Below are 89,325 nucleotides of genomic sequence, written 5' to 3' on the forward strand. Positions count from 1 at the left end.
CGCCTGGTACGTCAGCCCGTCAAGGACCGTACGGAAGTCCTCCAGCATCGGATCCATCAGCGGCGAATGGAACGCGTGCGACACGCGCAGCCGGGTCGTCTTCCGGTCGGCGAAGTGCGCGCGGATCTTCTCGACGGCCTCCTCCGCGCCGGAGACCACGACCGACGTCGGGCCGTTCACAGCGGCGATGGACACGAACTCACCCAGCAGCGGAAGGACTTCGTCCTCCGTCGCCTGCACGGCCAGCATCGCGCCACCGGCCGGCAGCGCCTGCATCAGACGACCACGAGCACTGACCAGCGCACAGGCGTCCTCCAGCGAGAACACCCCCGCCACATGCGCGGCCGCCACCTCACCGATCGAGTGCCCGGCCACGAACTCCGGCCGCACACCCAGGGATTCCACCAGCCGGAACAACGCCACCTCGACCGCGAACAACCCCGCCTGGGCGAACTCCGTCCGGTTCAGCAACTCGTCGTCCGCACCCCACACGACATCCCGCAGCGGAAGCTCAAGAGCCCCGCACACCTCGTCGAAAGCCCGAGCGAACACCGGGAACCGGCCGTACAGCTCCCGCCCCATCCCCAGCCGCTGCGACCCCTGCCCGGAGAACAGGACCGCCGTCCCACCGCCCCGGACCGCGCCCTCGACGACCCCGCCCGAGCCCGCCGCCAGCGCGTCGAGCCCACGCAGCAGCGCGTCCCGGTCCGAACCGATGACCACGGCCCGGTGGTTGAGCATCGACCGGCTCGTGGCCAGCGCCGCCGCGACGTCAGCGGCCGGCAGGCCTGCCGCGACGTCGCGCAGGCGGGCGGCCTGGGCGCGCAGCGCGTCCGGCGTCCGGCCGTTCAGCACCCACGGTACGACGGCCGGGGCCGGGGCAGCCTCCGCAGGCTTCTCCGCCACAGCCTCGTCCGCCTGCTCCAGGACCACGTGGGCGTTCGTCCCGCTGATGCCGAACGCCGAGACGCCGGCCCGGCGCGGTCGGCCGGTCTCCGGCCAGGCACGGGCCTCCGTCAGCAGTTCGACGGCGCCGGCCGTCCAGTCCACGTGCGAGGACGGCTCGTCGACGTGCAGGGTGGCCGGCAGCACCCCGGCACGCAACGCCATGACGGTCTTGATGACACCCGCTACGCCGGCCGCCGCCTGGGCGTGGCCGATGTTCGACTTGACGCCGCCGAGGTAGAGCGGGCGCTCGGCCGGTCGGTCCTGCCCGTACGTCGCCAGCAGCGCCTGGGCCTCGATCGGGTCGCCGAGGGTCGTACCGGTGCCGTGGGCCTCGACCGCGTCGACCTGGTCGGTGGCGAGCCGGGCGTTGGCGAGGGCCGCGCGGATGACCCGCTGCTGGGAGGGGCCGTTGGGGGCGGTCAGGCGGCTGCTGGCACCGTCCTGGTTGACGGCGGTGCCGCGGACGACGGCGAGGACCTCGTGGCCGAGGCGCCGGGCGTCCGAGAGCCGCTCGACGAGCAGGACGCCGACACCCTCCGCCCAGGAGGTGCCGTCCGCCGCCTCCGCGAAGGGCTTGCAGCGCCCGTCGGGGGCGAGGCCGCGCTGGCGGGAGAACTCGGTGAACAGCCGGGTGGTCGGCATGACGGCGACGCCGCCGGCGACGGCCATCGAGCACTCGCCGGCGCGCAGCGCGCGGACCGCGAGGTGGAGGGCGACGAGGGCGGAGGAGCACGCGGTGTCGACGGTGACGGCCGGGCCCTCCAGCCCGAGGGTGTAGGCGATGCGGCCGGAGAGGACGCTGACGGCTCCGCCGGTGAGAAGGTGGCCCTCGGTCTCCTCGGTCTGGCGGGCGAGGGAGCCGTAGTCGGTGTCGGCGCCGCCGATGAACACGCCGGTGTCGCTGCCGCGCAGGGCGGCGGGGGCGATCCTGGCGCGTTCGATGGCCTCCCAGGCGGATTCGAGCAGGAGCCTCTGCTGCGGGTCCATGGCGAGGGCCTCGCGGGGGGCGATGCCGAAGAGTTCGGCGTCGAAGTCGGCGACGCCGTCGACGAACCCGCCGTGGCGCACGTAGCTCTTGCCTGGCGTGCCGGGGGTGGGGTCGTAGAGGCCCCCGGTGTCCCATCCACGGTCTTCCGGGAGGTCACCGATGGCGTCGGCGCCGTCGGCGACGAGCCGCCAGAGGTCCTCCGGGGTGCGGACACCTCCGGGGTAGCGGCAGGCCATCCCGATGATCGCGATCGGCTCGGCGTCCCTCGCCTCGACGGACTCCAGGCGCAGCTTCGTGCGCCGCAGGTCCGCGGTGACCTTCTTGAGGTAGTCGCGGAGCTTGTCCTCGGACGTGCTGGCCATGGGTGGGAAACCTCGCAGTTCGGAAGGGTGGTACGGGGCCGCGGGCCGGCGGCGGGCGGGTCGCGTCGGACGGGACGGCTTCGGCCTGGTGCCCCGGGGCGGGTGGCCCCGGGGCCGGGAGCCTCGGTCCGGTCCTCAGGCGAGTCCGAGTTCGCGGTCGATCAGGTCGAACATCTCGTCGTCGGTGGTGTCGTCGAGCGCGTCGTCCGGGGCGTCGGCGGCTGTGGTCGGCCCGTCCGGGTCGCCGTCGAGCCGCCACTGGAGGCTCTTGAGGCGGGCGAGGAGCCGGGTGCGGGCGTCGGCGTCCAGTGCGGTGGCGGAGAGCGCGGTCTCCAGGTCGTCGAGTTCGGCGAAGACGGGCCGGGTGGGCGCCGCCGTGCCCGTGGGCGCACCGACCAGGTCGCGCAGCCGCCCGGCGAGGGCGGTGGGCGACGGGTGGTCGAAGATCGTCGTGGTGGGCAGCCGCAGGCCGAGTTCGGCGTTGAGGCGGTTGCGCAGCTCGACGGCGGTCAGGGAGGACATGCCGAGGTCGAGGAAGCCGCGCTCGGGTTCGACGGCCTCGGGTGAGCCGTGGCCGAGGACGGCGGCGAGGTGTCCGACGACGACGTCCAGCAGCAGCTTCTCCTGTTGGGCGGCGGCGAGTCCGGGCAGCCGGTCCAGGACGCCCCGGTCGCCGCCGTCCGCCGCGCTCCCGGCCGGGCCGGCGGCGGTGGGCCTGGCAGCGGCGCGGCGGGGCGCGAGCTCTGCGAACAGCGGCGACATACCGGCCGCGGCGAGGGCGTGCCGGTCGAGCCGGACGGGTACCAGGTGCGGTCGGTCGATGCCGCGCGCGGCGTCGAGCAGGGCGAGGCCCTGGCCGGCCGTGAGCGGCAGCATGCCGGAGCGCGCGAAGCGGGCGATGTCCACGGCATCCAGCGTGGACGTCATTCCACTCGATTCTCCCCAGTATCCCCACGCGAGGGAGGCGGCCGGGCGGCCTTCGGCCCGGCGGCGGTGGGCGAGGGCGTCGAGGAAGGCGTTGGCGGCGGCGTAGTTGGCCTGGCCGGGGCCGCCGGCCGTGGCGGCGAAGGAGGAGAACAGGACGAAGGCCGAGAGATCGAGGTGCCGGGTCGCTTCGTGGAGGTTCCACCCGGCGTCGACCTTGGGACGCAGCACCTCGGTGATCTGTTCGTCCGTCAGGCCTTCCAGCAGCCCGTCGTGCAGGACGCCGGCGGCGTGGACGACGCCGGTGAGCGGGTGCTCGTCGGGGACGGTGGTGAGGAGCGCGTCGAGGGCGGCGCGGTCGGCGGTGTCGCAGGCGGCGACGCGGGCGTCGGCGCCGAGGGCTGCCAGGTCGGCGAGGAGCTCGGCCGCGCCGGGGGCGTCCGGGCCGCGCCGGCCGGTGAGCAGGAGGTGCCGGACGCCGTGCTCGGTGACGAGGTGGCGGGCGACGAGGGTGCCGAGGGTGCCGGTGCCGCCGGTGATCAGGACGGTGCCCTCGGGGTTCCAGGACCACGCCCGCTCGTCCCCGCCGCCGGGCACCGGACGCAGCCGGGGCGCCGTCACGTCGCCGCCGCGGACGGCCAGGCGTGGCTCGTCGGGGACGGCGAGGGCGGTGGGCAGGGCGGCGGTGGAGGCCGGGTCGTCGTCGAGGTCGACCAGGAGGAAGCGGCCGGGGTGCTCGGACTGGGCGGAGCGGATCAGTCCGTGGGCGGCGGCCTGGGCCAGCGCGGTGGGGTCGGTGGCGGGGGCCGCGGTCTCGGCGCCGTGGGTGAGCAGGGCGAGGCGGGCGTCGGCGAGGCGGGGTTCTGCGAGCCAGGCGCGGGCGAGGCGGTGGGCGGCCCGGACGGCGCGGTGGGCGGCAGTGACGGGGTCGGCGTCGTCGGCCACGGTGAGGCGGTGGACGACGGTGGCGGGTGCGGGCTCTCCGGTGTCGAGGGCGGCGGTGAGGTCGGCGAGGTCCGTGTAGGAGCGGGCGCCGAGGGCGGCGGCGAGCGCGTCGTCGCCGCCGAGGACGGCGGTGTCCGTCACGTCGTCGGCGGACACGGCGCTACCGGGCGTCGACGTCCACTCGACGGCGTAGAGCGGGTCGGCCGCCGGGGCGAGGTGCTCGGCCGCGATCGGGCGGAACGTGACGGCCTCGGCGGTGAGCACCGGGGCTCCGTCGGCGTCGGCCGCGGTCAGCGCGTGGCTGCCGTCGGCGGCCGGAGTCAGCCGGACCCGGAGCAACGCGGCGCCGGTGGCGTGGACGGTGACGCCGCGCCAGTCGACGGGCTGGACGGGGTCGGTGCCGGCGGGGTCGGTGCCGTCCGGGAGGGCGGCGAGCAGGGCTTGGAGCAGGCCGGGGTGGACGCGGAAGCCGGCCGTCTCGGTGCGGTGCTCCTCGGGCAGGGCGACCTCGGCGAACAGTTCGTCGCCGCGCCGCCACCGTGCCCGAACGGTACGGAAGCGCTCGCCGTACTCGGCGCCTTCCGCCGCCTCCACCGCCGTGGCCTCGCGCGGCGGCCAGTCCGTGAGCGGCGTGCCGGTGGTGTCGCCGCCGGTCAGGGTGCCGGTGGCGTGACGGATCCACGGGGTGTCGTCGGGCGCGTCGGTCGGGCGGGCGTGGATGGTGAGGGCCCGTCGGCCGTCGGCGGCCGCCGGTCCCGCGGTGAGCTGGAGGTCGACGGTGCCGCGGTCGGGCAGGGTCAGCGGGGTGAGCTCGGTGAGCTCGGCGACGGTCGGGCAGCCGGCTTCGTCGCCGGCCCGCACGGCCCAGTCGAGCAGCGCGGTGCCCGGGACGACGACGGTGCCGCGCACGCGGTGGTCGGCCGTCCATGGGTGGGTCGCGGTGCCGATCCGGCCGGTGAGCAGCACGGTGTCGGAGTCCGCGAGGCGGACGGCGCGGTCCAGCCCGCAGGGGTCGAGGGGCGCGCCCGTGCGGGCGGTGTCCTGGGCGAGCCAGTAGCGGCGGCGCTGGAAAGCGTAGGTGGGCAGGTCGACGGGTCGGCCGCCGGCGAGTGCGGGCCGCCAGTCGATCCGTACACCGCGCACATGGGCCTCGGCGAGGGAGGTCAGCAGCCGGGCCGGGCCGCCGTCCTCGCGCCGGACGGTGCCGAGCACGACGGCCTGGTCGCCCGCGTCGGCCGCGGTGTCCTCGACGGCCATGGCGAGCACGGGGTGCGGGCTGCATTCGAGGAAGGCGTCGTGGCCCTGGGCGAGCAGGGCGCGGACGGACTCCTCCAGGCGGACGGTCTGCCGCAGGTTCCGGTACCAGTAGCCGGCGTCGAGCGGGGTGTCGCCGAGCCAGTCGGCGGTGACGGTGGAGAAGAACGGGATGCGGGCCGCCCGCGTGGTCAGCCCGGCGAGTTCGGCGAGGAGGGTGTCCTCGATGCGTTCGACCTGGGCGGAGTGGGAGGCGTAGTCGACGGGGATGCGCTTGGCCCGGACGCCGTCACCGGCGCAGTCGGCCAGGAGGCCGTCGAGGGCGTCGGGCTCGCCGGAGACGACGACACCGGCCGGGCCGTTGGCGGCGGCCACCGAGATCCGGCCGCCGTAGGGCTTGATGCGGGCGAGGACGTCGGCGTGGGCCTGCGGCACCGACACCATGCCGCCGTGGCCGGAGAGGCCGCGGGCGATGGCCCGGCTGCGCAGGGCGACGATCTTCGCGCCGTCCTCCAGGGAGAGCGCGCCGGCCACGCAGGCGGCGGCGATTTCGCCCTGGGAGTGGCCGAGGACGGCGGCGGGGGTGACGCCGTGGGCCTGCCAGCAGGCGGCAAGGCCGATCATGGTGGCCCACAGCGCGGGCTGGGCGATGTCGACGCGGTCGAGCGACGGCGCGTCGGGCTCGCCGCGCAGGACGGCGCCGAGCGACCAGTCCGTCCAGGGGGCGAGGGCTTGTTCGCAGGCGGCGATCCGTTCGGCGAAATCCGTTGAGGTGTCGATGAGTTCGGCGCCCATGCCGGCCCACTGGGAGCCCTGGCCGGGGAAGACGAGGACGACCCTGCGGTCGCGTCCGGCGGCGTGCCGGCCGGTCACGAGGCCCGCAGCGGGGGTCCCGTCGGCGAGCGCGGCGAGACCGGCGCGCAGGTCTTCGACGCCCGTGCCGACGACGGCGGCGCGGTGCTCCAGCAGGGCGCGGCCGGTGGCGAGGGAGTGGGCGAGGTCGAGCGGTGCGGCGGCGTTGCCGTCGAGGTGGTCGAGCAGGGCGCGGGCCTGGCCGCGCAGGGCCTCGGCGCTGCGGGCCGAGAGCAGCCAGGGCAGGGCGGGACGCTCGGCCGCGGGGGCCTCGTCGGGCTCCTGGTCCGGGGCCTGTTCGAGGACGATGTGGGCGTTGGTGCCGCTGAGGCCGAAGGAGGAGACGCCGGCGCGGCGGGGCCGTCCGGTGGCGGGCCAGTCGCGCGCCTCGGTGAGCAGGTCGACGGCGCCCTGCGTCCAGTCGACGTGCGTGGTGGGCCGGTCGATGTGGAGGCTCTGCGGGAGGGCGGCGTGCCGCAGGGCGAGCACGCTCTTCATGACGCCGGCGACGCCCGCCGCGGCCTGGGTGTGGCCGAGGTTGGACTTCACCGATCCGACGAGGAGCGGGTGTTCACGCTCCTGGCCGTAGGCGGCGCGCAGCGCCTGCGCCTCGATCGGGTCGCCGAGGCGGGTGCCGGTGCCGTGCGCCTCGACGGCGTCCACCTCGGCGGGCGTCAGACCGGCGTCGGCCAGGGCGGCCCGGATCACACGCTGCTGGGACGGGCCGTTCGGGGCGCTGAGCCCGTTGCTGGCACCGTCCTGGTTGACGGCCGAGCCGCGCACGACGGCGAGGACGGGATGCCCGTGGCGCCGCGCGTCCGAGAGCCGCTCGACGAGCAGCACGCCGACGCCCTCGGAGAAGCCGGTGCCGTCGGCGGCGTCGGCGAAGGGCTTGCAGCGGCCGTCGGCGGCCAGGCCGCGCTGGCGGGCGAAGTCGACCGGGATGGCCGGCGTGGACATGATGGTGACGCCGCCCGCGAGGGCGAGCGTGCACTCGCCGCCGCGCAGCGAGCGGATCGCGAGGTGGAGCGCCACCAGGGACGACGAGCAGGCGGTGTCGACGGTGACGGCCGGGCCCTCCAGCCCGAGCGTGTAGGCGACGCGGCCGGAGACGACGCTGACGGCGTTGCCGGTGCTGACGTAGGGGGCGGCGTCCTCGGGAACGTGGCCGACCCGGTCGAGGTAGTCACTGGAGGACAGGCCGGCGAACACGCCGGTGCGGGTGCCGCGCAGCGTGCCGGGGTCGATGCCGGCGCGTTCCAGGGCCTCCCACGAGGTCTCCAGCAGGAGCCGCTGCTGCGGGTCCATGGCGAGGGCCTCGTTGGGGCTGACGCCGAAGAAGGCGGCGTCGAACCCGGCGGCGTCGGCGAGGAATCCGCCCTCGCGGGTGCGGGAGGAGTCAGGGTGGTCGGGGATGCCCTCGTAGAGCCGGTCGAGGTCCCAGCCACGGTCGGTCGGGAAGCCGACGACGGCGTCGGTGCCGGTGGACAGCAGGGTCCACAGGTCCTCGGGGGTCCGGACGCCCCCGGGGAAGCGGCAGGCCATGCCGACGATCGCGATCGGATCGTCGGCGGCGGTCCTGACGGTGGTCCCCTCGTCGGTGCTCGGGAGGCGGCCGGTGAGGCCGTCCGCCAGGTGCTCGGCGAGCGCGCCGGGGGTGGGGTGGTCGAACACCAGGGTCGCGGGCAGGCGCAGGCCGGTCGCGGTGTTGAGCCGGTTGCGCAGCTCGACGGCGGTCAGCGAGTCGAGCCCGAGGTCACGGAACGGCCGTGCGGCGTGGACCTGGTCGGCCGTGGAGTGGCCGAGGACCGTGGCGGTGCACCCGCTCACCAGGTCGAGCAGCACCGCGTGCCGGTCGGCCGGGGTGAGCGCGGCCAGTCGGGCGCGCAGCCCGTCGGCGGCGGGCCCGGTCTGCGCGGTGCGGCGGGCCGGGGCGCGGACCAGGGAGCGCAGGAGCGCGGGGAGTTCGGCCGCGCCGCGGGTGCGCAGCGCGGCGGTGTCGAGGCGGACGGGCACCAGGAGCGCACGGTGGGCGGCGAGGGCGGCGTCGAACAGGGCGAGGCCGTCGGGGGTGCTGAGGGTGAGCGCGCCGGACTGCTCGGCGCGGGCCCGGTCGGTCGCTCCGAGGTGGGCGGTCATCGTACTGGCCTGCGCCCACAGACCCCAGGCCAGCGAGGTGGTGGGCAGGCCGTTGACCCGGCGGTGCTGGGCGAGGGCGTCGAGCCAGGCGTTGGCGGCGGCGTAGTTGCCCTGGCCGGGCGAGCCGAACACGCTGGCGGCGGAGGAGAAGAGGACGAGGTCGGCGAGGTCCAGGCCGTGGGTGAGCTCGTGCAGGTGGCGGGCGGCGTCGGCCTTGGGGCGCAGCACGGCGGCGAGCCGGTCCGCCGTCAGGCCTTCGACGACGCCGTCGTCGAGGACGCCGGCCGCGTGGACGACGGCGGTGAGTGGGTGCTCGTCGGGCACGGCGGCCAGCAGGGCGGCCAGGGCGTCGCGGTCGGCGGTGTCGCAGGCGGAGACGGTGACCTCGGCGCCCAGGGCGGTCAGCTCCTCGGCGAGGGCCGCCGCGCCGGGGGCTTCGGGGCCGCTGCGGCCGGCGAGCAGCAGGTGCCGCACGCCGCGCGCCGTGACCAGGTGGCGGGCGAGCTCACCGCCGAGGGTGCCGGTGCCGCCGGTGATGAGGACGGTGCCGTCGCGGTCCCAGGGGCGCGGGACGGTGAGGACGATCTTGCCGGTGTGCCGGGCCTGGGCCATGTGGCGGAAGGCCTCGCGGGCGCGGGTGACGTCCCAGCAGGTGAGCGGGAGCGCCTGCAGGGCGCCCTGTTCGAAGAGGTCGACCAGGTCGGCGAGGATCTGCCCGATCCGCTCGGGCCCGGCCTCCTGGAGGTCGAAGGCGCGGTAGCGGGCGCCGCCGTGGGCGGCGGCGACCTCGTCGGCGTCGCGGACGTCGGTCTTGCCCATCTCGATCAGCCGCCCGCCGGGCCCCAGCAGGCGCAGGGAGGCGTCGACGTACTCCCCCGCGAGGGAGTTGAGCACGACGTCCAGGCCCGCGCCGCCGGTGGCAGTACGGAAGCGTTCCTCGAAGTCGAGGGTGCGGGAGGAGGCGATGCGCTCGTCGGGCAGGCCGGCGGCGCGCAGCAGGTGCTGCTTGGCCTCGCTCGCGGTGCCGTAGACCTGGGCGCCCCAGAGGCGGCCGAGCTGGGTGGCGGCCATGCCCACGCCGCCGGTCGCGGCGTGGACGAGGAGGCGTTCGCCGGCCTGGAGATCCGCGAGGTCGCGCAGGGCGTAGTAGGCGGTGAGGAAGACGACGGGGACGGACGCGGCCTGGACGAACGTCCAGCCCTGCGGGATGCGGGCGAGCAGGCAGTGGTCGGTGACGGCGAGCGGGCCGAAGCCGCCCGGCACCATGCCCATCACCCGGTCGCCGACGGCGAGCCCGGTGACGCCCGGGCCGAGTTCGCGCACGACGCCGGCCGCCTCGGAGCCGAGGAAGCGGGCGCCGCCCGGGTACATGTCGAGGGCGTTGAGGACATCGCGGAAGTTGAGGCCGGCGGCGCGGACCTCGATCCGGACCTCGCCCTCGGCGAGCGGCGCGGCCGCGTCGGGGCTCGGCAGGAGTTCGAGGTTGTCGACGGTGCCCTTGGTGCGGATGTCGAGACGCCACGGACCGTCGGGCACGGGCAGCGGCTCGGCGGTGTGGGCACGGGCCAGGCGGGGGACGTGGGCGGTGCCGTGGCGCAGGGCGAGCCGGGGTTCCCCGGTGGCGAACGCGGCGGGCAGCGTGCGCCAGGAGGCCGGGTCGTCGTCCAGGTCGGCGAGGACGATGCGGCCGGGGTGCTCGCTCTGGGCGGAGCGGACCAAGCCGTGCACGGCGGCGGCGGGCAGGTCGTGGACGTCCTCGGCGGGGTCGGCGGCGACCGCGCGGCGGGTGGTCACGAGCAGGGTGGCGTCGGGGCGGTCGTCGGCGAGCCACGTCCGGAGGACGGCGAGGGCGTGGTCGAGGGCGTCGAGTGGTTCGTCGCCGCTGAGTTCGACGAGCGTGACGTCCGCGTCGGCGTCGAGGGTGACGCCCGCCTCGGTGAGGGCCGCCGCGTGGGCGGGCGGCTCGCCGAGGACGGTCCAGCGGGCGGGGCCCGGCCCGGGCTCGGGGAGGGTCAGGGCCGGCCAGTCCAGGTGGAAGAGCGCCTCGCGCGCCACCCGGGCGGCCGGGTCGAGGGCTCCTTCGGCGAGCGGGCGCACGGCCAGGGCCTCGATGGCGGCCACCGGGCGGCCGGTCGGGTCGGACATCTCGACGGACACCGTGTCGGGCCCGGCCGGGGTGAGCGTCACCCTCAGCGCGGTGGCCCCGGCGGCGTGCAGCGTGACGCCGGTCCAGGCGAACGGCAGTCCGGGGCGGCCCTGCAGCGGGCCGAGCCCGGCCGGGTGCAGGGCCGCGTCGAGCAGCGCCGGGTGCAGGCTGTAGCGGGCGGCGTCGGGGCGGGCCGGCTCGGGCAGCTCCACCTCGGCGTGGACTGCGGCGCCGAGGCGCCAGGCCGCGCGCACGCCCTGGAACACCGGGCCGTAGCCGTAGCCGTCCTCGCGCAGGCCCGGGTAGAAGCCGGTCACGTCGATCGGCTCGGCTCCGACGGGCGGCCAGGCGGTGGCCGCCGACTGGGGCTCGACCCCGGCGGGCCCGAGCGTGCCGTCCGCGTGCAGGGTCCAGCCCTCGGGCGCGTCCGCGTCCGCCGGGCGTGTGTGCAGGGCGACGGGGCGCAGGCCCGTGCCGTCCGGGGCGCCGACCTCGATCTGCACCTGGACCGCGCCGCGCTCGGGCAGCAGGACGGGCGCGTGCAGGGTCAGTTCCTCGATGCGCCCGCAGCCGAGCTCGTCACCGACCCGGACGACCGCCTCGACCAGCGCGGCGCCGGGGACGACGACGGCACCGGCGACGGCGTGGTCCGCGAGCCACGGGTGGGTGTGCAGCGACCAGCGGGCGGTGGCCACCAGCCCGCCGCCCTGGGCGAGTTCGACGGCGGCGCCGAGCAGCGGGTGCTCCGGCGCGGCCAGGCCGGCCGTGGTGACGTCGCCGCCCGTCCCGCCCGGACGCGGCCAGTAGCGCTGCCGCTGGAACGGGTACGTCGGCAGCTCGGTGGCGCGTGCGCCGGTACCGGCGAACAGGAGGTCCCAGTCCACCCGGGCGCCGTGGTTGCGGGCGTCGGCGAGGGCGAGGAGGAATCGGCCGCGGCCGCCCTCGTCACGGCGCAGCGTGCCGAGGGCGGCCGCGGGCAGGCCGCTGTCCTCGATCGTCTCCTGGACGCCGGTGGTCACCACGGGGTGCGGACTGACCTCGACGAACACCCGGTGGCCCGCGGCCAGCAGGGTGCGGGTGGCCTGCTCGAACTCCACGGTGTGGCGCAGGTTGCGGTACCAGTAGGCGGCGTCCAGTCCGGCGGTGTCGATCACCGCGCCGGTGACGGTCGAGCAGAACGGGACGTCGGCGCTGCGCGGGGCGATCGGCGCGAGGAGGTCGAGCAGCTCGTTCTCGATGCGCTCGACGTGCGCGGAGTGCGAGGCGTAGTCGACGGGGATGCGGCGGGCTCGCACGCCGGTCCGCTCGCAGTCGGCGATCAGCTCCTCCAGGGCCTCGGGGTCGCCCGAGACCACCACCGAGCCGGGGCCGTTGACGGCGGCGACGGAGATCCGTTCGTCCCAGCGTGCGACACGCTCGCGGACGGCGGCGACCGGCTCGGCCACCGAGACCATGCCGCCGAGGCCCGCGAGCCGCCGGATCGCCCGGCTGCGCAGAGCCACGACGCGGGCGGCGTCGTCCAGGGACAGCGCGCCGGCCACGCAGGCGGCGGCGATCTCGCCCTGCGAGTGGCCGAGCACGGCGGCCGGTTCGACGCCGTGCGCGCGCCACAGTTCGGCGAGCGACACCATCACGGCGAACAGCACGGGCTGCACGACGTCGACCCGGTCGAAGCCGGGCGCACCGGGTTCGCCGCGCAGGACGTCGGTTGCCGACCAGTCGGTGAACGGCTCCAGGGCCGCCGCGCACTCGGCGAAGCGCTGCGCGAACACCGGTGCGGTGTCCAGGAGTTCCACCGCCATGCCGACCCATTGGGAGCCCTGGCCGGGGAAGACGAACACCGGTGCGCCCTCCCCTGCGGCCTGTCCCTCCAGGACGGCAGGCGTGGCGCGGCCGTCGGCGAGCGCGTCCAGGCCGTCCAGCAGCCCGGCCCGGTCGGCCGCGACGACGGCCGCACGGTGTTCCAGGGCCGTTCGGGTGGTGGCGAGGGAACGGGCGACGTCGTCGAGGGCGGGCCCGGCCGCGCGGACGTGGGCGGCCAGGCGGCGGGCCTGCTCGCGCACGGCCTCGGGTGTCCGGGCGGACAGCAGCCACGGCAGCGGGCGGTCGGCCACCGGGCGGTCGGGCAGCGGCTCGGGGGCGGGCGCCGCTTCGAGGACCACGTGGGCGTTGGTGCCGCTGAGGCCGAAGGAGGACACGCCGGCGCGCGGCGGCCGTCCGGTCCCGGGCCACGTGCGGGCCTCGCTCAGCAGCTCGACCGCGCCGGCGGTCCAGTCGACCTGCGCGGTCGGGGCGTCGATGTGCAGGGACTTCGGGAGCTCGCCGTGCTGCATCGCGAGCACGGTCTTCATCACGCCGGCGACACCCGCGGCGGCCTGGGTGTGGCCGAGGTTGGACTTCACCGAGCCGAGGAGCAGCGGGTGTTCGCGGTCCTGGCCGTAGGCGGCGAGCAGGGCCTGGGCCTCGATCGGGTCGCCGAGGCGGGTGCCGGTGCCGTGCGCCTCGACGGCGTCCACCTCACCGGGCGTCAGACCGGCGTCGGCCAGGGCCGCCCTGATCACGCGCTGCTGGGACGGGCCGTTGGGCGCGGTGAGGCCGTTGGAGGCGCCGTCCTGATTGACGGCGCTGCCGCGCACCACGGCCAGCACCGGGTGCCCGTTGCGCCGCGCGTCCGAGAGCCGCTCGACGAGCAGCACGCCGACGCCCTCGGCCCAGCCCGTGCCGTCCGCCGCGGCGGCGAACGGCTTGCACCGGCCGTCGGCAGCCAGGCCGCGCTGCCGGGAGAACTCGACGAACACCTGCGGCGTGGACATCACCGTCACACCGCCCGCGAGCGCCAGCGAGCACTCGCCCCGGCGCAGGGCCTGGGCGGCAAGGTGGAGCGCGACCAGGGAGGACGAGCACGCGGTGTCGAGGGTGACGGCCGGGCCCTCCAGGCCGAGGGCGTAGGCGACCCGGCCGGAGATCACGCTCGCGGCATTGCCGGTCATCACGTGGCCGGCCACGCCCTCCCGCGCCGCTTCCAGCAGCACCTGGTAGTCCTGGAAGTTGGAGCCGACGAACACGCCGGTCCGGGAGCCGTGGAGCGTGCCGGGATCGATGCCGGAGCGCTCAACGGCCTCCCAGACGGTCTCCAGCAGGAGCCGCTGCTGCGGGTCCATGGCCAGGGCTTCGCGCGGGGAGATGCCGAAGAAGGCCGCGTCGAAGTCGGCGACGCCGGTGACGAATGCGCCCTCGGCGACGTAGCTGGTGCCCTCGTGGGACGGGTCCGGGTGGTGCAGGCGGTCGGTGTCCCAGCCGCGGTCGGCCGGGAAGGGGCCCACCGCGTCGCGGCCCTCGGCGAGCAGTCGCCAGAGGTCTTCCGGCGAGTCCACACCGCCGGGGAAGCGGCACGCCATCGCGACGATCGCGATCGGCTCGTCGGCGGCGACGGCGGGGGCGACGGCGGGGGTCGCGATCATCTCGCCCTCGGCTGTACCTGCCAGCTCGGCCCGCAGGTGCGCGGCGACGGCGGCCGGCGTCGGGTGGTCGAACAGCAGGGTCGCGGGCAGGCTCAGGCCCGTCGCGGCGCCGAGGCGGTTGCGCAGCTCGACGGCGGTCAACGAGTCGAAGCCGAGGTCCCGGAACGCCCTCGTCGCGTCGACGGTCGCGGTGGAGGCGTGGCCGAGAACGGCGGCGGCCTCGGTGCGGACGAGCTCCCGCAGCAGGCGTTCCCGCTCGTCGGCGGTGCGGCCGAGCAGTCGCTCGGCCGACGAGGAGGCCGCGGTCGCTTCGCCGGCTTCTGGGTGGACCAGCCGGCGGACCTCGGGCAGGTCCGCGATCAGCGCACTCGGCCGGGCGGCGGTGAGCACGGGGGCGAGGGCGCTCCAGTCGACGTCGGCCACGGTCAGGCCGGACGCTCCGGCGCTCAGGACCCGGCGCAGCGCGGCGACCGCCCGCTCCGGCGCCATCGGGGCGAGCCCACTGCGCCGCATCCGCCCGGTGAGGCCCGGGTGGTCCCCCGCCATGCCGCCGCCGGCCCACGGACCCCAGGCGACGGAGGTGGCGGGCAGCCCAGCGGCACGGCGGTGCTCGGCGAGGGCGTCGAGGTAGGCGTTCGCGGCCGCATAGTTGGCCTGGCCGGGGTTGCCGAGGACACCGGTGATCGAGGAGAACAGGACGAACAGGGTGAGGTCGTGCCCGGCCGTCAGCTCGTGGAGGTTGCGGGCGGCGACGGCCTTGGCCCGGAGCACGGCGTCGAACCGGTCGGCCGTGAGCCCTTCCAGCACGCCGTCGTCGAGCACACCGGCGGCGTGGACGACGCCGGACAGCGGGTACTCGGCGGGCACGGCGGCGAGGAGGGCGGCGAGCGCGTCGCGGTCGGCGACGTCGCAGGCGGCGAGGGTGACACGGGCGCCGAGGGCGGCCAACTCGTCGCTCAGCTGCTGCGCACCGGGGGCCTCGGCGCCACGGCGCCCGACGAGGAGGAGGTGTCGGGCACCGGCCTGAGCCAGCCAGCGGGCGACGTGGGCGCCCAGGGCGCCGGTGCCGCCGGTGACGAGGAGGGTGCCCTGGGGGGCCACCCAGGCGGCGGGGGCCTCCGGTGCGGGGGACGCCCCCGGAGCCTCCGGCTGCTCCGCGCCCGCCGGGGTCCGTTCCTCCGGCGCGGACTGTGGCTGCGCCGCTCGGGTGGGCTCCGCCGGGAGGTGGCGGTGGGTCAGGCGGCGGGCGTAGGCGCCGGAGCCGCGCAGGGCGAGCTGGTCTTCGGCGGTCTGGGCGAGGAGGCCGGCCAGGCGGACGGCGGTGCGGGCGTCGGGGCCGGCGGGCAGGTCGATCAGGCCGCCCCAGCGCTGCGGGTGCTCCAGTGCGGCCACCCGGCCGAGGCCCCACAGCTGTGCCTGCTCGGGCTCGGCCACCCGGTCGGCGCCCTCGGCTGCGACGGCTCCCCGGGTGAGGCACCAGAGCCGAGCCGGACTGCCGGCGGCCTCCAGGGTGCGCAACAGCTCGACGGTCGCGGGCAGGTACCGGGGAACGAGGCGGTACTCGGTGTCCGGGCGGCCGGCGGCGGCGAGGAAGGAGAGGACACCGGCCACCGGCTCGCCGGAGCCGTCCGCGAGCAGCTCGCCCAGGGCCTCGGCGCCCGCCAGCCGCTCGACCCGCAGGCCGCGCTCGGCGAGGGCGTCGAGGACGGCCTCGGGCCAGTCCTTCGCCCCGTTCTCCGGCAGGACGGCGAGCCAACGACCCTGCGGGACGGCATCGGTGAGGCCGCGGACGGGCACCCAGATCGTCCCGTACGTCCAGCCGTCGAGCGTGCTCAGCAGGCGCCGCTGCCCGCGCCAGGAGGCCAGGACCGGCAACAGGTGGTCGAGCGAGGCCTCGGCGGTTTCCTCCTCGATCCCGAGGACCGCCGACGCCTCCCGCAGGTCGCCCGACTCGACGGCCGTCCAGAACGCGTGCTCGACCGGGTCGGCCGCGGGCACGGCCGGGTCGCGGTGCCGGAGTTCGGGCAGCCAGTAGCGCTGCCGCTGGAACGCGTACGTGGGCAGGTCGACGCGACGGCCACCCGACCCGGCGAGCACCGCCGCCCAGTCGACGCGCGCGCCGGTCACGTGCAGGCGGGCGAGGGCCTCCAGGACAGCCGGTTCCTCGGCCCGGTCCTTGCGGAGCACGGCGGCCAGGGCCTCGCCGTCGGGCAGCACGCTCGCAGCGAGGGCGGTGAGCACGCCGTCGGGGCCGAGTTCGAGGAACCGGGTGGCGCCGGCGGCCTGCAGCGTGCGGATGCCGTCGGCGAAGCGGACGGCCTCGCGGACGTGGCGCACCCAGTACTCGGGCCCCTGGAGGCCGTCGGCCAGGCCGCCGGTCAGGTTGGAGACCAGCGGGATCGACGGCGCCTGGTACGTCAGCCCGTCAAGGACCGTACGGAAGTCCTCCAGCATCGGATCCATCAGCGGCGAATGGAACGCGTGCGAGACCCGCAGCCGCGTCGTCTTCCGGTCGGCGAAGTGCGCCTCGATCGCCGCGACGGCCTCCTCCGCGCCGGAAACGACGACAGAGGTCGGGCCGTTGACGGCCGCGATCGACACGAACTCGCCCAGCAGTGGCAGGACTTCGCCCTCCGTCGCCTGCACGGCCAGCATCGCACCGCCCGCTGGCAACGCCTGCATCAGACGGCCGCGAGCGCTCACCAGCGCGCAGGCGTCCTCCAACGAGAACACCCCGGCCACATGCGCCGCAGCGATCTCACCGATCGAGTGCCCGGCCACGAACTTCGGCCGCACACCCAGGGATTCCACCAGCCGGAACAACGCCACCTCGACCGCGAACAACCCCGCCTGGGCGTAGTCCGTCCGGTTCAGCAACTCCTCGTCCGCACCCCACATCACCTCGCGCAAGTCCGGATCCAGCTTCGCGCACACCGCGTCGAACGCCTCCGCGAACACCGGGAAGCGGGCGTACAACTCCAGCCCCATCCCCAGCCGTTGCGATCCCTGCCCGGAGAACAGGAAGGCCGTCGCCCCCTTTCCCACCACGCCCGTCACGACGCTCGTTCCCCCGCCGCCGGCCGCCAGGGCGTCCAGAGCGCGCAGTCGCTCCTCCGGGTCGGCCGAGACGATGACGGCCCGGTGGGCCATGGCCGTCCGGCCCGTCGCCAGGGAGTATGCGACGTCGGCCGGGTCGAGCGGTCCGCGAGTCCTGAGGTGGGTGGCCAGGCGCCGGGCCTGGGCCCGCAGGGCCGTCTCGCCGTGCGCCGACAGAGCCCACGGCAGCACCGCCCCGGGTACGGGATCACCGACCTCCGAAGGCTCCGGCGGCGCCGCCTCCAGCACGACATGCGCGTTGGTGCCGCTCACGCCGAAGGAGGACACCGCCGCGCGCCGGGGCCACGCGTTGGCGGGCCACGCGCGGGCTTCGCCCAGCAGTTCGGCAGCGCCGGCGGTCCAGTCGACGTGCGGGGTGGGGGCGTCGAGGTGCAGGGTGCGCGGCAGCAGTCCGTGCTGCATCGCGAGCACCGTCTTGATCACGCCCGCCACGCCGGAGGCCGCCTGGGTGTGGCCGGTGTTGGACTTCAACGCGCCGATGAGCACCGGCCGTTCGCGGTCCTGCCCGTACGTCGCGAGCAGCGCCTGCGCCTCGATGGGGTCGCCGATCCGGGTGCCCGTGCCGTGCGCCTCGACGACGTCGACCTCGCCGGGCGTCAGACCGGCGTCGGCCAGGGCCGCCCGGATCACCCGCTGCTGCGACGGACCGTTGGGGGCCGTGAGGCCGTTGGAGGCGCCGTCCTGGTTGACGGCGGAGCCGCGTACGATCGCCAGCACCCGGTGGCCGAGGCGCTGCGCGTCGGAGAGCCGCTCGACCAGGAGGACCGCCGCGCCCTCGCTCCACGCCGTACCGTCGGCCGCCGCCGTGAAGGGCTTGCACCGGCCGTCGGCGGCCAGGCCGCCCTGCCGGGAGAACTCGGTGAACATCTGCGGGCTGGACATCACCGTCACGCCGCCGGCCAGGGCGAGCGTGCACTCGCCGCGGCGCAGCGACTGCACGGCGAGGTGCAGGGCGACCAGGGAGGAGGAGCAGGCGGTGTCGACCGTGACGGCCGGGCCCTCCAGGCCGAGGACGTAGGAGATCCGGCCCGAGGCGACGCTGACGGTGTTGCCGGTGAGCAAGTGCCCGGCGGCCGCCTCGGCAACCTGGCCGGGGGCGGTGGAGGCGCCGTCGTAGCCGCCGTGTCCGGCGCCGACGAACACGCCGGTGGGCGTTCCGTGGAGCGCCCCGGGGGCGATGCCGGCCCGTTCGACGGCCTCCCACGCGGTCTCCAGCAGGAGCCGCTGCTGGGGGTCCATCGCGAGGGCCTCGCGCGGGGAGATGCCGAAGAACTCGGCGTCGAACTCGCCGGCGTCGTGCAGGAAGCCACTCTCGCGGGAGGTGACGGCGCCCTCGGGCAGGTCCCAGCCGCGGTCGGCGGGGAAGGTGGAGACGGCGTCGACGCCGTCGCGCACCAGGTCCCAGAGTTCCTCCGGGGAGGCGACCCCGCCCGGCAGCCGGCAGGCCATGCCGACCACGGCGATCGGCTCCCGGCGCTGCTCGGTCACCTCGCGGAGCTGTTCGCGGGTCTCGTGGAGGTCCGCGATCGCCCGCTTCAGGTAGTCGCGGAGCCTGTCTTCGTTCGACATCGGGACGTCAACCTCTCCGGGGGTCTGCCAGGAACGCCGTGCGGGAAGGGCGCGGCCGGACGCCCGGTCCGGCGCCGCGCGCGCACCCCTGGCGTCGGGTCCGACCCGTCGCCCGCCCAGTCTCGCCACGCCCGGCCCCGGTTTTCCCTAGACGCTGGACGCCCCCGACGCGCGGACGGGCGTCGCCCGGCACCCGCTGGTACCCGGCAACGCCCGTCCGTCGGGTCACTCCCGGCCGCGAAGCCACTCCTCCACGATCTGCGCGGTGAGGGCCGAGTCCTCGCGGATCATCGACAGGTGGTCGGCGTCGACACCGACCACCTGGGCGCCCGGCACGAGCGGCTCGGCCTGGACGCGCTGCTCGATGCGGACCTCGTCGACACCTGTCAGGGCACGGTCGCAGGTGACCAGCAGGACGGGGGCCGTGGTGTGGTGGACCTCCAGGCTGTTGAGCAGGACCATCCAGCGGCCCATGGCGGACAGCCGGGAGTTGGTCAGCCGCACCGGCGAGTCGGCGCCGGTGAAGTTCAGCCGCATCATGCCGGTGTAGTCGGTGCCCTCGTCCGCGTTGTGCTGGAAGCTCAGCGTGTCGAAGAGCACCACACCCGCCGGGCGGATGCCCCACGTGTGCTCCAGCAGGCCGGCCGCGGCGTAGGCGAAGGAGCCGCCGGAGGAGTGGCCGGCGAGGACGAACGGGTGGCCGTCGCCGGCACGCAGGGCGCTCTCGGCGATCACCCGGGTGGCGACCTCGGCGGTGGCGGGCAGCCGCTCGCCGGTGGCGAAGCCGACCAGCGGGAGCGCCGACACCTCGCGCTCGCCGCGGAAGTGGGCGGCGAGCCGCGCGTACTGGTGCACGCCCGCGTTGGCGGTGGGCGCGCTGACGCAGATCAGCCGGGTCGGGCGCGGCCCCTCGGCGAGGCGGGTCGCCCAGGGCAGGTCCTCCAGTTCGGCGGTCGCCTCGAAGGTGGGGCGCAGGGCGGCGACGGTCGCGAGCATGCGCTGGGCCTCGGGCACCTTGCCGTTGGCCAGGGCGTCCGTGAACAGCCTCTCCAGGGAGTCCAGTTCGGGTGCGCCCCCGGGTACGAGGACGGCCCCGTCCTCGCCGGCCTCGGCGCGCTGGTCGGCGATCTCGCTGCGGATCCAGGTGGCGAGCTCGACGGGCGAGCGGCTGTCGAAGACGACGGTCGCGGGCATCCGCAGGCCGGTGACGGCGGCGATCCGGTTGCGCAGTTCGACGGCGGTCAGCGAGTCGAACCCGAGTTCGTAGAAGTCGCGTTCGGCGTCGACGGCCTCCGGCGAGGGGTGGCCGAGGACGGTGGCGGCCTCGGCGCGCACGGTGTCGACGAGGTAGCGCACACGGTCGCGCTCATTGAGGTCGAGCAGCTGCCGGGTGAAGCCGGCGGCCGCGTCGGCACCGCTCGCGCCACCGGCCGCGGTACGCCGGGCGGCGCGGACGAGCCCGCGGAACAGCGGCGGCACCTCGCCCTGGGGACGCATGCCCCCGGCGGCCAGGCCCATCGGAATGACGAGCGGTTCGGCGGAGCCGAGGGCGGCCTCGAACAGGGCGAGGCCCTGCTCGACGGAGAGCGGCGGGATGCCGCCGGACTGCATGCGCCGCATGTCGGTCTCACTGAGCTCGCTGGTCATGCCCGCCTCCTGGGCCCACGGGCCCCAGGCGAGCGAGGTGCCGGCCAGGCCGAGGGACCTGCGGTGGTCGACCAGGGTGTCGAGGAAGGCGTTGGCCGCGGCGTAGTTGCCCTGGCCGGGGCTGCCCATGACGCCCGCGATGGACGAGAAGACGGCGAAGGTGGCGAGGTCCAGGTGCCGGGTGAGCTCGTGCAGCTGCCAGACGGCGTCGACCTTGGGCCGCAGGACGGCGGACAGCCGCTCGGGGGTGAGCGCGGTGATGATGCCGTCGTCCAGCACGCCGGCCGTGTGGATGACGGCGGTGAGCGGGTGTTCGGCCGGGATGCCCGCGAGCAGGGCCTCGGTGGCGGCGCGGTCGGCGGTGTCGCAGGCGACGACGCGGGCCTCGGCGCCGAGGGCCGCGAGGTCGGCGAGGAGTTCGGCCGCGCCGGGCGCGTCCGGTCCGCGGCGGCTGGTGAGCAGCAGGTGGCGGGCGCCCTTGACGGCGAGGCGGCGGGCGAGGTGGCGGCCCAGGGCGCCGGTGCCTCCGGTGATCAGGACGGTTCCGTCGGGATCGGGCTCCACGGGCATCGTGAGGACGGTCCGGGTGGCGGGCGCCTGGGCGGCGAGCGCGGTGCGGGCGTCGCGGATGTCGTGCGCGACGATGTGAGGCGGGGTGAGCGCGCCGCTTTCCGCCAGGCCGAGGAGTTCCGCGAGGATCGCGGCGGTCTCGTCGGCGTCCGGTTCGGGACGTCGGGCGAAGGCGTCGTCGTCGAGGACGAGGTCGGTGCCCGGCGCCGCGTGCTCGACGAGCCGCTCGGGCGGCAGGCCTCGGCCGAGCAGGGCGTGGCGCAGCCCGTCGGGCGCCGTGGCGGACACCTCGGTGCCCAACCGCAGGGCGAGCTCGACGGCGGCGGTGGCCGGTCCGGTGGCGGTGGCGTGCACGTGGACGGTCCGGCCGGCCGGTCCGCGGCCGAGGGCCTGTCGGGCGGGGAGGAAGTCGGCGGCCAGGGCGGCCGCGGCCGCGAACGACCAGCCGTCGGGCAGCGGGGCCAGCAGGCGCCGGTCGGCGGCCGCCTTCGGCCCGGCGGGCAGCACGCCGAACACCGCGTCACCCGGGCGCAGGTCCGACACGCCGTCACCGACCGCCGTCACCACGCCGGCCCCACCGGAAGCGCAGCCAGGGGCGGCGACCCGGACGGCAACGGCCACCTGTCCGGCTGCGGGCGGCTCGGCCGCCTCAGGGCAGGGCAGGAGCGCCATGTCGCCGGGCAGGAGGCCGTCGAGGACCCACGGCGTGCCCGCCGGGGGCAGCAGCCCCGCCGCGTCCGCGAGCCGGGCCAGTCGGCCGACCCGCAGCGCGCCGCCGCGAACGGCGAACTGGGCCTCGCCGTCGGCCAGCAGGCCGGGCAGCAGCGGCAGGACCGCGGCCACGTCCTCCGTCCGCTCGACGTCGAGCAGGGCGAAGCGGCCGGGGTGCTCGGAGTTCGCCGAGCGGACCAGGCCCCAGGCGGCGCCGCCGGGAAGGTCGCGGACGGTCTCGCCGTCGGCGGCCCGGACGGCGCCCCGGGTCACGAACACCAGCCGCGAGTCGGCGGCCCGGTCCTCGGCCAGCCAGTCCTGGACCAGGGCGAGCGTGCGCGTGGTGTGCGCGTGGACGGCCTCGGGGACGTCGCCGACCGGGCTCTCCAGGGCGACCAGGACGAGGTCCGGCACCGGGCGGCCGAGGTCCGCGAGGGTCGCGGCCGAGGAGCCCGTGCCGTAGGTGTCCCGGCCGAGCGCCGTGCAGCGCGGCGCCGTGGCGGCGGGCGGCGCGGCCGGCGCGGGGACCCACTCGATCCGGAACAGCGGGTCGCGGCCGGTGCGGGCGGCGGCCGCGGCGGCCTGCGGGGCGCGCAGGGTGACCGAGCCGACGGTCAGCACCGCGCCGCCTGCCGGGTCCGTGGCGGTGACGGACACGGTGTCCTCGCCGAGGCGGGCGAGGCGCACCCGCAGGGCGGCCGCTCCCCCGGCGTGCAGGGCGACGCCCTGCCAGGCCTGGGGCTGCGGCAGCTGGTCCTCGGTGCCGACACCGATCAGCACGGCGGCGTGCAGGGTGGCGTCGAGCAGGGCCGGGTGGAGGCCGAAGTAGCGGGCGTCCTCGCCGGGCTCGCCGGGCAGCTCGACCTCGGCGAACACCTCCTCGCCGCGCAGCCAGGCGGCGCGCAGGCCCCGGAAGGCCGGGCCGCGTCCGGGCTCGCGGTAGAAGCCGTCCAGGTCGACGGCGAGCGCGCCGGCCGGCGGCCAGGCCGCCTGGGCGTAGTCCGGCAGGTCGGCGTCCTGCGGCACGAGGGTGCCGGCGGCGCAGCGCGTCCACGGCTCGTCGGGGGCGGCGTCGCCGGGGCGGGCGTAGCAGGCGACCGTGCGGGCGCCGGTGTCGTCGGGCGCGCCGACCCGCACCTGGACGACGGGCTCGTCGCCCTCGGCGAGCGGCAGCGGGTCGCCGAGCGTGAGCTCCGCGATCCGGCCGCAGCCGACCTGGTCGCCGGCCCGGACGGCCAGTTCGACGAAGGCGGCGGCGGGGAAGGCCGGGTGGCCGCCGATCCGGTGGTCGAGCAGCCACGGGTGCACGCGCAGGGCGAGGCGGCTGGTGAACAGCACGCCGTCGGTGTCGTCGGCGAGCGGGACGGCGGCGCCGAGCAGCGGGTGCTCGGCCGGGACGAGGCCGACCGAGGTGACGTCGCCGGAGAGGGCGGCCGGGCGCGGCCAGTAGCGGCGGCGGTCGAACGCGTAGGTGGGCAGGTCGACCCGGCGGGCGCCGGTGCCGTCGAACAGGGCTGCCCAGTCGACCGGGACGCCGGCCGCGTGGAGCGTGGCGAGGGCGGTGAGCAGGGTGCGTTCGTCGGCGCGGTCCTTGCGCAGGGCGGCGACGCGGACGCAGTCGGCCGCGTCGTCGCCGAGGCTCTGCTCGGCGAGGGCGGTGAGCACGCCGTCGGGGCCGAGTTCGAGGAAGGCGCTCGCGCCGGCCTCGCGCAGGGTGCGGACGCCGTCGGCGAAGCGGACGGCGTCGCGGACGTGGCGCACCCAGTAGTCGGGAGTCGTCAGGTCCTCGCCCAGGGCGCCGGTGAGGTTGGAGACGACCGGGATCGAAGGGGCGCCGTAGGCGAGGCCGTTGAGGACCGTACGGAAGTCCTCCAGCATCGGGTCCATCAGCGGGGAGTGGAAGGCGTGGGACACCCGCAGCCGCGTGGTCCGGCGGTCGGCGAAGTGCTCCTCGATCGCCGCGACGGCCTCCTCCGTGCCCGAGACGACGACGGAGGTCGGGCCGTTGACGGCGGCGATCGACACGAAGTCGCCCAGCAGCGGCAGGACTTCGTCCTCCGTCGCCTGGACGGCGAGCATCGCACCGCCCGACGGCAGGGCCTGCATCAGCCGGCCGCGCGCCGCCACCAGGGCGCAGGCATCGCCGAGCGAGAACACCCCGGCGACGTGCGCCGCGGCGATCTCGCCGATCGAGTGGCCCGCGACGAACTCCGGCCGCACACCCAGCGATTCGACGAGGCGGTACAGCGCCACCTCGACGGCGAACAACCCGGCCTGGGCGTACGCGGTCCGGTTCAGCACGTCCGCGTCCCCGCCCCAGACGACCGTGCGCAGCGGCTGGTCCAGGTGCTCGTCCAGCGCCGCGCACACCGCGTCGAAGGCGTCCGCGAACACCGGGAAGCGCGCGTGCAACTCCCGCCCCATGCCGAGGCGCTGGGAGCCCTGACCGGAGAACAGGACGGCCGTCGAGCGGTCCGCGGCGACGCCCCGGGCGACCTCCGTCAGCCCCTCGCTGCACGCGAGCAGCACGGCCCGGTGCTCGAAGGCGGAGCGTCCGGCGGCGAGCGAGAAGCCGATGTCCAGCGGGGAGAGTTCGAGCGCGCGGGCGCGGGCGAGGTGGGTCTCCAGCGCCTCGTCGGAGCGGCCGGAGAGCACCCACGGGACGACGGCGGGCAGCACCCGCTGGTCCTCGGTGCTCTCGGTGTCGGCGGGTGCCTGTTCGAGGATCACGTGCGCGTTGGTGCCGCTGATCCCGAACGAGGAGACCCCGGCGCGCCAGGGCCGGTCGACCTCGGGCCACGGCCGGGCCTCGGTGAGCAGGTCGATCGAGCCCGCCGACCAGTCCACGACCGTGGACGGCCGGTCGATGTGCAGGGACTTCGGCAGCACGCCGTGCCGCATGGCGAGCACCGTCTTGATCACGCCGGCTGCCCCGGCGGCGGCCTGGGTGTGGCCGATGTTGGACTTCAACGAGCCGAGCAGCAGAGGCCGTTCGCGGTTCTTGCCATAGGTCGCGAGGAGGGCCTGGGCCTCGATCGGGTCGCCGAGGGCGGTACCGGTGCCGTGGCCCTCGACGGCGTCGACCTCGGCGGGCGACAGTCCCGCGCTCGCGAGGGCCTGGCGGATGACGCGCTGCTGGGAAGGGCCGTTGGGGGCGGTGAGGCCGTTGGAGGCTCCGTCCTGGTTGACGGCGCTGCCCCGCACGACGGCCAGCACCGGGTGCCCGTTGCGGCGCGCGTCCGACAGCCGCTCCAGGACCAGCATGCCGACGCCCTCGGACCAGTTGGTGCCGTCGGCCGCGTCCGAGTAGGCCTTGCAGCGGCCGTCCGCCGCCAGGCCGTTCTGGACGGTGAAGCCGGCGAAGCTCACCGGCGTGGTCATCACCGTCACGCCGCCCGCCAGCGCCAGCGCGCACTCGCCGCCCCTCAGCGCCTGGCCGGCCCAGTGCAGGGCGACCAACGAGGAGGAGCACGCGGTGTCGACGGTGACGGCCGGGCCCTCCAGGCCGAGGGTGTAGGAGATCCGGCCGGAGAGCACGCTCGACGCGAGGCCGGTGCCGGCGTGGCCGCCGATGTCCTCCCGCGAGTTCATCATCAGGGTGGCGTAGTCGAGGCCGTTGGTGCCGACGAAGACACCGGTGCGGCTGCCGCCGAGCTTCTGCGGGTCAACCCCGGCACGCTCCAGGGCCTCCCACGAGGTCTCCAGCAGCAGGCGCTGCTGCGGGTCCATGGCGAGGGCCTCGCGCGGCGAGATGCCGAAGAAGGAGGCGTCGAAGTCGGCGACGGAATCGATGAAGCCGCCTTCCAGGGTGGCGCTGCGGCCGCGGCCGTCCCGGTCGCCGACGAGCAGGGTCCGCAGGTCCCAGCCGCGGTCCTCCGGGAAGCCGGCCACGCTGTCGCCGCCCGCGGCAAGCAGCCGCCACAGCTCGTCGGGCGAGGTCACCCCGCCCGGCAGCCGGCAGGCCATGCCGACGATGGCGATCGGGTCGCCGTCGTCGGCCGCGGCGCCCGCGGTGGGCAGCACCGGCGCCGAGCCGGGCGTGTCGAGGAGTTCGGCCAGGAGGTGCTCGGCGAGGGCCTGGGCGGTCGGGTAGTCGTAGACGGAGGTGGCGGGGAGCTTGAGGCCGGTGGCCGCGCCGAGCCGGGCGGGCAGTTCGACGGCTGTCAGCGAGTCGAAGCCGAGGTCCCGGAACTTGCGGTCCGGGGCGACGGCGGACCGGTCGGCGTAGCCGAGTACGGCGGCGACGTGGGTGCGGACGAGGTCGGTGAGGAGGGCGGTCCGCTCGGGCGGGGTGAGCGCGCGCAGGCGTCCGGTGAGTTCGGAGGCGGCGGTCGCGTAGTCGCGGCGGGTCGCCGCGGCGGCCTCCAGGGCGGTCCGGGCGGCCGGGAGGTCGCGTAGCAGCGGGTTGCCGCGCAGGCCGACGAGGCTCTCCAGGACCTGCGGCTGCGTCAGGTCGAGCAGCACGAGCGCCGGGGCCGGGCGGGTGACGGCCTGGCGCAGGGCTGCCAGGGCGAGGTCGGGGTGCAGGGCCGGGACGGCGGCGCGCTGGGTCCGCCCGTCGTCCTCGGCCGGGGCACCCGAGTCGATGCCGGTGGCCTCGGCGCCGACCCAGGCGCCCCACGCGATCGAGGTGGCGGGCAGCCCTTCGGCCCGGCGGCGCCGGGCGAGCGCGTCCAGGACGGCGGCCGGGGCCGCGAGGGTGGCCCGGCCGGCGGTGCCGACGGCGCCGGCGACGGAGGAGCAGAGCACGAAGGCCGTCAGGTCGAGGCCGCGGGTCAGCTCGTCCAGGTGGAGCGCACCCTGGGCGCGGACCCGGTGGGCGGCTGCGAGGCGCTCGGGTGTCAGGTCGTCGAGGACGCCGTCGTCGATCGTGCCCGCCGCGTGGACGACGGCGGTCAGCGGGGCGTCGGCCGGGATCCCGGCCAGCAGGGCGGCCAGGGCTTCGCGGTCGGCGACGTCGCAGGAGGCGATCGTCACGACGGAGCCCAGGCCGGTCAGCTCCTCGGCGAGGTCGACGGCGCCGGGGGCGTCCGGCCCGCGGCGGCTCGCCAGCAACAGGTGGCTCGCGCCCTCGGCGGCGAGCTGCCGGGCCACGGCGGCGCCCCGGCCGCCGGTGCCCCCGGTGATCAGCACGGTGCCCGGGGTCTCCCCCGGCGTCCAGCCCGCGTCCGGCGCACCGGCCGGGGCCGGCGCCAGCCGGCGGGCGTGGACCGCGGCGGCGCGGATCGCGATCTGGTCCTCGCCGTCCGCGCCGGCGAGGACGGCGGCCAGCCGGCGAACGGCGGACCGGTCCGGCGTCTCGGGCAGGTCCACGAGGCCGCCCCACTCCTGGGGGTGCTCCAGTGCGGCGACCCGGCCGAGGCCCCACACGGCGGCCTGCTCGGGCGCGGCCGGAGCCTCGGTACGGGCCACGGCGACCGCGCCGCGCGTCAGGCACCACAGCGGCGCGGTGACGTCGGCGTCGCGCAGCGCCTGCAGCAGGGTGAGGGTCGCGGCGGCCGGCTCGGCGCCCCCGCCGAGCGCGAGGAGGGACAGGACACCGGTGAACGGGCGCCCGGTCGAGGGCAGTTCGCGCAGCAGCGCGGCGAGCTCGACCCGCTCCGACGCGGGCACGGACAGGCACAACGCGTCCGGTCCGACGGCCTCGCAGACCGCCGTCGCCCACACCTCGTCGCCGTCCCCGGCCGGCGTCACCACCAGCCACGGGCCGGACGGCCGGGCCGTCGACCCGCCCGGCAGCGCCCGCCAGGACTCGTGGAAGCGCAGCGCGTCCAGCAGGGACTGGCCGCGGTGGTGGCGCCGCCACGCGGACAGGGCGGGGAGCACTGCGCCGAGCGCGGCGCCGTCCACGGCGAGGCCGGCGGCGAGCGCGTCCAGGTCCTCGCCCTCGACGGCGGCCCAGAACCGGGCGTCCAGCGGGTCGTCCGGCGCAGCGCCGCCGGGGCGGCCGGCCGGGGCGTGCGTCTGCGGCCAGTAGCGCTCGCGCTGGAACGCGTAGGTCGGCAGGCCGGTACGGCGGGCGCCGGTGCCGTCGAACAGCCGCGCCCAGTCGACGGGCACACCGACGACGTGGAGGCGGGCGAGCGCGGTCAGCAGGGCGGCCTCCTCGGGGCGGCCCCGGCGGCCGACCGGCTCGACGACCGCGTCCGGGGCGTCGGCGCAAGGGGAATCGGCCAGCGTCTGGCGGACGGCCGGGGACAGGGCCGTGTCGGGGCCCAGCTCCAGGAAGTCGGTCGCGCCGGCGGCGTACAGGGTCCGGACGCCGTCGGCGAAGCGGACGGTCTCGCGGACGTGGCGCACCCAGTAGTCAGGAGTGCACAGCTGCTCGGGTGCGGCGATCCCACCCGTCAGGTTGGACACCAGCGGGATCGAAGGCGCACGGTAGGCGAGGCCGTTGAGGACCTCGCGGAAGTCCTCCAGCATCGGGTCCATCAGCGGGGAGTGGAAGGCGTGGGACACCCGCAGGCGTGTGGTCCGGCGGTCGGCGAACTGCTCCTCGATCGCCGCGACGGCCTCCTCCGCGCCCGAGACGACGACGGAGGTCGGGCCGTTGACGGCGGCGATCGACACGAAGTCGCCCAGCAGCGGCAGGACTTCCTCTTCCGTCGCCTGGACCGCGAGCATCGCACCACCGTCCGGCAGCGCCTGCATCAGCCGGCCGCGCGCCGCCACCAGGGCACAGGCGTCTTCGAGTGAGAACACCCCGGCGACGTGCGCCGCGGCGATCTCGCCGATCGAGTGCCCCGCGACGAACTCCGGCCGCACACCGAGCGATTCGACGAGGCGGAACAGCGCCACCTCAACCGCGAACAACCCGGCCTGGGCGTACGCCGTCCGGTTGATCAGCTCTTCGTCCTCGCCCCAGACGATCTCGCGAACAGGTAGGTCGAACTGCGCGCAGACCGCGTCGAAGGCCTCGGCGAATACGGGGAAACGCGCGTACAGGTCCCGCCCCATGCCGAGACGTTGGGTTCCCTGCCCGGAGAACAGCAGCGCCGTCCTGCGCTCGCCGTCGACGACACCGCGCGCCACCTCCGTGCCGTCCAGCAGCACCGCCCGGTGCGCGAACCGCGACCGGTCGGCGGCCAGTGACAGGCCGATGTCCACGGGCGAGCCGTCCAGCCCGGCGACCCGCGCCAGCTGCGCGTCCAGCGCCGCCTCCGACGTGCCCGCCAGCACCCACGGCACGACGCCCGGAACGAGCGACGGCTCCGCCACGGGGACCTCGACCGGCGGCGCCTGCTCGACGATCACGTGCGCGTTGGTGCCGCTGATCCCGAAGGCCGACACGCCCGCGCGGCGCGGTCGGCCGGTGTCCGGCCACTCCTCGGCCTGCGTGAGCAGCCGGATGTCACCGGCCGCCCAGTCGACGTGCGAGGACGGCGCGTCCACGTGCAGCGTGCGGGGCAGCACGCCGTGCTGCATCGAGAGCACGGCCTTGATCACGCCGGCCGCGCCGGCGGCGGCCTGGGTGTGGCCGATGTTGGACTTCAACGAGCCGAGCAGCAGCGGCCGTTCGCGGTCCTGCCCGTAGGTGGCGAGGAGAGCTTGGGCCTCGATCGGGTCGCCCAGGGTGGTGCCGGTGCCGTGGCCCTCGACGAAGTCGACCTCCGCCGCCGAGAGACGGGCGTTGGCGAGGGCCTGGCGGATGACGCGCTGCTGGGAAGGGCCGTTGGGGGCGGTGAGGCCGTTCGAGGCTCCGTCCTGGTTGACGGCGCTGCCCCGCACGACGGCCAGCACCGGGTGCCCGTTGCGGCGGGCGTCCGAAAGGCGTTCCAGGACCAGGACGCCCGCGCCCTCGGACCAGCCCGTCCCGTCCGCTCCGTCCGCGAACGCCTTGCACCGCCCGTCCGGGGCCAGTCCGCCCTGCCGCGTGAAGCCGGGGAAGCCGAGCGAGGACGACATCACGGTGACGCCGCCGGCCAGCGCCAGCGTGCACTCGCCGCTGCGCAGCGACTGCGCGGCCAGGTGCATCGCCACCAGCGAGGAGGAGCACGCCGTGTCGACGGTGACCGCCGGCCCCTCCAGGCCGAAGGTGTAGGAGATCCGGCCGGAGACCACGCTCGCGGCCAGGCCGGTACTCGCGTGACCCTCGATGTCCTCCTGGGCGTTCATGACGAGCGTCAGGTAGTCCTGGCCGCCGGTGCCGACGAAGACGCCGGTCCGGCTGCCGCGCAGCGCCGCCGGGTCGATCCCGGCGCGCTCGACGGCCTCCCAGGACGTCTCCAGCAGGAGCCGCTGCTGCGGGTCCATGGCGAGGGCCTCGCGCGGCGAGATGCCGAAGAACGCCGCGTCGAAGTCGGCCACCCCGTGCAGGAAGCCGCCCTTCGCGGTGGCGCTGCGGCCCCGGTCGCCGGGGCCACCGCCGAGCAGGGTGTCGAGGTCCCAGCCCCGGTCGGTCGGGAAGTCGGAGATGCCCTCGCGGCCCTCGGCGACCAGCGCCCACAGCTCTTCGGGCGTGCCGATCCCGCCGGGCAGCCGGCAGGCCATGCCGACGATCGCGATCGGGTCGTCCGCAGTGGGGACGACCGCGACGGCCGGGGCCGCCGGCTCCTCGTGCTGCCCGAGTACCTCCGCCAGGACGAGGTCGGCGATCGCGGCGGGGGTGGGGTGGTCGAAGACCAGCGTCGCCGGGAGGCGCAGGCCGGTGACGGCCGTCAGGCGGTTGCGCAGTTCGAGTGCCGTGAGGGAGTCGATGCCGAGGTCGTGGAAGTCCCGGTCGGCGGCGACGGCCTGCGGCGAGGCGTGGCCGAGGATGGCCGCGGCCTCGGTGCGGACGAGGTCGACGACGTGGCGCAGGCGATCGGTCTCGCGCAGCTCGGTGAGGCGGGCGGCGAGGGCCGTCATGGTCGCGGCGCCGGTGCCGGTGGCGGAGGCCGTGCGGCGCCCGCCGGGCAGGAGGGCGCGGAACATCGTGGGCACCTCGCCGCGCGGGCGAGCGCCGGCGGCCATGCGGCCGGTCGCGACCAGATACGGCTCGTCGAGGGACATCGCGGCGTCCAGCAGGGCGAGACCGTCTTCCTCGGTGAGGGACGGGACTCCGGAGGCGTGGATGCGGTGCAGGTCGGCTTCGGAGAGCATGCCCGTCATGCCGGCCGTGGGCATCCAGGCGCCCCAGCCCAGGGACTGGGCGGGCAGGCCCCGGCGGCGGCGCCAGTGCGCGAGCGCGTCCAGGTAGACGTTGGCCGCCGCGTAGTTGCCCTGGCCCGCCGTACCCATCACGCCGGAGACGGAGGAGAACAGGACGAAGGCCTTGAGGTCCTGGTCCTCGGTCAGCTCGTGGAGGTTCCACGCCGCGTCCACCTTCGGGCGCAGGACGTTCGACAGCCGCTCGGGGGTGAGCGCGGTGACGATGCCGTCGTCCAGCACACCGGCCGCGTGCACGACGCCCGTGACCGTCCGGCCGTGGAGGGCTTCCGCGAGCGCCTCCCGGTCGGCGGCGTCACAGGCCACCACCTCGACGCGCGCACCCAGCTCCGCCAGCTCGTCCACCAGCTCGGACGCGCCGCCGCGCCTGCTCAGCAACAGCAGTTCGCCGACGCCGTGTTCGGTGACCAGGTGCCGGGCGACGAGACGGCCCAGACCGCCCGTGCCACCGGTGATCACCACCGTGCCCGCGCCCCAGCCCTTCGAAGGTTCGTCGGCGAGAGCGGCCCGGGCCAGCCGGCCCACCCGGACGACGCCGTCGCGCGCCACCACCTGCGACTCGCCCACGGCCAGCACCGCGTCCAGCGGCAGCTCACCGTCCGCGTCCGGGTCCGCGTCCACGAGGACGAACCGGCCCGGGTTCTCCGACTCCGCCGCCCGCACCAGGCCCCACACGGCAGCGCCGGCCAGGTCCACGACCTCGCCGCCCGGCACCGCGCCCCGGGTCGTGAACACCAGGCGCTCGTCCGCGAAGCGCGGCTCGGCCAGCCACTCCTGCACCAGGCCCAACGCCCACGCCGTCGCCTCGTGCACGGCCTCGGGCGTCGAACCGCCCGTCACCGGGACCACCACGGCACCCGGCACCTCGTCGCCGATCTCGGCCAGCGAGGCGACGTCCACGCCCAGCGTCAGGGCCGCCACGCTCTCACCCGCACGCGACGGCGCGGGCACCCACTCCAGCCTGAGCAGCGACCCCGCCGCCGTTCCCTGCGTCACAGCGGCCGGCTCGGCCAACGTCAGAGCCTCGGCCGACAGCACCGGGTCCCCTGCCGCGTCCGCGACGGCGACGGCGAGCGTCTCCGCGCCCGTGCGCACGAGCCGCGCCCGCACGACGGAGGCGCCCGAGGCGTGCAGCGACACCCCGGACCACGCCACCGGCACCAACCCGCGGCCGTCCGCCCGCACCACCGCCGCCAGCAGCGCCGGGTGCACGCCGAAGCCCGCGGCCTCGCCGACCGAGTCGCCCGGCAGGACCGCCTCGACGAAGGTCTCCTCGCCGCGCCGCCAGACCGACCGCAGCCCGTCGAAGGCCGGGCCGAGGTCCGCCTCCTCCCGGAGCTCGGTGAGCTCCGCGACGACCGCGCCTTTCGGTGGCCACACCGAGGCGTCGAACTCGGCCGTGCGCTCGCCGCGGACGAGGTCGCCCGTGGCGTGCTCCGTCCACGGGCCGTCGTCGGTGTCCGGCCGGGAGAAGATCCGCACCGGGCGGGCGCCGGAGGCCGCCGGGGCCTCCACCCGGATCTGGACGACGACCGCCCCGTCCTCCGGCAGCACCAGCGGCTCGGCCAGCGTCAGCCGCTCGACCCGGTCGCAGGCGACCTGGTCACCGGCACGGACCGCCAGCTCCACGAACCCGGCCGGTGGAAAGACCGCCACGCCGCCCACCCGGTGGTCGCCCAGCCACGGCTGCGCCTTCAGCGACAGCCGGCCGGTCAGCAGCGTGCCCTCGGCGTTCGCGAGCGCGACGGTCGCGCCCAGCAGCGGGTGCTCGGCGGGCGACAGACCGGCGCCGGTCACGTCCCCGATCCGGCGGGCCGGGCGCGGCCAGTAGTGCTCGCGCTGGAACGGGTAGGTGGGCAGCTCCACCTGGCGGGCGCCGGTGCCGTCGAGCACTCGCGTCCAGTCGACCGGGACGCCGGCGACGTGCAGCCGCGCCAGCGCGGTGACCAGGGTGTGCTCCTCGGGCCGGTCGCGGCGCAGCAGCGGAAGCGCGGGGACGTCCGGGTCCTGCTGGGCGAGGGCTGCGAGGACACCGTCCGGGCCGAGCTCGACAAATGCGGTCGCGCCGGCCTCGCGCAGGGCGCGGACGCCGTCGGCGAAGCGGACGGTCTCGCGGACGTGGCGCACCCAGTAGTCGGGGGTGGTGAGGTCCGCACCCAGAGCGCCGGTGAGGTTGGAAACCAGCGGAATCGAAGGGGCGCTGTAGGAGAGGCCGTTGAGGACCTCGCGGAAGTCCTCCAGCATCGGATCCATCAGCGGCGAGTGGAAGGCGTGCGAAACCCGCAGCCGCGTGGTCTTGCGCTCGGCGAAGTGCGCGCGGATCTTTTCGACGGCCTCCTCGGCGCCGGAGACGACGACGGAGGTCGGGCCGTTGACGGCCGCGATCGACACGAACTCACCCAGCAGCGGTAGGACTTCGTCCTCCGCCGCCTGCACGGCCAACATCGCACCGCCCTCAGGCAGTGCCTGCATCAGACGGCCACGGGCCGCCACCAGCGTGCAGGCGTCCGCCAGCGAGAACACCCCGGCCACATGCGCCGCAGCGATCTCACCGATCGAGTGCCCGGCCACGAACTCCGGCTCCAAGCCCAGCGATTCGAGCAGCCGGAACAGCGCCACCTCGACCGCGAACAACCCCGCCTGCGCGTACTCCGTCCGGTTCAGCAGCTCCGCGTCCTCGCCCCACACCACCTCGCGCAAACCCGGCTCGAACTCCGCGCACACCACGTCGAACGCCTCGGCGAACACCGGGAAGCGGGCATACAACTCCCGCCCCATCCCCGGCCGCTGCGACCCCTGCCCGGAGAACAGGAACGCCGTCGACCGCTCCACCGCCACCCCGCGCGCGACCTCGACCCCGTCCACCAGCACCGCCCGGTGCCCGAACCGCGACCGCCCCGCCAGCGACAACCCGACGTCCACGGGCGAGCCGACCGAGCCGTCGAGGCCGGCCAGCCTCGCCGACTGCGCGTCCAGCGCGGCCTCCGACTTGGCGGACAGCACCCACGGCACCACACCGGGCGCCACGGCGGGCTCGGCAAAGGGGTCCGCGCCCTCCTCCACCGCCTCCTCGACGATCACGTGCGCGTTGGTGCCGCTGATCCCGAAGGCCGACACGCCCGCGCGGTGCGGCCGGTCCACCTCCGGCCAGGCCCGGGCCTCGGTGAGCAGCTCGACCGCCCCGGCCGACCAGTCCACCTCGGCGGACGGGGCGTCGAGATGCAGCGTCCTCGGCAGCACGCCGTGCCGCAGCGCCATCACCGTCTTGATCACGCCGGCTGCCCCGGCGGCGGCCTGGGTGTGGCCGATGTTGGACTTCAACGAGCCGAGCAGGAGCGGCCGTTCGCGGTCCTGCCCGTAGGTGGCGAGGAGGGCCTGGGCCTCGATCGGGTCGCCGAGCGGCGTCCCCGTGCCGTGGCCCTCGACGGCGTCGACCTCAGCGGCCGACAGTCCGGCGGCGGCCAGGGCCTGACGGATGACGCGCTGCTGGGAAGGGCCGTTGGGCGCCGTCAGCCCGTTCGAGGCACCGTCCTGGTTGACGGCCGAGCCGCGCAGGACCGCCAGGACCGGGTGCCCGTTGCGGCGGGCGTCCGAGAGCCGCTCCAGCACCAGGACGCCCGCACCCTCGGCCCAGCCCGTCCCGTCGGCGCCGTCCGCGAACGCCTTGCAGCGCCCGTCCGGCGCGAGCCCGCCCTGCCGGGAGAACCCGGAGAAGCTCATCGGCGTCGACAGCACGGTGACGCCGCCCGCGAGGGCGAGCGTGCACTCACCGGCCCGCAGCGCCTGCGACGCCAGGTGCATCGCCACCAGCGAGGAGGAGCAGGCCGTGTCGACGGTGACCGCCGGCCCCTCCAGACCGAAGGTGTACGACACGCGGCCGGACAGCACGCTCGCCGTCAGACCGGTGGTCGCGTGGCCCTCCATGTCCTCGTCCGAGTTCATCACCACGCCGACGTAGTCGACGCCGGCCGTGCCGACGAAGACGCCGGTGCGGGTGCCGCGCAGTCCCGCCGGGTCGATGCCCGCCCGCTCGAACGCCTCCCACGAGGTCTCCAGCAGGAGCCGCTGCTGCGGGTCCATCGCGAGGGCCTCGCGCGGCGAGATCCCGAAGAAGCCCGCGTCGAACTCGCCGGCCGCGACGAACCCGCCCTCGATCGAGACGCTGCTGCCGCTGCCCTCGCCGAGCAGCGCCGCCATGTCCCACCCGCGGTCGGCGGGGAACCCGGAGATTCCGTCCCGTCCGTCCGCGACCAGCTCCCAGAGCTCCTCGGGGGTGGTCACCCCGCCCGGCAGGCGGCACGCCATGCCGACGATGGCGATCGGCTCGTGCCGTCCGGACTCGGCCTCCAGCAGTCGTTGGCGTGTCTGGTGCAGGTCGGCCGTGACCCACTTGAGGTAGTCAACGAGCTTGCTGTCGTTCGACATGGGGGGTGGTGCCTTCCTGTGTTGAGGCGGGTCTCTCAGCGGTTCTCAGCGGTCGCTCAGACGGCCGAGCTCGTTGTCGATGAAGGCGAGGACCTCGTCCGCGCTCGCCGCTTCGAGTCGCTCCGCGATGACGTCCTCGGCATTCTGCGCGTCCTGGTTTCGCAATTTCTCCAGCATTCGGCGCAGCCGGAGCGAGACCGCGTTGCGGGTCGCCCCGTCGGTGTCGGTGTCCGCCAGGGCCGCGTCCAGGCGGTCGAGTTGACCGAGCAGCGCGGTGCCGTCCGCGGCGTCCTGTTCGTCCAGGAGCACGCCGAGCAGGTGGGTGCCGAGCACGGTGGACGTCGGGTGGTCGAACACCAGCGTCGCCGGGAGGCGCAGGCCGGTGACGGCCGTCAGGCGGTTGCGCAGTTCGAGTGCTGTGAGGGAGTCCACGCCGAGGTCGTGGAAGTCCCGGTCGGCGGCGACGGCCTGCGGCGAGGCATGGCCGAGAACAGCCGCGGCCTCGGTGCGGACGAGGTCGACGACGTGGCGCAGCCGGTCGGTCTCGCGCAGCTCGGTGAGGCGGGCGGCGAGCGCGGCCACCGCGCCGCTGCGGGCGCCGGTGGACTCGGCCACGCGGCGGGCGCCGCGGACGAGGCCGCGCAGCAGCGCGGGCACGGTGCCGGGCATCCGGGCAGGGCCGACGGCGCGGCCGATGGGGACGAGGTAGGGCTCGTCGATGGCCATGGCGGCGTCGAGCAGGGCGAGACCGTCCACCTCGGTGAGGGGCGGAACGCCGGTGGCGCGGATGCGGTGCAGGTCGGCCTCGGAGAGGGTCCCGGTCATGCCGGCTGTGGGCACCCAGGCGCCCCAGCCCAACGACTGGGCGGGCAGACCCCGGTGGCGGCGCCAGTGCGCCAGCGCGTCCAGGTAGACGTTGGCCGCCGCATAGTTGCCCTGCCCGGCGCTGCCCAGCACACCGGAGATCGACGAGAACAGGACGAAGGCCTTCAGGTCCTGGTCCTCGGTCAGCTCGTGCAGGTTCCACGCCGCGTCCACCTTCGGCCGAAGGACGCCCGACAGCCGCTCGGGCGTCAGCGCGCTCACGACGCCGTCGTCCAGCACACCGGCCGCATGCACCACACCCGTCACCCTCCGGCCGCGCAGCGCCTCCGCGAGCGCCTCCCGGTCGGCCGCGTCACAGGCCACCACCTCGACGTCGGCGCCCAGCTCCCGCAACTCCTCCAGCCACGCACCGACGCCACCACGCCGACTCAGCAACAACAGGCCCCGAACGCCGTGTTCCACCACCAGATGCCGCGCGACAAGACGGCCCAGACCACCCGTCCCACCCGTGATCACCACCGTCCCCGAGCCCCAGCCCGCAGACGACCCACCGCCCGCCACCCGGGCCAGCCTTCCCACCCGCACGGCTCCGGCGCGGGCGGTGAACTGGAAGTCTCCGCTCTCGGGTTGTGCCCCGAGAGCGGGCAGTGCCGCCGTCACGTCCGACTCGCGCTCGACGTCGAGCAGGGCGAACCGGCCCGGGTTCTCCGCCTCCGCCGCCCGCACCAGGCCCCAGACCGCTCCGCCGGCCAGATCCGCGACCTCGCCGCCCGGCACCGCGCCCCGGGTCGTGAACACCAGACGCGCGTCCGCGAACCGCGGCTCGGCCAGCCACTCCTGCACCAGGCCCAACGCCCACGCCGTCACCTCGTGCACGGCCTCGGGCGACTCGCCGCCCGCCACGGGCACGAGCACGATGTCCGGCACCTCGCCGGTCAGGTCGGCGAGCGACGGCACGTCCTCGCCCAGCGTGAGTGCCCGCGCCGGCCCGGTGGCACGCGCCGGGACGTCCACCCAGTCCAGCCGTAGCAGCGCCCCGGCCGGCCCGGCCCGGCCGGCCACGGCGGCCGGCTCGCCCAGCGTCAGCGACCCCGCCGACAGCACGGGCCCGCCCGCCGCGTCCACGACCTCGACCTCGACCGTGTCCGCGCCGGCCGGGGCGACCCGCAGCCGGACGACGGCCGCGCCAACCGCGTGCAGCGCCACCTCACGCCAGTCCGCGGGCACCAGCCGCCCGCCGTCGTCCTCCCTGGTCAGGGCCGCGATCTGGACGGCCGCCTCCAGCAGCGCCGGGTGCAGCCCGTACGGCGCCGCGTCCTCGGCCCGGCCCGGCAGGACCGCCTCGGCGAACACCTCGTCGCCCCGCTGCCACACGGCCTGCAGCGTGCGGAACGCCGGTCCGTGGTCCAGCGGCTCGTGGCAGGACTCCGGGTCCACGGCCACCGCGTCCGCCGGGGGCCACACGGAGGCGTCGAAGCCGCCCTCGTGCTCGCCGAGGGCCAGCGTGCCGGTGGCGTGACAGGTCCACGGACCGTCCACCGCGTCCTCCGGCCTGGCGTAGCAGCTCAGCGGACGCGTCCCGGCCTCGTCCGGGGCGCCGGCCACCAGTTGGACGACGACGGCGCCGTCCTCGGGCAACACGAGGGGGTCGGCGAGCGTCAGCCGCTCGACCCGGTCGCAGCCCACCTCGTCCGCAGCCCGGACGGCCAGCTCCAGGAACCCGGTCCCCGGGAACACGGCGACGCCGGCCACCCGGTGGTCGGCCAGCCACGGCTGTGCCTTGACCGACAGCCGACCGGTCAGCAGCACGCTGCCCGAGTCGGCCGGGGAGACCACCGCTCCCAGCAGCGGGTGCTCCGCCGACTGCAGGCCCGCGCCGGTCACGTCGCCGGTGCGCGTGGCCTGGGTGGGCCAGTAGCGCTCGTACTGGAAGGCGTAGGTCGGCAGGTCGACCCGCCGGGCGCCGGTGTCGTCGAAGACCCGGGCCCAGTCGACGGGGACGCCGACGACGTGGAGACGGGCGAGTGCGGTCAGCAGGGCGCCTTCCTCCGGCCGGCCGGGGCGCAGCGCGGCAGCCGCGACGCGGTCGGCACCCTCGTCCAGATTCTGTGCGGCGAGGGCGGTGAGGACGCCGCCGGGGCCGAGCTCCAGATAGTCCGTCGCACCGGCGGCGTCGAGGGCGCGGACGCCGTCGGCGAAGCGGACGGTCTCGCGGACGTGGCGCACCCAGTAGTCGGGGGTGCGGAGGTCGTCCGGGTCGGCGAGGGCGCCGGTCAGGTTGGAAACGACCGGGATCGAAGGCGCGTGGTAGGTCAGCCCGTCGAGGACGGCCCGGAAGCCGTCGAGCATCGGATCCATCAGCGGCGAGTGGAACGCGTGCGAGACCCGCAGGTGCGTCGTCTTGCGGTCGGAGAAGTGCGCGCGGATCTCCTCGACGGCCTCCTCCGTGCCGGAGACCACGACGGAGGTCGGGCCGTTGACGGCCGCGATCGACACGAACTCACCCAGCAGCGGCAGGACTTCATCCTCCGCCGCCTGCACGGCCAGCATCGCGCCACCCGACGGCAGCGCCTGCATCAGCCCGCCGCGGGCACGCACCAGCGTGCAGGCATCCACCAGCGAGAACACCCCGGCCACATGCGCGGCCGCCACCTCACCGATCGAGTGCCCGGCCACGAACTCCGACTCCACGCCCAGCGATTCGAGCAACCGGAACAACGCCACCTCGACCGCGAACAACGCCGCCTGCGCGTACTCCGTCGGGTTGATCAGCCCCTCGTCCGAGCCCCACACCACCTCGCGCAAGCCCGGCTCGAACTCCGCACACACCGCGTCGAACGCCTCGGCGAACACCGGGAAGCGGGCATACAACTCCCGCCCCATCCCCAGCCGCTGCGACCCCTGCCCGGAGAACAGCAGCGCGAGCCTCCGCTCCCCCGCCGCGCCGCGCGCCACCTCCGCACCGTCCAGCAGCACCGCCCGGTGCCCGAACCGCGACCGGCCCGCCAGCGACAGCCCGACGTCCACCGGCGAACCGGCCGCCCCCGCGAGTCCGGCCAGTTGCGCGTCCAGCGCGGGCTCCGAAGCTCCCGAGACCACCCACGGCACGGCAGCCGGCACGACGCCCGGTTCCCCGGCCTGATCCACCACCGGCGCCTGCTCCACGATCACGTGGGCGTTCGTCCCGCTGATCCCGAACGACGAGACCCCGGCCCGGCGCGGGTGACCGGCCTCCGGCCAGTCGCGCGCCTCCGTCAGGACCTCCACGGCGCCCGCCGACCAGTCGACGTGCGAGGACGGCGCGTCGACGTACAGCGTCTTCGGCAGCACGCCCGCCCGCATCGCCATCACCATCTTGATCACACCCGCGACCCCGGCCGCCGCCTGGGTGTGCCCGAGGTTGGACTTCACCGAGCCGAGGAACAGCGGCCGTTCGCGGTCCTGGCCGTAGGTCGCGAGCAGCGCCTGGGCCTCGATCGGGTCGCCGAGCGTGGTGCCGGTGCCGTGCGCCTCGACCGCGTCGACCTCGGCGGCCGACAGCCCCGCGTTGGCGAGGGCCTGGCGGATCACCCGCTGCTGGGACGGGCCGTTGGGCGCCGTCAGGCCGTTCGACGCACCGTCCTGGTTGACGGCCGAGCCGCGCAGCACGGCCAGGACCGGGTGCCCGTTGCGGCGGGCGTCCGAGAGCCGCTCCAGCACCAGCACACCGGCGCCCTCCGACCAGCCCGTCCCGTCGGCTCCGTCCGCGAACGCCTTGCAGCGCCCGTCCGTGGCCAGTCCGCCCTGGCGGGTGAAGCCGAGGAAGCTCATCGGCGTGGACAGGACGGTCACGCCGCCGGCCAGCGCCAGGGTGCACTCACCGCTGCCGAGGGACCGCGCGGCCAGGTGCATCGCCACGAGCGAGGAGGAGCACGCGGTGTCGATCGTGAGCGCGGGGCCCTCCAGACCGAAGCAGTACGACACCCGGCCCGAGATCACGCTGTTGGCCAGCCCGGTGCTCGCGTGGCCCTCGACCTCGTCCCGGGAGTTCATCACCAGCGAGGCGTAGTCCTGTCCGGTCGTGCCGACGAAGACGCCGGTGCGGCTGCCGCGCAGCGCCGTCGGGTCGATGCCCGCCCGCTCGAACGCCTCCCAGGACGTCTCCAGCAGCAGGCGCTGCTGCGGGTCCATCGCGAGGGCCTCCCGCGGCGAGATCCCGAAGAAACCGGCGTCGAAGTCCCCGAGGCAGGCGAGGAAGCCGCCCTGGCGGGTGGCGCTCACGCCGTGGCCGGTGCCGAAAAGCGCGTCGAGGTCCCAGCCCCGGTCGGTCGGGAAGTCGGTGATGCCGTCGCGGCCCTCGCTCAGGAGCCGCCAGAGGTCCTCGGGTGTCCGCACTCCGCCCGGCAGGCGGCAGGCCATGCCGACGATCGCGATCGGCTCCCCGGTGTCGGCGCGGGTGGCGGCCTCCGGAGTCACCACGTCGTCCTCCTCGTCGAGGAGCTCCCCGAGGAGGTGCGCGGCGAGGGCGTGCGGGGTGGGGTAGTCGAAGACCATCGTCGCCGGGAGCCGGAGCCCGGTGACGTCGGCGAGGCGGTTGCGCAGCTCGATCGCGGTGAGGGAGTCGAAGCCGAGGTCCCGGAACTCCCGTCCGGGGTCGACCGCTTGGCCCGAGGCGTGGCCGAGGACGCCGGCCGCCTCCGCACGGACGAGGTCGGCGAGGTGACGCAGGCGGTCGCCCTCGCGCAGTTCGAGGAGACGGGCGGCGAGAGCGGCACCCGTGCCCGTGGTGCTGACGGCGGTACGGCGCGCGGCGGGCAGGAGGGCGCGGAACATCGTGGGCACCTCGCCGCGCGGTCGAGCGCCGGCGGCCATGCGGCCGGTCGCGACCAGGTAGGGCTCGTCGACGGCCATGGCGGCGTCCAGCAGGGCGAGACCGTGCTCTTCGGTGAGGGGCGGGACTCCGGTGGCGTGGATGCGGTACAGGTCGGCCTCGGAGAGGGTCCCGGTCATGCCGGCTGTGGGCACCCAGGCGCCCCAGCCCAACGACTGGGCGGGCAGACCCCGGTGGCGGCGCCAGTGCGCCAGCGCGTCCAGGTAGACGTTGGCCGCCGCATAGTTGCCCTGCCCGGCGCTGCCCAGCACACCGGAGATCGACGAGAACAGGACGAAGGCCTTCAGGTCCCGGTCCTTTGTCAGCTCGTGGAGGTTCCAGGCCGCGTCCACCTTGGGCCGGAGGACGGCCGACAGCCGCTCGGGCGTGAGGGCGCTCACGACGCCGTCGTCCAGGACACCGGCCGCGTGCACGACACCGCTGATCGTCCGGCCGCGCAGCACCTCGGCGAGTGCCTCGCGATCGGCGGCGTCGCAGGCCACCACCTCGACGTCGGCGCCCAGCTCGCGCAGGTCCTCCAGCCACGCGCCGACGCCACCACGCCGGCTCAGCAACAACAGGTCCCGGACGCCGTGTTCCGCCACCAGATGCCGCGCGACGAGACGGCCCAGACCGCCGGTGCCGCCTGTAACGATGACCGTGCCCTCGCCCCAGCCCGCCGAGGACCCACCGCTTGCGACCCGGGTCAGCCGGCCGACGCGCACGGCGCCGCCGCGGACCAGCACCTGTGACTCGCCGGTCGCCAGCACGGCCTCCAGCGGCAGCCCGCCGTCCGTGTCCACGAGGACGAACCGGCCCGGGTTCTCGGACTCGGCCGCCCGCACCAGGCCCCACACGGCAGCACCGCCGAGGTCGGACACCTCACTGCCTGCCATGGCACCCCGCGTGACGAGGACGAGACGCGCGTCGGCGAAGCGGGGCTCCCTCAGCCACTCCTGCACCAGGCCCAGCGCCCACGCCGTGACCTCGTGCACGTCCTCGGGCCTCGAACCGCCCGCCACCGGGACCACCACGGCCTCCGGCACGTCGTCGCCGAGCTCCGAGAGCCCGGCGACCTCCACGGACCGGACGCTCACCGGCCGGGCGGGCGCAGCCGCGACCCACTCCAGCCGCAGCAGCGACCCGCTCGCCCCGTGGGAAGCAGCGGCCGGCTCGCCCAGCTCCACGGACTCCGCCGACAGCAGCGGCTCGCCCGCCGCGTCGGCGAGGACCAGCGACAGCGTGTCCTCGCCCGTCCTCGTCAGCCGGGCCCGCGTCACCGTGGCACCCGTGGCGTGCAGCGACACCCCGGACCACGCCACCGGCACGAGCCCTCGGTCGTCCGCCCGCAGGACGGCGGCCAGCAACGCCGGGTGGAGACCGAACCCGGCCGCCGAGACCGCCAGTTCGGCCGGGAGCCCGGCCTCGACGAAGGTCTCCTCGCCGCGCCGCCAGACACCGGGGCCGTCCGCGGCCGCGCCGGTCGGCGGCCAGACCGCCGCGTCGAAGTCGGCGGCGCGCGCTCCCGTGGTCAGCACCCCGGCGGCGTGCTCGGTCCAGGGCTCGTCGAGCCCGCCGTCGGGGCGCGAGAAGAAGGTCACCGTCCGCGCACCCGACCCGTCCGGCGCGCCTGCCCGGACCTGGACCGTCGTTCCGCCGCCCGCGCCGCCCAGGGCGAGCGGCCGGGTGACGGCGAGCCGCTCGACCCGGTCGCAGCCGACGTGGTCGCCGACCCGGATCGCCAGCTCCAGGAACCCGGACGCCGGGAAGACGTCCGCGTCGCCTTCCCACGCCGCCGCGGTGCCGGGCGCGAGCCGGCCGGTGAAGACGACGCTGTCCGTGCCCGCGAGCGGCACGGCCGCCCCGAGCAGCGGGTGGTCCGCCGCCAGGAGACCGGCGCCGGTCACGTCGCCGACACCGCTGCCCAGGGCGGGCCAGTAGTGCTCGTGCTGGAAGGCGTAGGTGGGCAGGTCGACGCGCTGGGCGCCGGTGCCGTCGAACAGCCGCGTCCAGTCGACCTGGACGCCGGCGACGTGCAGCCGGGCGAGGGCGGTGACGAGGGTGTGCTCCTCGGGCCGGTCGCGGCGCAGCAGCGGGAGCGCGGGGGCGTCCGGGTCCTGTTGGGCGAGGGCGGCGAGGACGCCGTCCGGGCCGAGCTCGACGAAGGCGGTGGCGCCGGCCTCGTGCAGGGCGCGGACGCCGTCGGCGAAGCGGACGGTCTCGCGGACGTGGCGCACCCAGTAGTCGGGGGTGGTGAGGTCCGCGCCCAGTGCGCCGGTGAGGTTGGAGACCAGCGGAATCGAAGGGGCGCTGTAGGAGAGGCCGTTGAGGACCTCGCGGAAGTCCGCCAGCATCGGATCCATCAGCGGCGAGTGGAAGGCGTGCGAAACCCGCAGCCGCGTGGTCTTGCGCTCGGCGAAGTGCGCGCGGATCTTCTCGACGGCCTCCTCGGCGCCGGAGACGACGACGGAGGTCGGGCCGTTGACGGCCGCGATCGACACGAACTCACCCAGCAGCGGTAGGACTTCGTCCTCCGTCGCCTGCACCGCGAGCATCGCGCCGCCCTCCGGCAGTGCCTGCATCAGACGGCCGCGGGCACGGACCAGCGTGCAGGCGTCCGCCAGCGAGAACACCCCGGCCACATGCGCCGCAGCGATCTCACCGATCGAGTGCCCGGCCACGAACTCCGCTTCCACACCGAGGGATTCGAGCAGCCGGAACAGCGCCACCTCGACCGCGAACAACCCCGCCTGAGCGTACTCCGTCCGGTTCAGCAGCTCCGCGTCCTCGCCCCACACCACCTCGCGCAAACCCGGCTCGAACTCCGCACACACCGCATCGAACGCCTTCGCGAACACCGGGAAGCGGGCATACAACTCCCGCCCCATCCCCGGCCGCTGCGACCCCTGCCCGGAGAACAGGAACGCCGTCGACCGCTCCACCGCCACCCCGCGCGCGACCTCGACCCCGTCCACCAGCACCGCCCGGTGCCCGAACCGCGACCGCCCCGCCAGCGACAGGCCCACATCCCCCGTAGAGCCCCCGGCCCCGGTCAGCCGCTCCACCTGTGCGTCCAGCGCGGCCTCCGACTTCGCCGAGACCACCCAGGGCACCACACCCGGCACGACCGAGGGATCCGCCCCGGAAGCGTCCTCCGCCGGAGCCTCTTCGACGATCACGTGCGCGTTCGTGCCGCTGATCCCGAACGAGGACACCCCCGCCCGGCGGGGCCGCTCGTCCCCCGGCCAGTCCCGCGCCTCCGTCAGCAGCCGCACCGAGCCCGCCGACCAGTCCACGCGCGAGGACGGCACATCTGCGTGGAGCGTCTTCGGCAGCACGCCCGCCCGCATCGCCTGCACCATCTTGATGACGCCCGCGACGCCGGCCGCCGCCTGGGCGTGGCCGAGGTTGGACTTGATCGAGCCCAGCCACAGCGGCCGGCCGTCCTCCCGGCCCTGCCCGTAGGTGGCGAGCAGGGCCTGGGCCTCGATCGGGTCGCCGAGCGGCGTGCCCGTCCCGTGGCCCTCCACGGCGTCGACCTCGCCGGCCGACAGCCCGGCGTTGGCGAGAGCCTGGCGGATCACCCGCTGTTGCGAGGGGCCGTTGGGCGCGGTGAAACCGTTGGACGCGCCGTCCTGGTTCACCGCCGAGCCCCGGACGACTGCGAGGACGCGGTGCCCGTTGCGGCGGGCGTCCGAGAGCCGCTCCAGCACCAGCAGACCGACGCCTTCGGCCCAGCCCGTCCCGTCGGCGCCGTCCGCGAACGCCTTGCAGCGCCCGTCCGAGGCGAGTCCGCCCTGGCGGCTGAACTCCAGCAACGCGCCGGGCGTCGCCATCACGTTGACGCCGCCCGCAACCGCCAGTGTGCACTCGCCCGCCCGCAGCGCCTGGACCGCCCAGTGCAGGGCGACCAGAGAGGACGAGCAGGCGGTGTCGACCGTGACCGCCGGGCCCTCCAGCCCGAGGGTGTAGGAGAGGCGGCCGGACAGGGCCGAGGCGGCGATGCCGGTGCCGATGTCGCCGGTGGCATCGGCCAGGGAGCGCACCAGCAGGTACGCGTAGTCCTGGCCGTTGGTGCCGAGGAAGACACCGGTACGGCTGCCGCGCAGCGCCGTCGGGTCGAGGCCCGCCCGCTCGAACGCCTCCCACGAGGTCTCCAGCAGCAGGCGCTGCTGCGGGTCGGTGGAGACGGCCTCACGGGGCGAGATGCCGAAGAAGTCGGCGTCGAAGCCGGACACCGAATCGAGGAAGCCGCCACGCCGCGAGACGCGGGTGCCGCGCTCGTCGACACCGGCGTCCGCCAGGGCGCCGAGGTCCCAGCCGCGGTCGGCCGGGTAGCCGCCGGTGGCGTCGGTGCCGCCTGCCACGAGGTCCCAGAGGTCCTCGGGCGAGGCAACGCCGCCGGGGTAACGGCAGCCCATGCCGATGACGGCGACGGGTTCGGCGGCCGCGGCCAGGAGTCGACGGTTCTGCGTGCGCAGCCGTTCGGTCTCCTTCATCGAGGACCGGAGAGCGGCGACTACCTTGTCGTGGGGCGTGGTCATGAGTGCTCCGTCAGTCCTGGGCGTGGTCGGGGTCGTTGCGCAGGGCGGCCTGCACCAGGTCGTCCAGGTCCATCGCGTCGATCGCGTCGGTGTCGTCGGATTCCTGGGCGGGCGAACCGTCGGCGAGCCTCAGCAGCGCGTCCAGCACGCCGCTGCGCCGCAGGCGGTCCAGCGGGACGGACTCGACGAGCGCCCGCAGGCGGGCGCGCTCGGGGTCCGAGCCGTCCGTTCCGGCCCCGCCGTCGCCCTCGAACAGCAGGCCGAGCAGGTGCTCGGCGAGCTCGGTCGGGCTCGGGTGGTCGAAGACGAGCGTCGGGGACAGGTCGAGGCCGGTGGCGGCGCCGAGCCGGTTGCGCAGCTCGATCGCGCCGAGCGAGTCGAACCCGAGGTCACGGAAGGCCTTCTCGGGGCCGACGGCCTCGGTGCCGGGCAGTCCCAGCACCTCGGCCGCGCGGCCGCGCACCAGCCCGAGGAGGGCGGCGGAGCGACGGGCCGGACTGAGCGCGGCCAGTTCGGCCCGCAGCTCGCGGCCGTTGGCGTTGTCCCCACCCGGACCCTGCGGGTCGGCGTAGCCGGGGAGCTCGGCGAGCAGTCGGCTCGGGCGGACGGCGGTGAAGGCCCGGACGAAGCGGTCCGGGTCGACGTCGGCGACCAGCGTCGTCGGCGCGGTGTCGAGGACGGCGCGGCGCAGCGCGGCGACCGCGACGGCCGGGTCGAGCGGCCGGATGCCGGTGCGGCGGGCGGCCTCGCCGGCCCGGGCGTCGGCGGCCATGCCGCCGCCGGCCCAGGCGCCCCACGAGAGGGACGTGGCGGCGAGTCCGTCGGCGCGGCGGCGTTCGGCGAGGGCGTCGAGGACGGCGTTGGCGGCCGCGTAGTTGCCCTGGCCGGGGTTGCCGACGGCTGCGGAGGCGGAGGAGAACAGGGCGAACACGGCGAGGTCGTGGTCCCTGGTCAGCTCGTCGAGCAGGAGGGCCGAGCTGGCTTTGGCGCGGTAGACGTCCTCGAACCGGTCGGGGGTGAGGCCGTCGATGACGCCGTCGTCGAGCACGCCGGCGGCGTGGACGACGGCCGTCAGCGGGTGCTCGGCGGGCACGGCGGCCAGGACGGCGGCCAGCGCCTCCCGGTCGGCCGCGTCGCAGGCCGCGAGGGTGACGGTCGCTCCGGCCGCGGTGAGTTCCCGGCGGAGCTCGGTCGCGCCGGGGGCGTCCGGGCCGCGGCGACTCAGCAGCACGAGGTGCCGGGCCCCGGCGGCGGCGAGGTTGCGGGCGACCTCACCGCCGAGTGCCCCGGTGCCGCCGGTGATCAGGACGGTGCCGGTCGGGTCCCAGCTCGTCGGGTCGCTCGCGGACCCGCCCGGTGTGGCGGCCAGGCGGCGGACGAGGACGCCGGTGGGCCGGACGGCCAGTTGGTCCTCCCCGTCCGGGTCGGCGAGGACGGCGGCCAGGAGGGTGCCCGCGCGCCGGTCGATGGTGGCGGGCAGGTCGATCAGGCCGCCCCAGCGCTGCGGGTGTTCGAGCGCCGCCACTCGGCCGAGGCCCCAGACGGCTGCCTGGGGCAGGCCGGTGACGCGGTCGCCGGGGGCGGCCGCGACGGCTTCCCGGGTGACGCACCACAGGGGTGCGCCGATCCGGGCGTCGCCGAGGGCCTGCACCAGGACGGCGGTGCGGACGAGCCCGCCGGGGACGCTGCCGTCCGCCGACTCGTCGAGCGCCAGGAGGGACACCACACCGGTGATCTCCTCGGCCGGGCAGGGGAGTTCGGCGAGCTGCTTGGCGAGGCCGGCGCGGTCGGCGTCGGCCTCGACGGTCAACCGGACGGCGCCCGGGCCGAGCACGGCGAGGACGGCGTCCGTCCAGGCCGCGTCGCCGTGTCCGGACGGCAGGACGGCGAGCCACGTGCCGGCCGGGGCGCCGGAGCGCGCCCGGTCGAGCGGCTTCCAGACGATCCGCCGGCGACGGGCGTCCACGGCAGTCTGCTCCTTGCGCCGGTCGTGCCAGTCGCGCAGCGCCGGGAGCACCTGGGCGAGGGCGTCGCCGTCGACGTCCAGGGTGCCGGCGAGCGCGTCGAAGGACGCGGTGCGCAGCGCCGTCCAGAACTCCCCGTCCGGGGACGCGGCCGAGGCGAACGACTGCTCGGGCCAGTAGCGCTGCCGCTGGAACGGGTAGGTGGGCAGGTCGACCCGCTGGGCGCCGGTGCCGGCGAAGACCGCCGACCAGTCCGGCGCGAGCCCGTCGGTGTGCAGGCGGGCGACGGCGGCGAGCAGGGTCGTGCGCTCGTCGCGGCCGTGGCGCAACGCCGTGGCGGTGATCACGGGGCGGGCCGGGTCGGCGTCCTCCCCGGTGTCGGCCTGGACGAGGGCGGACAGGACACCGTCCGGGCCGAGTTCGAGGTGGCGGCGCACACCGCGGGCGGTGAGGGCGGCGACGCCGTCGGCGAAGCGGACGGCCTCCCGGACGTGGCGCACCCAGTACGCCGCCCCGGTGTCACCGGTGACCACGTCGCCGGTCAGGTTGGACACGAGCGGGATGCGCGGGGCGGTGTAGGCGATGCCCCGGGCGGTCCGCTCGAAGTCGTCGAGCATGGCGTCCATGTGTACGGAGTGAAACGCATGGCTCACCCGCAAACGCCTAGTCCTGCGTCCGTCGGCGGCGAATCCGGCGGCGATGCGTTCGACGGCGTCCGCGTCTCCGGAGATGACGACGGAGCGCGGGCCGTTGACGGCGGCGATCGAGACGCCGTCCGTCAGCAGCGGCAGCACCTCCGCCTCCGGCGCCTCGACGGACACCATCGCTCCCCCACCGGGGAGTTCGGACATCAGCCGGGCCCGAGCCGCGACCAGCGTGCACGCGTCCTCCAGCGAGAACACCCCCGCCACGTGCGCCGCCGCGATCTCGCCGATCGAATGCCCGACCACGACATCCGGGCGCAGACCCCACGACTCCACCAACCGGAACAGCGCCACCTCCAGCGCGAACAACGCCGGCTGCGCATACCCCGTGTCGTCCAGCAGAGCCGCCTGAGCCGAACCCTCCTCCGCGAACAGCACCGGGCGCAGCGGCCCGGCCAGCCGTCCCTCGAAGCCCGACAGGACGGCGTCCAGCGCGTCGGCGAAGACGGGGTACGCCGCGTACAGCTCCCGCCCGGCGCCGGGGCGCTGCGAGCCCTGGCCGGGGAAGAGGAAGGCGGTCTTCCCGCCCAGGGCCGCGCCCTGGACCAGGTTGGACGCGGCCTGCCCGTCGGCGAGGGCGCGCAGGCCTTGTGCCAGCTCGTCGCGGTCGGCGGCGAGCACGGCGGCGCGGTGGTCGAGCAGCGTGCGGGTGGTGGCCAGCGAGTGGCCGAGGTCGCGGACCGTCAGCTCCGGGTCCGCGGCAAGGCGGCCGAGCATCAGGTCGGCCTGCTCGCGCAGCGCTCCCGGCGTCGCGGCGGAGAGCGGGACGGGCAGCGGCCGGTCGTCCGGACGTGCTTCGGCGGGCTCGGCCGCGGGCGGCGCCTCGACGATCACGTGGGCGTTGGTGCCGCTCGCACCGAAGGCGGAGACGCCCGCCCGGCGGGGGCGGCCGGTGGCCGGCCAGGCGGTCTCCTCGGTGAGGAGCTCGGCGGCGCCGGCCGTCCAGTCGACGTGCCGGGAGGGCGCGTCGAGGTGGAGGGTGCGCGGCAGCAGGCCGTGCCGCATGGCGAGGACCATCTTGATCACGCCGGCCACGCCGGAGGCGGCCTGGGTGTGGCCCAGGTTGGACTTCAGCGCGCCGATGAGGACGGGCCGTTCACGGTCCTGGCCGTAGGTGGCGAGGAGTGCTTGGGCCTCGATCGGGTCACCGAGCGTCGTGCCCGTGCCGTGCGCCTCGACGGCGTCGACCTCCGCGGGTGCCAGGCCCGCGTTGGCCAGGGCGCGCCGGATGACGCGCTGCTGGGACGGGCCGTTGGGCGCGGTGATGCCGTTCGACGCGCCGTCCTGGTTGGTCGCGGAGCCGCGCAGGACGGCGAGCACCCGGTGGCCGCGGCGCTCGGCGTCCGACAGCCGCTCGACGACCAGGACGCCGACGCCCTCGGACCACGCGGTGCCGTCGGCGGCGTCGGAGAACGTCCGGCAGCGGCCGCCCGGGGACAGCGCCCCCATCTCGCCGAACTCGACGAACCCGACCGGGCTCGACATCACCGTCACACCGCCCGCCAGGGCCAGCGAGCACTCACCGGAGCGCAGCGCCTGGGCGGCCAGGTGCAGGGCCACCAGGGAGGACGAGCAGGCGGTGTCCACGCTGACCGAGGGCCCCTCCAGCCCGAGGGTGTAGGAGAGTCGGCCGGAGAGCAGGCTCGCGGACTGCGCGGTCTCGACGTGACCGAGCTGGCCGATGGCCGGCCGGTAGTCGCCGCTGCCGCCGCCGACGAACACACCGGTGTCGCCGCCGCGCAGGCCCGCCGGGTCGATCCCGGCTCGTTCCAGCGCTTCCCACGCGGTCTCCAGCAGCAGGCGCTGCTGCGGGTCGACCACCATCGCCTCGCGCGGGGAGACCCCGAAGAAGGCGGCGTCGAACTCGCCCGCGTCGTACAGGAACCCGCCCTGCTGGGTGACGCTGCGCCCGCGCCCGTCGCGGTCGCCGTGGGCGAGCCGGTCGAGGTCCCAGCCGCGGTCCGCCGGGAACGGGCCGATCGCGTCGGCGCCCTCCCGCAGGAGCCGCCACAGGTCCTCGGGCGAGCGGACGCCACCCGGGTAGCGGCAGCCCATGCCGACGATCACGATCGGGTCGTCGGTGTCGGCCGCGGCAGCCGAACGCTCCACCTCCTGGGCCTCGTCGAAGAGTTCGCCGCGCAGGTGGGCGGCGAGGGCCGCCGGGGTCGGATAGTCGAACACGAGGGTCGCGGGCAGGCGCAGGCCGGTCGCGGTGTCGAGCCGGTTGCGCAGGTCGACGGCGGTCAGCGAGTCGAAGCCGAGGTCCTTGAACGGGTGCCCGGACGGCACGTCGTCGGCGTCGGCGTGGCCGAGCACGGCGGCCGACTCGGCCCGGACGATCGCCAGCAGGGCATCGGTGCGCTCGGTGGCCGACCGCTCGCGCAGGCCGGCGCGCAGCGCGTCGGCCCGGCCGGAGCCGCCGACGCTCGCGGCGGTCTCACTGACGGCCACGCGGGCCTCGGGCAGGTCGGCGAAGAGCCGGCTGGGCCGGGCCTCGGCGAAGGCGGGCGCGAAGCGCTCCCACGCCACGTCGGCGACCGTGACGGCGGGGCCGTCGAGGGCGGCGGCGAGGGCCGTCAGGGCGCGGTCGGGCGACATCGGCGGCAGCCCGTTGGCCCGCAGGTGCACGGCCAGGGAGTCGGGCGTACTACTGGCCCAGGCCCCCCACGAGACGGCGGTACCGGCCCGCCCGGTGGCACGACGGCCCTCGGCGAGGGCGTCGAGGAGCGCACTGGCGGCGGCCTCGTCGGCCCGCCCCTTCACGCCCCAGGTGCCGGTGATCGACCCGAACAGCACGTAGGCATCGAGCTCCCGGTCCGCGATCGCCTCGTCGAGCGCCCTGACGTCGGCGAGCAGCCCGGCGAGGTGGTCGGCGGGCTCGCCGGCCCGGCCCGCGTAGAGGACGGCGGAGAGCTCGGGGAGCCCGAGGACGGAGGCGACAGCCTCCGGGTCGCCGGGCGTGCCGGTGACGAGCGTCAGCTCGGCGCCGTGCTCGGCGAGCTCGGCGCGCAGGCGGTCGACGGCCCGGCCGTCGACGCCGGAGAGCAGCACCACCTGCCGGGCGCCCGCGCGGGCCAGCCAGCGGGCAGTGGGGCCCGCGTGGGCCTGCGCGTCGCCGACCACCAGGACCGTTCCGCGCGGGGTCCACGGGCGTGCGGTGTCGGCCGTCGTGGCGCGCACGAGGCGGCGGGCGAAGGCTCCGGCGGGGCGCAGCGCCAGCTGGTCCTCGCCGTCCCCGGCCGTCAGCAGGGCGCGCAGACGGGCCGACGTGCGGGCGTCGGGTGCCTCCGGGAGGTCGATCAACCCGCCCCAGCGCTGCGGATGTTCGAGGGCGGCCACCCGGCCGATGCCCCAGACGGCCGCCTGCGCGGCGTCCTGCGGGGCCTCGGTGTCGCCGACGGCGACGGCACCGCGGGTGAGGCACCACAGCGGGGCCTCGACGCCTGCCTCGCCCAGGGCGGCGAGCAGGACGTCCGGCCGGGCGAGCCCGGTGGGCAGGCCCTCGGCGGCGGCGAGCAGGGACACCACGCCGGTGACCGGCGCGGCGAGCGGGCCCGGGTCCACAACGTCGTCCCCGTCGACCGCCACGCGCACGACGTTCGCGCCGAGGGCCGCGAGCACTGCGGACGTCCAGGCGTCGTCGTCCCGGTCGGACGGGACGAGGGCGAGCCAGGTGCCCGGCAGGGTGTCCGGGCCGGTGGGGGCGGCGTACGGCTTCCAGACAGTGCGGTAGCGCAGCCGGTCGGCGTCGCTCCGCTCGGTCCGGCGGCGGCGCCACGCGGACAGGGCGGGGAGCAACGCGGTCAGCGACGTGTCGTCGTCGAGGCCCAGGGTCGTGCCGAGGGCGGCGGTGTCGGCGCGCTCGACGGCGGACCAGAACGCGGCGTCCGCCGGGTCGCCGGCGGCGACGGTCTCGGGTGCGCGCTCGGGCCAGTACAGCTCGCGCTGGAACGGGTAGGTGGGCAGGTCGACGCGCGCGGCGCCGGTGCCGGCGAGCAGTGCGGTCCAGTCGACCGGCACGCCGGCGACGTGCAGCCGGGCGAGGGCGGTGACGAGCGTCTGCTCCTCGGGCCGGTCGCGGCGGCAGGCCGGTTCGGCGACGAGGTCGCGGTCGCCGGTGGAGCGCTGGGCAAGCGCGGCGAGGACGCCGTCGGGGCCCAGCTCCAGGAAGGCGGTGGCGCCCGCGTCCGCCAGTGCCCGGACGCCGTCGGCGAATCGGACGGTCTCGCGGACGTGGCGCACCCAGTAGTCGGGCGACTCGACACCGTCGGCCAGGGTTCCGGTCAGGTTGGAGATCAGCGGGACCGACGGCGCCCGGTACGCGAGCCCGTCGAGGACGGCCCGGAAGTCGTCCAGCATCGGGTCCATCAGCGGCGAGTGGAAGGCGTGGGAGACCCGCAGGCGCGTGGTCCGGCGGTCGGCGAAGTGCGCCTCGATCGCCGCGACGGCTTCGGTGTCGCCCGAAACCACCACGGACGTGGGCCCGTTCACCGCCGCGATCGACACCGACTCGCCCAGCTGCGGCAGGACTTCGTCCTCCGGCGCCTCCACGGCGAGCATCGCGCCGCCCTCCGGCAGCGCCTGCATCAGCCGGCCACGGGCGGCCACCAGCGTGCACGCGTCCTCCAGCGAGAACACTCCGGCCAGATGAGCCGCCGCCACCTCGCCGATCGAGTGCCCGGCCACGAACTCGGGCCGCACGCCGAGCGATTCGACGAGCCGGAACAGCGCCACCTCGACGGCGAACAACCCCGCCTGGGCGTACTCCGTCCGGTTCAGCAGTTCCTCGTCCGTGCCCCACACGACGTCCCGCAGCGGTCGGTCCAGCAACTGGTCCAGTCGCGCGCAGACGCCGTCGAAGGCCTCGGCGAACACCGGGAAGCGGTCGTACAACTCCTGTCCCATGCCGAGTCGTTGCGAGCCCTGTCCGGAGAACAGGAACGCCGTCGAGCGCTCGGCGGCGACGCCGCGCGCGACCTCGGCGCCGTCCAGCAGCACCGCCCGGTGCCCGAGCGAGGCCCGGCCGACGGCCAGCGAGTGGGCGACGTCCAGTGCGGACGGCCCGTCCGCCTCGGCCAGGCGCGCGAGGGATGCGTCCAGCGCGGCCTCCGACCGGGCGGAGACCACCCACGGCGCCGCGTCTGCGCGCAGCACCGGACCGGCCGGATCCACGGCCGGAGGCGCCTGCTCCAGCAGGACGTGCGCGTTGGTGCCGCTCAGCCCGAAGGAGGAGACGCCTGCCCGGCGCGGGCGGCCGGTCTCCGGCCAGTCGCGGGCCTCCGTCAGGAGCTCGACGGCGCCGGCCGTCCAGTCGACGTGCCGGGAGGGCGCGTCGACGTGCAGCGACTTCGGCAGTTCCCCGTGCCGCATCGCGAGCACCGTCTTGATCACGCCGGCGGCGCCGGCGGCGGCCTGGGTGTGGCCGAGGTTGGACTTCACCGAGCCGAGCAGCAGCGGCCGTTCGCGCTCCCGCCCGTACGCGGCCAGCAGGGCGTGCGCCTCGATCGGGTCGCCGAGGGCGGTGCCGGTGCCGTGCGCCTCGACGGCGTCGACCTCGGCGGCGGTCAGGCCCGCGTCGGCCAGCGCCGCGCGGATCACGCGCTGCTGGGCCCGGCCGTTGGGGGCCGTCAGCCCGTTGGAGGCGCCGTCCTGGTTGACGGCGCTGCCGCGCACGACCGCGAGCACCGGGTGCCCGAGCCGGCGGGCGTCCGAGAGCCGCTCCAGGACGAGCACGCCCGCGCCCTCGGACCACGCGGTGCCGTCGGCGGCGTCGGCGAAGGGCTTGCAGCGGCCGTCGGCGGCGAGGCCGCCCTGCGCGGTGAACTCGACGAAGGCGTCCGGGCTGGACATCACCGAGGCGCCGCCGGCCAGGGCCAGCGAGCACTCCCCGGCGCGCAGCGCGCGGGCGGCCAGGTGGAGCGAGACGAGGGCGGAGGAGCAGGCGGTGTCGACGGTGACGGCGGGCCCCTCCAGGCCGAGGGTGTAGGAGAGGCGGCCGGACAGGACGCTCGCCGTGTTGCCGGTGGCGGCGTGGCCTCGGACGTCGGCGGTGCCGCGGCGCAGCACGGTCAGGTAGTCCTGGCCGTTGGTGCCGACGAAGACGCCGGTGTCGCTGCCGCGCAGGCGGTCGGGGGCTATGCCGGAGCGTTCCAGGGCCTCCCAGGAAGTCTCCAGGAGGAGGCGCTGCTGGGGGTCCATGGCGAGGGCTTCGCGGGGCGAGATGCCGAAGAAGCGGGCGTCGAAGCGGCCGACGCCGTCGAGGAAGCCGCCGTGGAGGGTGGCGGAGCCGCCGCGGCCGAGGGTGTCGAGGTCCCAGCCGCGGTCGGCGGGGAACGGGCGGATGGCGTCGGCGCCGTCGCCGAGCAGCTGCCAGAGGTCCTCCGGCGACTCGATGCCACCGGGGAAGCGGCAGGCCATGCCGACGATCACGATCGGGTCGTCCGCGACGTCCCGCAGGGCCGGGGCCCGGTCGGGTTCGGGCAGGGCACCGAGGAGTTCGGCGAGCAGGTGGGCGGCCAGGTCGGCCGGGGTCGGGTGGTCGTAGACCAGGGTGGCGGGCAGGGTCAGGCCGGTGACGGCGGTGAGGGCGTTGCGCAGTTCGACGGTGGTGAGGGAGTCCATGCCGAGGTCGGTGAAGGGCTGGTCGGCGCCGACGCGCTCGCCGCCCGCGTGGCCCAGGACGGCCGCGACGCGGGTGCGCACGAAGTCGAGGACGAACCGCTCCCGGGCCCGCTCGGAGAGCTCGGCCAGGCGCTGACGCAGTCCGGACTCCGGGGCGGACGCCATCGGCCGGTCCGCCGGTCCGACCAGCTGGGCGATCAGCGGGACGGGCCGCTGCGCGGTGAACACGGCGGCGAAGCGCTGCCAGTCGATGTCGGCGACGGTGAGCGCGGTGTCGTCGTGGTCGAGCGCGTGCCCGAGGGCGGCCAGGGCGCGCTGCGGCACCATCGGGGTGTAGCCACCCCGGCGCACCCGCTGCTCGACGCCGCTGTCGGCCCCGGCCATGCCGTCGCCGGCCCACGGGCCCCAGGCGATCGCGGTGGCCGGTCGGCCGTCGGCGCGCCGCCGTTCGGCGAGGGCGTCGAGGAAGGCGTTGGCGGCCGCGTAGTTGGCCTGTCCGGCCGCGCCGATGGTGCCGGCGGTGGAGGTGAACAGGACGAAGGCGGCGAGGTCGGCGTCGCGGGTCAGCTCGTCGAGGTGGAGCGCGGCGTCGGCCTTGGGGCGGAGCACCTCGGCGAACCGCTCGGCGGTCAGGGTGTCGAGGGTGCCGTCGGCGACGACGCCGGCGGTGTGGAACACGGCGGTGAGCGGCTGGTCGGCGGGCACCGTGGCGAGGACGGCCGCGAGGGCGTCCCGGTCCGCGACGTCGCAGGCGGCCAGGGTGACGGTCGCTCCGGCCGCGGTGAGTTCCCGGCGGAGCTCGGTCGCGCCGGGGGCGTCCGCGCCGCGGCGACTCAGCAGCAGCAGGTGCGCGGCGCCCTGCGCGGCGAGGCGGCGGGCGAGCTGCCCGCCGAGTCCGCCGGTGCCGCCGGTGATCAGGACGGTGCCGGTGGGCGTGTACGGCCTGGCGGCCGGGCGCTCGCCCAGCGGGTGATCCAGCGGGTGCCGCACGAGGCGCCGGGCGAAGGTGCCGGAGGCGCGGACGGCGAGCTGGTCCTCGCCGTCGGTGCGGGCGAGCGCGGCGGCCAGACGGCGCAGCGCGGTGTCGTCCAGCTGCTCCGGCACGTCGATCAGGCCGCCCCAGCGGGTGGGCAGTTCGAGGGCGGCGGAGCGGCCGAGGCCCCAGACGGCGGCCTGCCGGGGGTCGGCGGGCCGGTCGGAGCGGCTGGTGGCGACAGCGCCGCGGGTGAGGCACCACAGCGGGGCGGTGATGTTCGCGTCGCCGAGGGCCTGGACGGCGGTGACGGTGGCCGCGAGCGGGTCGTCGCCGAGCGCGAGCAGGGACAGGACGCCGGTGAACTCACGCTCTTCCGCGGTCACGTCACGGAGCTGTGAAGCGAGTGCGGCCCGGTCGCCGACGACACGGAGGGTCACCGCGTCGACGAGCCCGTCCGCCCAGCTCGCGTCGTCCGAGGCGAGCACCAGCCAGCGGCCGGACGGCCGGGCCGCAACAGCGCCCTTCGCGTCGAGCGGCACCCAGGCGGCGCGGTAGCGCCAGGCGTCGACGGTGGAGCGTTCACGCCGGGCGCGGCGCCAGGTGGACAGGGCGGCCACGGTGTCCCGGTCGAGGTCGAGCCCGGTGCCGAGCGTGCCGAGGTCGCCGCGGTCGACGGCGGCCCAGAACTCGGCATCCACGGGGTCGGATCCCACCGACGGGGCGGACCGCCCCTCCGGCCAGTAACGCTCCCGCTGGAACGGGTACGTGGGCAGGTCGGCGCGGCGGCCACCGGTGCCGGCGAAGACGGCCGTCCAGTCGGGGCTCACGCCCTGAACGAACAGCCGGGCCAGCGCGGCCGTCAGGGTCGGGACGCCGGGCCGGCCACGCCGCAGTGCGGGCACGCCGGCGAGGTGTGCGCCGTCGCCGAGGGTGTCGCGGGCGGCGGCGGTGAGGACGCCGTCCGGGCCGAGTTCGAGGAAGGCGGCGGCGCCGTGGCCGGCGAGGGCGCGGACGGCGTCGGCGAAGCGGACGGTGGCGCGCACCTGCCGGGCCCAGTACGCGGGCGCGGCGAGTTCGTCGGCGGTGGCGGGCGCGCCGGTGACCGTGGAGATCAGCGGGATCGCCGGGGCGTGGTAGGTGAGCGTGGCGGCGACGCGGGTGTAGGCGTCGAGCATCGGCTCCGTGAGCGGCGAGTGGAAGGCGTGCGACACGCGCAGTCGCTTGGTGCGCCGCGCCTGGGCCTCGAACTGCCCGGCGATGCGCAGGACTTCGCTCTCGTCGCCCGCGAGGACCACCGACGTGGGCCCGTTGACGGCGGCGATCGAGACGCCGTCCGTCAGCAGCGGCAGCACCTCCGCCTCCGGCGCCTCGACGGACACCATCGCTCCCCCACCGGGGAGTTCGGACATCAGCCGGGCCCGAGCCGCGACCAGCGTGCACGCGTCCTCCAGCGAGAACACCCCCGCCACGTGCGCCGCCGCGATCTCGCCGATCGAATGCCCGACCACGACATCCGGGCGCAGACCCCACGACTCCACCAACCGGAACAGCGCCACCTCCAGCGCGAACAACGCCGGCTGCGCATACCCCGTGTCGTCCAGCAGAGCCGCCTGAGCCGAACCCTCCTCCGCGAACAGGACGTCCCGGACGGGCCGTTCGTCTGCGAGGTCGAATCGGGCCAGGACGGCGTCGAGCGCCTCCGCGTACACCGGGTACCGGTCGTACAGCTCCCTGCCCATGGCCGGGTACTGGCTGCCCTGGCCGGTGAACAGGAAGGCCAGGCCACCCGCGGCCGGTCGACCGGCGACCAGGGCCGCGTCCGGCAGCCCGTCCCGCAGCGCGGCGAGGGCGCGCCGCAGCTCGGCGCGGTCGCCGGTGGTGACGGCGGCGCGCCGGTCGAGCGCGGTGCGGGTGGTGGCGAGGGAGAACGCCAGGTCGGCGAGAGGCAGTTCGGGCCGCTCGTCGAGCGCGGTCAGCAGCCGCTCGGCCTGGGCGCGCAGGGCCTCGTCGGTACGGGCGGACAGCGTGAAGGGCACGGTGTCGCCGTCCGTCGGCGCAGCGGCCACGACGGCGGTCGGCGCCTGTTCGAGGATCACGTGTGCGTTGGTGCCGCTGAGCCCGAAGGAGGAGACGGCGGCCCGGCGAGGACGCCCGGTCTCGGGCCAGTCGCGTGCCTCGGCGAGGAGCTCGATGGCGCCCTCCGTCCAGTCGACGTGGCTGGAGGGCCGGTCGATGTGCAGGCTGGCCGGGAGCACGCCGCTGCGCAGCGCGAGCACGGTCTTGATGACGCCGGCCACGCCGGAGGCCATCTGGGTGTGGCCGAGGTTGGACTTCACCGAGCCGAGCAGCAGCGGCAGTTCGCGGTCCTGGCCGTAGGTCGCGAGCAGCGCCTGCGCCTCGATCGGGTCGCCGAGCCTGGTGCCGGTGCCGTGGCCCTCGACGGCGTCGACCTCGCCCGGGGCGAGCCGGGCGCCGGCGAGCGCGGCGCGGATCACGCGCTGCTGCGCGGGCCCGTTGGGCGCGGTGAGGCCGTTGGAGGCGCCGTCCTGGTTGACGGCGGAGCCGCGCAGGACGGCGAGCACCGGGTGGCCGAGCCGCTGGGCGTCGGAGAGGCGCTCGACCAGGACGAGGCCGACGCCCTCGGCGAGGCTCATGCCGTCGGCGGCCTCGGCGTAGGCCTTGCAGCGGCCGTCGACGGCCATCGCGCGCTGGCGGCTGAAGCCGACGAACGCGTTGGGCGTGGCCATCACGCTGACGCCGCCGGCCAGGGCGAGGGAGCTCTCGCCGTTGCGCAGCGACTGGCAGGCCAGGTGCAGGGCGACGAGCGAGGACGAGCACGCGGTGTCGAGCGTGACGGCCGGGCCCTCGAAGCCGAAGGTGTAGGAGAGCCGGCCGGACAGGACGCTGGGGATGGTGCCGGTGACGAGGTGGCCCTCGGCGCCGTCCTGGGCGGAGTCGCCGGGGCTGTAGTCCTGGTAGCTGGCGCCGATGAAGGTGCCGGTGAGGCTGCCGCGCAGGGCGGACGGGTCGAGGCCTGCGCGCTCCATCGCCTCCCAGGCCGTCTCCAGGAGGAGGCGCTGCTGCGGATCCATGGCGAGGGCCTCGCGCGGGGAGATGCCGAAGAACGCGGCGTCGAAGTCGGCGACGCCCTGCAGGAAGCCGCCGCGCACCGAGTACGTGCGGCCGGGCGCGTCCGGGTCCGGGTCGTACAGCCCCTCGGTGTCCCAGCCGCGGTCCGCCGGGAACTCGGTGATGGCGTCGCCGCCCGAGGTGACGAGCCGCCACAGGTCCTCGGGCGAGGCGATCCCGCCGGGGTAACGGCAGCTCATTCCGATGATCGCGATCGGCTCGTCCGGTGCGACGCTCACCATGGTGGCGGCGGGGCCGCCGACGGCGCCGGCGATCTTCTCGCGCAGGTGGCGCACCAGGGCGAGCGGGTTCGGGTGGTCGAACACGAGGGTGCTGGGCAGCGTGAGACCGGTCGCGGCGGTCAGCCGGTTGCGCAGGTCGACGGCGGTCAGCGAGTCGAAGCCGACGTCGCGGAAGGCCCGCTGCTCGGACAGGACCTCGGGCGAGGCGTGGCCGAGCGTGGTCGCCGCCTCGGCGCGGACCAGGTCCAGCAGCCGGCGCTCCTGCTCGGCGGCCGGCAGGGCGCGCAGCCGGGCCGCGAACTCGCCGTCCCCGGAAGGGCGTTCGGCGGCCTCGGCGAGCCGGCGCACCTCGGGGACGTCCTCGAACAGCGCGGTCGGGCGGCCGGAGGTGAAGACCGGGTGGTAGCGCTCCCAGTCGACGTCGGCGATCGCGAGCACCTGCTCGTCGGCGTCCAGGGCCTGGCGCAGCCCGTCCAGGGCGAGCGACGGGTCCATGAAGACCAGGCCGCTGCGGCGGATCTGGCCGGGGTCGACCCGGCCGAGCTTCAGGTCGTCGGCCCAGATGCCCCAGGAGATCGCGGTCGCCCGGCCGCCGCGGGCGCGGCGGTGCTCGGCGAGCGCGTTGAGGTAGGCGTTGCCGGCGACGTAGGCCGCGTGCCGGCCGCTGCCCCACAGGCCGGCGGTGGAGGAGTACAGCACGAAGGCGTCGAGCTGGTCGTCGGGCAGGAGCTCGTCGAGGTGGCGGGCGCCTGCGGTCTTGGCGTGCAGGACCTTGGCGAACGCCTCGGGGGTGGTCTCCTCGACGGACAGCAGCTCGATGACGGCGGCGGTGTGCACGACGGTCCGCACCTCGTGGCCGGCGGCCGCGAGGTCGGCGAGCATCCGCTCGACGGCGTCGCGGTCGGTGAGGTCGCAGGCCAGCATCGCGGCCTCGCAGCCCGCGGCGGCGAGTTCGGCGAGGAGGTCGGCGGCGCCGGGCGCGGCGGGGCCGCGGCGGCTGGTGAGCACGATCCGCTCGGCGCCCTCGGCGGCGAGCCGGCGGGCCAGGTGCGGGGCCAGGGTGCCGGTGCCGCCGGTGATCAGGACGGTGCCGCGCAGCGGCCGGTTCTCGGCACGGGTGACGGCCTCGGCACGGACGATGCGGCGGGCGAAGGCGCCGGAGGGGCGGATCGCCACCTGGTCCTCGTCGCGGGCGGCCAGCACGGCGGCCAGCCGCTCGCCGCCGCGCCGGTCGAGCACGTCCGGCAGGTCGACGACGCCGCCGAAGCGCTGCGGATGCTCCAGGGCGGCCGTCCAGCCGAGGCCGTGGACCTGCGCCTGGACCGGGTTGGCGACCCGGTCGGTGCGCCCGGCGGCGACGGCGCCGCGGGTGAGGCACCACAGCGGGGCGTCCTGGCCGGTGTCGCCGAGGGCCTGGATCAGCGCGAGGGTGAGCGCGACGCCCTGGGGCAGGGCGGGGTGGCGCTCGCTCGGCCGCCCGGCGGTGGCGAGCAGGGAGACGATCCCGGCCAGGTCCCCGGAGGCGGAGTCGAGGAGGCCGGCGAGCCGCTGCCGGTCGGTGCAGGTGTCGTCCAGGACGAGCGTTTCGACCCGGGCGCCGTGCGCGGTCAGGGCCTCGACGACGTCCTCGCCCTCGCCGTCCACAGCGGTGACGAGCAGCCAGGTGCCGTCCAGGCGGGCGGAGGCGGCGGTGAGCGGCTTCCACGTCGCCCGATAGCGCCAGGAGTCGAGCGTCGAGCGCTCCCGCCGGCGGCGGTGCCAGTCTGACAGCGCGGGCAGCACCGGCGCGAGCGCATCGCTGTCGATGCGCAGCCGGGCGGCCAGCGCCTCGATGTCGGCCTCCTCGACGGCGCTCCAGAACTCGCCGTCCTCCGGTGCCCCGCCGGGGCGCGGCGCGACGGCCCACAGGTGCTCGTGCTGGAAGGCGTAGGTGGGCAGCGGGACGCGGCGCCCGCCGGCCACGAGGGCGGACCAGTCGGCCCGCCCGCCGCGGACGAAGGCCTCGGCGAGTGAGGCGAGGAAGCGGTCGGTGCCGCCCTTGTCGCGGCGCAGGGTGCCGACGGCGGTGGCGCGGTCGCCTCGGTCCTCGGCGGTGGCCTCGATCGCCATGGTGAGCACGGTGTGCGGGCTGACCTCGACGAACAGGCCGTGGCCCTGGGCCAGCAGCTCCCGCACGGCCGGGTCGAAGCGCACGGGCTGCCGCAGGTTGCGGTACCAGTAGCCGGCGTCCATGGCGGTGGTGTCGAGCCAGTCGCCGGTGACGGTGGAGAAGAACGGCACCTGGGCGGCGCGAGGCCGCACGGGGGCGAGGGCCGTGAGCAGGTCGTCCCTGAGGAGTTCGACCTGGGCGGAGTGCGAGCCGTAGTCCACGCTGATCCGCCGGGCCCGCAGGCCCTCGGCCTCGAACTCGGCCATCAGCTCGTCGAGTTCACCGGCCGGACCGGCGACGACGACGGTCCGCGGGCCATTCACGGCGGCGACGGTCAGCCCGCCGCCGCGCGAGCGCAGCCGCTCCTCGACCTCGTCGGCCGGCAGCGGCACGGAGACCATCCCGCCGGAGCCCGCCAGGACGTGGCCGATCAGCCGGCTGCGCAGCGCGGCCACATGGGCGCCGTCCTCCAGGGAGAGCGCCCCGGCGACGACGGCCGCGGCGATCTCGCCCTGGGAGTGGCCCACCACGGCGTCCGGGTGGATCCCGTGGGCGCGCCACAGCTCGGCGAGGGCCACCATGACGGCGAAGGTCGCGGGCTGGACGACGTCGACGCGGTCCAGCGCGGGCGCGCCCTCGGCCTGGCGCAGCACGTCGAGCAGCGACCAGTCGACGTGCGCGGACAGGGCCGCCGCGCACTCGGCGATGCGCTCGGCGAACACCGGCGACTCGTCGAGCAGGCGGGCGCCCATGCCGGCCCACTGCGCGCCCTGGCCGGGGAACACGAAGACCGTCCGACCACCGTCCTCGGCGAGGCCGTGGACGGCGGTCGGCGCGGAGGCGCCGGTGGCGAGCGCGGCGAGGCCCTCGCGCAGTTCGGCGGTGTCGGTGCCGAGCACGACGGCCCGGTGCTCGAACAGGGCGCGGGTGGTCAGCAGGGTGTGCCCGACGTCGCGCGGGCGCAGGTCCGGCTCGGCGTCGAGGTGGTCGGCGAGGCGTGCGGCCTGGGCGCGCAGGGCGCCCGGTGTGCGCGCGGAGAGCACCCACGGCACGACGCCGTCCGGGGTCTCGGCGACCGGGGTCTCGGCGGCGGCGGGTGCCTCCTCCAGCACGACGTGCGCGTTGGTGCCGCTGATGCCGAAGGAGGACACCGCGCAGCGGCGGGTCCGCTCGCCGGCCGGCCAGGGTGCGGGCTCGTTCAGCAGGGTGACGGTGCCCGGGGTCCAGTCGATGTGCGAGGACGGCTCGTCCGCGTGCAGGGTGGCCGGCAGCACGCCGTAGCGCAGCGCCTGGACCATCTTGATCACGCCGGCGACGCCGGCCGCCGACTGGGTGTGGCCGATGTTGGACTTGACGGAGCCGAGCAGCAGCGGGCGTCGCGGGTCGCGGTCGCGGCCGTACGCGGCCTGGAGGGCCTGGGCCTCGATCGGGTCGCCGAGGGCGGTGCCGGTGCCGTGCGCCTCGACGGCGTCGACGTCGTCCGGCGTCAGGCCCGCGTTGGCGAGGGCCTGGCGGATGACGCGCTGCTGGGACGGCCCGTTGGGCGCGGTGAGCCCGTTGGAGGCGCCGTCCTGGTTGATCGCGGAGCCGCGGACGACGGCGAGCACGGGGTGGCCGTTGCGCTCGGCGTCGGAGAGCCGCTCCAGGACGACGACGCCGACGCCCTCGGCGAGGGTCATGCCGTCGGCGGCCTCGGAGAAGGCCTTGCAGCGGCCGTCGGCGGCGAGCGCGCGCTGGCGGCTGAAGGCGATGAAGGCGTTCGGGTTGGTCATGACGGTGGCGCCGCCGGCGAGCGCGAGGGAGCTCTCGCCGCCGCGCAGCGACTGGCAGGCCAGGTGCAGCGCGACGAGCGAGGAGGAGCACGCGGTGTCGACGGTGACGGCCGGGCCCTCCAGTCCGAACAGGTAGGCGAGGCGGCCGGAGAGCACGCTCGGGCTGGTGCCGGTGACGGCGTGCCCGGCGGAGCTGTCGTCCATGCCGAGCCCGTACTCCTGGTACGTGGACCCGATGAAGGTGCCGGTGGCGCTGCCGTGCACGGAGGACGGGTCGATGCCCGCGGATTCGAGGGCCTCCCAGGTGGTCTCCAGCAGCAGGCGCTGCTGCGGGTCCATGGCGAGGGCCTCGCGCGGGGAGATGCCGAAGAACGCGGCGTCGAACTCCCCGGCCCCGTGCAGGAAGCCGCCCCGGGTGGAGTAGGTGCGGCCGGGCGTGTCCGGGTCGGGGTCGTGGAGTCCGGTGTCCCAGCCGCGGTTGTCCGGGAACTCGGAGATGGCGTCGGTGCCCTCGGCGACCAGCCGCCACAGCTGCTCGGGGGTGGCCGCGCCGCCGGGGAAGCGGCAGCCCATGCCGACGATGGCGATCGGCTCGTCGGGGTCGGCGGCGGCGACCGGGTGTGCCGTCACCTCCTGTGGTCCTTCGAGCAGTTCGCCGCGCAGGAAGGCGGCCAGCGCGACCGGCGTCGGGTGGTCGAAGGCCATCGTGCTGGGCAGCGGCAGGCCGGTCAGCACCGCGAGGCGCTTGCGCAGCTCGACGGCGGTGAGCGAGTCGAAGCCGGCGTCACGGAAGGCACGCTTGTCGGGCACCCCGTCGACGGAGCCGTGGCCGAGGACGGCGGCCGCCTCCCGGCGCACCAAGTCGACGAGCAACCGGTCCCGCTCGGCCTCGGGCAGGCCGCGCAGCCGACGGACGAGGTCGGAGGCGGCGCCCGTGTCGGCCTCGGCGCCGCGGGCGAGGGCACGGACCTCGGGCAGCTCGTCGAACAGCACGCTCGGCCGGGCAGCGGTGAAGACGGGGGCGTAGCGCTCCCAGTCGACGTCCGCGACGGTCACGGCGACGTCCTCGTGGACGATCGCACGGCGCAGCTCGGTGAGCGCGGTCTCCGGGGCGAGGAAGCGCAGGCCCTGGCGGCGCAGCCCGTCGGAGACGGCCTCGTGTGCGGCCATGCCGGCGCCGGCCCACGGGCCCCAGGCGATCGAGGTGGCGGTCAGGCCGCGGGCGCGGCGGTTCTCGGCGAGGGCGTCGAGGTAGGCGTTGGCGGCGGCGTAGGCGCTCTGGCCGGCGCTGCCCCAGATGCCGGCGACGGAGGAGAACAGGACGAAGAAGTCCAGGTCGTGGTCGGCGAGTAGGGCGTCGAGGTGGGCGGCGCCGTGCAGCTTGGCGGCGGTGAGGCCGTACAGGTCCTCCAGGGGGGTGTCGGTGAGCGGGGCGGCCTGGCCGACGCCGGCGGCGTGCACGACGCCGGTCAGCGGGTGCTCGGCCGGGATGGCGGCAAGGACGGCGGCGAGCGCGTCGCGGTCGGCGACGTCGCAGGCGACGACGGTCGCGGAGGCGCCGTGTTCGGCGAGTTCGGCGACGAGCTCGCCGGCGCCGGGGGCGTCCGGGCCACGGCGGCCGGTGAGCACGAGGTGCCGGGCGCCGCTGCGGGCCAGCCAGCGGGCCACCTCGGCGCCGAGCGCGCCGGTGCCGCCGGTGACGAGGACGGTGCCGTCGGCGGTGAACTCCTCGGCACGGGGCAGCTCGTCGACGGCGTGCCGCACCAGGCGGCGGCCGTACGCGGCGGTGCCGCGCAGCGCGACCTGGTCCTCGCCGCCGCGCACACCGGCCGCCAGGACGCCGACCAGGCCCTGCACGGTCGGCGCGTCCAGTACCGGCGGCAGGTCGACCAGCCCGCCCGGCGCCTGCGGCCTTTCCAGGGCGGCGACCCGGCCGAGGCCCCAGGCGGCGGACTGGACGGGGTTGGTGAGCGGGTCGGCGGGCCCGGTGGAGACGGCTCCGCGGGTGACGGTCCACAGCGGTGCGGCGGAGTGCAGGTCGCCGAGGGCCTGGGCGAGGACGACGCCGAGCGCGATGCCCTCGGGCAGGCCGGGCCCGGGGACGGGCCGGTCGGCCAGCGCGACGAGCGACAGGATGCCGCTCAGCTCGCCGAACCCGGCGATGCGGGTGGCGAGTTCGGCCCGGTCCCGGCAGGCCTCGTCGACCGCCAGCCGCTCCAGCCGGGCGCCGTGGCCGCGCAGGGCTTCGAGCAGTTCGGCGTCGTCGATGCCGTCAACGGTCACGACCAGCCAGGTGCCGTCCAGCACGGGCGCGGCCGCCGGGCGGACGGGCCGCCAGTGGACGCGGTAGCGGGCCGCGTCGAGCTGCGCCTTCTCGTGCCGGGTGCGGCGCCAGTCGGCGAGGGCGGGCAGGAGGGCGTAGAGGCCGGCGTGCTGTTCGTCGCGCAGGCCGAGCAGGTCGGCGAGTTCGGCGGCGCTGCCGCGCTCGACGGCGCCCCACAGGGCGGAGTCGGCGGGGGCGGCGGGCGACGGGTGGGCGGTGCCGGGCTCGGCCTCGGGCCAGTAGCGCTCGTGCTGGAACGCGTAGGTGGGCAGGTCGGTGCGGCGGGCGCCGGTGCCCGCGTACAGCGCGGCCCAGTCGAGGGCGTGGCCGCGCACGTGCAGCGCGGCCAGGGCCAGGGCGGCGGTCCGTTCCTCGCGACGTGCAGCGCGCAGCAGCGGGACGGCCGCCACGGCAGCGGCGTCCGCCAGGACGTCCTCGGCCAGGACCTCCTCGGTCAGCGCGGACAGCACGCTGTCGGGGCCGAGTTCGAGGAAGGTGGCGGCGCCGGCCGCGCGGGCGGTCCGGACGCCGTCGGCGAAGCGCACGGCCCGGCGGACGTGCTCGACCCAGTGGTCCGGGGAGCACAGCTCGGCCTCGGTGGCGAGCTCGCCGGTGGTGTCGGAGACGATCGGGACGGCCGGCGCGCGGAACTCCAGCTCCGCGACGGTACGCCGGAACTCCTCCAGCATCGGTTCCATCAGCGGCGAGTGGAAGGCGTGCGAGACGCGCAGCCGTTTGGTCCTGCGGCCCTCGGCCGCGAACTCCCCGGCGATGCGCAGGACTTCGTCCTCCAAGCCGGAGACGACGACGGCCCGGGGACCGTTGACGGCCGCGACGGAGACGCCGGGCGCCAGGCGCGGCAGCACCTCGTCCTCGGTGGCCTCGACGGAGACCATGGCGCCGCCCTCGGGCAGTGCGTCCATCAGACGGGCCCGCGCGGCGACGAGCGCGCACGCGTCGGCGAGCGAGAGCACCCCGGCGCAGTGTGCGGCGGCGATCTCGCCGACGGAGTGGCCGAGCAGCACGTCGGGGCGCACGCCGAGCGAGGTGACCAGGCGGAACAGCGCGACCTCGACGGCGAAGATCGCGGGCTGCGCCCAGCCGGTGCGGTTCAGCAGCTCCTCGTCCTCGCCCCACAGCACGTCGCGCAGCGGGCGGTCCAGACGGGGGCCGAACTCGCGCAGCACCTCCTCCAGCGCCTCGGCGAACACCGGGAAGCGCTCGGCGAGTTCGCGTCCGGCGCCGAGGCGCTGGGCGCCCTGGCCGGCGAACAGCACGGCGAGTTTGCCGGCGCCGGTCTCGCCCGCGACCAGCCCGGCGGCGGACTCGCCCGCGGCGATGGCACTCAGGGCGGCGAGCAGCTCGTCGCGGTCGCCGCCGACGGCGACGGCGCGGTGGTCGAAGCCGGAGCGGGTCGTGGCGAGCGAGAGGCCGAGGTCGGCCGGGCTCGCCGCCGGGTCCGCGCCGGCGAACGCGCGCAGGCGAGCGGCCTGGTCGCGCAGCGCGGCCTGGCTGCGGCCGGCCAGCGGCCAGAGCAGGACGGGCTCCGCAACGGCGGGAGTCCGGACGTGCACCGCCGCTGTGGGGGCCTGTTCGAGGATCACGTGGGCGTTGGTGCCGCTGAAACCGAACGACGACACGCCGGCCCGGCGCGGCCGGCCGGTGTCCGGCCAGTCCGCCTCCTCGGTCAGCAGCTCCACCGCGCCCTCGTCCCAGTCCACGTGGGAGGAGGGCTCGGCGGCGTGCAGGGTGCGGGGCACGACGCCGTGCCGCATCGCCAGCACCGTCTTGATCACGCCCGCGACGCCCGCGGCGGCCTGGGTGTGGCCGAGGTTGGACTTCACCGAGCCGAGGAGCAGCGGGAGTTCGCGGTCCTGGCCGTAGGTGGCGAGCAGTGCCTGGGCCTCGATCGGGTCGCCCAGGGAGGTGCCGGTGCCGTGCGCCTCGACCACGTCGACGTCGGCCGGCACGAGCCCGGCGGTCGCCAGGGCCTGACGGATGACGCGCTGCTGGGACGGCCCGTTCGGGGCGGTGAGCCCGTTGGAGGCGCCGTCCTGGTTGACGGCGGAGCCACGCACGACGGCCAGCACCGGGTGCCCGTTGCGACGTGCGTCGGACAGGCGCTCCAGGGCGACCACGCCGACGCCCTCGGACCAGCCGACCCCGTCGGCCCGGTCGGAGAACGCCTTGCAGCGCCCGTCCGGGGCGAGGCCGCGCTGACGGGAGAACTCGATCAGCGAGGTCGGGGTGGACATCACCGTGACACCGCCGGCCAGCGCGAGCGTGCACTCGCCGGCGCGCAGCGCCTGCATGGCCCAGTGCATGGCGACGAGCGACGACGAGCACGCGGTGTCGACGGTGACGGCCGGGCCCTCCAGGCCGAGGGTGTAGGACACGCGTCCGGAAGCGATGCTGGGCGAGGTCCCGCTGCCCTGGTGGCCCTCGTACCGGCCTCCGGCGAGCAGCGCGGAGTAGTCGTTGTACATCACGCCGGCGAACACGCCGGTGCGGCTGCCGCGCAGCGACACCGGGTCGATCCCGGCCCGCTCGACCGCCTCCCAGCAGGCCTCCAACAGCAGGCGCTGCTGGGCGTCGGTGGCCAGCGCCTCGCGCGGGCTCATGCCGAAGAAGCCCGGGTCGAAGTCGGCGGCCTCGTGCAGGAAGCCACCGAAGCGGGTGTAGCTGGTGCCGAGGTGGTCCGGGTCCGGGTGGTAGAGCGCGTCGACGTCCCAGCCGCGGTCGGTGGGCAGGCCGGAGATCGCGTCGGTGCCCTCGCGCACCAGGCGCCACAGGTCCTCGGGCGAGGCGACGCCGCCGGGGTAGCGGCAGCTCATGCCGACGATGACGATCGGGTCGTCGTCGGCCGCCGCGCGCACGGGGGCCGCGGCGGCGGGCGCCTGGGCGCCCGTGAGCCCCTCCAGGACGTGCCCGGCCAGGGCGGTGACGGTCGGGTAGTCGAACACCACGGTGGCCGAGGTGCGCAGGCCGGTGGCGGCGCTCAGCCGGTTGCGCAGCTCGACGGCGGTGAGCGAATCGAAGCCGAGGTCCTGGAACGGGCGGTGGGTGTCGACCTCGGACGGGTCGGCGTGCCGCAGCACGGCGGCCACCTGGCCGCGGACCAGCTCGACGACGGCCTCGGTGCGGCCGCGGTCGTCCAGCCCGGCCAGTCGGCGGGCGAGGGCGCCCGACGCCTCGGACGCCGTCACGGCGGCGCGCCGGGCGGGGGTGCGGATCAGGCCGCGCAGCAGTGGCGGCACCTCGCCCCGGGCGCGCAGCGCCGGGAGGTCCAGCCGGACGGGGAGGAGGACCGACTCGGGGCGGGCGAGGGCGGCGTCGAACAGCGCGGTGCCGGCGGCCTCGGAGAGCGCCGGGGTGCCGAGTCGGGCCAGCCGGTCGAGGTCCGCGTCCGTCAGACCGTCGGTCATACCGCCGACCGGTGCCCACGGGCCCCAACCGAGCGACTGCCCGGGGAGTCCGACGGCGCGGCGGGTGCGCACGAGCGCGTCCGCGAAGGCGTTGCCGGCGGCGTAGTTGCCCTGGCCGGCCGCGCCGACCGTGCCGGAGAAGGACGAGAAGACGACGAAGGCGGCGAGGTCGAGCGCGCGGGTGGCCTGGTGCAGGTGCCACAGGCCGTCGGCCTTGGGCCGCAGCACGGCGGCGAGCCGTTCGGGGGTGAGCGACTCGATCACGCCGTCGTCGAGCACACCGGCGGCGTGCACCACGGCGGTCAGCGGGTTCTCGGCCGGCACGCCCGCGATCAGGCGCTCCACGGCGGCGCGGTCGGTGAGGTCGCAGGCCTCGACGACGACGGCAGCGCCCAGTCCGGAGAGCTGCGCCGACAGGTCGGCGGCGCCTTCGGCCTCGGCGCCCCGGCGGCTCGCGAGCAGCAGACGCCGGACGCCGTGCTCGGCGGCCAGGTGTCGGGCGAGGACGGCGCCGAGCCCACCGGTGCCGCCGGTGATCAGGACGGTCCCGTCCTGGTCCCACGTGCTGCCGGTGGCTTCCACCGCAGCCGCCCGGGCCAGCCGGGCCGCGAGGACGTGGCCGCCGCGCACGGCCAGCTGCGGCTCGTCGCCGCCGAGCGCCCGCTCGGGCAGCGGGCCGCCGGCCGGGTCCAGGTCGACGAGCCCGAAGCGGCCCGGGTGCTCGGCCTGTGCGGAGCGCACCAGGCCCCAGACGGCGGCCGCGGCCGGGTCGGTGACCTCGTCGTCCGCGCCGGTGGCGACGGCGCCGCGGGTCACGAAGACCAGCCTGCCTTCGCTCGTCCCGTCGGTGAGCCATTCCTGGAGCCGGGCCAGGGCCCGGGCCGTCAAGACGTGGGCCGAGCCGACCGGGTCGGCCGGATCGCCCGCGAGCGGCACGAGGACCACCTCGGCCGGGCCGGCGCCCGCCGTCGGCTGCAGACCGAGGCCGAGCGGATCCTCGTCCGGCACGGCCACCGAGGCGGGGGCCTGCGCGCCGCCGCGCGGCCGGGACCAGCGCAGCTCGAACATCGCGTCCCGCTCCGGCCCCACTCCCGCTGAGGCCGGGAGGGCCCGCAGCAGCAGCGAGCCGACCGAGGCGACCGGACCGCCCGCCGCGTCGGCGAGCTCGACCGCGACGGAGTCGTCCCCGGTCGCGGACAGCCGCACCCGGATCACCGACGCCCCGGTGGCGTGCAGGCTGACGTCCTGCCAGGAGAACGGCACCCCGCCGAGCCCCAGGAACGCGGTGGCGTGCAGCGCGGCGTCCAGGAGCGCCGGGTGGATCCCGAACGCGCCCGCCTCGCCGCTCACGCCCTCGTCCAGCGCGACCTCGGCGAACACGTCCTCGCCGCGCCGCCAGGCCGCGCGCAGCCCGCGGAAGGCCGGGCCGTAGCGGAAGCCCGCCCCGGCCAGCCGCTCGTCCAGGCCGTCCAGGTCCAGCGGTTCGGCACCGGCCGGCGGCCACGCCGTGAACTCCTCGGTGGTGTCCGGGTGTTCTCCTGCCGTGAGGACACCGTCGGCGTGCTGCGTCCACGGGGCGTCCTCGTCGCCCTCGGGGCGGGCGTAGACACCGACGGTGCGCCGTCCGCTCGCGTCGGCCCGCCCGGCCCAGACCTGCACCTGGACGCCGCCCTGCTCGGGCAGCGCCAGCGGCGCGGTGAGCGTCAGTTCCTCCACGCGGTCGCAGCCGACCTCGTCGCCCGCGCGCACGGCGAGCTCCAGGAAGGCCGTACCGGGCAGCAGCACGGTGCCGTCGACGGTGTGGTCGGCCAGCCACGGGTGGGTGCGCAGCGAGAGCCGGCCGGTCAGCAGCAGGCCGTCGGTGTTGGCGAGCGAGACGGCGGCGGCGAGCAGCGGGTGGTTGGCCGAGCCGAGCCCGGCGGCGCGGACGTCGCCGGTGCGGGCCAGCGCGGTCTTCGGCCAGTAGCGCCGGTGCTGGAACGCGTAGGTGGGCAGGTCGACGGGGCGGGCACCGGTGCCCGCGAAGTAGGCGTCCCAGCGCACCGGGACGCCCCGCACGTGCAGGCCGGCCAGGGCCTCGGTGAGCACCTCTGCCTCGTCGCGGCCGGGACGCAGCGTGGCGACGGCGGTCGTCTGCTCGTCGACACCGCTCCGGGCGAGTGCGGCGAGGGCGCCGTCCGGGCCGAGTTCGAGGAACAGCCCGGTGCCGTGACCGCCGAGCCAGGCGACGGCGTCGGCGAAGCGGACGGCCTGGCGGGCCTGGTCGGTCCAGTAGTCGGCGGAGGTCAGCTGCTCGACGGTGGCGAGCGTGCCGGTGAGGGTGGAGACGATCGGGATCGCGGGCGCCTGCGGGGCCAGTCCGGCGACGACGGCACGGAACTCGTCGAGCACCGGATCCATGAGCGGTGAGTGGAAGGCGTGGGAGACGCGCAACCGCCGTACCTTGCGACCGAGTTCGGTGAAGTGCGCGGCGACGGCCTCGGTCGCCGCGGTCCCACCCGCGACGACCACGGCCTGCGGCCCGTTGACGGCGGCCAGCGACACGCCGTCGCCGAGCAGCGGGACGACCTCGTCCTCGCTCGCCTGCAGCGCGACCATGGCGCCACCGGCCGGCAGCGCCTGCATCAGCTGGGCCCGGGCGGCGACCAGCGCGCACGCGTCGGCGAGTGAGAACACTCCGGCGACGTGCGCGGCGGCGATCTCACCGACGGAGTGGCCGGCCAGGTAGTCCGGCCGCACGCCCCAGGACTCCAGCAGCCGGTACAGGGCTACCTCGACGGCGAACAGCGCGGGCTGGGCGTGGCCGGTACGGTTCAGCAGTTCCTCGTCGGTGCCCCACAGCACGCCGCGCAGCGGCGAGTCCGGCCGCCCGTCGAGCGCGGTGAGCACCTCGTCCAGCGCGGCGGCGAACACCGGGAAGCGGGCGGCCAGTCGGCGGCCCATGCCCAGGCGCTGCGAGCCCTGCCCGGCGAACAGGAAGGCGAGCTTGCCCCGGCCCTGGATGGTGCCCAGGACGGCCCGGCCGTCGCCCTCGCCGTCCGCGAGCGCGGTGAGCGCCGCGACGGCCTCGGCCCGGCCGACCGCGGTGACGACAGCGCGGTGCTCCAGGGCGGCGCGGGTGGTGGCGAGCGCGTGGGCGAGGTCGGCGTCGGAGCCCTCGGCGTCCGTCCCCAGGAAGGCGACCAGCCGCTGCGCCTGGGCGCGCAGCGCCTCGGGGGTACGGCCGGAGACGAGCCAGGGCAGTACCCCGTCCTCGACGGCCTCGGATGCGGGCGTCTCCTCCGCAGCCGGGGCCTCCTCGATGATGGCGTGCGCGTTGGTACCGCTGAGGCCGAAGGACGAGACGCCCGCCCGGCGCGGCTCGCCGCCCTGCGGCCACGGCGTAGCCTCGGTCAGCAGCCGGACGGCACCGGACTCCCAGTCGACGTGCGTCGACGGCTCGTCCACGTGCAGGGTGCGGGGCAGCAACTCGTGCCGCAGCGCCAGCACCGTCTTGATCACCCCGGCCATGCCGGCCGCGGCCTGGGTGTGGCTGAGGTTCGACTTGACCGAGCCGAGCAGCAGCGGCGTCTCGCGGTTCTGTCCGTACGCGGCCAGGAGTGCCTGGGCCTCCACCGGGTCGCCGAGCACGGTGCCGGTGCCGTGGGCCTCGACCACGTCGACCTGGTCGGGCGCGAGCCGGGCGCTGCGCAGCGCCTGCTCGATCACCCGCTGCTGGGAGGGGCCGTTGGGGGCGGTCAGGCCATTGGAGGCGCCGTCCTGGTTGACCGCGCTGCCACGCACCACGGCCAGCACCCGGTGGCCGTTGCGCCGGGCCACCGACAGCCGCTCCAGGACGAGCACGCCGACGCCCTCGGACCAGCCGGTGCCGTCCGCGGAGTCGGCGAAGGAGCGGCAGTGGCCGTCGGCGGCCAGTCCGCCTTGGCGGGCGAACTCCACGAAGGTGGTGGGGGTGGACATCACGGTGACGCCCGCGACGAGCGCCAGCCCGCATTCCGCGGCGCGCAGCGACTGGGCGGCCAGGTGCAGGGCGACCAGCGAGGAGGAGCAGGCGGTGTCGACGGTGACGGCCGGACCGACGGCGCCGAACACGTACGAGAGCCGGCCGGAGATCACGCTGGTGGCGTTGCCGGTCAGCACGAAGCCTTGGACGTCGTCGTCCGGGCCGGTGCGGTAGTCCTGCGGCATCGCGCCGACGAAGACCCCGGTGCGGGTGCCGCGAATGGTCGTGGGATCGATGCCGGCCCGTTCGAAGGCCTCCCAGGAGGTCTCCAGCAGAACGCGCTGCTGCGGGTCCATCGAGAGCGCTTCGCGGGGCGAGATGCCGAAGAAGCCGGGGTCGAAGTCGGCGGCGCCCTGGAGGAACCCGCCCCGGACGTCGACCGGCCCGTCCGCCGGGTCGAGTTCCCAGCCGCGGTCGGCCGGCAGGCCGGTGATGCCGTCCTCGCCGGCGACCAGCATGGCCCAGAGGTCCTCCGGGCTCGCCACCCCGCCGGGGAAGCGGCAGCTCATGCCCACGATCGCGATCGGCTCGCGGGCAGCCGCCTCCAGTTCCTCCACCCGCTGCCGGGAGCGCTGGAGGTCCGCGCTGGCCCGCTTGAGGTAGTCGCGGAGCTTCTGTTCCTTGTCCATCATCGACGCAACCCATCTGGAAGACCAGCGAACGGCAGGGGGCCCGCTGTGGACGGCCCGCGTGCCCCGCACGCGCGGCGCTCGCATTCCCGCACTCCGCGATCAGTCTCGATCGGTCCGGCACGGGAAATCCCTAGGGTCTTCCGACGGCCGGGGGCGGCGCGCGGACTCTAGGGATTTGCCGGGCGTTCAGGCCGGATCGTCGGAGGCGCGAGCCCTGGGTACGGTCCGTCGGACGTGCCGACGGGCCACCGACGTCGACGAGGACCACCGCCATGCCCGAATCCGTCCCGCACGGCGACCTGCCGAGACCGCTGCAGCCCACCGAGGACGCCGCGGACGAGGCGGCGGAGAAGCTCGACGCACTCGACGAGCAGCTGATCGCTCAGCTGGTCCGGCGGATCCGGCTGGGCCGGGGCCACCAACTGAGCCGGCGCGCCGCCGGGTTGCCGACGACCAGTCTGACCCAGGAGAACGCGATGCTGCGCCGGTACGTCGCCCGGCTCGGCGATCCGGGCGCCGGGATCGCCCTGGCGATCCTGGAGCTCTCCCGGCCGCCGTCCGCACCCGCTGCCGAACGGCAGTAGGGCGGTGGGGAACCGAGCCGCCCCGGCTCCCCACCGCCCGACCACGCGGGTGCGCCGTCACCAGCGCGCGCCGGTGAGCACCTCTCCGTAGTCGCGGGCGAGCCGGGCCTGTTCGAGGTCGGACTCGACCATCATCCGCATGAGTTCGGGGAAGTCCACCGTGGGCTCCCAGCCCAGCGTGCGGCGCGCGTTGTCCGCGTCGGCACAGAGCGTCTCCACTTCCGCGGGACGCACCAGCGCCGGGTCGACGGTGACGTGCTCCTCCCAGTCCAGCCCCACGCACTCGAAGGCGATCCGGGCCGCGTCGCGGACGGAGTGCATCCGGCCGGTCCCGATGACGTAGTCGCCCGGCTCGTCCTGCTGGAGCATCAGGTGCATCGCCCGGACGTAGTCCCCGGCGAAGCCCCAGTCGCGGACGGCGTCGAGATTGCCGAGCAGCAGCCGGTCCTGCAGGCCGAGCTTGATCTGCGCGACCGCGAGGGAGATCTTCCGGGTCACGAACTCCGCACCGCGGCGCGGGGACTCGTGGTTGAACAGGATCCCGGACACGCCGTACATCCCGTACGACTCGCGGTAGTTGCGGGTGATGTAGTGCCCGTAGGTCTTCACCACGCCGTACGGGCTGCGCGGGTGGAACCGGGTGTCCTCGTTCTGCGGGGTCTCGGCGACCATGCCGAACATCTCGGAGCTGGACGCCTGGTAGAACCGGATCTGGCCGGCTCCGCCGTTCGTCGCCGCGGGCTTGTTGATCCCGCTGACCATCCGGATCGCCTCCAGCACCCGCAGCACGCCGGTGCCGTTGACCTCGGTGACGAGTTCCGGCTGGCGCCAGGACATCGGCACGAAGGAGATCGCCCCGAGGTTGTACACCTCGTCCGGCTGGACGGCGTCGACCGCGGAGACCAGGCTGCCCTGGTCCATCAGGTCGCCGTCGACGAACCGCAGGTCCGGGATCAGCCGGCTGACCCGGTCCTTCCGCGGGTTGGCCTGCCCCCGGGTGAGGCCCCAGACCTCGTACCCCAGGGAGATCAGGTGCTCGGCCAGGTATGACCCGTCCTGGCCGGTCACCCCGGTGATCAGTGCACGCTTGGACATCCGTTCTCCTTCAGCCACTGCTCGCGGACCGCTCTCGACCCGGCCAGCGAACCACTGGCGCGGCTAAGGAATTTGCGAGACTTCCCGCCCGCCCGGCGGGCGGGACCGAACGAGCGTTCCGGGCTCCGTCATCCGTCCTCGGGCCGGAGCACGGAGGTCACCGCGCGTACGCAGCCGAGCAGCGAGTCCGCCGATTCCCACCCGCCGGGGCGCCAGAGCAACAGGTCCGTTCCGTCCACGCGCCAGCTGAACGGCTCCGGCGCTGAAGCAAGCTTGCATACGCCCGGGGCCGAGAGCACCCGCCTGGCCTGGTCCGGATCGGCCGCGTAGCTCTGGTGACGGCGGTCGAAGTCCGCCTCCCCACTGCTGATCCGGCCCTCGGGCACCGGCTCGACGACGAGAACGGAGTGGAAGGCGCGTTCGTGCCGCACCTCGATGCCGTCGACCGGGGTCGGCAGCGACACCACCGCGATCCCGTAGACGTGGGTCGCGCCGTTGTACCGGCAGCTGTACCCGGCCGCGGTGAGCGGCAGGTCGCCGACCACGCCGCCGACCTGGTCGGCGAGCCGCTGCACGGCGCCGTAGTGGAAGGGCGGACCGGCCACCGGGAGCCGGGAAACGGTGAACCCGGGCCTGGGCCTGAACCCGTGGTGCTGCATCAGTTCACCCGCGAGCGCCCCGGCCCGGCGTCGCCCGCGGAACGCGTCGAGGCGCGGCGCGGTGAGCACCAGGGAGACCAGGGCGAGGAAGAACACGAGCGGAACGACGACGTCCATGGCGCGCTCCAGTGATCGGGACCACGTCGGCAGCGCCACCCGACCGCACAGAGGCGCGCGCGACCTTCACGCCGACCAGACTTCCCGGCACACCACTACCGACTGTACGCGGTCGGACACCGGGCGCAAGAGGCCCTGCGCCCCCGCGCCGGTCCGAACTCGCCCGAAGGACACGGCCGTTGCCGCCGCGCACTGAACCGGCCCGCTCTCACCCCGTGGGTCGACACCGCCTTCGAGCAGGCGTTCGGCGGTTACCCGGCCGACCTGGCCATCCACCCACTGGTGGTCAGGGGCCACGCCCGGGGCGGCCCTGACGCCCTCGGCCGCTGACGCCGAGGGCATCGACATGCGCCGCCCGTCGGCGCACACCTCCCCGCGTTCCGACGGCCGGGTCGGTATCGTCCGCCGGGATGCCCCTGGTCTGCGGACCGGCAGCCCCGCACGGAGGAGGTCCACCATGGCCGACAGCGGCTCCCCGGCGCGGCAGCCGGACGTTCCCGCTCCGGGCGTGCACGACTCCGTGCGTCCGGCGGTGGTGATCGCCGCGCTCGGGGTGGTCTTCGGCGACATCGGGACCAGCCCGATCTACACCCTCCAGACCGTCTTCGACCCGAGCGACCCGCACCCGGTCCCGGTCACGGCGGAGAACGTGTACGGGGTGGTCTCGCTGGTGTTCTGGTCGGTCGTGATCATCGTCCTGGTCACCTACGTGTTCCTGGCGATGCGCGCCGACAACGACGGCGAGGGCGGCATCATGGCCCTGATCACCCTGCTGCGGCGGTCCGGTTCGCCGCGCGGCCGGCGGACCACGGCCGTACTGGCCGCACTGGGCATCTTCGGCGCCTCGCTGTTCTTCGGCGACAGCATGATCACCCCGGCGATCTCGGTGCTGTCGGCGGTCGAGGGGCTCAAGGTCGTCGAGCCGTCACTGGAGAGCGCCGTCGTGCCGCTCACCGCGGTGATCATCGTGTTGCTGTTCCTGGTGCAGCGCAGGGGGTCCGCGGCGGTGGGCCGGCTGTTCGGACCGGTGATGATCGTCTGGTTCGTCACCATCGGGGCCTGCGGCGTGACCGGCATCGCCGACCACCCGCAGATCCTCAGGGCGCTGTCACCGGGTTACGCCCTGGGCTTCCTGTTCGGCCACTTCGGCACCGCATTCTTCGCGCTGGCCGCCGTCGTGCTCGCGGTCACCGGTGCCGAGGCGCTCTACGCCGACATGGGGCACTTCGGCCGCCGGTCGATCACCCGGGCCTGGCTGGTCCTCGTCTTCCCCGCCTGCATCCTGAGCTACCTCGGTCAGGGCGCGCTGATCCTCGCCGATCCGGCCCACGTGAGCAGCCCGTTCTTCCTGCTCGTCCCCCACTGGGGACGGCTGCCGATGGTCGTCCTGGCCACGGCCGCGACGGTGATCGCCTCCCAGGCGGTGATCACCGGCGCCTACTCGGTCACCTCCCAGGCCGCCCAGCTCGGTTACCTGCCGAGGCTGCGCATCGCACACACCTCCGAGTCCACCGTGGGCCAGATCTACGTCCCATGGGTCAACTGGCTGCTGATGGTCTCGGTGCTCACCCTGGTCTTCGCCTTCCGCAGCTCCACGGCGCTGGCCTTCGCGTTCGGCATGGCGGTCACCGGAACCATCACCATCACCACCCTGCTCTTCTTCTACGTCGCGCGGGCGAGGTGGGCCACCCCGGTCTGGCTGCTCGTCTCCGGCGCGACGGTGCTGCTCACGGTGGACCTGCTGTTCGTGGCGGCCAACGTGACCAAGCTCGTCCACGGCGCGTGGCTGCCGCTGCTGATCGGCGTCACCGTCTTCACTGTCATGACGACCTGGCAGCGCGGGCGCGAGGTCGTCACTGCCGAGCGGGCACGGCACGAGGGCCCCTTGCCCGAGTTCGTCGACCGCCTGCACAGCGGGGCGGTGCCGGCGCTGCGAGTGCCCGGCACCGCCGTCTTCCTCAACCGGGGAAAGCAGACGGCGCCGCTGGCCATGCGGGCCAACGTCGAGCACAACCACGTCCGGCACGACCACGTCGTCATCCTGTCCATCGAGACCGAGCCGCTGCCGCGTCTCCCCGACGACCGGCGGCTCGCCGTCGACGACCTCGGATACGCCGAGGACGGGATCATCCACGTCACCGCCCGCTTCGGCTACATGGAGACACCGGACGTGCCGGGCGCGCTCTCGATGCTCGACCCCGCCCGGACCGAGGGGCCGTTGCAGCTCGACCAGGCGTCCTACTTCCTGTCCACGATCGAGCTGCGACGGGGAAAGGCCCCGACCATGGCGCCCTGGCGCAAGCGGCTGTTCATCGCCACCTCGTACATCACGGCCGACGCCGCCGAGTACTTCGGTCTCCCCCGCGACCGCACGGTCATCATGGGCGCGCACATCGAGGTGTAGGCGCGTCTTCCGCCGTCCGTCGGGAGAGCGCACCGAGGTCCGACCGCCGCTGCGAGGCCGTCAGCCGTTGCCCGGACAGCGGGTCCGAGTCAGTCGACGATCTCCTGGTAGACCGTGGTCCAGAAGTCCTGAGCGAGCCGCGCCGCGTGCGGGACGGACATCCCGACCTGGGTGAGCAGGATGCCGACGAGCCGGTTCTCCGGGTCGGCGTAGGTCGTGGTGCCACTCCCGCCGTCCCAGCCGAACTGACCGACGGGCGCGTAGTCACCGCGGTAGGTGCGCACCGCCATGCCGAAGCCCCAACCGCCGTGCTGCCCCTGGCCGTACGACACGTGGACGTTGTCACGGGCCATTGCCGTACGGGTCGCGGTCTGTTCGGGTGTGAGGCGGTTGCCGGTCATCAGCTCGACAGCGGGCCGGGACAGGATCCGCTCACTCCCCTGCATGCCCCGGTTCAGGAGCATCCGGAAGTAGGCGTGGTAGTCGTCGACGGTGGAGACCAGCCCGCCACCGCCGCCCGGGAACGCCGGCGGCCGGCTCCAGCGTCCGTTCGCCGGCTCGTCCCACACGGTGAACTCCCCGGTCTGCGGGTCGGGGGCGTAGAGGGGCGGAAGTCGGTCGATCCGGTCGGCGGGCACGTGGAAACCGGTGTCCTTCATGCCCAGCGGGCCGAAGACGCGCTCGCGCAGGAACGTCTCGAAGGACTGGCCCGCAACCCTGGCGACGAGCACACCGAGCAGGTCGCTGGCGATGTGGTACTGCCACTGCTCTCCGGGCTGGTGCATCAGCGGAAGCGTCCCGAGGCGGCGCATCCACTCGTCCGGTTCGGGCATCGGCGTCGGCAGATCGGGCGTGAGCCCCTGCTCGAAGACCGCGTTCATGATCGGGGTCCCCAGCGAGGTCATGTCCATTCCGAGCCCGAACGTCGAGGTCAGAACGTCCCGCACGGTGATCGGGCGGCGCGCCGGCACGGTGTCGTCCAGCGGGCCGTCGATCCGCTTCAGTACCCGACGGTCGGCGAGCTCGGGCAGCCACTGCTCCACCAGGTCGTCCAGCCGCAACCCGCACTCGTCCAGCAGGACCATCGCCGCCGCCATCGTGACCGGCTTGGAGGTCGAGGCCATCCGGAAGATCGTGTCCCTGCGCATCGGCGGACCGCCGTCGTGGCTCATCGTCCCGATCGCTTCGACGTACGTCTCGTCGCCCCTGCCGACCAGCGCGACGAGTCCGGGGATCCGCCCGGAATCGACGTGGCGCGCCAGTACGTCGCGCACCTTGCGCAGCCCCGCTTCGGAGAAGCCGCCGCTGCTCTTTCCCATCATGGATCTCCCCCTGTGAAAGCGTTCGCGAATCACTGAACAATGATGAAGCTACATTGCGTTCAGATATACGTCAACGTGACACCGGCGCCAAATACCAAGCCAGATGCGGCACATTGACTTTCGTTGCATTGGCTATGACATCAAATGCAATGACCGGTCGAGCCTTCCGTTGCAATGAGATGGGAGTGAACGCATCCTGTACGGCGGGGGCGAGCGGGAGCACGGTCGACGCGCACCGGGCGCCAGCACCGCAGCCGGTCCCCGATGCGGCTCGGTACCGACGAGGTGACGGCCGGCCAACTCGGCCATCTGCTCGGGGCCATGTCGATGCCGTCGGTGTCCGGCTGGTTGACCCTCTGCCACCGCCGGACGGCAAGCGGGGTCCTGCCCCGGGTGGATAATCCCTTCCGTGACTTCAGGAACAGCCCGCCACAGGTGGCGGTCCGCGCTCCGCGCCTTCGTTCTCTTCCTCGTGTGCGGTGGGACCGCTCTCTTCGTCTTCGGGATGGTGGCACACCGTCCTGGTGGTACGGCGCCGTGGGGCGGGCTCCTGTTCGGGGCGGCCGTGTGTGCGACGCTCACCGTGGTGCTCCCGCCGCGGCGACGCCGTTGAACCTCCTCCGCGAGAGCCCGACGGGTCACGGGGTGCCGAGGGCGGCTTCCTCCCGGTCGAGGTCGTGCTGGAGGCGGCGGCGGGTGGTGTCGCTGATGCGGTGCTCGTCGTAGAGGCGGTGCAGTTCGGCGCTCTGGATCGCGATGACCTCGTGGCGCAGCTGGCGGTAGGCGGCGTCGGCGGTGGTGCCGTCGGGTGTCTCGGCGCTGCGGTCGAGGCGGGCGGTGAGGCCGCGGCGGACCCGGTCGAGTGCGGTGTCCGGTACGGCCTCCAGTTCGGCGAGGTGTTCCACGTGGTGGAGGGCGGCGCGGTTGAGGGTGTCGCGGGCGTCGTCCTCCTCGCGGGCGGTGTGTTCGGGTTCGAGGGCGAGGCCGGAGCGGTTGACGACGGCGGCGAGGGTGAGGCCCTGGCCGACGAGGGTGAAGACGACGACGGCGGTGGTGAGCACCAGGACCAGGGGTCGTCCGGTGAGCTTGGTGCCGTCGTCGGCGAGCAGCGGGATGGACAGGGCGGCGGCGAGCGGCATGACGCCGCGGGTGCCGGCCCAGGTGACCACTCCGGCGACCCGCCAGGAGAGCCGGCCCCGGCCCTGGCTGGGCTTGACGGCGCGGGTCAGCGGCAGCGTGGAGAGGACCCGCACCGCGATCAGTACGGCGGCCAGCGCGAGCGCCTGCAGTGGCCACCAGCCGGTGCCCGGGGGCAGGTCCCGTACCAGGGTGGGCAGTTCCAGGCCGATGATGGAGAAGACGACGCTCTCCAGCAGGAACACGACCACCGCGTACACGGCGTGCAGCTGGAGGCGGATGTGGGCGTCGGTGAGCCGGTGGCCGGAGCGACCGAGCAGCACGCCGGCGACGACGACCGAGGTGACGCCGGAGGTGTGCGCGGACTCCGCGAGGACGTACGCCGCGTACGGGGTGACGAGGGCGATCACCGTCTCCAGGACGGGGTCGGTGGTGCGGCGGCGCACCAGCCACACCAGTCCGGCAACGGCGGCGCCGACCACGCTGCCGCCCCCGCCGAGCAGCAGGAACTCCCCGCCCGCCGCGGGCAGGCTCACCGAGGCTCCGACCGCTACCGCGATACCGACGGCCACCTTGAACAGCACCAGCGAGGTGGCGTCGTTGAACAGGCTCTCCGCCTGCACCAGGACCTGGAGGCGCCCGGGCAGGGCGAGGCGGCGGCCGAGCGCACTGACGGCCACCGGGTCGGTGCTGGAGAGTACGGCGCCGAGCACGAAGGCCATCGCGGGCGGCAGGCCGGCGACGGCGACGGCGGTGAAGCCGACGGCTGCGGCGGAGGCGAAGACGAGGCCGAAGGAGAGGATCGTCACCGGGCGCCACACGGTGCGCAGGTCGCGCAGCGACAGTTCCTCGGCGGAGGCGTACAGCAGGGGCGGCAGGACCACCGTGCCGATGATCTGCGGCGGGACGTGCAGCGCGGGGACACCGGGTATCAGCGCCACTCCGATGCCCGCCAGGACCAGCAGCGACGGCGCGGGAACGCGCAGGCGCCCGGCGAAAGTGGCCACGGCCGTGGCCAGCACCACCAGGACGAGAACGATCGCCACAACGTGCATCGGTGGAGGACCCCATCGCAAGAACCGGGGTCACCGCCGCCGATCGCCGCAGTCGTCCCCCGCGCCGACCAGGCTTCCCGGCACACCTGTGGTCATCTTATCGGAGCATTAGCGGAGATCGACGGGGTGGAATCGCCGGACACCGGAGTGCCGGCGGCACGAACGACGAGCCGGGCGTCCGGGCCCCTGGCCGCCTCGACACTCCGACTCAGGCGAACTCGCGCAGACGCGGCCGCACTCCCAGCGCGGTCAGGGCGAGCGCCACCGCCAGCGCTGCCGCGCCCAAGCCGGCGGTGGTGGCGTCGAGGTCGTCGTCAGTGTCGGCGACCGCTCCGTCGAAGGCGCGCTGGTTGATGGCCTGGTTGTCGTCCAAGGCGGCGCTGAGGACGCCGAAGTCGGCGTTGGACTGGCCCGGGGTGAGACCGGTGTTGTAGGTGACGGCCTCCTTGAGCCTGCCCTGGGCGTTCAGCTCGCGGATCTTCCGGTCGTCGCGCTGGTACTGCTGGAAGGCGGCCAGTACCCGTTCCGCCGCGTCCTGTTCACCGGGGAAGGTGATGTTGCGCAGTTCGTCGCCGAGGTACCCGCCGAAGCCGACCTGGCCGTGGTCGGCGCGGTGCTTGTCGGCGAGGGCGGCGAGCCGGTCGTCGTACGTGGCGAGGCCGGCGCCGTCGACCCGGGCGAAGGACTGGGTCTTGTCGAGGAAGCTCTGCTCGTAGGCGGCAGCCCGGGCGGGGTCGGTCAGGTAGCGGCTCTCGTCGGCGTTGAGGTCGTACGCCACTGCGCGTGCCCGGCTGAGGGCGATCACCGAGTCGAAGGAGTTGCTCTTGGCGACCACCAGGTGGTGGTCCGCCCGGGAGGTCAGCGTCAGCGCGGTGACCAGGCCCACCAAGGCCAGCAGACTCGTGACGGCCAGCGGCACGTTCACCAGCCGCCGGAACCGCACGGCGAGCACCCGCTGCAGCAGTCCGAGCGCACCCAGCACGACCAGGCCGGTGAGCAGGATCCACCACCAGCCGCCGGCCAGGGCGTCACGCTGGTCCGCGTAGTTGTGTTCCACGACGGCCGCGTTGGCCTTGGTGACGTCGTCGACCGCCGGCAGCAGGCGCTGGCGCAGCAGGTCGGTGGCCTGCCGGTAGGCGGCGAGGGCGTCCGCCGAGGGGCGGCCGGCCGGGGCGTGGGCCTGGTCCTCCAGCAGCTGGGCTTGGGCCACCAGGGCCTCGTAGCGGCCGAGTTCACCGATGACGGTCTGCACGGCCCGCTGTCCGGCCTCGTCACCCGCCACTGCCTCCGCGACGCGCTGCAGGTCGGTGTCGGCCTGGGTGCGCCGCTGCTCGTAGGTGTCCAGCGTCTCCTTGCGCGGCGCCGTGTAGTCCGGATCGGCGCCGAACAGCAGCAGGTTCGCGGCCTGGGCGTCCATGTCGTTGAGCGCGAAGTACAGGTCCGCCGAGCGCACCACCTGCGGGGCGGCCTCGTGACCGATCACGTCCGTGCCGTCCCGGGCCCCGCCCAGGACGGCGCCGGCCGCCGCTCCGGCGGCGAGCAGCGCCGCCAGGCAGAGGCCGGTGAGGGCGCGCACCAGGCGCGGGGTGTTCCACCACGCCCGGCTGCGCCAGGAGCTTCCGGTCCAGTGCCGGGGGGCGCGCGGCCCGGGTGGTGGTGCGGCTGTCTCCTGTCGCGCCGTCTCCGACGCGACTGTTTTCCTCATGACCGCCGTACCGCCCGACGTTCCCGTTGGCATCGCCGCGCGCCCCCTCCCCTGTTTCTCACTGGCCGCCGAACCTGTCCCGGAGGAACCCGCCGGGGGTCGGGGTTCGGCAAACGGTTCGCCGCCAGGCCCCACGCCCGGGCAGCGAACCGTTTCCTCGCAGCTCACACTAGGTACGGCCGAACACTTGTCCGCCCGCCCTGACGGCTCCTTGACGCGGCCGACGGCCATCTTGACGCAGTATTGGCGGCACCTCAGCGGGAGATCGTCCACTGCTGCTCGGCGGACCCGTCGCAGGTCCACACGCCGAGCGTCTTCCGGTCCTCGTGGTAGGTCAGGCAGTCCTGGTCACTGATCCTTATCTGGTAGGTGTCGCCCGTGATGTTGAGGACCTCCCACTTCTGCTCCGCCCCGCCCTTCCAGCCGTTGACGTCGGCGAAGTAGGTGCCGGTGTTCTCGGTGAGCTCCGGGCCGAGGCCATTGGTGATCCGGTAGCGGCCGCCACCGGCGTCCTTGAAGGTCCAGCGGGAATCGGCACCGCCGAGCTTGCCGGCGATCACCGTCGAGCCCGGAGCCTCACCGGTGGCGACGGCGCCGAGGCCGTTGACCGTCCGCAGGTACACCGGGGTGTCCAGCGGCGGGCGGCCCGAACCGGACGGCTTGCCGGGCTTGGCGGGCTCGCCGGGGTGAGCGGGCTTGCCGGGCTGGATCGGGACGCCCGGCGTGGCCGGCTCGCCGCCCTTGGGGACGGCGGGGACGGCCGGGACCTCGGGCGACGCCGGCCGGCCGGGCTGGGCCGGGGTGCCGGACGGAACGGCGCTGGTCAGTGTCCGTCGGAAGTTCACCACGGCGTCGGTGTGGTTGTACCGCTGGCCGGGGCGGCTGGTGCCCGGCGGGTAGGCCCAGTTGTGCTCGCGGGAGGACCGGTCGAACAGACCGTAGAACGCCCAGTTCCCCCAGCCGCCGTCGAAGCCGTTGGCGAACATGCCGCCGCCGTGGAAGATCCAGATCCGGTAGGTCTGGTCCTCGCGCGAGGTCTGGTCGCGGTAGGTGACGTCGTACGTGAAGTCGACGTCCTCCAGGTGCTCCTCGTAGTTGTGGACGTACCACGGATCCCCGAAGGCGTTGTTGCCCTTGATGTCGAAGATCATGACGTTGTAGTAGCCGCCGGTCTTGTTCACCAGTAGGTCGAGCAGGCCCTTGACGAAGCCCTCGCGGGCCAGCCGCTTGGCCTCCCCGCTCTGCTGGGCCGCCTGGATGCACCACACGAAGGCGGTGGAGCCCGGCGTCACCACGTTCGCGGCGTTGCAGTTCTCCTTGACCGGGTCGGAGCTCCCGTCGGCCGCCGCCGGCCCGGCCAGGCCCGCGACGGCCAGGGTGCTGAGGCCCACGGCCACGGCCGCCGGCTTGATCCTCGACAACACGTGCTCTCCTTCGAATTCGGACCCGAACGGATCCGGTCGGAAAGCACGATGGCAGGGCGGAACGTCGAATCCGGGATTCCGTCGGTGATCCTGACGGGATCCATGCGAAGTGGATCAAGGAGGCGTAGATTCCGTTGAACGCCCTTGCCTGACAGGCCCGTTGTTACGTGCAGGGGCCGCATGCCGGATGCAGCCGGGTCAGGGCTGGAACCGGTACCCGATCCCGGGTTCCGTGATCAGGTGGCGCGGACGGCCCGGGTTCGGTTCGAGCTTTCGCCGCATGCTGGAGAAGTAGACCCTCAGGTAGTTGCCGTTGCCCTCCGCGTCCGGGCCCCAGACCTCGGTCAGGATCTGCTTTCCGGGCACCAGTCGGCCCGGGTTGGCCAGCAGCAGCGCGAGGATCTTCCACTCGGTCGGTGTCAGTCGGACCGGGCCGGCCGGGCCGGTGACCGTGCTCGCGGCGAGATCGACCTCGTACGGTCCGATCCGTGTCGTTGGCTCGGGCGCGGGCGGGGCGGGCCGGCGAAGAACGGCTCGGAGCCGGGCGAGCAGTTCGTCGACGACGAACGGCTTGGTCACGTAGTCGTCCGCTCCCGCGTCGAACGCCCGGAGCTTGTCCTCGATGTCGGCCCGGCCGGTCAGCACGATGATCGGCACGGCCAGCGTCGAGCGGATGCCGTGGATGACGTCCACCCCGTCGAAGTCCGGCAGACCGAGGTCCAGTACGACGGCGTCCGGCGGCACCCGGCCCGCCGAGTCGAGGGCTTCCTGGCCGATGGCAGCGGTGAGCACCGAGTAGTGCCGGGCCTGGAGGTTGATCCGCAGGGTGCGCAGCAGCGCCGGCTCGTCGTCGACGACGAGGATGTGGCTCACCGGTCGGCGCTCCTCTCCGGCGAAACGGTGCCGGGCTCCTCGATCCGCGTCTCCGGCACCGCCGGCAGGGTGAGCAGCATGGTGGTGCCGCCGCCGGGGGTGTCCTCGACCTCCAGGCTGCCGCCCATGGCCTCGGCGAGGCCGCGGGACAGCGCGAGGCCGAGGCCGACGCCGGTGGTGTTGTCGGTGTCGCCGAGGCGCTGGAAGGGCAGGAAGACCCGGTCGCGGTCCTCGGGGGCGATGCCGGGGCCGCGGTCGATCACCCGGACCTCGACCTGGTCGGCGTGGTGGCTGGCGGTGACCAGGACGGGCGCGCCGGGGGCGTTGTGGCGCAGCGCGTTGGTGATCACGTTGGCGAGCACGCGTTCCAGCAGGGGCGGGTCGGCGAGCACCGCCGGGGCGGTGTCCAGGTCCAGGGGCTGGACGGGCGCGTATGGGTCGGTCAGTGAGTCCATGGCGCGCATCAGCACTTCTTCCAGCGGGACGGGCGCCAGGTGGAGGGTGAGTGCGCCGGCCTGGAGGCGGCTCATGTCGAGCAGGTTGTCGACCAGACGGGTGAGCTTGACCAGCGACTCGTCGGCGGTGGCGAGCAGTTCGGCCTGGTCCTCGGGCGAGAACTCGACGTCGGGGCTGCGCAGCGAGCCGACCGAGGCGCGGGCGGCGGCGAGCGGGGTGCGCAGGTCGTGGCTGACGGCGGCGAGCAGGGCGGTGCGCATCCGGTCGGCGGCCTTGATCGGTTCGACCTCGGCGGCGACCACGGCGAGCCGGTCGCGTTCCAGGGCGGCGGCGACGTGCGCGGCGAAGGCGGTGAGCACGCGCTGGTCGGCGGCGGGAAGCCGGCGACCGGTGAGCACCAGGAGGGCCCGTTCTCCGACGGCCACCTCGGTCGACTCCTGGCCTTCGATCTCCTCCACCCCGCCCGCCTCGGAGTCACTGCGAGCGATCGTCTCTCCCGTGAGGCTGTCGAGCAGAGCGACGGAGTCCATCCCGAACGCCGTCCGGGACTTCTCCAGCAGGGCGGGCAGCGCGTCGGCGCCGCGCAGCACGCTGCCGGCCAGGGTGGAGAGGGTCTCGGCCTCGGCGGTGGCGCGGGCGGCCCGGGCGGTGAGCTTGCCGGCATGGTCGACCACGGTGGAGACGGTGAGCGCGACGGTGGCGAAGACCACCAGGGCGACGATGTTGTTGGTCTCGTCGATGGTCAGGGTGTGGAGGGGCGGGATGAAGAAGTAGTTGAGCAGCACCGAGGCGATGACCGCGGCCACCAGGGCGGACAGCGCACCTCCCAACAATGCGACGCCTACGACGCCGAGTTGGAAGATCAGTGCGTCGGTGGTCAGGTTGAGTGTGCTACGGAACGGCGACAGTGCGGCGGTGAGCAGCAGGGGGACGATCAGGCCGGCCAGGTAGCCGGCGATGGTGCGGCGGCGGGAGTGGCGGCGGCCGAGCGAGGGCAGCCGGCCGCGGCCGGTGAACTCGTGGGTGACCATGTGGACGTCGATGTCCTCGGAGGCGTCCACGGTGGTCTGCCCGGTGCCGGGGCCGGTGAGGAAGCGGTTGATCCGGCCGCGGCGGCTGGTGCCGAGCACGAGCTGGGTGGCGTGGTGGGCGCGGGCGAAGGCGAGCAGCGCGGTGGGGATGTCGTCTCCGACGACCACGTGGTAGCTGCCGCCGAGGTCCTCGACCAGCTGTCGCTGCTGGGCGAGCGCGCCGGAGGAGGCGCCGGCCAGGCCGTCGCTGCGGGTGACGTGGACGGCGAGCAGGTCGCCGCCGGCCGTCCGGTCGGCGATCCGGGCGGCGCGGCGGATCAGGGTCTCGCCCTCGGGGCCGCCGGTGAGGGCGACCACGACGCGTTCGCGGGTCTCCCAAACCCGGTCGATGCTGTGGGCGGCGCGGTAGTCGCGCAGTCCCTCGTCGACCCGCCCGGCGACCCACAGCAGGGCGAGTTCGCGCAGGGCGGTCAGGTTGCCCACCCGGAAGTAGTTGGACAAAGCTGCGTCGACCTTCTCCGCCTTGTAGACGTTGCCGTGGGCCATCCGGCGGCGCAGCGCCTGCGGGGCCATGTCGACGAGCTCGATCTGGTCGGCCCGGCGGACCACCTCGTCCGGGACGGTCTCGCGCTGCGGGATGCCGGTGATCTTCTGAACGACGTCGTTCAGCGATTCCAGGTGCTGGACGTTCACCGTGGTGATGACGTCGATCCCGGCGGCGAGCAGTTCCTCCACGTCCTGCCAGCGCTTGGCGTGCCGGCCGCCGGGGATGTTGGTGTGCGCCAGCTCGTCGACCAGCACGACGGACGGGCGGCGGGCGAGCACCGCGTCGAGGTCCATCTCCGCGAACTCGGCGCCCCGATAAGCCCGTCTGGTGCGCGGGATCACCTCCAGCCCTTGCACCAGGTCCTCGGTGAACCGCCGCCCATGGCACTCGATGAATCCGACCACCACCTCCGCTCCACGGTCCTGTCTGCGATGGGCCTCGTCCAGCATCCGGTAGGTCTTGCCGACCCCGGGGGCGGAACCGAGATAGACCCTCAGCCGGCCACGGCGGTGCACGGTGCCGGGGGCGAGGTCGCGGGCCATGGGCGCTGCTCTTTCCTTGTGTCGCTGGCAGGTTGGTGGTGCGCAGACATGGGCGACCGACCCGGGTGCGAGGGGTCTACTCCCCCGCGCCCGGGTCGGTCTGGTCACTCGGCAGGCTTATGGAGAGTCATCACTTCTGCTCGCCGAGCGCCTTGTTGAGCAGGACGACGTTGACGCCGTCCTGGCCGAGGAAGCCCAGCGAGCGGCCCTCGGTGTACGTGTCGACGAGCTGGTTCACCTTGTCGACTGGCAGGTTGCGGGCCTTGGCAACTCGGTTGACCTGTTCCTTGGCGTAGGCCACGGAGATGTGCGGGTCGAGGCCGGATCCGGAGGCGGTCAGCGCGTCGGCCGGGACGCTCGCCGGGTCGACGCCGTCGAACGCGGCGACGGCGGCGCGGCGGTCGTTGACGGCCTTCAGCAGGTCCTCGCTGTTCGGGCCCTGATTCGAGGCACTGGACGAGGAGGCGTCGTAGCCGGTCCCGGCGGCGGAGGGGCGGGGCTGGAACCACTTCAGGTCCGGCTGGGCCTCCTCCTTCGGGTCGTCCGGGTTCGCCTTGGGCAGGTTGAAGTTCTGGCCGATCAGGCTGGACCCGATCTCCTTGCCGTCGGCCTTCACGATCGAGCCGTTCGCCTTCTCACTGAACGCGACCTGGCTGATCCCGGTCACCAGCAGCGGGTAGGCGACTCCGAGGATCACCGTCAGGACCAACAGGATCCGCAGTGCGGTGAAGTGCGTGCGCACGGTGGTGGGCAGGGGCTTGGACATCGGATTCTCCTCTCTCAGCTCAGGCCGGGGATGAACTGGACGATCAGGTCGATCAGCTTGATGCCGACGAACGGCACCACCAGACCGCCGAAGCCGTAGATCCCGATGTTGCGGCGCAGCAGGGAACTGGCGTCGGACGGGCGGTACTTCACGCCGCGCAGGGCGAGCGGGATCAGGCCGATGATGACCAGGGCGTTGAAGATGATCGCCGAGGTGATCGCGGACTGGGGGCTGTGCAGGCCCAT

15 protein-coding genes and 2 pseudogenes (1 of these 17 only partly in view) are annotated in these 89,325 nt (G+C 75.2%); 2 read left to right on the forward strand and 15 right to left on the reverse strand.

The features are described 5' to 3' along the window. The 5 genes and pseudogenes from ACIRST_RS17425 to ACIRST_RS17445 all read right to left on the reverse strand — a co-directional run. On the reverse strand, positions 1–2,298 hold the 5' portion of the coding sequence (locus tag ACIRST_RS17425; protein WP_402803001.1) for an SDR family NAD(P)-dependent oxidoreductase. Its footprint begins 28,173 nt before the window's first position; only the first 2,298 of its 30,471 coding nucleotides appear in the window; it begins with the start codon at positions 2,296–2,298; its stop codon lies off the left edge, out of view. Positions 2,299–2,433: 135 nt separating this feature from the next. Next, positions 2,434–18,705 carry a type I polyketide synthase gene (locus ACIRST_RS17430; RefSeq protein WP_402803002.1) on the reverse strand — a complete coding sequence of 5,424 codons (16,272 nt, stop codon included), beginning with the start codon at positions 18,703–18,705 and terminating at the stop codon, positions 2,434–2,436. Between the two features lie 225 nt (positions 18,706–18,930). Next, positions 18,931–35,205 (reverse strand): type I polyketide synthase, encoded by a 16,275-nt coding sequence (locus ACIRST_RS17435; protein ID WP_402803003.1) that lies wholly within the window; start codon positions 35,203–35,205, stop codon positions 18,931–18,933. Between the two features lie 45 nt (positions 35,206–35,250). Continuing rightward, a pseudogene (locus ACIRST_RS17440) lies at positions 35,251–45,420 on the reverse strand (SDR family NAD(P)-dependent oxidoreductase); the annotation flags it as partial. 13 nt (positions 45,421–45,433) lie between these two features. Further along, on the reverse strand, positions 45,434–73,360 hold the full coding sequence (locus tag ACIRST_RS17445) for a type I polyketide synthase (protein WP_402803026.1): 27,927 nt from the start codon (positions 73,358–73,360) through the stop codon (positions 45,434–45,436). Positions 73,361–73,635: 275 nt separating this feature from the next. On the opposite strand from ACIRST_RS17445, the gene ACIRST_RS17450 reads away from it, so the two are divergent. Beyond that, positions 73,636–73,947: a hypothetical protein gene (locus ACIRST_RS17450; protein ID WP_402803004.1), complete on the forward strand. Its 312-nt coding sequence runs from the start codon at positions 73,636–73,638 to the stop codon at positions 73,945–73,947. A 57-nt stretch (positions 73,948–74,004) separates the two neighbouring features. Here the strand turns inward: ACIRST_RS17450 and ACIRST_RS17455 are convergent, their stop codons facing one another. Further along, on the reverse strand, positions 74,005–75,042 hold the full coding sequence (locus ACIRST_RS17455) for a GDP-mannose 4,6-dehydratase (protein WP_402803005.1): 1,038 nt from the start codon (positions 75,040–75,042) through the stop codon (positions 74,005–74,007). 128 nt (positions 75,043–75,170) lie between these two features. After that, a complete protein-coding gene (locus tag ACIRST_RS17460; RefSeq protein WP_402803006.1) occupies positions 75,171–75,818 on the reverse strand; it encodes a hypothetical protein in 648 nt (215 codons plus the stop codon). A gap of 457 nt (positions 75,819–76,275) precedes the next feature. Between ACIRST_RS17460 and ACIRST_RS17465 the strand changes: the two genes are divergently transcribed. After that, on the forward strand, positions 76,276–78,222 hold the full coding sequence (locus ACIRST_RS17465; protein WP_402803007.1) for a potassium transporter Kup: 1,947 nt from the start codon (positions 76,276–76,278) through the stop codon (positions 78,220–78,222). An 89-nt stretch (positions 78,223–78,311) separates the two neighbouring features. Here ACIRST_RS17465 and ACIRST_RS17470 read toward each other — a convergent pair whose 3' ends face one another. The 8 genes and pseudogenes from ACIRST_RS17470 to ACIRST_RS17505 form a co-directional block, all read right to left on the reverse strand. After that, positions 78,312–79,541, reverse strand: coding sequence for a serine hydrolase domain-containing protein (locus ACIRST_RS17470; protein ID WP_402803008.1), 1,230 nt, complete (start codon positions 79,539–79,541; stop codon positions 78,312–78,314). A 641-nt stretch (positions 79,542–80,182) separates the two neighbouring features. After that, positions 80,183–81,736 carry a Na+/H+ antiporter gene (locus ACIRST_RS17475; RefSeq protein ID WP_402803009.1) on the reverse strand — a complete coding sequence of 518 codons (1,554 nt, stop codon included), beginning with the start codon at positions 81,734–81,736 and terminating at the stop codon, positions 80,183–80,185. A 208-nt stretch (positions 81,737–81,944) separates the two neighbouring features. Then, positions 81,945–83,441, reverse strand: coding sequence for a hypothetical protein (locus ACIRST_RS17480; RefSeq protein ID WP_402803010.1), 1,497 nt, complete (start codon positions 83,439–83,441; stop codon positions 81,945–81,947). A gap of 254 nt (positions 83,442–83,695) precedes the next feature. Further along, positions 83,696–84,862: a hypothetical protein gene (locus tag ACIRST_RS17485; protein ID WP_402803011.1), complete on the reverse strand. Its 1,167-nt coding sequence runs from the start codon at positions 84,860–84,862 to the stop codon at positions 83,696–83,698. Between the two features lie 201 nt (positions 84,863–85,063). Beyond that, positions 85,064–85,738, reverse strand: coding sequence for a response regulator (locus ACIRST_RS17490; protein ID WP_402803012.1), 675 nt, complete (start codon positions 85,736–85,738; stop codon positions 85,064–85,066). Then, entirely contained in the window at positions 85,735–88,314 is a 2,580-nt protein-coding gene (locus tag ACIRST_RS17495; RefSeq protein ID WP_402803013.1) for an ATP-binding protein, read from the reverse strand. The genes ACIRST_RS17490 and ACIRST_RS17495 overlap by 4 nt, the downstream gene beginning before the upstream one ends. A gap of 130 nt (positions 88,315–88,444) precedes the next feature. Next, positions 88,445–89,080 carry a potassium-transporting ATPase subunit KdpC gene (gene kdpC, locus ACIRST_RS17500; protein ID WP_402803014.1) on the reverse strand — a complete coding sequence of 212 codons (636 nt, stop codon included), beginning with the start codon at positions 89,078–89,080 and terminating at the stop codon, positions 88,445–88,447. A 14-nt stretch (positions 89,081–89,094) separates the two neighbouring features. Then, positions 89,095–89,325: pseudogene (locus ACIRST_RS17505) on the reverse strand (potassium-transporting ATPase subunit B); the annotation flags it as partial.

This window comes from Kitasatospora sp. NPDC101447, from assembly GCF_044767225.1.
Lineage (GTDB): Bacteria > Actinomycetota > Actinomycetes > Streptomycetales > Streptomycetaceae > Kitasatospora.

Excerpts from the sequence above, each read along its gene's own strand:
- ACIRST_RS17430 (WP_402803002.1), bottom strand. The coding sequence starts at position 18,705 with ATGTCGAACGAAGACAGGCTCCGCGACTACCTGAAGCGGGCGATCGCG.
- ACIRST_RS17435 (WP_402803003.1), bottom strand. The coding sequence starts at position 35,205 with ATGTCGAACGACAGCAAGCTCGTTGACTACCTCAAGTGGGTCACGGCC.
- ACIRST_RS17445 (WP_402803026.1), bottom strand. The coding sequence starts at position 73,360 with ATGGACAAGGAACAGAAGCTCCGCGACTACCTCAAGCGGGCCAGCGCG.
- ACIRST_RS17450 (WP_402803004.1), top strand. The coding sequence starts at position 73,636 with ATGCCCGAATCCGTCCCGCACGGCGACCTGCCGAGACCGCTGCAGCCC.
- ACIRST_RS17455 (WP_402803005.1), bottom strand. The coding sequence starts at position 75,042 with ATGTCCAAGCGTGCACTGATCACCGGGGTGACCGGCCAGGACGGGTCA.
- ACIRST_RS17460 (WP_402803006.1), bottom strand. The coding sequence starts at position 75,818 with ATGGACGTCGTCGTTCCGCTCGTGTTCTTCCTCGCCCTGGTCTCCCTG.
- ACIRST_RS17465 (WP_402803007.1), top strand. The coding sequence starts at position 76,276 with ATGGCCGACAGCGGCTCCCCGGCGCGGCAGCCGGACGTTCCCGCTCCG.
- ACIRST_RS17470 (WP_402803008.1), bottom strand. The coding sequence starts at position 79,541 with ATGGGAAAGAGCAGCGGCGGCTTCTCCGAAGCGGGGCTGCGCAAGGTG.
- ACIRST_RS17475 (WP_402803009.1), bottom strand. The coding sequence starts at position 81,736 with ATGCACGTTGTGGCGATCGTTCTCGTCCTGGTGGTGCTGGCCACGGCC.
- ACIRST_RS17480 (WP_402803010.1), bottom strand. The coding sequence starts at position 83,441 with ATGAGGAAAACAGTCGCGTCGGAGACGGCGCGACAGGAGACAGCCGCA.
- ACIRST_RS17495 (WP_402803013.1), bottom strand. The coding sequence starts at position 88,314 with ATGGCCCGCGACCTCGCCCCCGGCACCGTGCACCGCCGTGGCCGGCTG.
- kdpC (WP_402803014.1), bottom strand. The coding sequence starts at position 89,080 with ATGTCCAAGCCCCTGCCCACCACCGTGCGCACGCACTTCACCGCACTG.